Source organism: Pseudoalteromonas sp. GABNS16E (genome assembly GCF_028598715.1).
In the GTDB taxonomy this organism is placed as follows: domain Bacteria; phylum Pseudomonadota; class Gammaproteobacteria; order Enterobacterales; family Alteromonadaceae; genus Pseudoalteromonas; species Pseudoalteromonas atlantica.
Genome location: NZ_JAQREZ010000008.1, coordinates 1 through 112,640 on the forward strand (window position 1 = coordinate 1; position 112,640 = coordinate 112,640).

The 112,640-nt window shown below is 40.7% G+C and carries 96 protein-coding genes, 4 pseudogenes and 1 riboswitch; of the genes and pseudogenes, 58 read left to right on the top strand and 42 right to left on the bottom strand.

What is annotated here, in order from left to right; all coding sequences use genetic code 11:
- Positions 1-263: transposase (locus PSI06_RS05080; RefSeq protein ID WP_273603121.1), on the top strand; the 263-nt coding region annotated here is incomplete at its 5' end.
- Between the two features lie 910 nt (positions 264-1,173).
- Here PSI06_RS05080 and PSI06_RS05085 read toward each other — a convergent pair.
- Positions 1,174-1,734, bottom strand: a complete 561-nt coding sequence (locus PSI06_RS05085) for a TMEM165/GDT1 family protein (protein ID WP_055016676.1) — start codon at positions 1,732-1,734, stop codon at positions 1,174-1,176.
- Positions 1,735-1,819: 85 nt separating this feature from the next.
- Positions 1,820-1,922: riboswitch (yybP-ykoY riboswitch) on the bottom strand.
- A gap of 488 nt (positions 1,923-2,410) precedes the next feature.
- On the opposite strand from PSI06_RS05085, the gene PSI06_RS05090 reads away from it, so the two are divergent.
- On the top strand, positions 2,411-2,605 hold the full coding sequence (locus PSI06_RS05090) for a (2Fe-2S)-binding protein (protein WP_004588794.1): 195 nt from the start codon (positions 2,411-2,413) through the stop codon (positions 2,603-2,605).
- Positions 2,606-2,676: 71 nt separating this feature from the next.
- Here PSI06_RS05090 and bfr (PSI06_RS05095) read toward each other — a convergent pair whose 3' ends face one another.
- The 3 genes from bfr (PSI06_RS05095) to PSI06_RS05105 form a co-directional block, all read right to left on the bottom strand.
- Positions 2,677-3,141, bottom strand: a complete 465-nt coding sequence (bfr, locus tag PSI06_RS05095; protein WP_273603120.1) for a bacterioferritin — start codon at positions 3,139-3,141, stop codon at positions 2,677-2,679.
- Positions 3,142-3,153: 12 nt separating this feature from the next.
- Positions 3,154-3,627: a bacterioferritin gene (gene bfr / locus PSI06_RS05100; RefSeq protein ID WP_024031963.1), complete on the bottom strand. Its 474-nt coding sequence runs from the start codon at positions 3,625-3,627 to the stop codon at positions 3,154-3,156.
- Positions 3,628-3,793: 166 nt separating this feature from the next.
- A complete protein-coding gene (locus tag PSI06_RS05105) occupies positions 3,794-4,864 on the bottom strand; it encodes a PepSY-associated TM helix domain-containing protein (RefSeq protein ID WP_273603119.1) in 1,071 nt (356 codons plus the stop codon).
- Positions 4,865-5,286: 422 nt separating this feature from the next.
- Between PSI06_RS05105 and PSI06_RS05110 the strand changes: the two genes are divergently transcribed.
- The 7 genes from PSI06_RS05110 to PSI06_RS05140 all read left to right on the top strand — a co-directional run bounded on the left by PSI06_RS05110 (position 5,287) and on the right by PSI06_RS05140 (position 14,039).
- A complete protein-coding gene (locus tag PSI06_RS05110) occupies positions 5,287-10,044 on the top strand; it encodes a PAS domain-containing protein (RefSeq protein WP_273604990.1) in 4,758 nt (1,585 codons plus the stop codon).
- 10 nt (positions 10,045-10,054) lie between these two features.
- Positions 10,055-10,540: a GNAT family N-acetyltransferase gene (locus PSI06_RS05115; protein ID WP_273603117.1), complete on the top strand. Its 486-nt coding sequence runs from the start codon at positions 10,055-10,057 to the stop codon at positions 10,538-10,540.
- Between the two features lie 128 nt (positions 10,541-10,668).
- Positions 10,669-12,024: a DNA-3-methyladenine glycosylase 2 family protein gene (locus PSI06_RS05120; protein WP_273603116.1), complete on the top strand. Its 1,356-nt coding sequence runs from the start codon at positions 10,669-10,671 to the stop codon at positions 12,022-12,024.
- Positions 12,021-12,491, top strand: coding sequence for a methylated-DNA--[protein]-cysteine S-methyltransferase (locus tag PSI06_RS05125; RefSeq protein WP_273603115.1), 471 nt, complete (start codon positions 12,021-12,023; stop codon positions 12,489-12,491). The genes PSI06_RS05120 and PSI06_RS05125 overlap by 4 nt, the downstream gene beginning before the upstream one ends.
- A gap of 67 nt (positions 12,492-12,558) precedes the next feature.
- Positions 12,559-12,735: a hypothetical protein gene (locus PSI06_RS05130; RefSeq protein ID WP_273603114.1), complete on the top strand. Its 177-nt coding sequence runs from the start codon at positions 12,559-12,561 to the stop codon at positions 12,733-12,735.
- Positions 12,736-12,762: 27 nt separating this feature from the next.
- On the top strand, positions 12,763-13,290 hold the full coding sequence (locus PSI06_RS05135; protein WP_273603113.1) for a hypothetical protein: 528 nt from the start codon (positions 12,763-12,765) through the stop codon (positions 13,288-13,290).
- A 164-nt stretch (positions 13,291-13,454) separates the two neighbouring features.
- On the top strand, positions 13,455-14,039 hold the full coding sequence (locus PSI06_RS05140; protein WP_004588785.1) for a thymidine kinase: 585 nt from the start codon (positions 13,455-13,457) through the stop codon (positions 14,037-14,039).
- Here PSI06_RS05140 and ltaE read toward each other — a convergent pair.
- Both ltaE and rlmF read right to left on the bottom strand, forming a co-directional pair.
- A complete protein-coding gene (ltaE, locus tag PSI06_RS05145; protein ID WP_273603112.1) occupies positions 14,022-15,062 on the bottom strand; it encodes a low-specificity L-threonine aldolase in 1,041 nt (346 codons plus the stop codon). The two genes, PSI06_RS05140 and ltaE, sit on opposite strands and share 18 nt — an antisense overlap.
- A 49-nt stretch (positions 15,063-15,111) precedes the next feature.
- Positions 15,112-16,044, bottom strand: a complete 933-nt coding sequence (rlmF, locus tag PSI06_RS05150) for a 23S rRNA (adenine(1618)-N(6))-methyltransferase RlmF (RefSeq protein WP_273603111.1) — start codon at positions 16,042-16,044, stop codon at positions 15,112-15,114.
- A 128-nt stretch (positions 16,045-16,172) separates the two neighbouring features.
- Here rlmF and PSI06_RS05155 point away from each other — a divergent pair, with 128 nt between their 5' ends.
- Positions 16,173-17,075: an alpha/beta hydrolase gene (locus tag PSI06_RS05155; RefSeq protein WP_264389800.1), complete on the top strand. Its 903-nt coding sequence runs from the start codon at positions 16,173-16,175 to the stop codon at positions 17,073-17,075.
- A gap of 10 nt (positions 17,076-17,085) precedes the next feature.
- Here PSI06_RS05155 and PSI06_RS05160 read toward each other — a convergent pair whose 3' ends face one another.
- The 3 genes from PSI06_RS05160 to PSI06_RS05170 all read right to left on the bottom strand — a co-directional run bounded on the left by PSI06_RS05160 (position 17,086) and on the right by PSI06_RS05170 (position 21,672).
- Complete coding sequence (locus tag PSI06_RS05160) at positions 17,086-18,513, bottom strand: tetratricopeptide repeat-containing sulfotransferase family protein (protein ID WP_273603110.1); 1,428 nt, start codon at positions 18,511-18,513, stop codon at positions 17,086-17,088.
- 86 nt (positions 18,514-18,599) lie between these two features.
- Positions 18,600-21,179 carry a TonB-dependent receptor plug domain-containing protein gene (locus tag PSI06_RS05165; RefSeq protein WP_004588780.1) on the bottom strand — a complete coding sequence of 860 codons (2,580 nt, stop codon included), beginning with the start codon at positions 21,177-21,179 and terminating at the stop codon, positions 18,600-18,602.
- 325 nt (positions 21,180-21,504) lie between these two features.
- A complete protein-coding gene (locus PSI06_RS05170) occupies positions 21,505-21,672 on the bottom strand; it encodes an oxidoreductase-like domain-containing protein (RefSeq protein ID WP_126009090.1) in 168 nt (55 codons plus the stop codon).
- Positions 21,673-21,775: 103 nt separating this feature from the next.
- On the opposite strand from PSI06_RS05170, the gene PSI06_RS05175 reads away from it, so the two are divergent.
- Together PSI06_RS05175 and PSI06_RS05180 are read left to right on the top strand one after the other, a co-directional pair.
- A complete protein-coding gene (locus PSI06_RS05175) occupies positions 21,776-22,198 on the top strand; it encodes a hypothetical protein (protein WP_273603109.1) in 423 nt (140 codons plus the stop codon).
- An 82-nt stretch (positions 22,199-22,280) separates the two neighbouring features.
- Positions 22,281-23,642 carry a leucyl aminopeptidase family protein gene (locus PSI06_RS05180; protein ID WP_273603108.1) on the top strand — a complete coding sequence of 454 codons (1,362 nt, stop codon included), beginning with the start codon at positions 22,281-22,283 and terminating at the stop codon, positions 23,640-23,642.
- 17 nt (positions 23,643-23,659) lie between these two features.
- Here PSI06_RS05180 and gloA2 read toward each other — a convergent pair whose 3' ends face one another.
- Both gloA2 and PSI06_RS05190 read right to left on the bottom strand, forming a co-directional pair.
- Entirely contained in the window at positions 23,660-24,046 is a 387-nt protein-coding gene (gloA2, locus tag PSI06_RS05185) for an SMU1112c/YaeR family gloxylase I-like metalloprotein (protein WP_004588776.1), read from the bottom strand.
- Between the two features lie 96 nt (positions 24,047-24,142).
- Positions 24,143-25,222, bottom strand: a complete 1,080-nt coding sequence (locus PSI06_RS05190) for a ketoacyl-ACP synthase III (protein ID WP_273603107.1) — start codon at positions 25,220-25,222, stop codon at positions 24,143-24,145.
- Between the two features lie 368 nt (positions 25,223-25,590).
- On the opposite strand from PSI06_RS05190, the gene PSI06_RS05195 reads away from it, so the two are divergent.
- From PSI06_RS05195 to PSI06_RS05220, 5 genes and pseudogenes are all read left to right on the top strand, one after another.
- Positions 25,591-25,995 carry a nuclear transport factor 2 family protein gene (locus PSI06_RS05195; RefSeq protein ID WP_004588774.1) on the top strand — a complete coding sequence of 135 codons (405 nt, stop codon included), beginning with the start codon at positions 25,591-25,593 and terminating at the stop codon, positions 25,993-25,995.
- A 38-nt stretch (positions 25,996-26,033) separates the two neighbouring features.
- Positions 26,034-27,281: an ATP-binding protein gene (locus PSI06_RS05200; protein ID WP_273603106.1), complete on the top strand. Its 1,248-nt coding sequence runs from the start codon at positions 26,034-26,036 to the stop codon at positions 27,279-27,281.
- Entirely contained in the window at positions 27,278-27,805 is a 528-nt protein-coding gene (locus tag PSI06_RS05205; protein WP_273603105.1) for a response regulator transcription factor, read from the top strand. The genes PSI06_RS05200 and PSI06_RS05205 overlap by 4 nt, the downstream gene beginning before the upstream one ends.
- Positions 27,806-28,186: 381 nt before the next feature.
- Positions 28,187-28,513: pseudogene (locus PSI06_RS05215) on the top strand (thiol-disulfide oxidoreductase DCC family protein); the annotation flags it as partial.
- Positions 28,514-28,600: 87 nt separating this feature from the next.
- Entirely contained in the window at positions 28,601-28,879 is a 279-nt protein-coding gene (locus PSI06_RS05220; protein WP_004588770.1) for a peptidylprolyl isomerase, read from the top strand.
- A 61-nt stretch (positions 28,880-28,940) separates the two neighbouring features.
- Here the strand turns inward: PSI06_RS05220 and PSI06_RS05225 are convergent, their stop codons facing one another.
- The 6 genes from PSI06_RS05225 to PSI06_RS05250 all read right to left on the bottom strand — a co-directional run bounded on the left by PSI06_RS05225 (position 28,941) and on the right by PSI06_RS05250 (position 33,893).
- Entirely contained in the window at positions 28,941-29,672 is a 732-nt protein-coding gene (locus PSI06_RS05225) for a MauE/DoxX family redox-associated membrane protein (protein ID WP_273603104.1), read from the bottom strand.
- Positions 29,673-30,005: 333 nt separating this feature from the next.
- Positions 30,006-30,665 carry a DsbA family oxidoreductase gene (locus PSI06_RS05230; RefSeq protein WP_273603103.1) on the bottom strand — a complete coding sequence of 220 codons (660 nt, stop codon included), beginning with the start codon at positions 30,663-30,665 and terminating at the stop codon, positions 30,006-30,008.
- 110 nt (positions 30,666-30,775) lie between these two features.
- Positions 30,776-31,996, bottom strand: a complete 1,221-nt coding sequence (locus PSI06_RS05235) for a M24 family metallopeptidase (RefSeq protein ID WP_273603102.1) — start codon at positions 31,994-31,996, stop codon at positions 30,776-30,778.
- A gap of 158 nt (positions 31,997-32,154) precedes the next feature.
- On the bottom strand, positions 32,155-32,766 hold the full coding sequence (locus PSI06_RS05240; protein ID WP_273603101.1) for a flavin reductase family protein: 612 nt from the start codon (positions 32,764-32,766) through the stop codon (positions 32,155-32,157).
- Positions 32,767-32,775: 9 nt separating this feature from the next.
- Positions 32,776-33,498 carry an SDR family NAD(P)-dependent oxidoreductase gene (locus PSI06_RS05245; protein ID WP_273603100.1) on the bottom strand — a complete coding sequence of 241 codons (723 nt, stop codon included), beginning with the start codon at positions 33,496-33,498 and terminating at the stop codon, positions 32,776-32,778.
- Complete coding sequence (locus PSI06_RS05250) at positions 33,495-33,893, bottom strand: thiol-disulfide oxidoreductase DCC family protein (RefSeq protein ID WP_024031936.1); 399 nt, start codon at positions 33,891-33,893, stop codon at positions 33,495-33,497. The genes PSI06_RS05245 and PSI06_RS05250 overlap by 4 nt, the downstream gene beginning before the upstream one ends.
- Before the next feature lie 120 nt (positions 33,894-34,013).
- Here PSI06_RS05250 and ppc point away from each other — a divergent pair, with 120 nt between their 5' ends.
- Positions 34,014-36,659, top strand: a complete 2,646-nt coding sequence (ppc, locus tag PSI06_RS05255; protein ID WP_004588760.1) for a phosphoenolpyruvate carboxylase — start codon at positions 34,014-34,016, stop codon at positions 36,657-36,659.
- Between the two features lie 107 nt (positions 36,660-36,766).
- Entirely contained in the window at positions 36,767-37,693 is a 927-nt protein-coding gene (cdd, locus tag PSI06_RS05260) for a cytidine deaminase (RefSeq protein WP_273603099.1), read from the top strand.
- 81 nt (positions 37,694-37,774) lie between these two features.
- Here the strand turns inward: cdd and udp are convergent, their stop codons facing one another.
- Positions 37,775-38,530 (bottom strand): uridine phosphorylase, encoded by a 756-nt coding sequence (gene udp, locus PSI06_RS05265; RefSeq protein ID WP_004588758.1) that lies wholly within the window; start codon positions 38,528-38,530, stop codon positions 37,775-37,777.
- 435 nt (positions 38,531-38,965) lie between these two features.
- Between udp and PSI06_RS05270 the strand changes: the two genes are divergently transcribed.
- From PSI06_RS05270 to PSI06_RS05300, 7 genes are all read left to right on the top strand, one after another.
- The gene (locus PSI06_RS05270) at positions 38,966-40,075 is read left to right on the top strand and encodes an arginase family protein (RefSeq protein ID WP_004588757.1); all 1,110 of its coding nucleotides are present in this window, start codon (positions 38,966-38,968) and stop codon (positions 40,073-40,075) included.
- Between the two features lie 120 nt (positions 40,076-40,195).
- On the top strand, positions 40,196-40,906 hold the full coding sequence (locus tag PSI06_RS05275) for a substrate-binding periplasmic protein (RefSeq protein ID WP_004588756.1): 711 nt from the start codon (positions 40,196-40,198) through the stop codon (positions 40,904-40,906).
- 115 nt (positions 40,907-41,021) lie between these two features.
- A complete protein-coding gene (locus PSI06_RS05280) occupies positions 41,022-42,323 on the top strand; it encodes a hemolysin family protein (RefSeq protein ID WP_004588755.1) in 1,302 nt (433 codons plus the stop codon).
- Positions 42,324-42,609: 286 nt separating this feature from the next.
- Positions 42,610-43,779, top strand: coding sequence for an efflux RND transporter periplasmic adaptor subunit (locus PSI06_RS05285; RefSeq protein WP_273603098.1), 1,170 nt, complete (start codon positions 42,610-42,612; stop codon positions 43,777-43,779).
- 12 nt (positions 43,780-43,791) lie between these two features.
- Entirely contained in the window at positions 43,792-46,926 is a 3,135-nt protein-coding gene (locus PSI06_RS05290) for an efflux RND transporter permease subunit (protein ID WP_273604991.1), read from the top strand.
- Positions 46,923-48,338 carry an efflux transporter outer membrane subunit gene (locus PSI06_RS05295; protein ID WP_004588752.1) on the top strand — a complete coding sequence of 472 codons (1,416 nt, stop codon included), beginning with the start codon at positions 46,923-46,925 and terminating at the stop codon, positions 48,336-48,338. The genes PSI06_RS05290 and PSI06_RS05295 overlap by 4 nt, the downstream gene beginning before the upstream one ends.
- 78 nt (positions 48,339-48,416) lie before the next feature.
- Positions 48,417-49,043, top strand: coding sequence for a TetR/AcrR family transcriptional regulator (locus tag PSI06_RS05300; RefSeq protein WP_004588751.1), 627 nt, complete (start codon positions 48,417-48,419; stop codon positions 49,041-49,043).
- A 42-nt stretch (positions 49,044-49,085) separates the two neighbouring features.
- On the opposite strand, the gene PSI06_RS05305 is transcribed toward PSI06_RS05300, so the two are convergent.
- From PSI06_RS05305 to PSI06_RS05335, 7 genes and pseudogenes are all read right to left on the bottom strand, one after another.
- Complete coding sequence (locus PSI06_RS05305; protein WP_273603096.1) at positions 49,086-50,189, bottom strand: HupE/UreJ family protein; 1,104 nt, start codon at positions 50,187-50,189, stop codon at positions 49,086-49,088.
- Positions 50,186-50,449, bottom strand: a complete 264-nt coding sequence (locus PSI06_RS05310) for a hypothetical protein (RefSeq protein WP_273604992.1) — start codon at positions 50,447-50,449, stop codon at positions 50,186-50,188. Before PSI06_RS05310 ends, PSI06_RS05305 begins: the two co-directional genes overlap by 4 nt.
- A complete protein-coding gene (locus PSI06_RS05315; RefSeq protein WP_273603094.1) occupies positions 50,437-51,213 on the bottom strand; it encodes a tetratricopeptide repeat protein in 777 nt (258 codons plus the stop codon). The genes PSI06_RS05310 and PSI06_RS05315 overlap by 13 nt, the downstream gene beginning before the upstream one ends.
- Before the next feature lie 56 nt (positions 51,214-51,269).
- Positions 51,270-51,782 carry an Ig-like domain-containing protein gene (locus tag PSI06_RS05320; protein ID WP_273603093.1) on the bottom strand — a complete coding sequence of 171 codons (513 nt, stop codon included), beginning with the start codon at positions 51,780-51,782 and terminating at the stop codon, positions 51,270-51,272.
- A gap of 10 nt (positions 51,783-51,792) precedes the next feature.
- Positions 51,793-53,384, bottom strand: a pseudogene (locus PSI06_RS05325) (DUF4331 domain-containing protein).
- A gap of 390 nt (positions 53,385-53,774) precedes the next feature.
- Positions 53,775-54,458 (bottom strand): annotated as a pseudogene (locus PSI06_RS05330) (anti-sigma factor).
- Positions 54,455-54,979: a sigma-70 family RNA polymerase sigma factor gene (locus PSI06_RS05335; RefSeq protein WP_024031922.1), complete on the bottom strand. Its 525-nt coding sequence runs from the start codon at positions 54,977-54,979 to the stop codon at positions 54,455-54,457. The pseudogene PSI06_RS05330 and the gene PSI06_RS05335 overlap by 4 nt, the downstream one beginning before the upstream one ends.
- Before the next feature lie 456 nt (positions 54,980-55,435).
- Between PSI06_RS05335 and PSI06_RS05340 the strand changes: the two genes are divergently transcribed.
- A complete protein-coding gene (locus PSI06_RS05340) occupies positions 55,436-57,055 on the top strand; it encodes a diacylglycerol kinase family protein (RefSeq protein WP_004588744.1) in 1,620 nt (539 codons plus the stop codon).
- Positions 57,056-57,093: 38 nt separating this feature from the next.
- On the opposite strand, the gene PSI06_RS05345 is transcribed toward PSI06_RS05340, so the two are convergent.
- The gene (locus tag PSI06_RS05345; RefSeq protein WP_004588743.1) at positions 57,094-57,402 is read right to left on the bottom strand and encodes a VF530 family DNA-binding protein; all 309 of its coding nucleotides are present in this window, start codon (positions 57,400-57,402) and stop codon (positions 57,094-57,096) included.
- A gap of 54 nt (positions 57,403-57,456) precedes the next feature.
- Positions 57,457-57,759: a DUF1496 domain-containing protein gene (locus PSI06_RS05350; protein ID WP_004588742.1), complete on the bottom strand. Its 303-nt coding sequence runs from the start codon at positions 57,757-57,759 to the stop codon at positions 57,457-57,459.
- Between the two features lie 117 nt (positions 57,760-57,876).
- Here PSI06_RS05350 and PSI06_RS05355 point away from each other — a divergent pair, with 117 nt between their 5' ends.
- A complete protein-coding gene (locus tag PSI06_RS05355) occupies positions 57,877-58,110 on the top strand; it encodes a TIGR02647 family protein (RefSeq protein WP_004588741.1) in 234 nt (77 codons plus the stop codon).
- On the opposite strand, the gene maiA is transcribed toward PSI06_RS05355, so the two are convergent.
- Both maiA and hmgA read right to left on the bottom strand, forming a co-directional pair.
- On the bottom strand, positions 58,107-58,736 hold the full coding sequence (gene maiA, locus PSI06_RS05360; protein WP_004588740.1) for a maleylacetoacetate isomerase: 630 nt from the start codon (positions 58,734-58,736) through the stop codon (positions 58,107-58,109). The two genes, PSI06_RS05355 and maiA, sit on opposite strands and share 4 nt — an antisense overlap.
- A gap of 5 nt (positions 58,737-58,741) precedes the next feature.
- A complete protein-coding gene (gene hmgA / locus PSI06_RS05365; protein ID WP_004588739.1) occupies positions 58,742-60,040 on the bottom strand; it encodes a homogentisate 1,2-dioxygenase in 1,299 nt (432 codons plus the stop codon).
- A gap of 415 nt (positions 60,041-60,455) precedes the next feature.
- Between hmgA and PSI06_RS05370 the strand changes: the two genes are divergently transcribed.
- On the top strand, positions 60,456-60,881 hold the full coding sequence (locus PSI06_RS05370) for a MarR family winged helix-turn-helix transcriptional regulator (protein WP_004588738.1): 426 nt from the start codon (positions 60,456-60,458) through the stop codon (positions 60,879-60,881).
- 213 nt (positions 60,882-61,094) lie between these two features.
- On the opposite strand, the gene PSI06_RS05375 is transcribed toward PSI06_RS05370, so the two are convergent.
- Positions 61,095-64,238 carry a TonB-dependent receptor gene (locus PSI06_RS05375; protein ID WP_004588737.1) on the bottom strand — a complete coding sequence of 1,048 codons (3,144 nt, stop codon included), beginning with the start codon at positions 64,236-64,238 and terminating at the stop codon, positions 61,095-61,097.
- 330 nt (positions 64,239-64,568) lie between these two features.
- A complete protein-coding gene (locus PSI06_RS05380; RefSeq protein ID WP_273603091.1) occupies positions 64,569-65,414 on the bottom strand; it encodes a S1/P1 nuclease in 846 nt (281 codons plus the stop codon).
- Positions 65,415-65,647: 233 nt separating this feature from the next.
- Between PSI06_RS05380 and PSI06_RS05385 the strand changes: the two genes are divergently transcribed.
- Both PSI06_RS05385 and PSI06_RS05390 read left to right on the top strand, forming a co-directional pair.
- On the top strand, positions 65,648-66,529 hold the full coding sequence (locus PSI06_RS05385; protein WP_004588735.1) for a hypothetical protein: 882 nt from the start codon (positions 65,648-65,650) through the stop codon (positions 66,527-66,529).
- The gene (locus tag PSI06_RS05390; protein WP_186807286.1) at positions 66,522-67,466 is read left to right on the top strand and encodes a hypothetical protein; all 945 of its coding nucleotides are present in this window, start codon (positions 66,522-66,524) and stop codon (positions 67,464-67,466) included. The genes PSI06_RS05385 and PSI06_RS05390 overlap by 8 nt, the downstream gene beginning before the upstream one ends.
- A gap of 41 nt (positions 67,467-67,507) precedes the next feature.
- Here PSI06_RS05390 and ushA read toward each other — a convergent pair whose 3' ends face one another.
- A complete protein-coding gene (gene ushA / locus PSI06_RS05395) occupies positions 67,508-69,130 on the bottom strand; it encodes a bifunctional UDP-sugar hydrolase/5'-nucleotidase UshA (RefSeq protein WP_273603090.1) in 1,623 nt (540 codons plus the stop codon).
- A gap of 296 nt (positions 69,131-69,426) precedes the next feature.
- Here ushA and PSI06_RS05400 point away from each other — a divergent pair, with 296 nt between their 5' ends.
- Positions 69,427-70,185, top strand: a complete 759-nt coding sequence (locus PSI06_RS05400) for a peptidylprolyl isomerase (RefSeq protein WP_126009027.1) — start codon at positions 69,427-69,429, stop codon at positions 70,183-70,185.
- 48 nt (positions 70,186-70,233) lie between these two features.
- Here PSI06_RS05400 and PSI06_RS05405 read toward each other — a convergent pair whose 3' ends face one another.
- Positions 70,234-70,653: an MAPEG family protein gene (locus PSI06_RS05405; RefSeq protein ID WP_264389826.1), complete on the bottom strand. Its 420-nt coding sequence runs from the start codon at positions 70,651-70,653 to the stop codon at positions 70,234-70,236.
- 168 nt (positions 70,654-70,821) lie between these two features.
- On the opposite strand from PSI06_RS05405, the gene PSI06_RS05410 reads away from it, so the two are divergent.
- Positions 70,822-73,713: an insulinase family protein gene (locus PSI06_RS05410; RefSeq protein ID WP_273603089.1), complete on the top strand. Its 2,892-nt coding sequence runs from the start codon at positions 70,822-70,824 to the stop codon at positions 73,711-73,713.
- Positions 73,714-73,831: 118 nt separating this feature from the next.
- On the opposite strand, the gene PSI06_RS05415 is transcribed toward PSI06_RS05410, so the two are convergent.
- Complete coding sequence (locus PSI06_RS05415; protein ID WP_096042907.1) at positions 73,832-75,214, bottom strand: Na+/H+ antiporter NhaC family protein; 1,383 nt, start codon at positions 75,212-75,214, stop codon at positions 73,832-73,834.
- Between the two features lie 286 nt (positions 75,215-75,500).
- Here PSI06_RS05415 and PSI06_RS05420 point away from each other — a divergent pair, with 286 nt between their 5' ends.
- Positions 75,501-76,001: a GNAT family N-acetyltransferase gene (locus tag PSI06_RS05420; RefSeq protein WP_273603088.1), complete on the top strand. Its 501-nt coding sequence runs from the start codon at positions 75,501-75,503 to the stop codon at positions 75,999-76,001.
- Here the strand turns inward: PSI06_RS05420 and PSI06_RS05425 are convergent.
- Genes PSI06_RS05425 through PSI06_RS05435 form a run of 3 tightly spaced genes read right to left on the bottom strand, consistent with a single transcriptional unit; the run spans position 75,998 to position 79,424 of the window.
- On the bottom strand, positions 75,998-76,606 hold the full coding sequence (locus PSI06_RS05425) for a PqiC family protein (protein WP_024031907.1): 609 nt from the start codon (positions 76,604-76,606) through the stop codon (positions 75,998-76,000). The genes PSI06_RS05420 and PSI06_RS05425 overlap by 4 nt on opposite strands.
- Complete coding sequence (pqiB, locus tag PSI06_RS05430; RefSeq protein WP_273603087.1) at positions 76,606-78,261, bottom strand: intermembrane transport protein PqiB; 1,656 nt, start codon at positions 78,259-78,261, stop codon at positions 76,606-76,608. Before pqiB ends, PSI06_RS05425 begins: the two co-directional genes overlap by 1 nt.
- Positions 78,258-79,424, bottom strand: a complete 1,167-nt coding sequence (locus tag PSI06_RS05435; protein WP_273604993.1) for a paraquat-inducible protein A — start codon at positions 79,422-79,424, stop codon at positions 78,258-78,260. Before PSI06_RS05435 ends, pqiB begins: the two co-directional genes overlap by 4 nt.
- 167 nt (positions 79,425-79,591) lie before the next feature.
- Here PSI06_RS05435 and PSI06_RS05440 point away from each other — a divergent pair, with 167 nt between their 5' ends.
- Entirely contained in the window at positions 79,592-80,317 is a 726-nt protein-coding gene (locus PSI06_RS05440; protein ID WP_273603086.1) for a substrate-binding periplasmic protein, read from the top strand.
- Between the two features lie 24 nt (positions 80,318-80,341).
- Here PSI06_RS05440 and PSI06_RS05445 read toward each other — a convergent pair whose 3' ends face one another.
- Entirely contained in the window at positions 80,342-81,163 is an 822-nt protein-coding gene (locus PSI06_RS05445) for a thioesterase family protein (RefSeq protein WP_273603085.1), read from the bottom strand.
- Between the two features lie 241 nt (positions 81,164-81,404).
- Here PSI06_RS05445 and dnaK point away from each other — a divergent pair, with 241 nt between their 5' ends.
- From dnaK to PSI06_RS05490, 9 genes are all read left to right on the top strand, one after another.
- The gene (gene dnaK, locus PSI06_RS05450) at positions 81,405-83,324 is read left to right on the top strand and encodes a molecular chaperone DnaK (protein ID WP_273603084.1); all 1,920 of its coding nucleotides are present in this window, start codon (positions 81,405-81,407) and stop codon (positions 83,322-83,324) included.
- A 201-nt stretch (positions 83,325-83,525) separates the two neighbouring features.
- Positions 83,526-84,668 carry a molecular chaperone DnaJ gene (gene dnaJ / locus PSI06_RS05455; RefSeq protein WP_024031901.1) on the top strand — a complete coding sequence of 381 codons (1,143 nt, stop codon included), beginning with the start codon at positions 83,526-83,528 and terminating at the stop codon, positions 84,666-84,668.
- 301 nt (positions 84,669-84,969) lie between these two features.
- Positions 84,970-85,431 (top strand): Cys-tRNA(Pro) deacylase, encoded by a 462-nt coding sequence (ybaK, locus tag PSI06_RS05460; RefSeq protein WP_248443890.1) that lies wholly within the window; start codon positions 84,970-84,972, stop codon positions 85,429-85,431.
- Positions 85,432-85,551: 120 nt separating this feature from the next.
- On the top strand, positions 85,552-85,956 hold the full coding sequence (locus PSI06_RS05465) for a DUF1761 domain-containing protein (RefSeq protein WP_273603083.1): 405 nt from the start codon (positions 85,552-85,554) through the stop codon (positions 85,954-85,956).
- A 57-nt stretch (positions 85,957-86,013) separates the two neighbouring features.
- The gene (locus PSI06_RS05470; protein ID WP_024031358.1) at positions 86,014-86,382 is read left to right on the top strand and encodes a response regulator; all 369 of its coding nucleotides are present in this window, start codon (positions 86,014-86,016) and stop codon (positions 86,380-86,382) included.
- A 157-nt stretch (positions 86,383-86,539) separates the two neighbouring features.
- Positions 86,540-86,791, top strand: coding sequence for a hypothetical protein (locus PSI06_RS05475; RefSeq protein ID WP_004588717.1), 252 nt, complete (start codon positions 86,540-86,542; stop codon positions 86,789-86,791).
- Between the two features lie 186 nt (positions 86,792-86,977).
- Positions 86,978-87,244, top strand: coding sequence for a CBU_0592 family membrane protein (locus PSI06_RS05480; RefSeq protein WP_004588716.1), 267 nt, complete (start codon positions 86,978-86,980; stop codon positions 87,242-87,244).
- A gap of 171 nt (positions 87,245-87,415) precedes the next feature.
- Positions 87,416-89,140 (top strand): ATP-binding protein, encoded by a 1,725-nt coding sequence (locus PSI06_RS05485; RefSeq protein ID WP_273603082.1) that lies wholly within the window; start codon positions 87,416-87,418, stop codon positions 89,138-89,140.
- A gap of 154 nt (positions 89,141-89,294) precedes the next feature.
- On the top strand, positions 89,295-90,713 hold the full coding sequence (locus PSI06_RS05490; RefSeq protein WP_273603081.1) for a coniferyl aldehyde dehydrogenase: 1,419 nt from the start codon (positions 89,295-89,297) through the stop codon (positions 90,711-90,713).
- A 71-nt stretch (positions 90,714-90,784) separates the two neighbouring features.
- Here the strand turns inward: PSI06_RS05490 and PSI06_RS05495 are convergent, their stop codons facing one another.
- Positions 90,785-91,510 (bottom strand): tetratricopeptide repeat protein, encoded by a 726-nt coding sequence (locus PSI06_RS05495; RefSeq protein ID WP_024032214.1) that lies wholly within the window; start codon positions 91,508-91,510, stop codon positions 90,785-90,787.
- Between the two features lie 597 nt (positions 91,511-92,107).
- Here PSI06_RS05495 and PSI06_RS05500 point away from each other — a divergent pair.
- The 7 genes from PSI06_RS05500 to PSI06_RS05530 all read left to right on the top strand — a co-directional run bounded on the left by PSI06_RS05500 (position 92,108) and on the right by PSI06_RS05530 (position 100,239).
- Positions 92,108-92,968, top strand: a complete 861-nt coding sequence (locus PSI06_RS05500) for a DUF6279 family lipoprotein (protein WP_273603080.1) — start codon at positions 92,108-92,110, stop codon at positions 92,966-92,968.
- A gap of 417 nt (positions 92,969-93,385) precedes the next feature.
- On the top strand, positions 93,386-94,405 hold the full coding sequence (locus PSI06_RS05505) for an XdhC family protein (protein WP_273603079.1): 1,020 nt from the start codon (positions 93,386-93,388) through the stop codon (positions 94,403-94,405).
- Position 94,406: 1 nt separating this feature from the next.
- Entirely contained in the window at positions 94,407-95,015 is a 609-nt protein-coding gene (locus PSI06_RS05510; RefSeq protein WP_273603078.1) for a nucleotidyltransferase family protein, read from the top strand.
- A gap of 194 nt (positions 95,016-95,209) precedes the next feature.
- Positions 95,210-95,698, top strand: coding sequence for a (2Fe-2S)-binding protein (locus tag PSI06_RS05515; RefSeq protein ID WP_029771953.1), 489 nt, complete (start codon positions 95,210-95,212; stop codon positions 95,696-95,698).
- A gap of 12 nt (positions 95,699-95,710) precedes the next feature.
- Positions 95,711-98,002 (top strand): xanthine dehydrogenase family protein molybdopterin-binding subunit, encoded by a 2,292-nt coding sequence (locus PSI06_RS05520; RefSeq protein ID WP_273603077.1) that lies wholly within the window; start codon positions 95,711-95,713, stop codon positions 98,000-98,002.
- A gap of 84 nt (positions 98,003-98,086) precedes the next feature.
- Positions 98,087-99,058 (top strand): GTP 3',8-cyclase MoaA, encoded by a 972-nt coding sequence (gene moaA / locus PSI06_RS05525; protein WP_248461954.1) that lies wholly within the window; start codon positions 98,087-98,089, stop codon positions 99,056-99,058.
- Positions 99,059-99,201: 143 nt separating this feature from the next.
- The gene (locus PSI06_RS05530; RefSeq protein ID WP_273603076.1) at positions 99,202-100,239 is read left to right on the top strand and encodes a GGDEF domain-containing protein; all 1,038 of its coding nucleotides are present in this window, start codon (positions 99,202-99,204) and stop codon (positions 100,237-100,239) included.
- 8 nt (positions 100,240-100,247) lie between these two features.
- On the opposite strand, the gene PSI06_RS05535 is transcribed toward PSI06_RS05530, so the two are convergent.
- On the bottom strand, positions 100,248-101,186 hold the full coding sequence (locus PSI06_RS05535; protein ID WP_138684648.1) for a LysR family transcriptional regulator: 939 nt from the start codon (positions 101,184-101,186) through the stop codon (positions 100,248-100,250).
- A 120-nt stretch (positions 101,187-101,306) separates the two neighbouring features.
- Between PSI06_RS05535 and PSI06_RS05540 the strand changes: the two genes are divergently transcribed.
- The 5 genes from PSI06_RS05540 (at position 101,307) to PSI06_RS05560 (ending at position 110,601) form a co-directional block, all read left to right on the top strand.
- On the top strand, positions 101,307-102,473 hold the full coding sequence (locus PSI06_RS05540; protein WP_024032205.1) for an efflux RND transporter periplasmic adaptor subunit: 1,167 nt from the start codon (positions 101,307-101,309) through the stop codon (positions 102,471-102,473).
- A 9-nt stretch (positions 102,474-102,482) separates the two neighbouring features.
- A complete protein-coding gene (locus PSI06_RS05545) occupies positions 102,483-105,635 on the top strand; it encodes an efflux RND transporter permease subunit (RefSeq protein ID WP_273603075.1) in 3,153 nt (1,050 codons plus the stop codon).
- Positions 105,628-107,037 carry a TolC family protein gene (locus PSI06_RS05550; protein ID WP_273603074.1) on the top strand — a complete coding sequence of 470 codons (1,410 nt, stop codon included), beginning with the start codon at positions 105,628-105,630 and terminating at the stop codon, positions 107,035-107,037. Before PSI06_RS05545 ends, PSI06_RS05550 begins: the two co-directional genes overlap by 8 nt.
- Before the next feature lie 14 nt (positions 107,038-107,051).
- A complete protein-coding gene (locus tag PSI06_RS05555; RefSeq protein ID WP_273603073.1) occupies positions 107,052-108,080 on the top strand; it encodes a zinc-binding dehydrogenase in 1,029 nt (342 codons plus the stop codon).
- Between the two features lie 265 nt (positions 108,081-108,345).
- Positions 108,346-110,601 (top strand): acyl-CoA dehydrogenase, encoded by a 2,256-nt coding sequence (locus PSI06_RS05560; protein ID WP_004588700.1) that lies wholly within the window; start codon positions 108,346-108,348, stop codon positions 110,599-110,601.
- 192 nt (positions 110,602-110,793) lie between these two features.
- Here the strand turns inward: PSI06_RS05560 and PSI06_RS05565 are convergent.
- Positions 110,794-111,033: pseudogene (locus tag PSI06_RS05565) on the bottom strand (phage integrase N-terminal SAM-like domain-containing protein); the annotation flags it as partial.
- Between the two features lie 240 nt (positions 111,034-111,273).
- On the opposite strand from PSI06_RS05565, the gene PSI06_RS05570 reads away from it, so the two are divergent.
- Both PSI06_RS05570 and PSI06_RS05575 read left to right on the top strand, forming a co-directional pair.
- Positions 111,274-111,645: a hypothetical protein gene (locus PSI06_RS05570; protein WP_163088689.1), complete on the top strand. Its 372-nt coding sequence runs from the start codon at positions 111,274-111,276 to the stop codon at positions 111,643-111,645.
- Positions 111,646-111,757: 112 nt separating this feature from the next.
- A complete protein-coding gene (locus PSI06_RS05575) occupies positions 111,758-112,114 on the top strand; it encodes a hypothetical protein (RefSeq protein WP_273603071.1) in 357 nt (118 codons plus the stop codon).
- A gap of 3 nt (positions 112,115-112,117) precedes the next feature.
- Here PSI06_RS05575 and PSI06_RS05580 read toward each other — a convergent pair.
- A partial coding sequence (locus PSI06_RS05580) for an IS3 family transposase (protein ID WP_273603070.1) occupies positions 112,118-112,640 on the bottom strand: 523 nt, incomplete at its 5' end.

Here is a 112,640-nt window from a genome sequence, read left to right on the forward strand (position 1 = left end):
GGTGGGTGCATGAGATTCTGACAGAAGAAATGCTTCAAAAGCTAAAGAATGAACCTGAATTGATGCTTCATCGCAAGCAAACTGTTGAGCACCCCTTTGGCACAATTAAACTCTGGATGGGAGCTACCCACTTACTAACACGAGGTTTAAAAAGCGTGAGTACAGAAATAAGTCTTCATGTTCTGGCTTACAACTTCAGAAGAATGCTCACAATTATGGGAGTTAATGGTCTAAGTAAAGCGATTAGAGTAGCGTTACTATAGCAGTTTCGCTCGCGCGGAGAAAATTGCGATACTGAGAAAAAATCGATCGCAACCATCCTAGATGGTTTTAAACTAAGAACATACCCAAGACAATTTATTAAAAATTAGTTTTTACACAGTCTGGGCACAGAGCCGTCCTTCGGCTCTAACTCATTTTTGTCCAAAAACGCGCTAGAGTGGTCGTCTGCTTCTCGCTCAAATAAGACCCCTATAGTGGCTCATAAAGCTATCTAAGTTAACGCTTTCAAAAAACAGAAGTATATTTCTGAGAACTAGCTACGAAGCCCTAGAAACGGAAGTTTGCTTCCGTTTTGCACTTTAAGGATCTAAGCAGGTGTCAAGTCAAAGCTGGGAAGTCCACTTGGCTAATTAGGGTGTCTATTGGGCTTAGATTAAATTTTCCAAACTCGGGTTCTGATGTTTTTAAGGCTTTTGTCAGAACCTCAATAAAGTACTTATTATTGGGGTGTGCCTGAGTGAGGATGCGTCGATGTAATGAATGGTATCGCTATAAACGGTTGCAGTGAAGGTCAATAAAAAATGGAGATATAATTTTTCACCTATGATAGCTTCATTTAATTCAAGATAAACCTAAGATAGTAGTCTGTAAATAACACATTAAAGAGGTACAGCTTAAATAAATCAGCGCAAACACTACAATCGGGTTTTTAATGTGTTGGATTCCATGTTACCAGGTGGCGATTTTAGCTGTTGCTTAGGCTCTAAATAACAAGTTTTGAACATTGGCTATTTTATTAAACGCCACTATGATCTGAAATTACGAAAATTTAATAGTAAATTTAAGGACTAATATAGTATTAAAGTTGTTTACAATTGACACTATTAAAACGCTTACAGTCACTTTTATAGTGTTATGTAAGCGTTTGCGCTTGATTTCAACGTTACTTTATCAATATATCGTCATTAAGCCATGAATACCCAATATCACAAAAACACTGGCCGCAATAGCTCTTACTGTTTTTAGTGGAATTCTTTGTAACAAAGCTTTACCAACGTATATAATAGGGACATTAGCAATTAACATTCCTACCGTTGTCCCTATGGTAACCCATAGTACTGATTGATATTGCGCACCAAGCAATACGGTTGCGATTTGTGTTTTGTCACCAATTTCAGCAATAAAAAATAAGATTAAAGCTACTACAAACGCGCCATAGCAGTCATATTTGTGGCTGACTTCTTCATCCTTATCTGGAATAAGTAGCCAAAGACCCACTACAATAAAGCTTGAATTCACTATCCAAGGTAAGTATTCCACGACAAAGTTCCCACTTAGCCAATCACCAAACCAAGCAGATAAACCATGATTAATAATTGTTGCAGCGAGAATACCTAAAATAAGCGCTATTTTATTATGAAAGCGGGCTGCTAAGAGTAAAGATAAAAGTTGGGTTTTATCGCCTATTTCAGCAAGAGCGACAGTAACGGTAGAGGTTAAGAAAATATCCATAAATTTTAGTCTTTTGGCGGGAAATATTAAACCGAGGCAAACAACTATCTCCCGCCATGAGGATAGTGTCTACCTAGGTCTTGCCGATAATGCTTGCTACAACATTACAAACTTACCATGCACATGAGGTGCAATTATGTTGATAAGTTTACTCACTAATGAGCAGGCTACTCCCCTAAGAGGGTGGCTATTTTCCCACAAAGTAAAATACCAGTAAATATTTAATTATAAGTTTTACCGATGAGCATCTATAAAGTTGGACAAGTTAACGCTGCCACTACACAAGCATATTAAGTCAAAGCCGTTAATCTTCATCAGGGTATCTCATTTTCGACCATATGTTTAAAGCAAAAAGTATACGTTTTAATAACTAGGCAAATTACCGCTTCAAATCACTTACTGTAATAGATGTTTTCAAGCGATTTCTCGTTGTTTAAGAAATTTACCTAATAAAAAACATAATTATTTTTAGAGTGTAATTTAGTTAATAAATCTCAATTTAAGTGCCATATTTCATTATAAATCAACAAGTTCTCAACGCGCCGTGAATTCTCGATTTAAGTGGCACTGATCATTTTTTGAAAAATAACTAATTTTTATTTCACAAACAATTGATAACTATTATTGTTTAGATTAATATGCACCTACTAAATGAAATTGAGAGTAGTTTGTATTCATGTATATTTGTCTTTGTCACGGGGTGACTGATAAAAAAATTGAGCAAACAATTGACGATGGTGCAACTACCATGCGTGAATTAACTAAAGAGCTTAAAGTAGGCAGCCAATGCGGTAAGTGTTGTTGTTGTACTAAAAAGATCCTAAATCGCAAACTTATTGAGATTGCAGATATTACCGATCAAGTCGCTTAATTCGTTATTACAAAATTCAAATACAAAAAAAGCAGCTTATAAAGCTGCTTTTTTTATGACCTAAATTTACCTTACAGTTGAGACTGTAAGTAATTTTCAAGTCCTGTATTTTGAATAAGTAATTGCTGGGTTTCTAGCCAGTCAATTTGTTCTTCCTGCTCGTTCAAAATATTGTCGAGTGCTTCACGACTAATATAATCTTTTTTGTTTTCAGCTAATTTAATTGCACTGAGCAAATCATCAATTGTATCAAGCTCAAAGCTCATATTTGCGGCAATCATTTCTTCGCTGTTTTCGCCAATGCGTAAACGGCCTAGGTCTTGTAAGTTAGGTAAGCCTTCTAAAAATAAAATACGTTCGATTAAACGATCGGCGTTTTTCATTTTTTGAATTGAAACTTTGTAGTCTGCTTTATCAAGCTGGCTAAAACCAAAATCTTTAAACATACGGGCATGCAAAAAGTATTGGTTAATACCCACAAGCTCATTAGCGAGTACTTTATTTAAAGCTGCTATAACGTCTTTATCGCCTTTCATACTTTATGCTCCTTACTCGCCCATTTGTGCTTGGTGGTAGTTTTGCGTACCAATTTTATCAATTAGACCAAGTTGTTGCTCTAACCAATAAACGTGATCTTCTTCGGTATCAAATAATAGCTTTTCTAACACTTCGCGAGACTGATAATCTTGCTGCTCTTCACAAATAGCAATTACCTCTTTAACACATGCAACTACTTCAAGCTCTAGTGTTAAGTCGTTTTGCATCATGCTTTTTACATCGTTACCAATTAAAAGGTCACGGCGTTTAGTCATGTTAGGCACGCCTTCTAAAAACAAGATGCGTTTGATTAGCCAATCAGCATGATCTTTTTCTTCTTCCATTTCATGGTTAAGGCGTACATATAATTTATCTAAACCCCAGTCATCATACATGCGTGAATGAATAAAATACTGGTCAATTGCGGCTAACTCATTGGCTAGCAAAGTATTAAATGCATCGATTACTTTTTGATTACCTTTCATGATAAATCACCTTAACTATTTTAATTGTGCACAGTGTAGTTAAATTTGCGTATTTTGCAAGTTTTTCTATAAAAATCATTAATTTACAATTGGTTTTGATTCTTATTTAAGTTTGCGTTATTGCTTGGTTTATGTACAGTTTTGCATTTTCATTTAACGGGTAATGCTATACCCACTTGTGCCGTTTACACCATAAATAAACACCACTGAGTATAAAAAATGCTAACGACAGTGATACTAAAAGCCATACAAATTTTACAATCGGCCCTGCAAATGCGCCAGTATGAAACACATATTTAAAGTTCCATACATGGGTGACTGCATTTGCTTTACTGGCATCATACGCGCTAAGCACTTTAGCGCTGTATGGATTTACCCACACCCAGCTATAAGCATGGCTTTCTCCTGGGTTTTGTATGCGTAAAGCGATTGGGTCATTGTGTTTTTTAGGTAAGTAAATACGATACAAAATCCCCTCAGGAAATACATCAAGGGCTTTATTTATTGCTTGGTCATAGTTAGTACTTGCTGTTGAGTTTGCTATCACTGTGGGCGCTTTAGGCCTATTTCGTACTTGAGAAAATGCCACGGTTTCTACTAATGTTTTGGTCGCGCTTTTCCAATTAAAGGTGATACCTGTAAAGGCTATAAGCAATAGCGGTAATAAAACATAAACACCAAGCACGGTGTGTAGCTGATACATAAGTACTTTAAATTTGGCTTTAGGTTTAATCGCCAGTCGTTTTAGGCGGTTTTTAGGCTTTACCCATAAATAAAAACCCACTAACACATTTATTATTAATAATAGGGCGCATACAGAGACCACGTTTTTTAGTGGTTTTTCACCAGAGGCTGTTTCAAATAATAGCCAGCGATGCAAAGCAAGGGTAAAACCATACAGCGTGTCATTTGTTTGGTATTGAAAAATTACCTTGCCTGTATACGGGTTCACACTGGCGTTACTGCCATCACCTAATCTAAATTGCCAGCTGGCATTAGGATTACTAAGGGGCATAAAGCGGGTGATTTTTTTATCTGTTTGCTGCTGTACTGCGCGGATTAACTCTGCGTGGCTAAGCGTTTTGGTTTGTGGTACTACCTGCCATTTATCGGGCTGAATATAATATTGTATGTCATTTGCATAAAGTAAAATGGCGCCGCTAATACTGAGTATTAACAAAAAAAGGCCACTTAGTAAGGCAAGGTATAAGTGAATTCGACGTAACCAGATTTTCAAAAGTAATCTCTATAATAAGCAGTTACAGCGATTGTAAGTGATAGAATAGGTGTTTATCAATTTATAAAATGTGACCCTTTGTGTAAGCAAACTACTGTATATAAAACCGCGAACAACACGCTAAGCTTTAAACCCTTAAATAAAGTTTAAAAATTTAGTGGCTTTAAGTCAGTAAAAGTTCGTATGAGTAATGCGCTTTAATTTTTATAATAATGAAATAAATACCAGCTAAAAATTAAAATATGCACGGTTTGCGTTCTTGCTTATTTTTACGTGTAAATTTTAATTGCAACTTATTGATGTTTAAACTGTAATTATGTGATGTATTTTAAACGCTTTGCGGGCTAAAACTTGCGTCTTTTAGGTTTTAGTGCATTAATATAGGTAATAAATAATACAATTACAGTTATTGGATATATAGCATGGTTGAAGGAAAAAAGTATGGGCTGCTAAATGGCACAGCTCAGTCTGTGCGTAGTAAGCTGATCATTACTTTTTTAGTTATTGCTATTGTTCCACTTTGCTTGCTGACCTGGTTTAGCTTACAGCACGTTAATAATACCTTGCAAAAAAATGCAAATGCAGAGCTTCATGAATTAAGCTCTATCGCCTCAGAGTTTGCTAATTTATGGTTTGATGATCACCTTACTGATTTATATACCTTTAAAAATCAGCTTTCTAACTTCCCGCTTGAACAAAGCAAATTAATAAATCATTTTGTTAATCAATATGACTTTGTAAACAGTATAGAAATTATAGCTGCATCGGCACTTAAGCAGCCCATTATCTCGCCTTACGGGCAGATAAACAAAGGTGAGCTTAGTACGCTTATAAATTCGGTTAATAGCTCAACGCCAGCCGCTTTTAGCTCTGTTATGTTAAATGGCAAACAGTTTAATATTGTGGCTATGCCTTTGCTTAATTCGGCGCAACAACTAGAGGGTGTAATTCTCACAGAAGTAAATATTAATGGCCTTTTAAAAAGCTTAAACACCATTCACAACATGCACAACGAAGTGAGTTTTTTTGTACTACATAATAATAAAATAGAGCGCTCTTCAGTAACAAATGCAGATGAGGCGCCTGTTTTTTCGCAAACGGCACTCACCAGTAAGCAAGTGTTTGATTACGCCAGTGCCAACGGCACGACATACCATGCATATATTAGTGATTTAAATTTTTTAGGTGTGCAAGGGTGGCAACTTTTAGCAGCAAAACCTTTGCACATTATGCTCAGAGACTCTACTTATTATAAGCAGTTGGCTATTTTTACAAATGCAGTTTCTTTACTTCTCATTTTATGCGCAGCGTGGTGGTTTAGTCGGCGCTTAGCTAAGCCTTTAATTCAGCTTACCTCCGTAATGGCCCGAATTACCGATGGCGAGAAAGTAAAGGTGCCTACTTTAACTGATAGCCACGAGTTAAATAGGTTATCAGTAGATCTTCAAAAAATGGTGGCATTTAAAGAAGAGCAGCAGAGCATATTGCAAAAGCAGCGCCCTGCTTTGCAAACTGCGTTTAAACAATTGGATGAGCAAAAAAGTGCCCTCGATGAGCATGCCATTGTTGCGGTAACAGATTTAGCGGGCACCATCACCTTTGTAAATAAGAAGTTTTGTGAAATTAGCGGCTATGAAGAACATGAGCTTATAGGCCAAAATCACCGCTTACTTAACTCAGGAAGGCACGACAAAGGCTTTTTTAAAAGTATGTATAAAACCCTTAAACGGGGTGAAGTATGGAACGGCCAAATTTGTAATAAAGCAAAACATGGCGGCTTTTATTGGGTAGACACCACCATAGCGCCATTTTTTGATGAGCACGGAAAACCGCAAAGCTATATAGCCATTCGTACTGATGTCACGCCATTAAAATTACAAGAGCTTGAACTTGAGCAGCACAAAACCCAGCTTCAGTTAGTCATAGATACCACCGCCGTAGGAATATGGGATTGGTTTATAGATACCAGCAAAGTGACTTTTAATAATCGCTGGGCAGAAATAATAGGCTATAAACTCAGCGAGTTAGAACCTACCACTATTAATACTTGGTATAAGTTTGCACACCCCGATGATTTGGTTATTTCAGAGCAAAAGTTAAAAGCGCACTTTAATGGTGACACTGATTACTATGTCAGCGAAGCGCGAATGAAACACAAAGATGGCCACTGGGTTTGGGTACTCGATACTGCAAAAGTAGTCGACTGGAGCCTAGATGGGTCGCCTCGTCGTATGATTGGAACACATTTAGATATTACCGAGCGCAAGCAAATAGAGTCTGAGCTACAGTATAGCCGCGATCGCTTTGCTTCTTTGGTGGAAAATATTCCAGGGGTTATTTATCGATGTAAGTTCGATAAAGCCTGGACCATGTTGTACATGAGTGACCAAGTAAAAGACATAACAGGTTATACGCCTGATGACTTTATTAATAATAAAACACTAAGCTTTGCCGCTATTATCCACGATGGCGATCAAGATGTTGAGCTGCAGGTAAGTACCTGTATTGCACAAAAGCTGCCTTGGTCTATTGAATACAGAGTAAAAAGAAATGATGGCAGTATTCGTTGGGTACACGAAAAAGGCCAAGCAATTTATGGCGATGACAACGAAGTTCTTTATTTAGATGGCTTTATTTTAGACATTACTGAGCGCCATAATACTCAAGTAGAAATTACCCGCCAACAAAACCTGCTTGAAGCAATGAGTAAACAAGGCCAAATTGGCGCATGGGAAATAAACCTTGAAAACCAAACCATGTATTGGTCAGACGAAGTAAAAGTAATACACGAAGTTCCCGACGGGTTTGAGCCTAGCATTGATACTGCCATTAACTTTTATAAGCCAGGAGAGCACCGCGATAAAATTAGCACGTTGTTTGAATGTGCGGTGACTTTAGGCGAAAGCTGGAGTGTTGAGCTGATAATTTTAACTTATACCGGTAAAGAGCGCTGGGTTAAGTCGATGGGGCAGGCGGAGTTTAAAGACGGCAAATGTGTGCGTGTCTTTGGCTCGTTCCAAAGTATTGATGCACATAAACGCCTAGAGTTAGAAAGCGAAAAAGCAAACGCCTATAACAAAAATTTAGCGTCATTAACGGTTTCGCCTGAGGTACAAAATAGCGACGTTGCGCAAGTTAAAAAGCTGGCGATAAAGTCGATGGTAGAGGTATTAAATGTTGAGCGTGCCTCTATTTGGATATTTAACAAACAGTGCGACGAAATGGCGTGCCATGGTTTATATACTCGAAAAGATGGATTTGTGGATTTTGACGGCGTTCTTAAAAAGGCTGATTTTCCAAGTTACTATGAGGCTACTTTTGAGCAAAACCTAGTGGCAATTGAAGATGTATATACCCATAAAGCAACCATTGAATTTACGCAAAGTTATACTCAACCATTAAATATTCAGTCAATGCTGGATGCGGTTATTTCATCTGGCGATGGAAATTTAGGTATTTTATGCGCAGAAACTGTAGGGGCTAAGCACATTTGGACGCAAAGCGAAGAAACCTACTTGCGCTCTTTGGCTACGTTAGTCGGTAGTACCTTTGCCTCGCAAAAGCGTAAAGAAACCGCTGAAAAGCTAAAGGTTGCTTTAGTGCAAGCACAAGATGCTGCTATAGCAAAAAGCCAGTTTTTAGCAACCATGAGCCACGAAATTCGTACACCGATGAATGGCGTATTAGGCATGTTAGAGCTGGTAGAATTAGAGCCATTAAGTAAACCAATAGAAAAAAAGGTCGCTATTGCTAAAAGCAGTGCTCATTCTTTACTTGGCGTTATTAACGATATTTTAGATTTTTCTAAGGCGGAAGCAGGCAAAGTTGAGCTTGAGCATATACATTTTAATGCTCGCGACTTAATTGGCGAAATAGCCGAGGCACAGGCCTTTACCGCACAAGAAAAAGGCATTGAGATTATTTTAGATTTAGTCTCCTTAGAGCCTTCACATTTAATGGGCGACCCCGGGCGCATACGCCAAGTGGTAACCAACTTAATTAGTAATGCGGTTAAATTTACCAGTCAGGGTGAAGTGGTGGTGAGCGCATCTATAGAAAAAACCGACCAAGACCTACTGCTAAATATAAAAGTAAAAGACTCAGGAATAGGCATAACCGAAGCAAAACAACAGCAATTATTTACCCCTTTTTCGCAAGTGGATGCATCAACCACGCGAGAATACGGAGGCACGGGGCTGGGGCTTGCAATATGTAAACAGTTATGTGAGCTAATGAATGGTAAAATTTCACTGGCGAGCGAACCTGGCAAAGGCAGCGAATTTACTGCAACCATGAAAGTGGCTGAAGGCATCGAAAAAGAACGTACCATCCCTAATATAAATATGAGTTCGTTAAATGTATTAGTGGTTGATGATAACGAGACAAACCGCTTAGTTATCTCTCAGCAATTAGGGCATTGGGGGGCTAATGTTACGCTTGCTAGTAGTGCAAAACAGGCGCTTGAACTATGTGCACAGCGCATAGAAAATGATCAGCCTATGTTTGATATTGCCGTGCTAGACATGCAAATGCCAGAAATGGATGGAATGGAGCTGTGTAAAGTGCTTAAAGCACATGATGACTATAAAGCCATGCCATTAGTAATGATGACCAGTATTGCAGGTATGGAAGGCGCTCAGCGCTACTCAAAAATTGGTTTTCAGGCTTATTTTCCTAAGCCGGTTACAACCGCCGATTTAATTTCTGCGTTATCGGTTATTACAAGTTCAGACAGCACCGAGCCCCTTCCTTTGGTGACCCCAGGGTATATTTCGTCACTAAGAAAAGAAAAATCAGACACACCTGCAAAAATTTTATTAGTTGAGGATAACCCCGTTAATCAGCATGTTTCTACACTGATGCTTAAAAAGCTAAATTGCGAAGTGATACTGGCGCAAAATGGTCAAGAAGCCATAAATACCTTAAGCGAGCATAACGGAGGGTATTTTGATTTAGTGTTAATGGATTGCCAAATGCCGGTCATGGATGGCTTTGACGCCACGGCTAATATACGAGACGGTATGGCAGGGGATGAGCACAAAGCAATAAAAATAATTGCCCTAACCGCCAATGCAATGGACTCAGATAAAGAACGTTGTATTAATGCCGGTATGGACGACTACTTAACTAAACCCATTCAGCTTGATATTTTAAAAGAAAAAATAGAGCAGTACTTTTAGGATTAATAACATGAGTAAGCAAATACAAATACGCGACGCTAAAAAAAGCGATGCGCCAACCATTTTACAGTTTATTACCGAACTGGCCATTTACGAAAAAGAACCCGATGCAGTAAAAACAGATGAGCAAGCAATTATAAAAACGCTGTTTTGTGAAGGGGCAACAGCACACAGTGTTATTTGCCTTGAAGATGATGAGCCTATTGGTTTTGCTGTGTATTTTTATAATTACTCTACCTGGCTGGGTAAAAATGGCTTATATCTGGAAGATTTATACGTAAGCCCCGATAGCCGTGGCAATGGTGCGGGCAAACTAATAATGAAACACCTTGCTAATAAAGCCATAAAAAACGACTGTGGACGTTTTGAGTGGGTAGTACTGGATTGGAATAAACCCGCTATAGATTTTTATAATAGCATTGGGGCAAAAGCTCAAAACGAATGGATAATCTACCGCCTAGCAGGCCAAGACTTGCTCGATTTTGCTGAGCAATAGTGATACTAAAACGCTTAATTAAGTGGGTTGGTATAATACTTTTTTAAAAGCAGATGAGTGCCGAAAACGGCCAGTATCTGTTTTAAAAATTGTTATGCTAAGGTACGTTTTATTGATTAAGACCCTACATGAATAATCAGTATTGGCAAAAAGCACGGCAAAGCCGCGATGCTCGATTTGATGGCTTATTTTACGTTGCGGTAAAAAGCACCGGCATTTATTGCCGGCCAATTTGCCCCGCACCCACCGCTCAAGAAAAAAATGTGGTGTATTATCAATATGCGCACAACGCAGCGCAAGCAGGCTTTAGACCGTGCATACGCTGCAGGCCCGATAGCGCTCCGGGCAGCGCTGCTTGGCAGGGGGTAAAAACGACCGCGCTTAGAGCTAAGCAGTTAATTGATTTAGGTGATAGCTGTAATTGCGAAATACTAGCTACTTGTTTGGGTATTACCAGTCGATACTTGCGACGCATATTTAATCAGCACTTTGGTGTATCTGTTACTCAGTATCGGTTATTTAACCAATGTCAGTTTGCTAAAAAGCTCATTCAAGAAACCACATTACCCATAACCGATATTGCATTTGCCGCTGGGTTTAAAAGTGTGCGACGTTTTAACGATGCTTTTTTACAACAGTTAAATATAGCGCCATCAAAGCTCAGAAAATCAAAAAAAGAGGCAACCCCTGTGATTGTATTAACTCTCCCTTTTAGACCTCCTTACAATTGGCAGGCTTTGCACAGCTTTTTGTCAAAGCGGTTAATAGAGCCTATGGAGTGGATAACCCCAACCAGTTACGGGCGAACATTTAAGCTAAAAGGGGCGGTAGGTTATTTTAATGCGCACTTTAAGGCGCAACATAACCATTTTAAAGTTGAAATAGTAATAAATAATACCGAGCACTTACAAAAAGTCATTAACAATATACGTCGTGTACTTGATGTAGATGCCGATATAAACCCTATTGAAAGTCACTTAAAAAACAGTATTAATGGGGCATTTACATTAAGTGAAGGGCTACGCTTACCTGGGATATGGTCAAGCTTTGAAGCGGGGATCCGCGCTGTATTGGGTCAACAAGTTAGCGTGGGGGCAGCGCACACTTTAGTAACAAAGCTGGTCGCAGAGCGAGGCGATAAACACGCAGATAAAGTGTATTTTCCACAGCCTGAGGATTTAGCGACATGCCACTTTGAATTTTTTAAAATGCCGCAATCGCGCAAAAATGCATTAAAAAATTTATCTAAGTACTGCGCTGATAACCCCGATAACAGGGTTTTGGATAATTGGCTCGATATAAAAGGCATAGGCCCATGGACTGTTAACTACGCTAAACTGCGCGGGCAAAGTAACCCAGATATACTATTAGCCGGCGATCTCGGGGTTAAAAAAGCGCTGATCAATACTAAGCAATTTAACCCAGAGCTGAGCGCTCCATTTCGCTCGTACTTAACGTTTCAACTATGGCAGCAACTTTCATGATTATACAGACCGCAACTTCGAGCCCAATTGACGATGTTATTATTCAAGCGACTGAAAACGGGGTGAGCTATGTTGGTTTTTACCCAAAAACACACTACACCCATACACCCGTTGAGCAAGTAACAAATGAAGCGGTTTTAATCTGCGTAAAGCAATTAAACGAATACTTTAATGGTCAGCGCAAAACCTTTAATGTGCCATTAGATACGCAAGGTACGCCTTTTCAAAATGGTGTGTGGCAAGCGTTGCTCAGCGTCCCTTTTGGCAAAACCATGACCTACGGCGATATAGCTAAACAATTAAATAACCCTAAGGCGGTAAGAGCAGTCGGGGCTGCAAATAGCAAAAACCCCATTAGTATTATTGTGCCATGCCATCGAATTATTGGTGCAAACTCAAAGCTTACTGGGTACGCTGGTGGCCTTGAGAGAAAAAGTTGGTTACTAAAGCATGAAGGGATAATTTAACTGTTACAGCACTGGCAGCTTTGTTATCACAAGCTACAATTTACATTATTTACTAATAAAAATTATTATGAGTATCAGCAGCTTAAATTATTTATTTATATTTGGTTTGATGTTTTCTTCAGCAGTGTTTGCTAACCCTCAAACACTTATATTTTGCTACGAAGATAAAGACGTTGCACCTATGTTTTTGGGCATTGGGCAAGAGGTACCTATAGATAACCCTGGCGCCTCAATTGAAATTTAAAAGCAACTGGATGCCGACATACCCAATGTGGCTATTTCATTTGTTAGAAAACCATGGCGCAGATGCCTAAACGATTTAGAACTCAACCGTGTTAATGCCGTTATTGCCAGCTATCGTGATGGGCGTGAACGTTTTGCTGTGTACCCTACAAACGAAAAAGGGGTGTTGCTAGAAAAATTTGCAGTGAGTCGTTTTAGTAGCTGCTTAATAGGGCGGGCTCGTTTTCATAAACAATGGCAAACACGTGAAGTATTTCAAAATAAAGCGTTCACTATCGCCATTCCTAATGGCTATGGCTTAAACAGCGCGCTAAAAGAAGAGCCTTTTTATATTCATAATATTTTTTCAAAAGACAAAGCTTTTGAATTACTTGATAAAGGAGTGGTACAGGCAAGTGTTGATTTATGCCAAGTAGATGACTTAAAAGTGTCGAGCTATCAACATAAAGGGAGCGATGTAAAACCCCTTTACCCACCTTATGAAACAACCGACGGTTATTTAATTTTTTCAAAGCAGTTTTACCAGCAAAATAGCCAGTTTAGTAAAGAGATATGACAATGGTTAGCGCGCTTTGACAGTGCACAAATTTATATAAAATACTTGCAAGCTGTTGAGTAGTAAGAAAATCAAAGCGCTTATTAACTAAAATAGCGATATGAAATTGGTATTAATCGCATATTAAGGTAGCATAAGCGCACTTTTTATCTTAAGGCACGGCAATGGCTCAATTATACTTTTACTACTCTGCGATGAATGCGGGTAAATCAACCACCTTATTACAATCTGCGTTTAACTATCGTGAACGCGGTATGGAGCCAGTTATTTTAACGGCTGCAATTGATAACCGCTCTGGTGTAGGAAAAGTATCGTCTCGTATCGGGCTGCAAGCTGATGCGCATATATTTGATGCGTCAAAAAATGTTTTTGAGCTGATCCAAAATCTGCAAAACGAAAAAAAGCGCCACTGTGTATTGGTTGACGAATGCCAGTTTTTATCTAAAGAGCAAGTTATGCAGCTGACCGATGTGGTTGATGAACTTGGTATTCCGGTATTGTGTTATGGCCTGCGAAGCGACTTTAGAGGTGAGTTATTTATTGGCTCTCAGTACTTGCTAGCATGGGCCGATAAACTGGTTGAGCTTAAAACAGTGTGCCATTGTGGCCGTAAAGCCAATCATGTATTGCGTACAGATGAAAACGGCAATGCTATTGCCGATGGTAACCAAGTAGAAATTGGCGGCAACGACCGTTATGTGTCGGTGTGCCGCAAGCACTATAAGGCTGAGTTAAATATGGGCCGCTAAGGCTCGTATAAAAGTATCTATATCATCTTTGTTTATATCAAGATGAGTGACTAGCCTAAGCTGTTTGCTTGGGCTAATTAATATGCCTTGTTGTGCTAATTGCTCGCTAATATGCGCTATATTTAACTCACTTGAATAGCGCGCATACACCATGTTAGTGATGTTAGTGATGTTAGTGATGTTAGTGATGTTAGTGGTGTTACTCATATCAACGCTAAACCCATTGAGTTCGTTAAGCTTACTTGCTAAATAACGCGCATTAGCGTGATCGTCTTTTAAGCGAGAGACGTTATTTTCAAGTGCGTATTGCCCCGCGGCTGCCAGCATTCCGGCTTGGCGCATGCCACCACCGAGTACTTTTCTCCAGCGCCGTGCTTTTGTGATAAGCGCCTTTGTGCCCAGTAATAGCGAGCCAACGGGAGCACCTAGCCCTTTTGATAAGCAAATTGAAACAGAGTCAAAGTGCTGGGTTATATCTGTAATATCAACGTTTAATTCAACCGCCGCATTAAACGCACGTGCGCCATCTAAGTGCAGAGCTAACGAGTGCTCATTTACAAAATGACGTGCTTTGGCTAAGTAGCTAAGGGGGAGCACTTTTCCGCCTATGGTGTTTTCAAGGCTAAGTAAGCGGGTGTTGGCAAAATGGCTATCGTTTGGTTTTATTGCTGCGGCAATTTTATCAAAGCAGAGGCTGCCATCGGGTTCATTCTCAATCGGTTGTGGTTGAATAGAGCCTAATACTGCAGCGCCACCGCCTTCAAATTTATAGTTATGGGCATTTTGCCCGCAAATATATTCATCTCCGCGTTCGCAATGAGCCATAAGCGCAAGTAAATTAGCTTGCGTGCCAGAGCTACAATAAAGTGCGGCTTCAAAGCTAAAACGCTCACTTGCATAGGCTTCTAGCTGGTTTACGCTAGGATCATCCCCGTACACATCATCGCCTACTGGCGCGCTATAAATTACATCGCGCATGGCTTTTGAAGGTTTAGTAACCGTGTCTGAGCGAAAATCTATCATGGTTTTTATTCCTTTATTAAGTACTACAGGCTTTATTGTTTTTATGGGTTTAAACAAGCTCTTCAAAAATTTGTTCACGGGTGGCTTTATCAAAATAACTCCAGGCAATAAAGCGACTTACTTTTTGCCCTTGTGCCATGTCTATAATTTTATATTCGGCAATAGGGAGGGTGCTTAATTTATTTTCTAACACTTTAAGCGTTTCTTTTTTTGAAACCAAGGAGGTAAACCATATTACTTGCTCTGCAAATTGCTCACTTTGAGCAATCATATTGCTAATAAACTGTGCTTCGCCGCCCTCGCACCATAACTCATTATTTTGCCCGCCAAAATTAAGGGGATTTTTAGGTGATTTCCCTAAGTTTTTCCATTTGCGCTGCGACCCTTTATTGGCCTCTTCTGCGCTTGCGTGAAACGGGGGGTTACACAGGGTTAAATGAAATAAATCTTTTTGATTTATAATGTTTTCAAAAATAGATGATGCGTTTTTTTGGTGTTTAAGGGTTATTTTTAAACCATTAAATTGGGCGATTTGCTTCGCTATTTTTATAGAATTTGCATCGATGTCGCTACCAGTAAAGTGCCAGTTGTATTCATGATTACCCGTTAACGGGTAGACCAAATTGGCCCCTGTGCCAATATCGAGCACCTTAATTTGCCTGCCAGTTGGAATATTTTGTTGGTTGTCGTCGCTTAATAAGTCTGCCAAGTAATGAATGTAATCAACGCGACCAGGAATAGGAGGGCATAGGTTATGCTCAGGAATATCCCAAAAATCTATTTTATAATACGCTTTTAAAAGCGCTTGATTAAGCGTTTTTACTGCTGTGTTATTGGTAAAATCAATGCTTTTACTCCCCGCAGGGGTGACGATGATGAAAGGGGTTAACGCATCATGCTTATCGCATAGCATGTCTAAATCGTAGCCATGTAAATGTTGGTTGCGTGGGTGGAGTTTGTTAGTGACTTGTTTTGATTTCATAGCATTAATTTAGCAATTAAATAATGGCGCAATTGTATCAAATGCCCCACTAAAAAGTGCAACCATTTACTTTAGAATTAACAGTGGTACTGGTAGGATGAGTGGCTAAAAATAATAAAGGAAAATTTGTGGCAATTACACAGCACTCACATTTTGTTCAACTAGGCAATCAGCAAACGCTACATTTACGCCGTATAGCAAACGACAAGCAAGCGGGCCCCGTGGTTTTTTTTATGCACGGCGCAGTAGAAAATGGCAAAATTTTTTATACTCATAGCAATAAAGGGTTAGCCCCTTATTTAGCTGAGCAAGGCTACTGCTGTTATGTAGCAGACCTGCGCGGGCGTGGAGAGAGCAAGCCGCTTATTTCGCCACAGGCTAAATATGGTCAAACAGAGGCAATAGTAGAAGATATCCCCGCCTTTATTAATTACATTGAACAATTTGAGGGTAAAAAGCCAGACTATTGGGTTGCTCACTCTTGGGGAGGCGTTTTAATGAATAGCGTTTTTGCACGTTTTCCTGAGTATTTAAAAGAGGTTAAAGCGTGTGCTTATTTTGGCTCTAAACGCTCTTTGTTTAACAATCACCCTAAAAAGTTACTACAAGCAAATATAATTTGGTACTTTATGGCGCCCATATTGGCTAAAAAACAGGGGTACTTAAACGCTAAAGGCTATAAGTGGGGCAGCGATAACGAATCGCAAAAGTCGCATTATCAAAGCATGCAGTGGGCTAAAAAAAGGCCATGGATAGATAGCGATGATGGTTTTGACTATGCAAAAGCCTTAGCTAAAGTGCAGGTGCCTCCTACACTACATATTGGCGCTGTAAACGATAAGGCTCTTGCGCAGCCTATTGATATTAAAAAGTTTATGGAAGAGTCCGGACCTGGAAAACAAACCCTTAAAATTTATGGCAAGCGCCATGGTCATAGTGTGGATTACGATCATATTAATATGCTTACTCACCCGCAGGCACGGGATGAGCAATTTAAAGATGTTGTAAGCTGGTTTAACGAGTACAGTTAGGCAATTAGGCTCATTCAAATTGTTTTAAAAGCGGTGTTTTATAGCGCTCCCAATGCGCAAGTGCCTGTGCATTAATTGGCTGCCTAATGGCTTGTTTGCTTAATGTGCTAACAGCAGCCTTACGCTTATAAAATGCTAAGCATTGCGGTTCATACTCACACCCTAAAAACGAAAATAAAGCACTTAGCTGCGACTCAGGCTCGGCAACTATTTGCTCATAATGAATATCGTATAGCGGTAATGAGGGCAGGCTGCGCCAATGATCCATTAATTTTGCATACAACGCATGGTAAAGTTTAAATTCTTTTAAATCACAAAAGTACGGCTCATTTTCGGCAAAATAGTTACTGAACACCGAAAAAGCAGTGGCGTTAAAATCCCTACTTAAATTAATAAATTTAGCATTAGGGAACAGCAAGTAAATTAAGCCAATAGACTGATAGTTACTCGGTAGCTTATTAATAATGAAAGGGCGTATAGGCTGTGCTTTTTTTAACTCTTCAATATAAATATTGCGAGCTTTTGCGATTAAATCGTTACTAAGTGCGCTTAAGCATTGCGGGTAAGGGGTTTGCGTTTGCTGCTCTATAAATGCCACCACTTGGTTAGCAATACTGGTGTTTTCACCTAATGTGGCAAACTGTGAGTGGCTGGCCATCATTTGCTCAAGTAAGGTTGAGCCGCTGCGGGGCATACCAATAATAAACACGGGCGTAATAGTGCCGGTAAAAGTCTGATCGGCAGATGCAATTAGCTGTTGTGTATTATGCGTTATGATTGTTTCATAAAAAGGCACTAAGTCACTGGTTTTAAAGTGAGTAAGCTTTTTTTGAAGTTTGTTGGCAAGCACATAGTAGTTAAATGCTTGCTCTGTATCTTCTAGTTTGTCGTAGCTTTTACCCAACGCGTAGTAACACACCATTTTTAAACGCACGTTATTCGTTTGCGTTAAAAAGTGGTGCAGGTTGCTCACATAATTATGTTCTTTATTGAAACGGCCTAATTGTACTAGTTCAAATAAAATATAGGCAGTTACGGGGTATAGCCCCATGCTTAGTGCATGCGAAAATGTGGTGTGTGCTTTGTCTAATTCGCCGTAGCTTAAATAATGCTGAGCTAAATAATAATGAGGCTCTGGGTTATGGCTTGCGAGGCTTTTAGCATATTCGAGTACTTTAAGCGCATCATTAGGGGAATTAACACCGTTAAATGCATCGGCAAGGGCGTGCAGTGGCTCAAGCATATGGGGTAAACGTTCGCATGCTTTTTGTAATAAGTATACCGCCGCATCAAAGCGCTCTAACCTAAGTGCTATCCTGCCTAAACCAAATAATGCTTCGCCGCTTTGCGGGTTACTATTTAAAATTGCTTTAAAATGAAACTCGGCTTCTTTGAGTTTATTTTCTTGTAGTAATTGATTGGCTTTTTTAATTAGCATGATGAGGCATTATTGTTTTTTAATTAATATAAAATAAAAAAGGCGAAATGTCTTAACATTTCGCCTTGGTTTATCATGAAAAAATATTAGAAAGTATAGGTTGCTTTCGCGTAGTAGAAGCCACCGTTAATACCGTATGGAGACGTTTCGTAGTATTGGCCGCCCCAGTTATTGTTAGGGATACCCGTACGGTCTTCAAAATCAAGTTTTTCAGCGTCTTGGTCAAAGATGTTTTGTGCACCTACCGAGAAGCTAATAGACTCATTTAAGAAGTACGTTATTTCAGCGTCAATGGTCACGGCTGCATCAGCTGTTTTTGCTGTTGCATCGTAATCTACGTGAACACCTTGGTATTCGCCGTAGTAATTAGCACGGGTAAACATTGAAAAAGATTCCCACTGCTGTGCCCAAGTAAGCGTTGCACGGTGGTTAGGTAAATCTTCTTCTAAACGCTTAACTTTAAATTCACCGGTAATGTCGCTGAACTTAGTTACCTCAGTTTCATTCCAGTTGTAAGCAAGGCTAAATGTAGAGCTTCCGCCTAGCATGTCAGCTGTGTAGTTTGCTACTAAGTCAATACCTTGCGTTGTTGTATCAAAGTCATTTGTGAAAAAGCTTACTTGTGCATAGCTTTGCGCATTTGGTACGCCTGCTGCTTCTAACGTGTCTTTATCATCTTGGCTAAGTACAATTTTTTCAGATTGGCTGATACGGTCATCAACTTCAATGTTGTAGTAATCAAGTGTTACAAATAAATCGCCAATAGTGTAAACCGCACCTAGTGTGTAGCTTTGCGATTCTTCTGGCTCAAGCTCTGTACCACCTAATTGCACTGCAATTGGGTTTGTTGGTGGTAAAAGTGCTGAATCTTGTAATACACCGTCACTTAAGTTTGTTTGTACGTTACTTACGTTCGCTTGGCCAACTGTTGGAGCACGGAAACCTGTGCTTACTGAGCCACGAATATTTAGATCTTCAGTTACGTGGTACTGCGCCATTACTTTGTAGTTTGTTGTTGTACCAAAGCTGTCGTAATCTTCAAAACGTACCGCAAGGCCCATTAAGAATTCTTCTGTAAATGGTGCTTCAATATCTACATAAGCTGCGTAGTTACGGCGTGTATATTCGCCTGCATCAGAAGGTTTGAAACCAGGGAAACCATTAGAGCCAATACCAAAACCTTGCTCAGTTAAAGGACCTGCAGTGAATGATGCTTCATCACCTGAAATTACAGTAAATGTTTCTTCGTGCCATTCTAAACCACCGGCAATATTTACATCGTACGCTAGGTCAAAATCAAAGCCTTTAGAAAGGTCAAAGTTAAAGTTTTTCTCTAGTTGCTCATATTTACCTGGGCTAAAATCACGTGGGCTGTCTGCACCTAATGACGCATTAACCGTGTCGTAAATAAAGTAGCGAGATTCGTTTAAACCCACCGTACCACTTAAATCGTAAAATGCATCTTTAAGGAAACCACCCGTAAACATACCCTTTGTACCAATAGTTAAAGAGGTATCGGTAATGTTGCCACCAAAGTTAGGTGTAAAACCGCCAGGAATGGTTTCGTTAAATGCAAAACAATCAGGATTATTAGCAACACCGCTAATGTAGTCTGGGTTATCTAGTACGTTGTCATCAATTGCGATAGTTGGACAGTTACCGCTCATGTCTTCTGTTAAATCGGCAACAAGCAGTGTTTCACCGCCATCGTTTGAGTATACACCTGGGCGAGTGTGCGGGTTACGGTAGTAAAAACCACCACGTACATCACGCTCAGAGTAGTTACCAAACATATAAAATTCTGAGTCGTTTGTTAGTTCTAAACCAAAGTTACCAAAAATTGAAATGTCGTCATCAACCTCTGGGGCACCCCAAACTTGCGCAAGCGAAGACACTTCTGGTACACCTGCAGCAGAAAGTGCGGCTGCATCAGGGCGTTGCTCTGAGCGACTTGTTGCATCTGCTGTTTTATATTGAAAACTTAAGTTAGCAAAACCGTTGTCTGTAAATGGTAAGCCTACGTTACCCGATATCTGTGTTGTATCACCGTCGCCTTCGTAGTATTGACCATGGCGTACTTCAAATTTACCGCCTTCAGAGGCATCTTTAAGTTGGAAGTTCATTACACCTGCGATTGCATCAGAACCATATTGTGCTGCTGCGCCATCACGTAGTACTTCTACTTGCTTAAGTGCAATGCTAGGAATAACTGAAATATCAGCGCCTTGTGCACCATCGTTAATACCACCACCTAAAAATGCAATAACAGAAGCACGGTGACGGCGTTTACCGTTTAAAAGGATTAATGTGCTGTCTGAAGGTAAGCCACGTAAGTTAGCTGGGCGTACTAGTGATGCGGCATCACTGATTGGGTTTTGGTGAACATTAAAAGAAGGAACAGAGCCTTTAAGTAGCTCTAGCATGTCTGTGTTACCAGACTTTTCTAGCTCTTCACCGCCAATAATATCAATAGGAACCGGTGAATCACCAATAGAGCGCGGCGCTGAGCGAGTACCCACTACGGCAATTTTTTCAACGTTTTTATTAACTTTAGTTTCACTTTCTTCTGCTGCAACAGCAGAACCTGAAATAAACAAACCTGCGGTGGTTGTTGTTGCTAATGCAAATTTAATTGCTTGATTTAGCGCATTGCTTTTAAGTTTCATTCTAATTTTCCCCAGTTAGAATATATTTTGTACGTAATGCAGTAATTAACATTACTTATTTATAATTTTGGACGTGTTCACATGAGGATAAAGAGTCAACCTACTCGACTTCTTAAAGCTAAAAGCCCACCTCATGTGAAGTCCTGTGTACAGCCTATACATAAAAAACTTTCAGGGCAATTAATAATTAACTCTTTAGTAACAAAAAGTTCAAAGTAAAATATATTTGCAACAATGGTGCAGTATGTAACTAATTTGAACTAATAAAGTGCGATTTTAACGCTTTTACGAAGATTTAATGCGCGAAGTGGGTGGGTGGATGTTATCAACTTGTTTCTTTTGGTGAGGCGGGTGGTGTGTTTTGCGCTTGCCAGTCGCGATATTTTTGTCTGTATTCGTCCCACACGCAAGGGCTACAGCTACCTCCGCCGCAGCATTCATCAGGCTGTGGTTTTTGGGGTTTGGGGAGTACTATTATTTGTTTGCTTTGCATAAAATGAGCTTGTGAGCACTGTTATGGTGCAAAAGAGTAAAGTATAGGGCGTATTAAGTAAATTATTCTTGTGTAAAACCCTTTATGTGTGAAAATAAAGGGTATGCGATTATATAAAGTTATTCACCGTGCGCCTTGGCGGGTAGTTAAAATTAGTAAAAAGCGCCAACAGCTTCGCTTTCGTCGTGCAATGGTGGCGCTAAAAATTGCTCTTGTGCAAGAAAGGCAAGAAACCATAGAAATGCTCACCATTTATAGGCATTACACGCAAGGGCAAACCAGCAAAGAAGAGTTAAAGCGTGCTAATGAGCAGTTTGTAGATATTTTAAAAGGGCTTGGCTTAGGAGTATTTGCCGTACTGCCGTTTGCCCCTATTACTATTCCATTGGTTGTAAAGCTAGGCAGAATGGTAGGTGTAGATGTGTTGCCTAGCTCGTTTAACATTAATAAACCAGTTAAAGAGCTAGACGCCGAAATAGTTAAAGAGGATTTAAAACAACACACTAAAGCGCCAAATAAAGAATAAATCTGGCTAAAATTAGCTATACCTTTTAGCCGGTCTTATTGGTATGCTTTGAGCTACCATTTTTTATTATATGAGCTTTTCAATGAGTGCATTACTTCGTCATACTTCTTCTGGTATTCCTTTATCTTTTATTCTTAAAAACGAGTTAACTGACTGGCAATCACTACAACCGGCTTTTATCCAAACATGGTTAACAAATAGCGGCTTTGAAAAGCAAGGTTTAGCGCTTGTGCCTGACGCGCAAACCGGTGAGCTAAGCCACGTTTATTGTTTATTACAATGCCAAGATGATTTTTGGGCCGCAGGCGAGCTTGCCAATAAATTACCGCTGGGCACGTATCAAATTCAAGGCGAAGATGCCTTTATAGAGCAAGTCGCGCTTGGTTTTGTGTTAGGCGGCTATGAATTTAGTGAATATAAAGAAAAACCAACGGCCAAAGCACAATTAGCCATTGCCGATGAAGCGCTGTATCAGCGTATTAAGCAACAAGCCGATGCCATTTATTTAGCGCGTGATTTAGTAAACACACCTGCGGTGGATATGATGCCGCAGCATTTATCGCAAGTAATGGAAGATTTAGCCAATAATTACAACGGCGAATTTACCCAGTGGATTGGCGATGAGCTACTTGAGCAAAATTACCCAACAATACACATGGTCGGGCGCGCGAGCGAAAACAAACCGCGTTTACTTGATTTAAAATGGGGCGATGAAAACGCACCACTTATTACCTTAGTCGGTAAAGGGGTATGTTTTGACTCTGGCGGGCTTGATTTAAAACCAAGCTCGGGCATGCGTAACATGAAAAAAGACATGGGCGGGGCAGCGCACGTTATTGCTTTAGCACAGCTAATTATGGCGGCTAATTTACCAATTAGACTGCGTGTTTTAGTGCCTGCGGTTGAAAACGCGGTATCGCGAAATGCATTTCGCCCAGGTGATGTTATTAAAACGCGTAAAGGCATTATGGTAGAAATTGACAATACCGATGCTGAAGGGCGTTTAGTATTGTGTGATGCGCTTAGCGAGGCACAAAACGATAACCCTGAGCTAATTATTGACTTTGCGACCCTTACCGGTGCTTGTCGTGTTGCTTTAGGCACTGAGCTACCGGGCTTTTTCTCAACAGAGCGCGATGTAGCAAATGGTATTATTGATGCCGGTATGGATGTAAGCGACCCTGTATGGCAATTGCCTTTGTTTGATCAGTACAAAAGCTTTTTAAAGAGCGATGTAGCCGATATGGCAAACTGTGCCAGCACACCATTTGGTGGTGCAATTACCGCGGCGCTTTATTTAAAAGAGTTTGTAGAGCCAACCACACCCTGGGTACATTTTGATGTAATGGCGTGGAATTTACGTGCTTTACCTGGGCGCCCAACCGGTGGCGAAGCGTTAGGTATTCGTGCGGTATTTAATTACTTGCAAAGCCGCTTTAAATAAACCTTGTTATACGAGGGCTATACCTCGTATAACTCAAGCGGTAAGTTATCTGGATCGGCAAAAAAGGTGAATTTTTTGCCGGTTATTTCATCCACTCTTATCTCTTCCACCGTTATATTTTGTGACTCTAAATACTGCTTTGCTTGGGCAACGTTTTTAACTTTAAATGCTAAATGCCTTAAGCCTTGCGCTTCTGGGTAGCTTGGTCTTGCAGGTGCTCCATCAAACGAAAATAACTCTATTTGGCTGCCATCAGGCATCGCTAAATCTAATTTATACGAATTACGCGCGGCCCTAAAATGCTCGTTAATAACTTTAAGTTTAAGTACGTTACTATAAAAGTGCTTAGAGCGGGCGTAGTCACTGCAAATAATAGCAGCATGATGAATGCCTAATAGTTCCATATAGTTAGTTCCATGTAGTTCGCTCCATGAGTTTGTTCTACTAAAAACAAAAACGCACTAAAAAGTGCGTTTAATTTTTATGTGCTTTAAAAACGTTTAGTTAGGCTCAGCGTCTTTGCAGGCTTTAACTGCGGGGGCTACAAGCTCAAGGCCGGTTAGCTCACACGGTGGCAAAGTTGCATCACTTACTTTAATCGGCGTTACACGCTCGCCCCATTTTATATAGCTTGCTGCCCACGTTAAACCTGCGCCAAACGCTGCCGACATAATATTTGAATGTGGCTTAATTAAGCCTTGCTCTACGGCTTCACATAACGCAATAGCAATCGTTGCGGCTGAGGTATTACCGTAGTCAGCAATGTTTACCATTACTTTTTCATCCGGCACTTTTAAACGATGCTGAATTGCTTGAATAATACGTAAATTAGCTTGGTGTGGCACTAATACGTTTATGTCATCGAGGCTTAGGTTGGCTTGCGTTAATACATCATCACACGCTTCGCTCATACCTTTAACGGCACGTTTGAAAATTTCACGGCCTTCAAACAGTAAGTCCGATGGGCCAATTGGCTCATATTTATTTAAATCACTACCAAAGTTGGTGATATGCAAAATGTCTCTGTCTTCGCTGTCGCAACCGGTTTTAGTACCTAGCAGGCCTGCGGGTGTGTCTGCGGCTTCGAGTACTACTGCGCCTGCGCCATCACCAAATAATACAGCGCTGTCACGGCGTGCCCAGTTTACATACCAGGTCATGCGCTCTGCAGCAATAACCACGGCCTTTTTAATCATACCCGCCTGAATTTGAGCGGTAGCTGCCTGAAGAGCATATAAAAAACCAGAACACGCAGCATTGGTATCCATAGCTGCAGCGCCGGTCGCACCAATGTTTTTTTGTATTAAAGAGGCGGTATTGGCCACCACAGTAGAAGGGGTACAAGTCGCTAAAATAACTAAATCGATATCTTTTGCGTCAATCCCTGCACAATCGATGGCGTGCTTTGCGGCAACGGTTGCAAGTTCTGCAGTGCTAACATGGCTAACCCTACGAGATTTAATACCAGTACGTGTGGTGATCCACTCATCGTTGGTATCAACTATTTCGCTAATTTCATCGTTGCTAATGCTTGCTGGTGGAATACATTTACCCCAACCAGTAATATGTGCGTAGGCCATAGTGTGTTCTCTTAAAAAGGTGGTCTGACGTGTATTGCTAATGGGTGAGTTATATCAAAAATTGCCCTTTAAGAGAAGTTATTAACCTGTTTTGTCTCGTAAATAATAGTAATTGTGGGCAATTTAACGTAAAGCTTGTTTAAAGAGTAAGCAAGTATTAAAACTATACGTAGCGATGTGTTAAACAGCATATAATTGAATAGTGCATGATTTTGCGGCTTTACTTAAACGTAAGTGGCTTGCGTTTATGGCACTGCGTTCAAGCTGTGAGCTTGAGTGAATTAAAGTAAGCCGATATTATTAATTACTGCCCGTTTAACGTATAAACACACAACCACGTGGCAATTGCATACATAATAAGGAAGCCCATGAGCAATAAAATAAAAGTGTCGTTGTTTAATCACTTGATTGAGGCCGAACGACAGTTGCTCGACCCCGATGTTCGTCAATCAAGCCATGCATTAAATGCCTTACTTGATGATGAATTTATTGAAATTGCAGCTAATGGCACCGTATTTGATAAGCAGCACGTACTAACACGTTTACCTACCGAGGTTGTTCCGCAGTTTTATAATCAGCACTTTAAAGGGCGAATGCTTAGCGATGATGTCGCGCAAATTAGTTACCAAGCGGCTTATAGGCGCTCAGCCCGAAGTGAGTTTAATTACTCCTTACGTATGTCGCTTTGGCGTAAAAGTAATGAACAATGGAAAATGGTGTTTCATCAAGGGACCCCGTGCGCGCTGTTTACTATATCAATGGATGAAGATTAACTTTTTTAACGTATTAAATTTTATAGGTACATCGCACCTTGTTTATTCAAACCGACCCGACCATTAGCCGCCTTTTAATGCTGCGAAGTGGTGCTATTGCTGTGCAGTTAATTGCTGTACTAAGCGTGTATTTTTTATTAGAACACCAAATAGCGTTACTCCCTTTATTAGTGGTAATAGCCATAGAGGCGATATTTCAATTAGTAAGCGTATTCGCCTATCGAAATGTTAGCCAAGCGCGCCCTATAGGGATGTTAATGCAGCTCACTGCGGATGTCCTGTTTTTAACTATTTTGCTCTCATTAAGTGGCGGCGCAACCAATGCGTTTGTATCGCTATTATTGCTACCTATCATGATTGCAGCGGTCACCCTTCGTGAAAAAGGACTCGCTTATATCGCCGTACTGGCAATTGCCGCTTATAGCTTTTTACTCATTAGGATGCCCGATCACAGTATGCATCAAATGAATATGAGCGGGCATTTTATAGGCATGTGGGTTAACTTTGTTTTAAGTGCAAGCGTTATCGCTTTGGTTATTGGCGCTATGAGTAGAGCATTAAAGGAGCGAGAGCGCACAATAGCTAAAGCTCGCGAGCAGCAATTGCGCAACGAGCAACTGGTAACCCTAGATGGCGCAGCTGCGCAAATAACCCATCAACTAGCCAGTCCTATCGCTAACTTACAATTACTATTTGAAGAGCTTTTAGAAGATCAGCCAAATAACCCTGTAGTGGTGCAAATGCAAACACCGCTCAAGCAATGTGCTAGGCAATTAAATGACTTTAGAAAGCTCTCTGCTCAGCTTCGTAATAAAAATACCACCGAGCACATTACAGTAAACCAGCTACAAACGCAGATCATCGATACATTATTACTGCAACACCCTGATCAGCACATTAATTGGTTAAGTGAGCCAATAGCAGCCACCTTAAAAAGTGATGCAATGCTATTGCCCGCCATACTTAATTTGCTACAAAATGCATGCATTGCTAATCAAAAAAATAACCAAACCCAGTTAGAGCTAAGCTGGCAGCAAGATAATCAACACAGTGAATGTATATATTTGCTAATTCGTGATTTTGGTAGCGGTTTTAGCCAATCACAATTAACAGAGCTTGGCGGGCAACTTATGCCTAGCAGCCAAGGTATGGGGCTTGCGGTTTTACTTTCTAATGTAACGTTTGAGCGACTAAACGGCTCGTTAACTTTGTATAATCATGCTGGTGGCGGGGCAGTGGCTAAAGTAAAATTAGCCATAGCAAATAATGAGCAACCACTTACATGAAATTACTTATAATTGAAGACGATATAAACCTAGCCAGTACACTAGCTCGGCGTTTAACAAAACAAGGCTTTAGTTGTGAAGTTGCGCATAACCAAAGTGATGCATTACTCAGTGCACATAAACACTTACCAGATTTTATTTTGCTCGATATGAAACTAGGTGACGATAACGGCCTTGCCTTAATTAAGCCACTTCGCAGCTTATTACCGCAGGCGTATATTGTATTACTAACAGGCTTTGCAAGCATAGCCACCGCAGTAGAGGCCATGCGTTTAGGCGCTAACGACTACCTTACAAAACCCGTTGATATGGCCACGTTATTAAAGGCCCTAAACGCAGATTTAAATACACAAAATGTTAGTGATATTGCCACACCAGTTATGTCACCAGAGCGTTTAGAGTGGGAGCATATTCAGCAAGTGCTACATAGTAATAACGGTAATGTGTCGGCCACTGCGCGGCAACTCAATATGCATAGGCGCACATTGCAGCGTAAGTTACAAAAAAAGCCGGTTCAGCAGTAACCGCTTAAGGGGTATAAAATGAGTGATGATGCGGCTACATTAATGCGTAATCAAAAAATTATATTATTCGATGCACAGTGCAAATTATGTAGTGCGTGGTGTAATTTTATAATTAGGGCCTGTTTATCTTTCGAGGTTAAATTTGCAGCAGTCTGTTTGGTAATTAGGCAAGACAGAGCCTATGTAGTGTGGTTGTTCCCCATAAATAGGCGATAACGTAGCATAAATGCCAAACAGGCGCTGCCCGAAGGGGTTCTGCCTAGGGGGCATTTACTCTTTGTTGCTCGGTTTTTACTTAGCCCACTAGGTTACAAACCTCGCGCCGCGATTAAATGGCCCCTAGATTGAACAAATTTTAATCCTGAAAGGTCAACAGGCCCTAGTAACGATGCCAATGTCATTTTTAAACTATGCAGCGTGCAATCCCCAAAAGGTGCACTGCTATTAACTCATTTTGGTTTTTCAACCACACAATACGCCTCAATGGTTTACCTACAAAACGGCAAAGCGTACACGCAAAGTCATGCTTTTTTTGAAGTGGTAAAGCAGCTAGGTTACCCCTATAAACTAGCCACTGTATTTAGTGTTTTACCCAGCACCTTTAATAATTGGCTATACGATAAAATTGCTTTAAACCGGTATACCTTATTTGGCAAATATCAGTATTGCAGAATACCCAACCCAGAGGACGCAAAACATTATTTATAATTGGCTAAGTTAACTTAGCTATAAGTAGATGCTAGGTTTAGGTGGCTGTGCTAAAATCGCCGCGTTTTAAATTATCAGGGCTTTGAAATGGCAAGTACAGCGCACGCACTCCACATATTGGTTAAACACAAAGAAATAGCAGAAGACATTATTAAGCAATTAGGTAAAGGTGCCAAATTTCAAACCTTAGCTAAAAAATACTCGTCGTGCCCATCAGGTAAAAAAGGCGGTGACCTTGGCGAATTTAGACGCGGGCAAATGGTTCCGCAGTTTGACAAAATAGCCTTTAATGGCGCAATTTTAGAGCCACATTTAGTTAAAACTAAATTTGGCTGGCATGTAATTAAAGTGCTTTATCGTACTTAATAAGCTCGCTGAAAAATACTAAAAAGGCTGCACACTGCAGCCTTTTTAGTATTCAGTTTTTTTATTTAACAAACATCCAGATACCCGCAGCAATCATAAACAGGTTTTCGGTCAGAGAGACAAATCCCAGCGGTACATTACTATCTCCGCCAACACAGGCACATTTAAGCTCGCGTTTGTCTATGTAAACAGCCTTAATCACCGACACGGCGCCAACACCCCCAATAAATAAAGAAATTGGTGCAACAATATAAGCTGAAAGCCCTGCAATCATGCCAATACTTACAAATGCTTCTAAAAATGGATACACATAAGCATATCTCACTACTTTCATCGCAAATAAATCATAGGTTATAAAAGAATTACTAAAGCTGTATAAGTCGCGTAATTTTTGAATAGCCAGTACGCCCATTGTTAGCGCGACAAACAGCATAACTGTATGCATAGAAAAAAGTGCAAAGCCAGTCGAGTAGCTAAATGCAAAGGCAAGCAATAAGGTAACAGCAAAAATAGCCGTTACGGGAGTGTAAGTAGTGCCCTGTTGACCAAGCTCCGATTTATTAAAGTAAGCTCGCAGGTCGTCATACCCGCCAATGCGTTCGTTATCGATAAATGTTTGTGGTGTGGTATCAACATTGTGCTTTTGTTGAAATGCATCGGTTTCTTCGCGCGAAGTCAGCGGCTTATCATCTACCTTATAGCCTTTTCGCTTAAGTAAATCTTTTGATTTGAGTCCAAATGGGCAAATATGCTCATTAGTTACCATTCTGTATAATGTTGCTGACTTAGCCATGCTTGCTCCTTATGCGTATTTAGTTACTCGTTAGCCCTTAAGTAATAGTGAGTGAATGGCGGTATGAAAGAAGTTAATAGCACCTTGTAATATTTACGTGGCATTTGAAATAAAATAGCGCGCAGCACACTCATTAAGAACACAAAATAGGCAATGCACGTATAGTGCCAGCACTTTTATAAAAGCGCAGAAGGTAAAGTTTGAGTAGCAGAGGTTTTTGTTAAAAGCTTATAGAAAAATAGGTTCACGTAGGCAGTAAAGTCACGCTGCACCTTTAAAATCATATAAGACTGCATTGCGCAGCCTTATATATGTTAAACAGCAGCTTACTTGCTAAGCGTCTTGTTTGGCTTCTTCTTCACTAATTTGTTTTAGTGCTTGAATAAATGAGTCGCTTGGTTGTCCGCCACTAATTGCATATTTATCGTTGATAATAAATGTAGGGACTGAAGTAATACCCATTTGCTTAAAGCGGTCTTGCTCTTGGTGTACTGTTTGAACGTATTTATCTGAGTGTAAAATACTACGCGCCTGTTCTTTATCAAGGCCAACACTTGCGACTACATCAAGCAGTGCCTCTTCTTGATTTAAGTACTTTAAATCGGTGAAGTGTGCTTCAAACATGGCAAGCTTTAATTCGGTTTGCTTATCTTCTTCACGCGCCCAAGTAAGTAGGCGGTGTAAATCAAAGCTGTTGATCATGATGCGCTCACTATTAAAATTAAAGGTAAACCCGGCACGCTGGCCTGCTTCGAACATGTTTTTACGATTTTCATCGCCTTGCTCTTCAGTCAGGTTGTACTTTTGCATTAGGTGCTCGTTTAAATTTTGACCTTCAAGCGGCATGTCAGGGTTTAGCTCAAAAGGATGCCATGTAATATCTGCACTCATCTCGTCTTTAAGTTGGCCAAGCGCTGTTTCTAGGTTTTTATAACCTATTACGCACCATGGGCACATTACGTCTGACACGATATCAATTTTAAAGTTTTTCATATTCATCCTTTTGCGGATTGCTTTGGTATAACAGAGGATATTGGGATGAAGTATGCATTATCAATCCTCAAACTAAAAAGAGCAGCTAATTGCTGCTCTTTATAAAGGGTTTAAGCGTTAAGCCCAAACGGGTCGTCAATACTGTAACTTGGTTGTGTAAACCAATGTGGGCCGTTGTCGGTCATATAAAAGTGATCTTCTAAACGTACACCAAATTCATCAGGTATAACTAGCATTGGCTCGTTACTAAAACACATGCCAGGTGCAAGTGGGGTTTTGTCTCCACCGACTAAATAAGGCCATTCGTGAATGTCTAAGCCAATACCATGGCCCGTACGATGCGGGCAGCCCGGTGTTTGGTACTGTGGCCCCAATCCTTGAGCCGCTAAATAGTGACGAGCGCCGGCATCAACTGCTTCACACGTAGCGCCAATTTTTGCAGCACTAAAGGCGGCGAGTTGCGCTGCTTTTTCATGATCCCAAAACATGCGCTGGCGCACTGTTGGCTCACCAAATACATAGGTGCGGGTTATATCTGAAAGGTAATCATGCACTTTGCAACCGGTATCTATTAATACCATATCGCCTTTTTTAAGCACTTGCGCATCTTTAACGCCATGTGGAAATGAGGTCGCCACACCAAATAAAACAATACAAAAATAGTTACCGGGGGCACCTACTTTTTGATGCGCTTTTTTAATGAAGGCTTCTACCTCTGTGGTGGTAATACCTTCGTAAAGCATGCTTGCAGTTGCTTGATGTACAGCTAAAGTCATATCCATTGCGCATTGCATGAGCGCTAATTCGTTTGCCGATTTATGCATGCGGCAATGTGCAGTAACGCTCTGTGCATTAACTATATTTAGGCCTTTTTGCGCTTTGTTTATACCGTCGAATATAAAAAACTGTGCACTTTCATCAATGCCTATTGTGGCATTGTCATTAATGTTGAGCTGCTTGAGTACACTTACAAATAACGCATATGGACTTTCGTGTTCTTGCCAGCCATGAATGGGGCCTTCAATCACTTTAAAGCCGTTTAGGGTGCCAATTTCAAAATAAGGGGCTATGTATTGTACATCGCCTATAGCGGGTAAAATGGCGCCAACCATGCGCTCACTTGCATACCATTTCATACCTGTGAAGTAAGTGAGGTTTGTACCTGCATTTAAATAAATTGCATCAATATTATTTGCTTGCATATAAGCTTGTGCTTTTGCAATGCGCTGTAAATATTCATCTGCTTGAATAGGGGTTACATCGGCGGTCATGTTGCTTAATCCCGCTAATGCTTGCTCGCTTGTGTGTGTACCAACGCCTAGTGTGGCCATAAAAGTCTCCTTGGTTTCAATACCAAGCTGCATAAATACTTGAGCAATTGAACAAATTAAATTTCACTAAAATGTTAAAAAGCCCCAATAAGCAGTTTGGTGTTAGGCATTGTGTTTAATGTAAAAGCATAATTCAATATTATGCGACAACATGCATGCTAAGGTTTTTTAGCGTAAGGTAAACGCGATAATTTATTGCTAGTGTGGTAGCTATCAAGCCCTGTTACAGCCACTGTTTCAATGGCTTGTAAATCTAAAAAGCCATCACTTTGCAGCGCAGCTTCATCTAAATACACATCTGTAATTTCACCTATAACCAGCTCTGTGCCATTAACGGCTAAGTGTTGGTGCTCAACGTATTTTACAGAGTATTTTAATCGCGACTCTTGCACAAAAGGGGCTGTAAATTCATTTAGGTACTCTGGCGTTAAACCTGTTGCGTCAAACTCTGACTCGTCTTTATCGTAGCGGGCTGATGTTTGATGAGCTTGCTTATATATGGCCTTATTAACTTGGTTAATGGTGTAACAGCCGGTTTCTATGATGTTTTCAAACGTATGGCGAGGCACGCTATTAGGGCGCATTATCATACCAACTAATGGCGGGTGAGCCCCTAAATGAATAACCGAGCTAACAATAGCTACATTTTTATTGCCTTGCTTATCTTGCGTGCCAATTAAGTTGGCGCTTTTAAAACCCGAAAGTGAATTAATTAAATGAGTACGAGTGTGTTTTTCAAGTGCGTTTATGCGCTCTTTAGTAAAATGCATTAAAGGTCCTTACCAGGGTATGGCTTCGCCTTGCCAATCTAAATAGGCGGGCTCACCGTTAAGTTTTAAATGAGGGTTATTAAACGTAAGTGTAAAAAGCTGTTTAGCTACAAATTCAGCGCTAAAAAGCTTATCCGCAGGTACGTTTTTTTGAAATGGTTTTGAAAGCGCAGTATCGGTAGTGCCCGGATGAAATAACACCAGTTTAGTATTTTTAGCTCGGCGCGCCAGTTCTACCGCTGCGGTTTTAAATAGCATGTTTAAGGCCGCTTTAGATGCGCGGTATGTATACCATCCGCCTAATTTATTATCGTTAATACTGCCCACACGCGCACTGAGCGCCGTTATAGTGCACTGCGTTTTATGTGTTAACAGCGGCAAAATGCTTTGTAAGCACAGTAAGGGAGTGAGTGTGTTGGAATTAAATAATTCGTTAAAATAGTCTGCGTTTAGCTCTTCTAGCTTTTTTTCTGGCATGTGGGTTTTGTTGTGTAAAGTGCCATTAAACATAACGACTTGTTGAATCTCGGCATTTTGCTCTTTTAAGTAAGTTGTAACCTTGGCTAAGCTTTGCGCTGTGTAATCGCTCTTTAGGTAAACAACATTACTATTTGTTTTTGTCTTTTTTGAGCTGACACATATAACTTGCACTGTGGGTGCATTTATTTGTAGGTGCTCAATATAAGCTTGTGCTATTGCGCTACTGGCACCAAATAAAACAATTGTTTTCATTGTTTGTCCTTTGTATTAACAGTGCATTGGCCGTTTAAACAGGAGGCGTTTGGCATGAGCAAACGGCTTATTTTTTGTCTGTGTTTTGCAAAAAACATATAGGCGGCATCAGCGAAGTAGCGAATTATTGGCAAGCGAAAAATTTTCAACCAGCGGTATTTTCCTACTGTTTTCCACGCTTGATAGGTAACATCTAAGCCGTAAATCATCTCGCCAGTTGGTAACTGTGCATGCAATATAGCCATGGCCTTGTTTTTATTAACACTTGGATAACGTGCGCTAAAATCGTGGCTATTAAGGTCTTCTAAAACAATTTTATGTTTAGTATCAGCATCTTTAAGGTGCTGCATTTCGGTATTGCAAAGCGGGCAGCTGGCGTCGTAAAAAATGATCATAAAAGCCGTTTTCTAATAATTTACATATAGCTAATTACGATTCACCATTGCAAATGGATCTATTAAATCTGCGCTCATGATGATATTAATAGCATTCCATGAAACAAAGGAGACTGAGAAATGAGTGAACAATATGCCGCCTTGCGAGGTAATGTTAATTTACTTGGGCAGCTACTAGGACAAACTATTAAAGATGCCCAAGGCCAAGCGATTTTAGATAAAGTAGAGGAAATTCGTGCTTTATCAAAGTCATCTCGCAGTGGTAACGAAGACGACAGACAAGCGCTAATTGAGGTACTACATGCGCTTAGTGATGAAGAGCTTTTACCGGTTGCCCGTTCATTTAATCATTTTTTAAATTTAGCTAATGTAGCAGAGCAGTTCCACACTGTTTCGCGTTTTAATGATGTTGGTTTTTGCCAACTAAATCCTCTCACTCAAACATTAAAAACGTTAACTGCAAAAGCAAAAGAAGGCCAATTAGATAGTAATCATCTGGCCGAAACACTCTCAAAACTCCACATAAACTTAGTATTAACCGCTCACCCAACCGAGGTGACGCGCCGTACCATTATTAATAAGCACGTAGAATTAAGTGATTGTTTAGCCTCGCTTGAGCGCAAAGACAATTTACCACAAGAGCGTGAAGCTATTTTAAACCGTATCGCTCAGCTTATCAGCCAAGCATGGCACACCGATGATATTCGTCGTTCTCGCCCAAGCCCAGTTGATGAAGCTAAATGGGGATACGCTGTTATTGAAAACAGCTTATGGCATGCTGTGCCACGCTTTTTACGTGAGTTTTCAGATCAAGTTAAAGAGCATTTAAGTTTAGAGCTTCCGATTGATTACAGCCCCATTGAGTTTACCTCTTGGATGGGCGGAGACCGTGACGGTAACCCATTTGTAACCGCACAGGTAACACAGCAAGTACTTGACCATGGTCGTTGGATGGCACTTGATTTATACAGCCGTGATATTGACACGCTAAGCGCAGAGCTGAGCATGTCAGATGCAAGCGATGAGCTAATTGAGCTGGCAGGACAAGACTTTGAACCTTATCGCGCTGTACTTAAAAAGCTTAAAAACCAAGTCTCTGAAACAGTGGTGCATTTAGGTGCAAAAATTAAGAATAAGCGCAGCGATTCAGAAGACTTAATCACTGATATAAATCAAATCAAGCACCCAGTAGAGGTGTGCTATCGCTCTTTATTAAAGTGCAACATGAAAGTTGTCGCCGATGGTTTATTACTTGATTTACTGCACCGTATAAATAGCTTTGGCCTGCGTTTGGCAAAACTTGATGTGCGCCAAGATTCAGACCGCCACAGCGATGTGTTTTCTGAGCTTACACGCCACCTAGGCTTAGGTGATTACAACCAATGGCAAGAGCAAGATAAGCAAGCATTTTTGCTTACCGAGCTTAACTCACGCCGTCCGCTTATTCCTAAAAACTGGCAACCAAGTCCAGAGGTGCAAGAAGTACTCGACACCTTTGATGTAATAGCTAAGCAAGATGAAAAAACATTTGGCTTGTATATTATTTCAATGGCGCGTACCGCCTCTGACATTTTAGCTGTACAACTGCTTTTAAAAGAAAGTGGCTGTCAGTTTGATTTACCAGTAGCGCCTTTGTTTGAAACGCTTGACGATTTAAACGCCGGTAGCGATGTAATTACCACGTTGCTTGATAACGTATGGTACCGCGGGCATATTAAAAATACCCAAAATGTCATGATTGGTTATTCTGATTCAGCTAAAGATGCCGGCATGATGGCCGCAGGCTGGGCACAGTACGAAGCAATGGATAAACTAGTGCAGCTTGCCGATGAGCGCGGCATTGAACTTGTTTTATTCCATGGTCGTGGTGGTACGGTAGGGCGCGGTGGGGCGCCTGCTGCACAAGCACTGCATTCACAACCGCCTGGTTCATTAAAAGGTGGCTTGCGTGTAACTGAGCAAGGCGAAATGATCCGCTTTAAGTTTGGTTTACCCGATGTAGCACTGCAAAGTTTAAATATTTACGCGGGTGCTGTACTGCAAAGTAACTTATTACCACCGCCAGAGCCTAAGCAAGAATGGCGTGAAGTGATGAAGTTGATAAGCGAGCAGTCGTGCGATCACTACCGTAATGTGGTTCGCCATGATGAAAACTTTGTTCCTTACTTTAGAATGGCAACGCCTGAGCTAGAGCTGTCTAAATTACCATTGGGCTCGCGTCCTGCGAAACGTAACCCAAATGGTGGGGTTGAGAGCTTACGTGCTATTCCATGGATTTTTGCATGGAGCCAAAACCGTTTAATGTTACCTGCATGGCTTGGTGCATTAACAGGCTTAAAAGCGGCACTCGATAAATACGGCATAGAAACACTGCACGAAATGAGCCTGCAATGGCCATTTTTCAGAGCACGTCTTGAAATGCTAGAAATGGTATTTAGTAAAGCCGATAGCTGGTTAAGTGAGCATTACGATAACGCGCTGGTGGAAGATATGTACAAACCACTGGGTACCTCGTTACGTAAAGAGCTAGAAGAAGCAATTAGCTTAGTGCAATCGCTTAGCCCTCAAAATAGCTTATTGGCAGATCAACCATGGATAAAAGAGTCGATTGCGCTGCGTAATCCGTACACCGATCCGCTTAATGTACTGCAAGTTGAGCTGCTGCGCCGTTCGCGCTCAAGCGATAAAGTAAGTGAAGGTGATATTGATAATGCATTAATGATCACTATGACAGGTATTGCTGCAGGTATGCGCAATACTGGTTAGTCTACTTTAACTAAAAAACAGGGGAGCACAGTGTGCTCCCTTTTTTTGCTGGCATTTAGGCGCCTAACCTTTTAAACTACTTAGCCATTAAATAATTATAATATGTTATGGCATCAGCAACTTTTACTGTGCAACAAGACACAGCACTCACAAATTCACATATCTCATTATGCGTTACGCAAACTCAAGCATTACGCAGCCAATTAAAAGCCCAGCGCGGTATTTTACATCCTAACGATATTAGCCAATTATGCGCGCAACTTAATGTATCTGATGACGCGTTATTACAAGGTTTAGTGCCTTTAGCGTCTGAATTTTCGGTGGCTCCTGTTTCTCATTTTCATGTGGGAGCTATTGTTAAAGCACTTGATGAGCAAGGTGATATAAATTTTTATTTTGGTGCTAATGTAGAGTTTGATCACCAAGCGCTTAGTTTAGTCGTGCATGCAGAGCAGTCGGCGATTAACAATGCGTGGTTAAATGGCGCAAAAAAAATACTAAAAATAGCAATTAGCGATGCCCCATGTGGTTATTGCAGGCAGTTTATGAACGAACTGGCTGATGCAAAAGAGTTTGATATTTTACTACCAGATCAGCACTTTAAATTAGCTGATTTATTACCGCATTCATTTGGCCCCACTGATTTAGGCAACGATTTTAGCCTGTTTAACCCAAAACAGCAGCAATACACATTTGCAGATACAGCTCTCGATGAAAAACTAGCAGCCATGGCGCTAATGGCCTACGTACCTTACAGTAACAACTTTAGCGCAGTTAAAATAAGCACCTTTGATAATGGTGACTTTTACGGCAGTTACGCAGAAAACGCGGCTTACAGCCCAAGCCTTTCGCCACTACAAAGTGCGCTTAGTCAATTGTTTTTAGCGGGTCTAAGCTTTAACGATAAAACGATTAAAGCAATTACACTGTTAGAAACCCAAGGTCATGAAAACCAAGGGGGAGTAGCACGTGCGGTACTTGCAAGCTTTAGCAATTTGCCAGAAATAGAAGTGATAAGCGCAGAGCTAAGGTAACCAGAATTTAGATTAAGCTAAAAACAATAAAGCACAGCAATTGCTGTGCTTTATGCGTTTTATTAAAGCGCTAAAAAGGCATTAGCCTAATAGTACTTTTGCAGCTTCTAATACCACAGCCACTGATTTTTTCTCAATTTCACCGTGATCAACGTTTGGAATTTCTTGGCGAGTACGGTTAACCAATACACCGGCAACACACGCCGCTTTAAGGCCTAGCGCTGCACACATGGTAAATAAGGTAGCAGACTCCATTTCATAGTTCATCACGCCTAGGTTTTGCCATTCTTCACAGCTACCTTGTAATGACTTAGGTACATAACCCGAATGCGTATCGTAACGCTCTTGCCCTGGGTAGAATGTATCGCTTGAGGCAGTAATACCAATGTGGAAGTCGATATCTAGGTTTTTACACGCTTGCACCATAGCTTGAGTTGCAAAAAAGTCAGATACCGCAGGGTAGCTAAGTGGTGCAAAGTGTTGGCTTGCGCCATCTAAACGCACAGACGCTTGGCTTACTAAAATATCACCTTCATTAATATGTGGCTGAATTGCCCCAGTAGTACCAATGCGTAAGAAAGTACGTACGCCAAGCTGTGCCAGCTCTTCTACAGCAATAGAGGTTGAAGGGCCGCCAATACCGGTTGAACAAATCACCACAGAGTGACCATTTAACTGGCCTAAATAAACATGAAACTCACGTGTTTGAGCAAGGCAGGTTGGGTTGTCTAGGAATTGAGAAATGCGTGCAGCACGATCTGGGTCACCAGGGACAATAGCAAGCTCAGCCCCTTTTAAATCGTCAATACATAATCCTAAGTGAAATACCTTTTCCATAACTAAGCCTTTTTATAAAAATTTGTTGTCAATCTAGCATCATTACGGCAAATGTAAACTAAGTACAGGACGTATGTCCGATGTTGAAAAATACTTATAAATGATGGCTTTATTCATTCACATTGAATATTAAATCAAAGGCTTAAAGTTCGTTAAAAGGTGGGTGGTTGACTTGTTTATTGAGAGTCTATATGTATTGATTATGGTGATAATTTAAATTTATCAATACGTGGTTTAAAGCATTTTTAGTTATTTAATAACAAATAGTTACGGTTTTATTTTGACTTTATTTTAACGGCTTTTATATAAGCGCGTAAATAATGCTTGAGCAATAAGTGAGCGCATTACGCGATATTTGCAAATAGGTCGATAATTTTAGTTTTTGCATAACTAATCAAAACCACATGAATAAAACACACAAGTATAGGATTTATTATGAGCACACAATTTGACGCATTTAAACGTAAAGTAGAGCACTGTTTATGTGCACCTGGCGATGGTGTATTTACAGTTAATACCGCGAAAGAGCGTAAAGCGGCATTACGTAATAAATTGTATGGGCAAAGCGAAAATGTTGATGTTTTGTGGCGCGATTCTTTAACACAATTACCCGAATCTCCTCACAAAGCGGTTATGTTAGGTATTAGCTCAGATTGTGGCGGCGGTATTTTACGTGGCGCAAACTGGGGGCCATTATTTTTACGCTCAGCCTTGATTGATCAGCAAACCCAGTGCCGCTCTTTTGATTTAGGTGATGTACGCGTTATCCCGCATTTATTGCATGATAAATACTTAAACGACGCCACAATTTCAAACTGCCAAAAAGCCCTATACGGCGATAAAAACGATGATTACTACGTAAGCCCACTTTCTATTACCGAAGATGTGTGTGACAGCTTTTACGCCACATTTAAAGATAAAGGCATATTTGGGATTGGGGGCGATCACTCAATTAGCTACCCGCTAACTAAAGCGTATTTAAAAGCTAAGCGTGAGCAAGGCAAACGTACCGCTATTATTCATTTTGATGCGCATACCGATTTATTAGTAGAGCGCTTAGGGATAGATTTATGCTTTGGCTCGTGGTGTACGCATATATTAGAGTTTTTACCTGCACCGCATCATTTAATCCAGTTTGGTATTCGCTCAAGCGGTAAACCTAAATCGCACTGGGAAAGCACCTTTGGAGTAAAACAACATTGGGCTAATGAAATAATAGAGCGTGGTGCAAAAGCGGTTGCTGATGAAACCATTGCGCAGCTTAAAGCCGATAAAGTAGATGAAGTGTACGTAAGCTTTGACATAGATGCACTCGATGCCGAATTTGCCTCAGCCACGGGCACACCAGAAGATAACGGCTTAACCCCGCAACATGCACTGGATATTTTACAAGCTATTGCCGATGAGTTTCCAATTACTGGCGCCGACATGATGGAAATAGCGCCATTTACCGACAGCTCATTAGTAGGCCAAGCAAGTTCAGAAACAACATTACGTGAAGGCGCTAAAATTTCAGCGTTCTTAATTAGTGCAATGAATAGATAGCAGGTTAGTCTTTAAAAAAATCTAGTCCTATCAGCGTATAGGGCTAGGTTAAAAACTAGCGGTTCGGTTACCCTCGGCTATAGTTGGTGTATATCTGTTTTAGTTTTGAGGCGAAGCTAGATGAAGCTGTACTTATTTTTGTTGTGTTTTGCATGCATAAGGCTCAATGCAGCTGAAATTACAATAGTGACCGAAGTATTCCCCGACTTTCAATACATTGACGAAAACAACCAACTTGCAGGGCGCTCTGTAGATAAAGTGAGAAACGCGCTCGCCAATACAGATATTAAATACACTATGTTAGCGCATAGTTGGGCTGTGTCTTATAACGCAGTATTAAGAGATACGAATACCTGTATATTTTCTATTGTAAGGTTACCTAAGCGAGAAGATAAGTTTAGCTGGGTGGCTGAGCTTGAAAGTTTTGACTCTGCTATTTATGCCCTTAAATCACGTAACATTCGCTTAAAAACGCTTAACGACGCTAAAAAATATAAAACAGCGGTGCTTAGGGATAATTTTAGCCACCATTATTTGCTAGAGCGTGGCTTTAGTGAGGCTAAAAACTTATTGATAATTGATAACTTAGACAAAATAGATAAATTAATAAGCACACGGCACGATATTCTCGACTTTGTTATTTTAAGTAAAAAACAATTTAACTACCGCGCACAGTTTGAGCCAAAGCTTAAATTATTAGAGCCTATATTTACGCTCAATACACAACACTCCCCCCTTTACTTTGCCTGTAATAAAAACATGCCGCAAAGCCTACAAGATAGACTTTCGCTGGCATTCGATGAAGCAAAAAAGAAAAATAAACAACGCTAATTCAATGGCTTATTAATTTAGCCTGTAAAAGCATAAATATAAATTGCCGCGTTTAAAAAAGCGTCTATAATCAGCTGCTTTTTATTGAAAAAGCGCTAACTTTTTGGAGCGTTAAATGGGTGATTTAATCGGGATTAGCTTATTGATCTTGATCAGTGCGTTGTTTGCCATGTCGGAAATTGCTATTGCAGCGTCGCGTAAAATTAAACTGCGGGTAATGGCCGATGAAGGCAGTGATAACGCGGCCGCGGTATTAAAACTGCAAGAAAACCCTGGGGCGTTTTTTGCGATGATCCAAATTGCCCTAAACGCGATTGCTATTTTAGGCGGAATAGTGGGCGAACAAGCGCTATCGCCTTATGTACAAAGTATCTTGGTGCTTTTTTATCAAGGTGTACACCTTGAAAAAATTAGTTTTTTATTTTCGTTTTTTACCATTACCTCGCTGTTTATATTATTTGCTGATTTAATGCCAAAGCGTTTAGCGATGATCATGCCCGAAGCGGTGGCTGTGCGTGTGGTAACATTAATGCGATGGGTTACTTTTGCACTTACGCCATTAGTGATGTTTTTTAATGGTTTAACTAATTTTGTACTGCGTTTATTTAAAGTACCCGCAGAGCGAGAAGACATTGTTACCACCGAAGACATTGTGGCGATGATGGACGCGGGCGCAGAATACGGCAGCTTACAACAACAAGAGTATGAGCTAATTGGCAATGTGTTTGAACTAGAAGCACGCTTTTTATCAAGTGTAATGACCCCACGCGACCAAATAGTTTATTTTGACTTAAATGAAAGCAGCCACGATATAGCCACCAAAATTATTGAAAACCCCCATAATCATTTTTTAGTGGTCTCGGGTAATTTAGATAAATTACGCGGCTCTGTTGAGTCAAAAGATATACTACGACAAGTACTAAAGGGTGAGCCAGCTAATATTAAGCAAGAGCTGATTGAAACAGATGTTTTTTACTTACCCGAAACATTAAGTTTATCTGAAGCTTTAAACGCGTTTAAAAGTGCAGCAAAGCCGTTTGCTGTTGTAGTAAACGAATATGCACTTTCGGTGGGTATTGTTACCGTTAAAGACTTAATGAAAGGGTTTATGGGGGATTTAATTACTCACCAAGGCGACGAATTAATCATAGAGCGCGATAAAAATTCATGGCTTGTAGATGGGTTAACTCCAATTACCGATTTAGCAAAGGTACTTGATATAGAAGAATTTCCAGATCAGATGCACTATGAAACTGTCGCTGGATTTTTAATTTACAGTATGAAGCGAATCCCTAAACGTGCAGAGCATTTAACTTTTTCAGGCTTTAAGTTTGAAGTTGTTGATGTAGAGGGCATTAGGGTAGAGCAGTTGTTAGTTTCAAGAGTTATTAATCCACAGAACGACACCCCCCTTTAAAAAAGTAAGATAGTCGTTTATATAACTAGCCAAGTTGTTTTTAGCTTGGCTTTTTTGTGCCTATTTAAAAGTTTTATGCTTAAAAGGAGTGGTTATTTCAATCTGTTTAATTGCTTTATTTTCAAACAGCTTTGATTCTATTTTCATCAAATTAACATTAAATGCTACCTAAGGCGTATATTGTACTCAATAGTGTAAGTTTGTGTAAATTTCTCCTTATTAAGATTCATTATCAGCGCATTTTAATTTAGAATGATCGTTCACTCTAAACTAAAAGGTATTTAACATGCAGCGTTCCCGCATCGCTTTATTTGTATTGTCAGCCCTCGTCGGTTCTGTTGCTTTAACTGGTTGTGATCAGGCTGCTGAGCAGTCACAAGCTTCAGCTCCTAAAGCTGTCCCAGTGGGTGTAATTACAGTAAAAAGCCAAGCGCTTACTCTCAAAAAAGAACTTCCTGGTCGCATTAGTGCATTTCAAATTGCTGAAATTCGTCCACAAGTAAGTGGTATTGTACAATCTCGTTTATTTGTTGAAGGTAATGAGGTTAAACAAGGCCAAGCACTGTATCAAATAGACCCTGCTACATTTGAAGCAGACTTAGCAGCAAGTGAAGCAAGCGTAGCGCGCGCAGAGGCAAGTATTGCCAGCACTAAATCAAAAGCGTCGCGTTATAGCGAGCTTTTAAAAATTAAAGCCGTAAGTCAGCAAGACTTTGACGAAGCAGATGCAGCGCAAAAGCAAGCACAAGCAGAGCTATTAACGGCAAAAGCACAGCTTAAATCGGCGCAAATTAACCTAGACTACAGCCATGTATCTTCTCCAATCAGTGGCCAAATTAGTAAATCGAGCGTTACTGTTGGTGCGCTTGTTAGCGCTAATCAAACAACAGCACTGGCAACAGTGACCCAGCTTGACCCTATTTATGTTGATTTAACCCAATCAAGCAACGAGCTAACTCAACTTAAAAAAGCTATTTCTTCAGGTTCATTGAGCGTTGATTCACAATCGCAAACAGATGTTGAACTGCAAATGGAAGATGGCTCAACTTATCCACTTAAAGGCACGTTACAGTTCTCTGAAGTGACAGTAGACCCAAGCACAGGGTCGGTTACCTTACGCGCTAAATTCCCAAATCCTGATAAGTTATTATTACCGGGTATGTATGCACGTGCCTCAGTGGTTGAGGGCGTAAAACAAGACGCTATTTTAGTGCCGCAACGTGGGGTTAGCCGTAATACAAAAGGCGAGCCAACAGCCATGGTTGTTAGCAAAGAAAACACCGTTGAAAGCCGCGTTTTAAAAGTAGACAGAACGATTGGTTCAAACTGGTTAGTAACCGACGGGCTAAGCGATGGCGATAAAGTGATTATTGAAGGTTTACAAAAAATCCGCCCTGGTGCACCTGTGAACCCATCTGAAATTCAATCGTCTGCTAAAGCCGATCAAGCGCAATAACGGAGAGTTTTAATGTCACGATTTTTTATCGACAGACCGATATTTGCTTGGGTACTCGCTATTGTAGTGATGCTTGCAGGTATTTTGGCGATTAGGAGTTTACCTATTTCGCAGTATCCTTCAATTGCACCACCTGCAGTGAGTATTACTGCAACGTACCCTGGTGCATCTGCACGAACACTTGAAGATACGGTAACGCAAGTTATTGAGCAAAAAATGAAAGGGCTTGATGGCTTGCTTTATATGTCATCTACGTCTGAGTCGAGTGGTTCTGCTACGCTTACACTTTCGTTTAGCGCTGAAACTGACCCTGATATTGCACAAGTTCAAGTGCAAAATAAACTAGCTACAGCAACTCCACTATTACCAGAAGCCGTACAAAGGCAAGGTGTGGTAGTTGCAAAATCAGCGCGTAACTTTTTAATGGTTTATGCTTTTGTGTCTAAAGATGGCAGCATGACCAATATTGATATTGGCGATTATGTTTCATCAAACGTGCAAGACGTTGTCTCGCGTGTTGAAGGCGTAGGTGAAGTACAGCTGTTTGGTTCTCAGTACGCGATGCGTATTTGGTTAGACCCTGCAAAACTACAAAACTATCAGCTTACACCTGCCGACATCAGCGCCTCTATTTCTGCACAGAATGCACAAGTATCTGCTGGTCAACTTGGTGGTATGCCAGCGGTTGATGGTCAGCAGCTTAATGCTACAGTAACGGCGCAAAGCCGATTACAAACGCCAGAGCAATTTGAACAAATCTTAGTTAAAACCAATCCAGATGGCTCTTTTGTGCGTCTAGAGGACGTTGCTAGAGTAGAGCTTGGCGGTGAAAGCTATCGTGTTGTTGCACGTTACGATGGACAACCAGCATCAGGCTTAGGTATCAAATTAGCCAGTGGCGCGAACGCACTTGATACAGCTGAAGGTGTTAAAAAAGCAATTGAAGAGTTAAAGCCATTTTTTCCTGAAGGGTTAGATGCGGTTGTACCTTACGACACAACGCCATTTGTATCGCTCTCTATCGAAAAAGTTATTCACACTTTAATTGAAGCCGTTGTTTTAGTATTTGTAGTTATGTATTTGTTCCTACAAAACTTTAGGGCAACACTTATTCCAACTATTGCCGTGCCTGTAGTTTTACTTGGTACGTTTGGTATTTTATACACCTTTGGTTATTCAATAAATACACTAACGATGTTTGCGATGGTACTTGCCATAGGATTATTGGTAGATGATGCAATCGTTGTTGTAGAAAACGTAGAGCGCTTAATGACCGAGGAAAAACTCTCAGCGCTTGAAGCAACACGTAAATCGATGGATGAAATTAAAGGCGCGCTGGTAGGTATAGCTATGGTGCTTTCGGCTGTATTTATTCCAATGGCATTTTTTAGTGGTTCTACCGGTATCATTTATCGTCAGTTCTCTATTACACTGGTATCGGCGATGGGTCTTTCGGTATTGGTGGCACTTATTTTAACACCTGCATTGTGTGCAACGCTTTTAAAACCAAGCCACGTTCACGATAACACCTCATTTATTGGCAAATTTTTCTCTGGCTTTAACCGTGGGTTTGATAAAACTAATAGCGGTGCGCAAGGCTTTGTTAGCCGAATGATCAACCACTCTAAGCGTTATTTACTTATTTACGCGGTGATAGTGGGTGGCATGGTGTATGTATTTTCGCATTTACCAACGGCGTTTTTACCAGACGAAGACCAAGGTATTTTATTTAACCAAGTTTCATTACCAGCGGGTTCTACAACACAGCAAACGCTTGAGGTTGTTAAAAAGGTAGAAAATCACTTTTTAAACGATCAATCTGAAGCAGTAAACGGTATTTTAACCGTGACTGGTTTTAGTTTTGCAGGTTCTGGTCAAAACTCAGCAATTGCCTTTATAAATCTTAAACATTGGGATGAGCGTCAGCGTGACGAGTTATCTGTTCAAGGTGTTGCAGGTAAAGCGATGGGCTACTTTTCAACGATAAAAGAAGCATTTGTTTTTGCCTTTCCGCCACCTGCAATTGTTGAGCTGGGAACTGCTAATGGCTTTAATATTTTCTTACAAGACCGTGTAGGCCTTGGCCATGAGGCACTTTTAGCTGCACGAAATCAGTTATTAGGTTTAGCAAGCCAAAGTCCAATTTTAGCGGGCGTGCGTCCAAATGGACAAGAAGATATGCCCGAGCTGCAACTTGATGTTGACCTTGCTAAAGCACAAGCACTCGGTGTGTCTCAGGCTGATATTAACAGCACGCTATCAACTGCGTGGGGTAGTAGTTACGTTAATGACTTTATTGACCGTGGCCGCGTTAAAAAGGTCTACCTACAAGGTGAAGCGCAAGGACGTATGGTGCCAGAGGATTTAAATAAGTGGTATGTACGTAATGACAGCGGCGATATGGTGCCATTTTCAGCCTTTGCAAGTTCGTATTGGACCTATGGTTCACCACGTCTTGAGCGTTATAACGGCTTTTCAGCAATGGAAATTCAAGGTACTGCTGCACCAGGTTACAGTACTGGCCAAGCAATGGATGAAATGGAGCGCTTAGTTAAACAACTTCCTAATGGAATTGCCTCTGAGTGGACGGGTATCTCGTTTCAAGAGCGCTCTAGCAGTGGCCAAGCACCGTTACTTTACGGCATATCGCTATTGTTTGTATTTTTATGTTTAGCAGCGCTTTATGAAAGCTGGGCTGTACCGTTTGCGGTTATGCTTATTGTGCCATTAGGTATATTTGGTGCGACGGTTGCCGCGGTAATGGCAGGTTTATCTAATGATATTTACCTTCAGGTAGGTTTATTAACCACCATAGGATTAGCCTCTAAAAATGCAATATTAATCGTAGAATTTGCGATTCATAAAATGCAAGAAGGCCTAGGGTTAGTCGATGCGGCTATTGCAGCAGTACACTTACGCTTACGTCCAATATTAATGACCTCAATGGCCTTTATTTGTGGTGTTATACCGCTTGCTATTGCCTCAAGTGCTGGTTCAGGTGCGCAAAATGCACTGGGTATTTCGATTATAGGTGGTACGCTTGCCTCTTCTATTTTAGTGGTGGTATTTGTGCCGTTATTCTTTGTTTTAGTTCGTCGTGTATTTCCAATGAAAAACACCGACGATAAAAAGGAGAGCGCACAATGAGCATTAAACGCTTCACTTTAAGCGCAATTACATTAGTTGTTTTAAGTGGCTGCCAACTAGCCCCTGAGCAAAAAGACCTTGCTTTACCAGTGCCAGATACTTATGTATCTGACACTGAACAAGCAGCAGCGCAGCAGTTACATTGGCAGCAATTTTTTAATGATGAAAAATTGCAAACCTTGATTAGCTTGAGCCTTGAGCATAATAAAGATATGCAAATAGCGGTATTAAATGTGCAGCGTGTACGCGGTTTGTACCAAATTGAAGATTCGGGTTTATACCCTTCATTAGATTTTAATGGTGGGGCTACGCGCCAACGTTTACCGGCTGATTTAACCAGTACGGGTGAAGCAGGTATTAGCTCACAGTACAGCGCAACGGTCGGTATTACCTCTTATGAATTAGATATTTGGGGTAAGGTACGTAACCAGTCTGAGCAAGCCCTGCAAAACCTCTATAACACTGAGCTTACGCAATACAGCACGCAAATTTCACTCATTGCTGAGCTTGCCAATGCTTGGTTAAACTACGCAACTGACTTACAGCTATTAGAGCTTGCTAAAGAAACATTAAGCTCGCAGCAGGAGTCGCTCTCGCTTACGCAAAAAAGCTTTGATTTAGGCGCTACATCGGCAATTACGCTTGAGCAGCTTAAAAGTACGGTTGCCACTGCAAAAGTAGATATAGCAACATATAAACGCTTGTTAAAACGTGATAAAAGCGCGTTAGATTTACTGGTAGGGCGCCCTGTATCGAGTGATTTATTACCGACAAACTCGTTAACTAATTTACTGGATTTACCAGAAGTACCGGTTGGTTTACCCTCTGATTTATTAACACAGCGCCCTGATATTAAAGCCGCTGAGCATGCTTTATTAGCCGCTAACGCGAATATAGGTATAGCGCGTGCGGCGTTTTACCCAAGCATTAGCTTAACCGCGACTGCGGGCAGTACGTCTAGTGATTTAAGTGGCTTGTTTGATTCAGGCTCAGGGACGTGGAGCTTTGTACCGTCAATCAACTTACCAATTTTTACTATGGGACGTAATCAGGCAAATCTTGATGTGGCAAAGGCCGATCAAGAAATTGCGGTGGCGACGTACCAGCAAAAAATTCAAAATGCGTTTCGTGAAACTGCCGATGCATTAGCAGATAGAGAAGGCTACAAAGAGCAACTTGATGCCCTTGATATGCTAATTAGTTCGCGTCAGCTAACGTACGATTTATCAAAAATGCGTTACGAAAAAGGCGCTGATAGCTACCTACAGGTACTTGATGCACAGCGTACGTGGTACTCGGCTCAACAGCAGTTAATAACAGGTCAGCAGGCTTACCTTGCCAGCCAAATTAATTTGTATAAAGCTTTAGGTGGCGGCTGGAATATAGCTAAAACACCTGTGCAAGAGCAGTAAAATGAAAGGTGTTGTTAAGTTAAGCTATGCAATGAACTTACGCTGTATTAAGTATGCGCTTAATACCAGAGTAGGGTTATGAGCACGAAAGCTAAAAGGCATATAGACCCAGCATTAGCACAAGCTAGGCGAGAGCAGGTGCTGAGTGCTGCCTCAGAGTGTTTTAAACGCAAGGGATATCATGGCGCAGGCATGGCCGAAATATCCCGTACTGCAGGCATGAGCGCTGGGCATATATATAACTACTTTGAAAGCAAAGAGGCAATAATTGAAAGTATTATTGCTAAAGACATGGAAGAAATGTTTTCTATCTTTCAAGAGTTTGAAGATCACCCAGGTGATGTTCTGCAAGCGCTTATAGATGGCTTAAACATTGGTGTACAAAGGCATATGGATACCGGTGCCTGTGTGGTTGATTTAGACATGATGGCGGAAGCGGGTCGCAATAGTAAAGTGGCCTCGCTTTTACGAGATATGGATATTCAAGCACGGGGGCGCATGCGCCAACTACTCACCAGTGAACGTAGTGCACTTAAAGACACTGATGAACACGAACTTGAAAGCCGCATTAACGTTATTTTTTCGATGATGGCGGGGTTACTGCTTCGTAAGATGCTCTACCCTGAACTCACCGAAGAAACGGTGTTAATCGCGCTAAGGCCTGCGATGAAAACCTTGCTAATGCCGTTTGATAAAACCGAGTAATAGAAAACTAAAAAGCGAGTCAAAAGACTCGCTTTTTTAATGCTAAATGCGCTCTACGCACCACAATAGTGCCATTGCAGCGATAGCAAGGGAGCCAATTGGCATCACCCATTTTATGTAAATAGGTTTATTGCGCATGGTTAGTAACACCGGCAGTGTAATACACAATATACTCAGCTGCCCAAGCTCTACACCTAAGTTAAACGCTAAAATGCTGAGCAATTGATAATCGCTCGAGAGCCCAAGCTCACCCAGTACACTGGCAAAGCCCATTCCATGTAACAAACCAAACGCAAAAGTAAGCCAGCCAAGGCGTAATATAACCGGCCATACATTGTTTAAAGCCGCAAATAATACCGAGATTGCAATACCTAGCTCTACCCAGCGGCTACTTGGCGAAACAAGATTAAGAGCCGTAGCAGTAAGGGTAAGTGAATGCGCAAGGGTAAACGCAGTCACAATCCACGCAGTGTGCTTAATAATATGCTTTTTACTTGCTATTGCCTGCCAGTGATTATCATTGCGTGTTAAAACGCAGGTTAAAAGTAGTGCAATTAAAAATAAAATATGGTCAATGCCAATCCAAATATGCAACACGCCTTGATAAACATATTGGTTAAAAGTCGTTAAATAACTCGATTGCTCAGTGGTAAAAGTGTGCTGTTGCTCATCTATAGTGAAAACCCGCGAAACCTGATTTACATTTACAATAACTTTGTGGTTTGCGTCTTGGTTAAAAAAAGCGCGGTACGTTAACGTTACATCTGCATCAGTGTTACAGCTAAAAACTAGCGGTAACACTAAATATGCTTCATTAAAATGATTATCTAATTGGTAGTTATCGGTGATTGTTAATGGGCAAGTTTGCTCATTTTGTAAAACCGATAGAGTATTTTTGGCATAGCGATTGATAGCTGATTTTTGTGATTTTAATTCGCCCCAGCTTATTTGTGTGTCTTGGTTAACATCAAGCGCAACTTGTTGTTCTAAATCGCTAATATTTATTTGCCAGGTGCCTGTGTATTGCTTTTCGTTATCGGTATTATCCAGCGAAATGTAGCTTGTGTTCAACTGATGTGCTTGCACGCTAAAGTTGGCAAATAGTGCAACTATAAATAAAACAAATAACGCGTTTATTTTACTCATAAAGAATCCCTAACCATCGTATTTGCTTGGCTTAGTAAGTGTTTATCTGTACTCATTTTTGCTTGCTGCCAATTTATATTTGCCCAGTATTGTGCCTTGGCTTGGTTTGCTTGTACATGAATATAGTAGTTAGCTAAGTCGTTGGCATGGAAGGTATCTTGGCGTTGTTCACGTAATTTTACGCGCTGTTGCATGAGCGGTTGCCACACCGTATTAGTGTGCTTATTACTGCGTTTTTCAGCTATGGCTAACTTGAGCAAAATAGCGTCTTCAAGCGATGAGTGGCTATTGGCAAGTTTACCGAGTGTATTAAGCACTTTTTCAGGGTTGTTTTGCTGCAGTTGAATATCGGCCCACAGCACAATAAGGCCACCGGGGCTGTGTTTAAATCAATATTATTTATATGCTGCTGCGCACGGGTGAATTTATTGAGTCTAAACGCCATTTCGCTGAGCACATGTTTTGTCGCTAAGCTGCTGTTTTTGTTTTGCGTAAGCTTAACTAACGCGTGATAACTTTCACGAAGTTTGCCCTGTTGGCTTTGTACATCTAGCACACACGTGCTGGCCGTTAATAGGCTGGTGTTACCAATTAATGCCACGCAATGGCGCTTAGCTTGTTCAAATTTGCCTTGTGTCATCAACATATTAGCGAGTAATAAATGGGTGTTTACATGATCTGGCTGGGTTTTTAATACGTTATTAGCAACGTCTATGGCACGCGAAAACGCATGCTCCTTTTGAAGTACCCGTGCATATAAATAACCGCTTTGTGCAGTTGCAGAAGCGGTATATAGGTTTTTTAAGCGTTTTTTTAATACACCTTGATAGCGCACTGTTTGGCCTATGTATTGGCTATTTAGCACCAGCGCAGTGAGTTGCTCAAGGGTTAAATTAGCACTTAATGTTGCATTGCTTGAGGCAATAATTGCGTTATCTTTTGGGGTAATTGGTTTTGCAAGCACGTTATTTACACAAAGTGCAGCGCAAAAAACAAAGAGCATTTTTTTATAATGACTGCGCATTGTTTTATCCTCTTAAAAAAGCCATCCATGGCCATCAGCTTAATTTACTTACTGAGTTAGTTACCAGAAGCGCCCGATGAAATACCGCTTACGTCTGTGTCTGTATTGATAAAGACACGTCCGTTGGTAGATAGCGGTTGCGCAGTGGGGCTTTGATTAAACGCATCGCTTGCAAATTGTGCAAAGTCCACTTGCAGTGCTTCAATGGTTATATTTACCGCTGCAGTCACTTGCTGGTTAACACCGTCTGATACACCAAACATAAAGCTGTCGCTACCGGTTGCTTCTTTGTTTGGGGTATAGGTAAAGCTGCCATCGCTATTTACTACAGCGTTACCTAATGTCGGCTGCGAAGTTAATGTGTATGTTAATGTATCGCCATCAGCATCGGTGGCCACTAACATGTCGTTAATTTCAACTTCTGTTTGTGTAATTAACATTGCATCACTAGCATTGGGCGCAGAATTTACAACCGGTGTGGGTTGTTTGTTATCATCATCACTGCTACTCGCGCTTAGTGCCAAAGCGCATAACAATATACTGCTATGGGTAAGGTTTAAATTACGCATACGTTACTCCTTATTTAGAGCCTGCAAGTGGGGTGGCTAAGTATGGGAAAGTGGCATCCATCATGCTCGCATCAACTGGAGCACCATCAGTGAATGGCACTGTACCTACATCAGCATCCTCTGGTGTACATAGACCTAAGTCGGTGTCTTCACCATTTACAGGAATAGGATGACATAAACGCCCCATTACCACGCGAAGTGCAATATCAACGACATCGTCACCTGGACGGCGCCCGTTTGGAAAACCTGCTAAATCATCACCGGCTACACCAAATGCAGACTGATCAGTTTGTGCTGTGGCTGCAATTGCAGTATTTAAACGTAGCATTTCTGATGGCGTTACGGTGGCTTGTTGGTTTACCCCTGCAAAACCAGTTAAAAATGCGGTGATTAAATCAGTACGTGGAAAGTTAGTTGGAGCAAGAGTTTCTAAATTAGCGCCAAGTGTGGTATTTACTGCATCTTTAAATAAAATATTTAACAGCTCTGGTAAAGACGGGTGCGAAACGTAATCTAAAAACTGTGCATCGTCTTTAGGGTGAGCCGTTGAGAAGGTATCTTTGTCTTTAATACCAATAACTAGCTCATTAACTAATGGATTACCTAAGCGTGAAACCTGTGTTAATGCACCGCCATTTACCGCGTTATCTGCAAATTTAGCGTTAGGGTTTAAAATGCGTGCTTGAGGTAGGCTCGCTGTTGTCCATGAACCAATTACGCCGTTGCCTTCACCTACAATACAGCTTTTAGGCATTTCAACTGCAATTGAGGTAACGTTTTTATCTACGAGGTCGTCATTCTCACTGCTTTGTGTAATCCCTCCAGGGAAACCACCGCCATCCCCAGCACCTGGCGCACTATCACCTTCAACGGGAACGTAATTTACTAAATCGAATGTTTTACCTAAGTTAACGACAAATGGGTCTTTGCGCTGACCAACAAATACTTTGGCCATACTGTCACAGCCTGGTACCGAAACTTGATAAACAAACTGATCTGCATAGGTTTGGTAATCAGCCATTGAACCAAATGTTTTGTCACCAATATAATCAAGCGGTTTATTAAACGTGGTTGAACTGGTGGTGGTATTACTTAATGCTGTACTGGTCCCCGTGCGTTGTGGACCGCTTATCATGCTGAGTGTGTATGACTCGCTAAAATTAGCGGCGCTATCATCACCTGCTGCTACACCACCAACGTTTTAAGAGGTACAGATACAGTACGCTGATTATCTTCTGGGCCAACGGTTAATTGCACGCCTTGATTATCGTTTGGCAGCATACTGGTAAAATTAAAAGCAAAGGTAATATCCTCAACTGCATCACCGTCGTTATCAATATGAATACTGTAGGTTGCATCTGGGTCCATAGCAAAGTAGTTAGGGCCGCCGTAGGCATCTTGTAGAGGAATATAGTTGGCAATAAATGTAACGTAGTCGTCTCTGCCTGCTTCATAACTATTAAATACGTAAAAGTCGGTAGAGTCTAAGGTTGGAAAGCGGCTAATGTTCGGCGCTTCACGATGACTTGATGCCTCGCTAGAGGTGCTTACTAAGGTACTGCATACTACTACTGCGAGTATAGATGGAGTTAAAGCTTTCATGACTTTTTCCTTTAGTTTTGATTGGAGTCATAACTAATAACGAAGCAAAAAGCACAATGGATGCAAAAAAGTTAAATATTTTTTTATTATTGTTAATAAAGGGGTGTTTAACGTTCAAGATTAAATTTTCAGCAGGCTGTTTTGCATTTAGATAAGGAAGTGATAAGAGAGTGATAAAGAGGCTGAAGCGGTTTGGTTTTATACTTATTACAGGGGGTGTATGCAATTAAAATAACGCAGCAGGTATTGAGCACACAATATGATAAGCATCGCAGTGCGATTAAGCCTACTTTAGTTTAATCAAATATTAATTGTTAAAGGGCGCTAGACCCCAAGGTAAATAAAAAGGTTGGCCAAACAAAGTTTGACCAACCAGTCGCGTTTATTTAGTTATAAAATAACTAAATCTGTCGTGTACAGTACTTGTGTTGGTAGGCCGTTTGGCGAGCCACCTAAAGGCTCTAAGCTAACAGCGAGTAGGGCAATATCTTGCGCCTTAAAGCGCGTGCCTTTGAGTAACTGTTTTTCACCGTTTTTAGGCAGTAGACCCAACGAAATTGGCGTGTCTTGCCCTTTTAAAATCATCCACAGCTCGTAGTCTTTATCGGTTTGCGCAACGAGTTTATCACTGGCTTTAACCGATAATGTTTGCTCATCTACGTTAATAAACCACAGTGATTGCTTATCTTGGTTTTGTACTAAAGCAATTGGTTGGCTGTATTGGGGCTGAGTTGTGGGCTGAATAACCAAAAATGCTAAGATAATACAGGCAGCTGTAGCTATAAATGACCAATTGCGCCACAACGATGTAGCTGGTTTGATCACCGTTTTAACGGGTTGGTTGGTGTGTTCTAATGTATTTAAAATATTCTTCCACACTTGCGCGCTGGGTGTTTGAGGCGTAATTGCACTGGCTAAATCATTTAAATTTTGCTCCCACATTATAGTGGCTTCTCGGGCTTGCGGTAAGCTGAGCATTAAGCGTTGAAAACGTTTTCGTGCCAGGCCTTTTAAAGTACCTAATACTTACTGCCCTGCTAAAGCATCAAGTAATTCTGGTTTATTATAATTCATAATGTTAAACACCTCTGCAACTGCTGCAAACCACGCCTGATCCAGCTTTTAACTGTGCCTAAGGGCGTTTCTATGTGATTGACTAACTCACCATGGCTTAGCCCTTTGTAATAGGCTAAATGAATGGCTTGTTTTTGTTGGGGATCAAGTTGCTCAATACAATTAACAAGTTTGGTTTGTTCGTCGTAACTAACATCGACTGCTTGTTCGTCGTATTCATCGTCACCCATTGCCTGCTCTTTTCTGACCTTGTGATAACGCAATGCATCTAAGCTGCGGTATCTCACAATGCTTATCATCCAGCTAATAACTGTGCCTTTAGATGAATTGTACTCTGACGCGTTATGCCAAATTTTTATAAATGCCTCTTGCAGTACTTCTTCTGCGTGCGCGCGGTTTGACAGCATATTTAAACTAATCGCAAAAAGCTTTGCGCTTGTTTGCTGATACAAATCAGCAAACGCGGCTTTGTTACCCTGTGCTGTTTTACACAAAAGGGGAAGTAAATTGTCGTTTTCCATAAGGTTCCTGTTGTTTTTATTATTACCGAGGTGTGTTGAACTTCGTGAATTAAAAATTGTTTTATTTAAGCGCAACCTAATCTCTTTGAAATAGAGATTAAACAGGCTGTTATAAATTTAACTAATAAAGATAAACACACTCTCAATAAACGTGTGAAAAGAGTGATTGGATGCAAAAACTTTTAAGCTGACATTTATATTAGCTGCTGTACACATTGAAACAAGTTTTAAATATAAACAGTTACCTTGGGTGGTGAGAAAAAATGACCGATTACTGTGTAAAAAGCGCCTAATATGCGAATACAGCTAAAGCTAGCTACTTTTATTTATTTTATATCAGTTACTTAGTGTTGTTTTTGTTCCTAAAAAATAACTTTTGTTGGCGTGTAAATTGCTACTACACTTATACACAGCTGTAAAAAAATGTGCCAAAACAGTAAAAATAAAGGAGAAAATATGTGGGCTGCAACGAGTTATTTAATTTTAGCGTTAATTTTTATATTTATAGGGTGGGAGGTTAACTCGGTATATTTTGCAGTGGTATTTTACTGGAGTGCATTGTCGTTAATTCTTGTCAGTGGTGCTTACATTTTTAATTTGGCGAAAATTTTTAGAAAGCGTGAAAATGGTGTCATCCCATTTTATATCCGCTGGGCATTTGTGCCTTTTTTACTGGGTGTTCAAATTTACAATGCGTATTCTCGCAAGCACGATAAAGTCCCTCCCATTCAAAAAATTAACGACCATTTATTTTTAGCATGCCGATTGTTCCCCTCTGATATTGATACGTTAAAAGAAAACGGCATAACGGCAATATTAGATGTAACGTGTGAGTTTGATGGCTTAGAATGGAGCTCTACACAAGAAAATATTAGCTATTTAAATATTCCGGTGCTTGATCATAGTGTGCCTACCCATTCGCAATTAAACCAAGCCATCAACTGGATACATCATCATATTAAAGAAGACCGCCGCGTGGTAGTTCACTGTGCACTGGGCAGAGGGCGTTCGGTATTTGTTATGGCAGCGTATTTACTGAGCCAAGATAAAAACGCCGATGTTCACCAAGTGCTCGCGCAAATAAAAGAAACCCGCGAAACCGCAAATCTTAATAAGCATCAGCTTCGTCATTTAGCAAAGCGACATAAAAAGGGCGAGCTAGTTATTAAAAACAAAGCCGTTATTATTGCAAACCCTGTGTCGGGTACCAAAATGTGGCAAGACAAAGAGCATTTAATAGTGGCTAGGTTGTCGGCGTATTATGATTTAGAAGTATTAACCACCACCAAAGAAATAGACGGTATTGAGCTTGCTAAACAAGCCATTAAAGATAAGCCAGATATAATAATTGCCTGTGGCGGCGATGGAACCGTGACAGAAGTAGCAAGTGTGTTGGTAAACACTCAGTGCAAGCTGGGTATTATCCCAATGGGCACAGCCAATGCATTAGCGCATGTGCTTATGGGGATTAGCTCTAAAATCATTCCTGTTGAGCAGGCCTGCGATCTTATTATTGATGGGCAAACCCAAACAATTGATACGGCCTATTGTAATGACGAGCTTATGCTGTTGTTAGCTGGGATTGGTTATGAGCAATCAATGGTAGAAAAAGCAGATAGAGACTCAAAAAACGAATCGGGTCAGCTTGCCTATTTAAGTGGTTTTTTTCAGGCATTTAGTGAGCAAAAAGCGCAAACCCTTTATGTCACCCTTGATGATAATCAAACGCAGGAGGTAAATACAAATAGCTTTATTGTGGCTAATGCTGCGCCATTTACTACGTTATTAGCTCAAGGAGGTGGTCAGCCCGATCACGAAGATGGCCTATTAGACATTAATTGGCTGCTACCTAGTGATGAAAACACCACTCGCGTGTTAAGCATTGCTGAACTTATGTTTAGTAGTATTACACAAACGCATTTAGCAATTAGCTCGCATCATACCAACGCTAAAAAAGTAACGATAACCGCAGACGAAGAAATTAAGTATGTACTCGATGGTGAAATAAAAACAGCGGATACGCTTACTATTACAGTTGACCCCGCCTCGTTAAAAGTAATTAGTAAGGAGCTATAAAATACAAAATGCACGTATTTAACGTGCATTTTTGTGTGTTACTTTTTAATGCTTGGCCAAACAAAACCACTGCTATCGCTTTGGCTGGCAGGCTTAGGGCGCTGAGCGCTTTTGGGTTTACGCAGCGGTTTGTTACTTAACGTATGTAAGTAGAGAGCTTCAACTTTATCGCGAGCCCAAGGGGTTTTACGTAAAAATTTTAAGCTTGATTTAATACTCGGTGAGTCGGTAAAACATTTAATGTTTACTTGCTCGCCCATGGCTTTAAACCCTAAGCGCTGCTCAAGCTCTACTAAAATTTGTTCTAACGTTACCCCATGAAGAGGATTTTTTGGTTGATTATCCATAGCCATACTACTTATTTAAACTGTGCGCATTGTAGCGTAAATCCTCTTTTAGCGCTAATTGACCGTAATGGTTTTAGGCTTTGTGGGATAAACAATATTGCCTTTTTTATCTAATTTTAGCCAAATTAGCTCGCTGTTATTATGCTGCGGGTTATTAGCTGCGCACACTAAGGTAAAAGAATGTACTTGCACCAGCGCGCCTTCACTATAACGTTTGTTGTCGTACCAACAAATATCACCATTATTAATAATCTCATTAGCGTCAATAATAGAATGCGTTTTGACTGTTTTTGCATAACTGCTAGGGGCTAAAGTGAACGCAATTAAAAAAATAAATAAAACCATAATATGGCGCATGAGTAACCTCGAATTTTGATAGTTTAAAAATAGTACACACGATTAAAAAACATGCTAGGGTAAGTAATAGCGTTAAACAACACTGACTTAAACACACAATTATAAAAAGGTGAACACATGCAATTTAATCAAACAATGATAGATGAATTTACGTTATTAGCTAAATTTCCACGTGAGAGCAAAATGCAAGGGATTAAGTTACATTCGGATGCTGAACCAAATTTATTAAGCGCGGCACAAAGGTTGTTTGATAAAGGCGTGATAGACAGCCCAGATGGCGGCTATTTAACCGAACTGGGCCTTGATTTAATAGAGCACGTGAGTGTTATTCACTGCGCATTAAAAAGTTAAACTGCATCGCGCTGATTTTGCGGCGCGGCGTCACTAAAAGCGGGTAATGCATTACAACGTGCATAAATGGCTGCAATTTTTGGATACGCAGCCATATCTACATTAAAACGCAATGCATTAAATACCTGTGGCACTAAGCATATATCAGCGAGAGTGGGTGTATTGCCTACGCAAAACTCATTGTTTTCACTTAGCATCAATTCAATTTTTTCAAATCCAAGCTCTACCCAATGCCTATACCAGGCGGCTTTAGCTTGCTCGTCTACGCCCAATTCGTTGCTTAAATACTTGAGCACTCGTAAATTATTTACTGGATGAATATCACATGCCACTGCATAGCTAATATTACGAATTTGCGCTTTTTGCCATGCAGTGCCATAAATTAACGGCGTTTGCGGATAGCTTTCATCTAACCACTCTAAAATAGCCAGTGATTGCGCTAATACGCCTTCGTCCGTTTCAAGAGCAGGAAGTAAACCTTGCACATTTTTATCTAAGTAAGGCTGAGCTAGCTGTTCAGATTTAAGTAAATTAACGAATTGCATATCATGCTCAATGCCTTTTAAATTAAGTGCTATGCGTACACGGTATGCGGCAGATGAGCGAAAGTAGCTGTATAGTTTCATTGTTATTATTCCTCGCCTGTAAAATGTTTTGTGATACTACGCCAGCACTGAGTGTAATTAGTTTGGCGCTCTTTTCCTTCAAGGGCATATTTAGTGGGCGATATTATGTAACGAGACTCGAACATAAAGGCCAACGTGTTCTCGTATTTTTGCGGTGCAAGCTCAGCGTTAGATGCTTTTTCGAATACCTCGGCTTCAGGCCCATGCGGCGACATGCAATTATGCAAACTAGCGCCTCCTGGTACAAACCCGTGCTCTTTTGCATCGTAAACCCCTTCTATTAAGCCCATAAACTCACTCATAATATTGCGATGATAGTAAGGAGGTCTAAATGTATTCTCTGCCACCATCCAACGCGGTGGAAAAATTACAAAATCTACATTTGCCATGCCTTCAGTGGCTGAAGGGGAGGTAAGTACAGTAAATATAGAAGGATCTGGGTGGTCAAAACTCACGGTATTAATAACATTAAAACGCGCTAAGTCGTATTTGTACGGTGCGCTGTTACCGGTCCAAGCAACTACATCAAAAGGCGAGTGTGTGATAGGGCAACTAAATAAATGACCGTTAAATTTAGTGACTAATTCAAAGCTACCTTCTTTATCTTCAAATGCAGCGACAGGGTATTTAAAGTCTCTGTCGTTGGCATAGCCATTTGCCCCGACGGGGCCGCGCTCGGCAAGTTCAAATGCGTGACCATAGTTTTCACAAATGTAGCCACGTGCGGTTTCATCAATTAAATCAACCGAGAATTTAATCCCGCGAGGAATGACGGCAATTTCCCCCGGCTTTACTGTGAGCTTTCCGCATTCAGTGTGTAATAACAGTTCGCCATGCTGAGGCACAAACAACAGCTCACCATCGGCATTACAAAAATAACGCTCTTGCATAGAACTGTTAGCAACATAAACATGAATACCAATACCGGTTTGTCCATTGGCACTGCCATTTGCAGCCATGGTAATTAAGCCATCAATAAAATCAGTGGGCTGTGTGGGAATATCAATAGGGCTCCAGCGCATCATTGTAGGGGGCGTAATTGCTTCAGTTATAGGCGCTGTTCTTATTAGTGCGTTATCTATAGCGGCGTATTCACCTTGTACCACCGATGGGCGAAGGCGGTACAGCCACGTGCGACGATTAGCGGCTCGCGGGGCGGTAAAGGCCGTGCTGCTAAATTGCTCGGTGTATAAATTGTACTTCACCTTTTGTGGGGTAAATTGCCCAACAGGCAGTGCGCCGGGTAGCGCTTCGGTTTCAAACTCATTGCCAAAACCGCTCATGTAGTTTATTTCGCTGGCCATATTTAGATCCTGTGAGAGTGACATTGTTTTATCTTTCTAGGGCCTGTTTATCTTTCGAAGTTGAATTTGCAGCAGTCTGTTTGGGAATTAGGCAAGGCAGAGCCTATGCAGTGTGGTTGTTCCCCATAAATAGGCGATAACGTAGCATAAATGCCAAACAGGCGCTGCCCGAAGGGTTCTGCCTAGGGGCCATTTACTCTTTGTTGCTCGGTTTTTACTTAGCCCACTAGGTTACAAACCTCGCGCCGCGATTAAATGGCCCCTAGATTGAACAAATTTCAATCCTGAAAGGTCAACAGGCCCTAATTAGTTTAAAGTACTCTCAAGTGAGAGTAATTTCAAATGGGCGCATGTTTTAGCCTGTAAATAAAAATGCACAGTTTTCACAGTGTGTAAATGCGATGAGAAAGTAATAATGGAAATAGATCTAGAGCAGTTTTTGCCCTATCAGTTAAACCAAATGGCAAATCTTATAAGCGATGATTTTGCGCGTGTTTATCAGCAAAAATACAACTTAACCATCCCTCAATGGCGGGTGTTGGCAAACTTAGCACAATATGGCAAAAGCAATGCAAAAGATTTATGTACACAGGCCAATATGGATAAGTCAACGGTTTCGCGAGCTATAAAATCATTGCTGCAAAGAGGGTATGTAGAAGCACAACTAAATCAGCAAGATAAGCGAGTAACGCAGGTTATGTTAAATGAGCCGGGCAATGCAATTTACAAGCTCATAGCACGTGATGCACAAAACTGGGAAGGGCAATTAGCTGAAAAATTTAGTAAGCAGCAACAAGTCCAATTGCTAAATTTACTAAAAGAGCTTAAAGAGGCCTTATAAAACCAATCCGCAATAATACTTAATCATTTTGAGGGGCTAAATGTGTCGCTATCTGCGTTATAAAATTTTCATTTAGAAAACTAAATAGAAATTTTTTGCCTAGCTCTCAACACATATATCCATCATTAAAATAGATCATTTAATTAAGCTGGTTGGTAAAAAAAAGCCCATCAAAAGATGGGCATTAATTAGTCGTTTTTTACGCTAATGCGATTAGAAAGTGTAACGAACACCTACACGCATTTGCCATAATGACGCATCAGATTGTACTGATGTATTTGCGTTGTTTTCATTAAAGCCTGAGTAAACGTAACGGCCTTGCTCATCAATCGTTGTAGAAATCATGCTAGCGCCAACGAAAGGACCTTTTTTAAGTACGCCCCAATCATCGTTTAATAGGTTCGTTAAGTTATCAATTACGAAGAACGCTTCACCTTTATGGCCATCCATAAAGCCTGGTAATTCTTGAGTAACTTTAAAGTTAAATTTAACAAACCAATCTGAGTTTTCAGCATTACGGCCTGTGATTTCACCACGCTCTAAACCGTTAGACGCGATAAAATCGTTAAACGCGTTAATTTCATCAGCGCTCATGTCGTAAACAACGTTAGGATCGTTTTCAAGTGGTACGTAAAGTAACTGACGGTCACCATTCCAGTTAGCATCGCCCCATACATTTTCGTCGCTACCATCAAATGTGTAGCTGTATGGTAAGCCTTTGTATGCTTCACCGTATAGGTTAAAGCGAGTAGCAAAACCATCAACAAACTCATGCGTGTAGCCAAGCGTCATAGTAAAACGATGTGGGATTTCGTAATCTGATGATGCAACACCAGGGTTACCAGGATCCGTTAGCGCAATATTACCGTAGTTTGAGCCCGCAACAGAGCTTGTCATTGGGTTAACATCGTCTGAATCTGTGTATGCGTAACCAAAGTTAACGCTTACGCCATTGTCAAACATTTTGCTTACAGCTAATGAAATAACCGATGAATCACCGCTATCACCACTTACATTTGTAAGAAGGTATTCACCATCACGGCCTTCGATTGACTCGTAAATAGGACGACCATCAAATGTAGTTTCGCCCGAATCCTGAAGTGCGATGTCGCGCATTAAGGCAGCATCTTTCTTCTTAGAGTATAAGTAATCAAGTGAAATTACATACTCGTTTTCAGTTGTGTATGTTGCACCGATTGAGTATTTCCACTCTGAAGGAATTTCAAAGTCTGGGTCAACTGCATTTACTGTAGCATCACCTGAGCCAATTACAGTGTTAGCAACTTCATCAAACATCTCTTGCGGTACTTCAAAACCAGGCGCGCCGCCATTTACGTTTGGCGTGTTGAATAAATCAACCGAGCTGCGGAATGTACCGATGTTTGTAATACCATCGTTAGAGTAAGAGTTAGATAACCAAACATTTGGGTTACCACCAGAGAATAAGCCAACACCAGCACGAACTTCTAACTCGTCTGTTGCATACCACTGGAAGCCAACACGTGGTTGAAGTAAATCAATACCATCAAACGTGCTTTGGTTACTAAAACCATAGCGGTCAGTATAGTTTTGGTTAAAGTTTGGTACGTCATCACTTGTGTATTTATCGTAGCGTAAACCAAATGTGATGTTTGCATCTAAGTCTGTAAATGCATATTCGTCTTGAACATAAAACGTATGCTGAGCGTATGAGAAACTTGCAGCCGCATCGTTAGGATCATTAGTACCGGCAGCATTGTTGTAGTAAACAGCGTTTGCGATACCTTGCTCAAATAAATCAATACCCGTTACGTCTGAATCTCTTTCGTTATAAAAACGGTACTCGCCTTCAGTTTGTTGTACGAATAAGTTAAATACGTCTAACTCTTCAAACTCATAGCCAGCTGTAATGGTATGTTGGTCAAGGTAGTAAGTACCCGCTACTTTAAATGTAGTGGTATCGTAATCTAAATCATTTGATTGACGAGAATCATCTGGACCAATGTAAACTGTACCACCGTTACCTGTGCTTATTTGCATTTCACCAAAGCTGCTTGCAGCATCAAGCGATTGTACCGTTGCGTCTAATTCTGATTTACCAATACGAACTTCAGTTGAAAAATCATCTGACCAATCTGAATACACAGACGCGATAATTGAAGTAAATTCTGCACTTTGGTCGTAAAAGTGGTTTGATAGTGAAACACGGCTAGAACCAGTGTCTGACTGTGAAACCGTATTACCGTCGTTGTAGTTGTAGATTAAGTTTGCACGGTGATCTTCGTTGATGTTCCAATCTAATTTAACTAAGATTTTTTCATCTTCAACAGGCATACTTGAAGGCATACCGCCTACGTCATAGCCATATACAGTTTGAGCAATGTTTGTAATACGAGCAATATCATCTGCAGTTACACTGCCGCTGCTTAAACCGTCGTAGTTAAACTGTTGCACACCTTCAAGCTTTTCGTATGAAGTGAATAAAAACAGTTTATCTTCGATTAACGGTAAGCCAACGTTAAAGCCGTAACGTTTTTCGGTGTAGTTACCGTTATCAACGTCTTCGCCTTCGATTTTATCGCCTTTTAATGAATCGCTTGTGTAATCATAGAAGATGCCACCGTGAACTTCATTTCCACCAGATTTTGTTACCGCATTAATGTTACATGAGGTAAAGCCACCGTACTGTACGTCAAATGGTGCTAGCTCAGCTGAAACCTGTTCAATTGAATCAAAAGAGAAAGGGGCACGAATAGTTGGGTAACCGTTAGAGCTTAAACCAAAGTTATCGTTCATACGAACGCCATCTAGCGTTAAGCTGTTGTAACGAGGGTTACCACCACCACAGTTAATTGAACCGCGGCTATCATCAATTGTGATACGCGGGTCAATACGAATGATATCTTTTAAATCACGGTTAATAGCAGGCGTGTTTTCAAGATCAGTTAAAGTAAATGTAGACGCTGGGCCAGTACCACCAGACATAGAGCTGATAGGTGCACCCGTTACTACAATTTGCTCCATGCTTGATTGTGGCTCAAGTGCAGCATTTACTGGGTAATCGTTACCAATGTTTAGGATAATATTATTAAATTCTTGATCAGCATAAACATCAGAATCAACGATTACCTTGTAAGGACCACCAACACGAAGGCCTTTAGCAGTAAAGTAACCTGCATCATTTGCTTCTGTTGTTTTAACTGAGCCAGACGGTACGTGTAAAATTGTTATTTTGGTACCTGGAGCTGGGTTACCGTTTGGACCGGTAATTTGACCCTTAATCGCAGAGGTTGTTTCGTTGGCGAATGCAGCGCCACTTACACTTACACACGCAGCGATAGCAAGTGAGAGTGCTGTTTTTTGAAGTTTAGTCTTCATTTTCATTTCCCGTGAAAGTTATAATTAAATTGTTATTTTAAGTAGTATAAAGTCAGCAGTGTTGTTGAATTTATACTCTTGTAATATGCAAAATTAATTTGCACAATTTATACTTGTATACTTAACTAAATTTGGATTAATTACTTATTGTTATGTTACCGCCGTTATGTGACAGTATTATGAAATGCAAACTTTATAATTCCTTTTACAATTAATTATTTACATTTTGTAATTAATACATTTTTAGCTGTATTATTTTAGCTATACTCCAGACCGTGTATAAACATAAATTAATTCCCGTGTGTAGGTTTTTTATTTATAGGTTGATTGTTATTTTGTCGTTATTTTTAATTTTTTAATGTCATCTGACGAATCAAATAAATAGTTCAATACACCCGCAAGCCTAACGCCTGCTTTTTGCAAACGCTGCTTAACAAGCGGATTGTATTTGAAAACATAACTATAGCTCACTTCATCACTGGTTGAGGTATAAATATCTTCGGCCAGTTTGTGAGATTCCATCAGCCAAGTAGTAGGGCTGCTGTTTAAGTATGTTTTAATTAATGCTGCATCGTCGGTATCTATAAACTTAGCGTATTCAGTGTAAGCTAAGTTTTCATTTTCTATTAATCCAGTGTCCCAAAGGCTATGTAAATTGGTTTCGTTGTCAAAAAAATCAACTTTAATTAAATTGCCGCCTCTATCTTCACTTCGCCCAGCATGAAATGGTTGATGGCTGTCGCCAACCAAGTGAACTAAAAACTTTAAAGCAAACTGTTTTTCATTAAGGGAAGAGGTAGATGACTGAAGTGTATTAATAGAGAAGTAAATACCTTCTAGAATATTTGTTACATCGTCTTTGCTGTGTGTATGTGCGTGATTTAGAGAAAGTGTTTTATTTTTAGGAAGGTTTATGTAGTGCCAGCGCGAAGATTTTTTACGCCAAAATAGTTCAGGACTAGATCGCATTTCATCTGCCCAAGTAGAAATTTGAGCTAGGGATTGTCCTTCTAATAGTGGCAACAGGTTATGAACTGTTTCGTCACTCAAATGTTGCTCAGCAATATGCCCAACAATTCGATGACCATTTTGACCCCACGCATACGCTTTAGAAGTTGTAAAAACAGCACCAATTATTAACGTTGTTGCTACGAGAGTAGCAATTTTAATGCGCATCAATGTTTCCTGCATTTATTTTTATTCACCTATTAGCTGGTGTAAACATTGTGATTGTTTTTGCTAAATATAGAAAGGAGTCAAGAGTATTCATTATTTCTTATTCATAATTGCATTAAATCAATAGCTTACCTTTGATGGGTAAAATTACCTGTTGTAATAAGTAAATAATATTGTTCAAATAAAGCCTTAGCGTTGTTAGGTACATCTTATTGATGGGGTTTGGAAAGGTCATGTTACATAAACTGTCGTTTGTTACACTTTTGTTTCTGGTTATGGTTGCTGCATGGTCTGTTGGAAAGGTGAGCGTTAAAAGTGATGAAATAAATTTCCCAGAACTAATAAAAACGTCAACACAATGTTATACAACAGCCAGTGAAAACAAAAATCAGCTTATTGTATTTACGCCATCGCAAAGCGTGGCAGAGAAGCTTACAGAGTCTCTATGCCTTGATACCGTGGTAACGAAACAATACGGTTCAGTTAAAGGTTACTGGGGTGACAGTACAACGGAAAGCTTCGATTTTGTCGGCAAAGGGATTGCAGACCTCGTACTTGCAAAAAATAATATAATGGATGCCTTTAATGCAGAGCTAACTTATAACTATCAATCTGTGGTGGGCTTTTCTGATTACACCGCATTTTTTATCTCCTCAAAAGAAAAGCCACGCTTAACAAAACAATACTTTTTAGATAAGCGTATAGGCTTATTAGATTACCCTACAAGCCGCTCTGGCCATATACTTCCAAAGAAAATGTTTAAAGATTTAAATATCAACTTAGCCAATCTAGATATTACTTACGCCAGTTCGCACAGCGAGCTTCGTGACTTATTAGCTAATGGGCAGGTCGATATTATTGCGTCTTTTTGGAAAGAAAGTGATGCTGCTCGTTTTTCAAAAAATTATATAACCCCTTTAAGTAATAAAATTTCAGGTTCGCGCTGGTATCTAAAAATGCAGCAAAACAATACAGACCTTTTATGTGCTGTACAGCGTCATATTCTTGATATGTCAAAGGAGCAGACACTGAGTTATTACAAAGAGGCGCAATCGTACTGGGATTGCAGTTCAGAGCAGGTAACAGCTAAAGATGAGAGCGTTAAAAATGGATAAGTATAAATATGTTTTTTTTGGCTGCGCTGTTTTTATTATTAACTGTTTAGTGTTTTATGTGTCTGTAATTAATGAGCAGAGTGACGCTATTAAACGCCAGGTTATTGAAACCGAAAAACAAGTTGCACTGGATTTACCGTTAATTGCGCTCTCTAATGAGCTTTTAAAGCACTCGGGTAACCAACACGCAGTGCAAGACTACTTATTAAAGCTCAACGGCTATTTAGACAATAACCTTCGCTTAGTTAAAATTGTGCCAAAATCTGCTAAGCCTTTAACTTTAAAGCCAAACCAGTTTGTAAGAACACTCAAGTCGAGCACTACCCATGTCTCTTTAGTGTTTGAGAAAAACGCACAGTTTTGGTCAGAAAACAGGTTTTTGATTTGCTTGTTATTTTTAGTTTTGAGTATTTTATTTAGCAAATGGCTGAAGTCTATTATAGGTATGCCTGTAGATGCTAAAGGCCCATCACTGAATGCTGGTACTGACTTAGGAAAACCAAAAGAGCTGGCATTGATCATTGATTTAAACACTAAAACACTCAGTAATAGTTATATGCCTGAGGCTACAGTGTGTTTAGCTAACAAACCGCTATGCTTTTATTTAGCATTAATAGAGTTTTGTCGTGATAATAAAGATGTTGTGCTAAATCAAAATAAATACGTGCCAGATGAGCTTATAGAGCTTGCTAATAAGTACTTTTATAGGTTGATTGAACTTGGGCATACTATACGCAAGCGGCCAAATTTTAATAGCAGCTTAGAAAAAACACTCAGTGAGATTCGTGCAGCTCTTGACGAAGTCTTAAATGAACACCCTGATATGAAAGATATTTATTATCCGCCTAAAGCATATGGCGAGGGCTCTCGCTCACGTTTACACAGTTACGGCTTAATAAATATTGCAAAGGGAAACATAGAAATAAAAGGAAAGTAGTCAGCTACTTTCCTTAAACATTATCTTTTAATAACGTGTTGTTATTTAGGTGCAAACTGCGCAGCTTTAAGTGGACTATTTTGTGAGACAAAGGTTTTAAGTGCCTGGGCATCGGTTTCATCTGTGCTAACAAACCCTTTTAGTTTATTAATAGCAGGGTAACCGTCACCACCTGATGCGTTATAGCTATTTAAACTCATACGGTAAGTTTTATTTTCATCAAATGGCTTACCATCAATGAGTACACTGACTAATTTGCCATTTTTACGGGTAAACGCTAATTTGTGATATTGCAAATAGGCACCTGCATCAACAGGGAAGCTGGTCACTGTTTCTAAGTAGTTCCATAAATCACGCCCTTGCCAGTCCATGTAAGTAATGCGATTTTTAAACGGGTGTACTTTTAAAATATCTTTATAGCTAATATCGCCAGCTTCAATAGAGCTTCTTATTCCGCCACCACTAATAAGGCCAAAGTCGGCGCCAACTACATTCATTTGTGCTTGTATAATCACACGCGCTAAATTAGTTTGTTGGTAACGTACCTTGTTTCTATCGCCCTCTAAACGCGCATCAACACTGCCAATTTTACCTGCAATTTGTTTTGCGCCTTTTGCTTGGTAACTTGCTAAAAAAGCTTCTAGGGTCGGATCGGGTTTAATGTATTCGTTGGCTAATACTTGTTTACTAGACCCATCGGCTTGAATTTCATCAACATATAAATTAACTGGCAACAATTTATAATCGAGTAGGGTGAGCTTTTCGTTTTCTAGCTTAAACTCTGCCTTACCCACATACTTGCCCCACTCATGTGCTTGCATAATCCATGTGCCGTTTTGCTGATCGGGCTTACACGCAAGACCGGGTTTAAAGTTATCGTCATTCTTATTTTTAGCTGCCATACAAACCGGCTCTTGCGAGTGACCACCAATAATCATATCTAAGGTATTAGCGGGTAAAGAGCGGGCAAGTGTGACATCGCCCGGGGCATTAATCCCAAAGTTTGCATCTACATAATGGCCCATGTGAGTAAGTGCAATAGTGATATCGGGGTTGTATTGCTCATTAATTTTTTTAGCGAGAGCTGCCGTCACATCAACGGGGTCTTTAAATTCTAAATGGCCAATATATTGTGGATTAGCTATTTTAGCGGTGTCTGTAGTGGTAAGTCCTATAACCGCAATTTTTAAGCCCCCCTTTTCAAAAATTTTATAGCCTTGAAATGCGCTTTCCCCAGTTGCTTTGTCAAAAATATTTGCAGACAGTAAAGGAAAGGTAGCCCATTGCTGCTGCTTAGTTAAAACGCTCAGTGGGTTATCAAATTCATGGTTACCAATTGCCATAGCATCGTAACCGAGTAGCGACATCCCCTTAAAGTCAGGCTCTGCGTGTTGTAAGTCTGACTCAGGTATACCGGTGTTAATATCACCGCCAGAAAGCAGCAATACTGCATGGCCTTGCTGTTGAGCTTTGTTACGTAAAGCGTCAATTAACGTTTTACGCGCTGCCATACCATATTCACCTTTTTCGTTATGCCAAAAGCGCCCGTGATTATCGTTAGTATGTAATACAGTAATATACTGTGGGGCAGTGGAGGTGTTTAAAGGTGAGTTTGTACAACCTATAACAGATAAAATAACTGGAAATAAAATAATTATACGCATGAAATACCCATTTATTATGGTGTGCTTAATTTATTAGGCGGTTAGTTTAAACTAATTTAGCGATAAATAACGTACTTATTTTATACTTTTTTATATTCGAGTTTTAAAAGTAATATTAAATTATTAAATGCTTTTACACAAAGCGAATACAGCGAGTGTTATTTAAAAGAATATGTAATGAAGTGTAACTAAAAGGGTGTTAATTGTAGTTGTGCCTTTTAAATGCTTTTTCTTGGCGTATAGTGTGGATTAGAATTAACACTTAATTTAAATAACAATAACAAAAAGGACTCATAATGAAAAAGTGCCTGATTGGCTCACTACTTGCGTTTTCGTGCTTTACTAGCCAAGCCACTATTGTTGAAATGCAAACTTCGCACGGGGTGATAGAGCTTAACTTGTTTGATCAACAAGCCCCCAATACGGTTGCTAACTTTTTAAGTTATATTGAAGATGACGCATACAACCAAACCGTAATACACCGCTCAGTCAGCGACTTTGTAATACAAGGTGGTGGTTTTACATTTACCGACGAATTAGTGCCAATAACCACCAAGCCTGCTGTTGTTAATGAGCCTGTTTTATCTAATGTGAAGGGCACAATCGCGATGGCTAAATTAGCCAACGATGAAAACAGCGCAACGAGCCAGTGGTTTTTTAATGTGGTTGATAATAGCGAAGCGCTTGATACTCAAAATGGCGGTTTTACAGTATTTGGACAAATTACAGCGCAAAGCCAAGCTACGCTCGATAATATTGCTGGATTGGTACACTGCGGCGATATCCCGTTGGTTGATATAACCAGTGAACAATGCTCAAGTAGCGACGTCGCTCTGAGCAGCGCTAACTTTGTAACTATTAATAGTGTGGTGGTATTAGATGACGACCCGCTTTCATCTGCCAACTTAAACCCAACAGCCAATACATTAATAAGCCAAGACGATTCATCAGCAGAGGCTGGCTCATCGAGCAGTTCGGGTGGGAGTATGGGTATTGGTTTTTGCTTAATTGCACTGCTTGGTGTGGGTAAACGCTTAAAACGCGCTAAATACTAATTATGTGTTAAACAGTAAATAAAAAAGCGGCTAATTAAGCCGCTTTTACTAAAATGCTAAAATTCGCCAAACAATCGCGAGCCATAAAGCAAACACACTGGCGCAGCCTAGTAAAAAAACATTAAAGCGCAGTCTTACATTATTACTGCCAATATGAACAACCGTATGCACAATACGCGAAATAACAAATAAGCACGCAAGCGCAGTAATTAAGTAGCTAGCGCTATTAAGTTGCAATGCAACAATACAACCGATATAAAAAAGCACTGGTATTTCAAACTGATTGGTAAAGTTTCTATCTGCTACGCGCACGGTATCGCCTGCGTTATCAAGGCGCATGGTTTTAAAATCGCTCAACTGTAATTGTTTGTTTTTTGCAGCAGCAAAGCGTCGCTTGCCCATAATTAACATTACAACGAGCGATAACGTTACTTGTGCAAACATGGCGAGTATTATTATTTTTTCCATCCTATTTCCTTCGTTATTATTTTACTGACTTTAAGTATGCAGGTGTTTTTCACAATGTGTTACATAAATTAGTATTATTTTGTGGTAAACCCTTAATTGTTAGTGTTAATTTAGCTCTATTACGTTGTTTTGAGCGCATCCTAAGCGCAATTTTAATGGAAAAACAAAATGAAAAAAATTCTTGGTTTTAGCGTCATCGCTTTAGCAGTTTTAAGTGGCTGTACTAATACATCATCTACATTATCGGTTGCTAGTTCTTCGCAAAGCTCCTTACTCTCAGACACATTAGTTGTAAGCCCAAATGATACGCGCGAATATAAAACCCTTACCCTCGAAAACGAAATAGAAGTCATTTTAGTCTCTGATCCAAGCGCTGAAAAATCAGCAGCATCACTAAGTGTAGGCGTAGGCTTACTACACGACCCTATGATGCAGCAAGGTATGGCACATTACTTAGAGCATATGCTTTTTTTAGGCACAGAGCGCTACCCCGATACAAAAGGCTACTCTGACTTTATGACCAAAAATGGCGGGGTAAATAATGCGTATACTTGGCTCGATATTACAAACTACATGTTTAAAATTAATAACGATGCCTTTGATGAAGCGCTAGACCGTTTTGCTGATTTTTTTAAAGCCCCTAAGCTGTACCCTGAATATGCAGATAAAGAAAAAAACGCTGTAAATGCCGAGTGGTCAATGCGCCGCGAAATGGACTTTTTTGGCCAGTTTAAACTTGCCCGTAAAATGATGGGTGATCACCCTGCAAATCGCTTTTTAATTGGTAACCTAGAAACGCTAGGAGACAAAGAAGGCAGCCAATTACACAAAGAAACGGTCGACTTTTACAATAAATACTATTCATCTAACATCATGAAAGTGGCGCTTATTTCAAACTTGCCAATTGAGCAAATGGAGCAAAAAGCAAAAACTTATTTTGCCGATATCGAAAATAAACACATTGAAAAGCCAACCGTTACTGCAGAGCTTGATTTTGATAAAGCCGGTGGCAAAAAAGTATATTACTCACCTAATGAAGACGTAAAACAGCTTCAACTTGAGTTTACTATTAATAACAACAGCAGCGACTTTGCGGTTAAACCTAACCGTTATGTCAGTTATTTATTAAGTAATGAAATGCCAGGTAGCCCGGCACAATTACTACGCGACAAAGGCTGGGTATCGCAATTAACAGCGTCTCCTTCTCCTAGTCAGTACGGCAATTACGGCGCGCTTACTATTTCGCTAGAATTAACCGATGAAGGCATGAAAAACCGCGAAACAATTGTCGCAACTATTATGCAATACATTGAACTGATTAAAAAAGAAGGTGTAGATGCTAAGTACTTTAATGAAATTCGTACATCACTTAGCAATCAATTTAAGTTTTTAGAAAAAGGCGATGAGTTTAGCTATGTCAGCTCGCTAACTGGTAGCATGCAAGATTACCCATTAAATCATGCCATTGATGCGCCTTACTATTATGCCAAATTTGACGCAGAGGCGATAAACGAAGTACTTAAGCAATTAAATGCTGATACGCTGCGCGTTTGGTATATTTCGCAACAAGAAGAAACCGACTCGCAACTGCATTTTTATGATGGTAAATACCGCATAGAAGATATTAGCGATGCCGAAATTGCCAGTTGGAAAACATCAAGCGAGTTTAAGCTTGCTTTACCAAGTGTAAATAACTTACTACCTGAAAGCTTTGCTATTAAAACAGCTGAGTTTAAAGAGCAAAAACACCCTGAACTGGCTTACGATAAAAACGGCGTAAAAGTATGGCGCCAAGCAAGCCAAAAATTTGCTGCCCAGCCAAAGGGGTTGGTTGAGGTATATATTAATACCCAGCCAGGCTTAAATGATATTAATGCTGAAGTACTTTACTCAGTATGGGCCGATTTATATAACATTCAACAAAGCCAACTAAGCACCGAAGCCGCCATTGCCGGCATGAGCGTTAACCTAGCGCCAAGTAATGGTTTAGTTTTATCAATGAGTGGCTTTACCGATAAGCAAGATGTACTTTTAAAACAAGCGCTAAGCGGGTTAAAAGCCGACGTAACGGCACAAGCATTTACCCAAGCCATTGATCGCTACAAACGTGGCTTGTTAAATCAGCAAAAGCAATTTCCGTATGCACAAGCATTTGGCGCCTACTCAAAACTTATCCGCACAGGCAGCTTTGATACAGAGGCACTGATAAAAGCGGCAGAATCGTTAAGCGTTGCCGATTTAAACAAGCTAAAAACAGCCACATTTGCCACCAACGATTTACGTGTATTTAGCTACGGTAATTACAACCAACAAGATATAGAATCGATAGCCACTGAGTTAAGTGCCACTTTACCAAGCAATCATACATCGAGTGAGTTTGCTCGTAGTAAAGCATGGTTACCACAGCCAGGCGAAACGCGAGTCTTGCAAAAAGATATTGATGTGGCCGATGTGGCAGTAGTTGATATGACCGTTCACCCAGTGCCAGGGTATAAACAAAAAGCGCAAGCTGCGGTGTTACAAAGCCACTTTAGAACCATTGCATTTGATAAAATGCGTACCGAAGAGCAACTTGCATACGCCGTAGGCGCGCTGGCTCGCCCAATAGAGGATTACTCGGCAATTGGCTTGTTTATTCAAACACCTGTTAAAGGACCAAAAGAAATACAGGCACGTTTTGATCAATTCAAAAAAGAGTACGCGGTAGAGCTTGATAATATGAGCTTAGATACTTTTGCTCAACTTAAAAATGCCACGCTTGTATCGCTAAAAGAGCAGCCTAAAAACCTAAGCGATGAAATGGGGCCACTTATTACTGATTGGTATCGCGAAAACTTTAACTTTGACTCTAAACAAAAACTAATTGATGAAGTTGAAAAAGTAACGCTTGAGGATATTAAGCAGTACTACAAACAAACTATGTTAAACCCACAAGCCGCACGTTTAAATGTGCAGTTACGTGGTACTAAGTTTGTAGAAAGCGACTTTGCTGATTTACCAAATCAAACCAAAATTCAATCGCTTGAAACCTATTACAATGGTATTAAATTACAAAAATAAGCTATATATATTTATACAGCTAAAAGAATACCAATCCGCTTAATTAAGTATTATTGTGGATTCGTAAAACACCCCAGTGTAGTACTACATTGGGGTGTTTTATTTATATTAACTTAATTTATGCCATAACAATAAAGCCGACAACGGCAAGTGCCGCGGCAACTAATGTATAAGGCAGTTGCGTTACTGCATGGCTCATTAAATTACAGCCAGAGCCTTGTGCTGCAAGTACGGTAGAGTCTGAGTAAAAACAGGCTTGGCTTCCAAATGATGAGGCCGATAACAACGCGCCAATAACCAGTGGAATATTTGCATCAACGGCAGTTGCCAGTGGCATAACTATTGGGATCGACACAGCAAAAATACCCCAACTAGAGCCTGTAGCAAACGCTAACACTGCCATAGCAATAAATACCACCGCCGGTAAGTATTGTGCAGTCATGTACGGGCTCAAACTACCGATCACAAATTGCGCTAAGCCAATTAAGTCGCACACATCTTTAAATATAAATGCGGCTATTACAGTGCCAATAGCCGGTATCATGCTTTTAAAGCCATCAAGCATGCGCTCTATCATTTCGCTAAAGCTCATTAATTTTTGTAGTGCATAAAAAGGAAGCGTTACCGCCATAGTTGCCAATAAGCCTTTATATACATCTATTTCAAAGTAAACTGTAAAGGCTACTAGTAAAATTATAGGCAGTAAAAAGTTGTGCAATTTTCCTTTAGGGTCGGCATCTTCAAAGCTTTCTTCTACTGCTTTTACAGCGTATTCGTCGGCTGTTTGAATATCACTAAATTGCGCAGGGTCTACAGTGGCCTGCTCAACTTGTGCTAACCTTTCGGCTTTTTTCATAGGCCCAATAGCAGGTATTACACCCAGTACCACTAACAAAACCACCAATACTGCAAACCAGGCGTAAAACATATAAGGAATGGCTTGAATATAAACCGCAATGCCTTTGCCTTCCTCGGCAATGCCGTTATCGACTAACAAGCCGCCAAAAAATACCGCCCAAGTCGATAAAGGGACAAGTACGCAAATAGGTGCCGCTGTTGAATCTACAACGTAGGCAAGCATTTCTCGGCTAACTTTAAATTTATCGGTAATGCGTTTCATCGTTTCACCAACGGTAAGCGCATTTAAATAGTCATCAATAAAAATAACCACACCTAAACAAAAGGTCATAAACAAAGAAGAGCGTTTACCTTTAGTGTATTTTAGCGCTAATTTGCCAAACGCCGATGCACCGCCAGTGCGCACTAATAAAGCGATTAAAGCGCCAAAGCCTCCGCACACGAGTATTAACCAACCTATGGTTTCGTCGGTCATTACTTTAAGTGACGTGCTGGCAAAGTTAGCAAGCACCTGAGCTGGGTCGGCTATTACTAGGCCGACTAAAGCGCCAATAAGTAAAGATAAAATAGGGCGGCGTAAAACAACAGCCAATACCACAACCACCGCTGGTGGCAGTAAACTTAATGCAGAAGGTTCAAGCATTTAAAGATTCACAAAATTAAAAGCATATTTAAATAATAAATTGCTTAACAAAAACAAAGCAGGTAATAGTTATTACGTGCCAAGTCACTGCTTTTGCCGCGTAGGGTGCTTTGCTGTTATGTTAAATTAATAGCGAAAGGGAAACGCGTTGGCTTTGGCGCCAGACGGTGCAAGAGAAGCATGCCGCTATTGTTGTGCCTGTAAAAACATCGGCGCAAAAATAATCCGGTTTTGTATTTCAGTCAATAAAAATTTACGTACAAAATAACTTTTTATAGGAGATAACGTGGAGGCCGTATTTAAAACCCAACGTTTATTATTGCGCTATGCAAATGAGCACGATGCAGCCATGTTACTTAGTTTGGTGAATCAGCCAAATTTTATAAAATATATTGGCGATAAAGCCATTTATACGCACAGCGATGCCAAGCGCTACATTGAGCAATCGTTTAGGGCAGCCCATAAACACCAAGGGTTTGGCCCTTATATTATTACTTTACACAATGGTGAAGTAGTAGGAGTTGTGGGTTTTTATAAACGCGATGTACTGCAACTGCCAGATTTAGGTTTTGCCTTGTTAACCCGTTATGAGAAAAACGGTTATATTTTTGAAGCGGCCAAAGCGCTATTACAAAATAGGCACACACTTGGGATAAAACAGGTCAGTGCTATCTGCGCAGCTAATAATACCGCATCTCATGGTGTATTATTAAAGTTAGGTTTTAATAGGGTAGGCAAGGCGGTTATTAATAATGATAAAACCGCCGTAATTATATATGGTTATTAAAGTCGCGCTTGCTCTATGGCTTTTGCTACGCTTAGGTTTATGTTTTGCCAAGTTTGCTCAAGGGTAGCCACTAAGCCATCGTAACCGTCATCTTCTATTGGAACTACATGCGAAAAATTATGCACACTAATTAGGCGGCGGCCGGTTTCTGGGTGGGTGTAATATAAGCGCCACAGGCCAGAAATATCAGCGTTGCCTTGCATATCACCATTAAAGTGGTGCACTTCATATTCAAGCTCGTAAAACGTTTGCTGATCAAGCTCGGTAATTACTGGTAAGCCCTTAATGACCATCCAATTAGGCATTGCATTAAAAAGGGTTTGTTGCGCTGTAGCGGTTAGCATCACATCGGGCGATTCACCCCATAGGTTGTAATTTGCCGCATGAATTTGGTTGCTATCAATTTTCATTGCTATGCCCAAATTATTTAAAGCGCCTCTAAGGGCCACGGTTTGCACTCTTAATTGGGCATCAGTTTCTTTTACATGGCGTGATGATGAAGCAATGGGTTGTTCAAACTGATAATACTGCGTTGCGGTTTGAATTGACGCACTGCACCCTGCAAGGGTAATTAACACGGTTATGGCTAAAAATAAGTGTTTCATTATTGCTTCCTTGGTTGTGGATCAGCAGGGAGTGCTTTATCAAAAATAAACATATTAGGTTGTTCGTTTAAACCCCGTGTAAGCGGCTGAATTTCTTCACTTAAGCGTTTAAATTCAAGCAAGGTTTGCTGTAATTGATGATGAAACTCAGAGCCGGCCTGATAACTTGCCATGGTTTTATCAAATTGACGCATGGTCACTTCAAACTGCTCCATACTTTTGGTCATTTTATCAAAGTTACGGTTAAAGTCGCCGGGTAAGTTTTGGGTATCTTTTTGGCTTAATAACGCACGCATTTCATTAGCAAGCGCTTGGTAGTCGCTAAATGTAGCCTGCATTTGCGCTAGGCTGTCTTCAATTTTTAAATCGTTTACCTTGTTAAGCACATCCGAGACCTGATCGGCAAGCACCGTAATGCCGCTAGAAATACTCGGAAATACATCATACTGGGCAAGCTTTGCTAAATGCGCTTTTGGTGCGTCGGGGTATATATCAAAATCTACATACACTGCGCCAGTTAAAAGGTTGCCAGGTTTTAAAGAAGCGCGCATACCATTTTTTATCCAGCCGGTTAGGCTACTTTGCCAAAACTCTTTGGCCGCTGCGCTATCGTGATATAAACGGCCATACTCTATTTTAATCAGTACCGGCACCGCCGTATTATGGTTTTTAAAATGTGCAGGTTTGCCATTAACAATAACGTTAGCGGGGGCTTCTACCACGGTACCAATTCGGGTGCCGCGATATTCCACAGGCGCGCCGGGTCTTAGGCCACGTATAGATTGTTCAAAATCAATAACGTAGTAATCAAAGTCGTAAAAGCGCTCTTCTAGTGCTTCTTTGTAGCTTTGGCTTAGCGAAAAGTTGTGGCCGTCTTGGGCTAAGTCGCCTGGGGCTTGTTGCTCTGGCAAGCCAACCGAAATACCGCCTTTGAGAAGTTTACTTAATGAGCCGGTACTTATATTAATACCATCGGCCGACAAATCTATTTCAATGCCGGCATTAACCCAAAATATAGAGTTTAATGTTATGAGGTTTTGATACGGTTCGTTAATAAAAATACCGTACTTCATTGCTTGGTTTTTCCAGTCAAAAGTAGCGGTTTCTATTTGGCCTATTTTATAGTTTTTAAAAAATATCCCAGTGCTGACCTCTAGCACTTCAGCGTTGTAGCTGAGTAACTGAAAGCGCCCACCTTTTACATCTTTACCAATAAGGGCTGGCTCGTCTTGTAATACAAAACGCTCTTTTAGTTTTTTACTCTCCCCCGGTGAAAACTCTAAATAAACACCCGACAAAAGCGTACTCATACCACTAATGCCCGTTTCGTCTATACGGGGTTTAACAACCCAAATTTTGGCATCGTCGGTGAGGAGCTCATTATAGTTTTTGTCTATTTGTGCGCGGGCAATAACGCTATCTTGCGAGTCAGAAAGGCGTATAGCATCAATTTGACCAATTTTAACACTGCGCACTTTTATTTCTGTTTTACCTGCAATAATGCCCTCTGCGTGGGGCATTTTTATATAAATAGTAGGGCCTACATTTGCTTGGTATTGATACAACATCCATATACCAACTAATAAGGCTATCAGTGGAATAATCCAAATAGCAGAAATTTTTGGTTTTGTTGTTACATTAGCCGTTTCGGTCATGCTTTATTCTCTGAATGTTTGTTTTTTGGTGTATCCCACAACAAGCGCGGATCAAACGCATGTGCAGCCATCATTTGGCATATTACCATAACAGTAAAAAATACAATGCCTAGCCCTGGGGTAATTGACATTAAGTTGCCTAGTTGCACTAAGGCAACGAGTATAGCAACAACAAATACATCGATCATTGACCATTTGCCAATAAATTCAGTAAGTTGATAAATTTTAGTATAGCCTTTTGTGTGCTTGTTAGCAGGTTTTGCCACCATAATGCATAAAAAACTCAGCACAAAGGCTTTGGCCAGTGGCACCACCACGCTGGCCAAAAATATAATGGCAGCAATGGGGTAGGAGCCACTTTTCCAAAGTGTTAGTACGCCGCCAATTAAGGTTGACGGTGACACATCACCCAGGCTGGTGGTGTGCATTATTGGTAATAGGTTTGCAGGTATGTAACACAGTACAGAAGTCACCAACCAAGCCGTTGCTTTTTGAACACTGTTGGGGTTTCTTACATGGGCTTTAGTGTGACAACGCGGGCAAATACTACTTTTACATAGTTGATGGCATACGTGGCAAGCTTTAATGTTTTGATCAATAGCGCGTTTGGCATGTGCTGCGTCTTCAAGTGTTGTTGCTGGTTTAATATGTGCCCATAAGCGCGGCTTATTTAAATGGGCAAGCGCCGCAATATACATAATAACAAAGCCAATATATGCCCAAAAGCTGGTGCCAAAACTAATGTCGGCAAGCGACATAATTTTAACCATGCTTACTAACACGCCAATTAAAAATATTTCAGACATGATCCACGGCTCAAGGGCCAAGGTAAACTTGAGCAATCGCCTAGCGATGGCCTCAGGCAAGGATTGCAAAAGCCCAAGATGCATAGGAATAAGAATGATCAGTAAGCTCATTGGCAGCGCAATAATGCTAAAATCAATAAATAAGCCAAGTAACTCACTGTCGTAATTAAATAAAATTCGGGCAGCATCAGGCAGGGTGATGGTTTGCGTTATGCCGCTGCTACTAAATGAAATAAACGGGTAAAACATGCTGCTTAATAGCATTAGTAATGAGCCAATACTTAGCGCAACTACTTTACTGTCGTTGTTTACATCGCCTTCGCACAACTTATGGTGACAATGCGGGCACACGGCCATTTGCTTATCGGCTATTGCGGGTATATCAATTATTAGGTCGCAGCACGGGCAAATTGTTTGCAAGTTATAACCATCAAAGAAGAATGTTTACGCAATTTTGCTATATTTAAGTTATTAATACAACGCGATTCATCATTAAGCGCAATAACAATACGTTAAGGATAGATGTGAGACTGTTATTACTTTGCTTTATTAGCTGTTTTTTTATAAGCCCGCCAGTGTCTGCCGCTTGGCAAAAACAGCCAATTGTGATTGCTGCCAGTGCGACTATTCCTCCCTATGTAATAGAAAAAACAGATACGGGTATACAACTTAATATAATTAAAGCGGCACTTATTGAGCAAGGCTTAGATAATATTGTGGTTATTTACATGTCTAACAAGCGCGCCGAGCAGCAACTGCATAGCGGTAATGTGGATATACTGCTTAATTACGCAGGAAAGCGCGGCGCAGGTATTTACCCTAGTCAGCCAGTATTGAGTTACAAAAATGTGGCGGTATCACTTAAAAAGCGCAACTTTACTATTGAGACTATAAAAGAGCTAAACAATAAAAGTGTATTAGGATTTCAACATGCGACAGCTTATTTACCACCCCCATTTGCAAAAGGGGTTGCTCAGTTTGCAAGTTATGAAGAAGTAGTCAATCAGCGTGCGCAAGTCGATAGGCTAATGAAAGACTGGGTGGATGTAATTATCCTCGATGAGCGCATATTTCATTACTACAACAATGACTATGCGCACTCATTACCCGTTAATATTCACCCAATTTTTCCCAAAGCCCCACGCCCTGCTTATTTTAACAACGCAGTGCTGAAAAAAACATTTGATAAAGGCCTGCTAACTATAAAAGCAAAGGGAAAATATCAACAAATAATGAGTGGTTACCACTAAGCTCATTAGTAAGCTAAGCGGTACTTAATCAAACAAAGCAACGGTTTGACGTGTCAAAGCAATTAGCTCCCCCGATTGCGACCAAATACAGCCATCTTCTAAGCCATAACCCCCTTTAGCATGATGTGTAATTGCTTCAAAGCCTAACCATTCATCGGGTGTAAGCGTTGGCTCTTGCACAAATTCTAAATACCACGACATGCTACTTGCAGGAGCTGGCTGTTTAAACATTTGTAATAATGTAGGAGGCCACGCATCGGTAAGGGCTATTATATGTGCTTCGGTAATTGCCTCTGGGGTATGTTTAAAGCGCATCCAGCCGCCTAAATGCGAGGTCTGTGCAGCGCTAAAAGGCATAGCGCCTTGCTGCGGACATAAATCAACATGTTGGAAAAACTCAGGCATTTGCCCTTCAATAAACGGCAATGTATGACGTGCATCCACAGGCTTTAATCCCATTTCTTTACTAACCGGTACATTAACACCCGATTGCCTATCAATAGCAAAGCACGCTTGGACAATAACGCACACTTGTTCACTCTGAATCACTTTAGCTAATACCTGAGTACTGCTTTTACCTTGGCGTAAAATTTCAACTGACAATGAAAAAGGTGTGTCGGCAAGCAGCGGCCCAACAAAATTAGTGCTCAAAGACAGTAATCGTCTACTTGGGTCAATGTGTTTTCTGATTGCTTGATAAAGTAGTGCAGCAGAAAGGCCACCAAAAGCGGTTCTACCTTGGCACCAATTAGCAGGAAACTCCATTGTATTGCTGTTATTGGCAAGCGAAGCGGAAGAAGAGTTTGAAATAGCAGAGGCTTGTTTTAATAAGTCATCAAAATGCATCGTTAATATCCTTGAAATTATCATTATCAGACATATATAGCACATAACAACTGGTCAGACTAGTTGTGTTGAATAGGTGTATTTGGCGTAAAAAACATCAAACCCTACTTTTATTAAGGTTTTTTGTTAAATAAATTACAAAAAATGAATTTTTTTTCATTTTTACAGTTGAATTAACTTTGTGGCATCCCTATTTACTAGTCATCGAACGTATTAACGAATTTGAAGTTGGAGAAGATTCATGGGTAAAATTATTGGAATCGATTTAGGTACTACAAACTCTTGTGTTGCAGTACTTGATGGTGATAAAGCACGTGTTATTGAAAATGCGGAAGGCGATCGCACAACCCCGTCTATTATTGCTTACACGCAAGACGGTGAGACTCTAGTAGGTCAACCTGCTAAGCGTCAAGCGGTTACTAACCCAACTAACACGTTATTTGCAATTAAGCGTTTAATTGGTCGTCGTTTTGAAGACGAAGAAGTACAACGCGATATCGGTATTATGCCGTTCAAAATCATCAAAGCTGATAACGGCGATGCATGGGTTGAAGCGGGCGGTGAAAAACGCGCTGCACCACAAATTTCTGCAGAAGTACTTAAAAAAATGAAGAAAACAGCAGAAGACTTCTTAGGTGAAGAAGTAACTGAAGCTGTAATCACAGTACCTGCATACTTTAACGATTCACAACGTCAAGCAACAAAAGATGCTGGTCGTATTGCGGGTCTTGAAGTTAAACGTATCATCAATGAGCCAACAGCTGCTGCCCTTGCTTACGGCATGGACAAAAACAAAGGTGAAAATGTTGTTGCAGTATACGACTTAGGTGGTGGTACTTTCGATTTATCAATCATTGAAATTGATGAAGTTGAAGGCGAGCACACATTTGAAGTACTTGCTACAAACGGTGACACTCACTTAGGTGGTGAAGATTTCGATAACCGCGTAATCAACTACTTAGTAGCTGAGTTCAAGAAAGACCAAGGTATCGATTTACAAAACGATCCGCTTGCTATGCAACGTGTTAAAGAAGCGGCTGAAAAAGCGAAAATCGAACTATCATCTGCACAATCTACAGAAGTTAACCTTCCGTACGTAACTGCCGATGCATCAGGTCCTAAGCACATGAACGTTAAACTAACGCGTGCTAAACTTGAGTCATTAGTTGAAGACTTAGTAACTAAGTCAATTGAGCCACTTAAACGTGCTCTAGCGGATGCTGATTTATCTGTAAATGATATTAACGATATCATTTTAGTAGGTGGTCAAACACGTATGCCACTAGTACAAAAAACAGTTGCTGAGTTCTTTGGTAAAGAGCCACGTAAAGATGTTAACCCTGATGAAGCTGTAGCAGTAGGCGCGGCAATTCAAGGTGGTGTATTAGCAGGTGACGTTAAAGACGTACTATTACTAGACGTGTCTCCATTATCGCTAGGTATTGAGACGATGGGCTCGGTAATGACCGCGCTAATTGAGAAAAATACAACGATTCCTACTAAGAAATCGCAAACGTTCTCTACAGCAGAAGATAACCAATCTGCCGTTACGATTCACGTACTACAAGGTGAGCGTAAGCGTGCTAGCGACAACAAATCTCTAGGTCAATTTAACCTAGAAGGTATTCGTCCAGCACAACGTGGTACTCCACAAATCGAAGTAACTTTCGATGTAGATGCGGATGGTATCTTACATGTATCAGCGAAAGATAAAGATACAGGTAAAGAGCAAAAAATCACGATTCAAGCGTCTTCAGGCTTAAGCGATGAAGAAGTAGAAAAAATGGTTCGTGATGCAGAAGCTAACGCGGAAGAAGATAAAAAGTTTGAAGAGCTAGTAGCAACTCGTAACCAAGCTGATGCAATGGTACACGGTACTCGCAAGCAAATTGAAGAAGCTGGCGATGCACTACCAAGCGAAGACAAAGATGCAATTGAAGCAGCTGTTGTTGACCTTGAAGCAGCTATTAAGAGCGATGACAAAGCAGAAATTGAAGCTAAAACGCAAGCACTTGCTGAAAAGACTCAAAAGCTAATGGAAATCGCTCAAGCTAAAGCGCAACAAGGTGGCGCAGATGCAGGCGAGCAACCACAACAGTCTGCTAAGCAAGACGACGATGTAGTTGATGCTGAGTTTGAAGAAGTAAAAGACGACAAGTAATTGTCAGCTAAGCTTCTAACTAGCCTAAACAACATGATTTGCTCAAGTTTTTAGGGTAGGATGAACTTTTGAGGCGCGCAGGCTACAGCTTGTCGCGCCTTTTGTATGTATTTAAGGTTTAAAATTTTCATGATAAATCGATGTGATTTATCGGTTTATCCCGCAGCCTAGCTGCAAATAGAAAAGAGTAGTGTGATAGATATGTCAAAACGCGATTATTACGAAGTTCTCGGCGTAAGCAAAGATGCAAGCGAGAGAGACATAAAAAAAGCGTATAAACGCTTAGCGATGAAATATCACCCAGATCGTACCGCCGGTGATAAAGATCTCGAAACTAAATTTAAAGAAGTAAAAGAAGCTTACGAGATTTTAACCGACGATCAAAAACGTCAAATGTATGACCAATACGGCCATGCTGCCTTTGAACAAGGCGGTGGCGGCGGTCACGGTGGCTTTGGCGGTGGTGGTCAAGGCGATTTTGGTGATATTTTTGGTGATGTGTTCGGTGACATTTTTGGTGGCGGTGGTGGCCGTCGTCAATCGCGTCAACAGCGTGGATCAGATTTACGTTACAACATGGACCTAAGCTTAGAAGAAGCGGTCCGTGGTAAAGAAGTAGAAATAAAAGTACCTACATGGGTTAGCTGTAAGCCATGTGATGGCAGTGGTGCAAAAGCGGGGTCTAAGCCTAAAACATGTACTACGTGTCATGGTGCTGGCCAAGTACAAATGCGCCAAGGTTTCTTTGCTGTTCAACAAACGTGTCCTACGTGTCAGGGACAAGGTCAGATTATTTCAGACCCATGTGATAAGTGTCACGGACAAGGGCGTGTTGAGAAAACGAAAACGTTGTCAGTTAAAATTCCAGCAGGCGTAGATACAGGCGATCGTATTCGTTTAACCGGTGAAGGCGAAGCGGGTATGCACGGAGCGCCAGCTGGCGACTTATACGTGCAAGTATCTGTACGCGAACACCCAATTTTTGTACGCGATGCGAATAACTTGTACTGCGAAGTGCCAATTAGCTTTACTACCGCAGGTTTAGGTGGCGAAATTGAAGTGCCTACGCTTGATGGCCGTGCAAAACTTAAAATACCGTCTGAAACACAAACGGGAAAAATGTTCCGTATGCGTGGCAAAGGTGTTAAATCTGTACGTAGTGGTGCTCAAGGTGACTTAATTTGTAAAGTCGTGATTGAAACGCCAGTTAACTTAAACGAGCGTCAACGCGAGTTACTTAAAGAGTTAGACGAGAGCATGGGCAAAGATAGCTCAAAAAACCGTCCTAAAGAGCAAGGCTTTTTTGACGGCGTTAAAAAGTTTTTTGACGATTTAACTAAGTAATTAGTTATCGTAAAAACTAAAAAAAACGGTGCTTGATGCACCGTTTTTTTTGGCTCAAATTCATGTGATTTAACCATTTTACTGGGCACGACTTAGCAATATTATAAAGTGCGTATACTCAATCGATTAATTCACTGAGCTATTTTGTTGCCTTAGGCAATTGACCCACATTGCTTTACCCTTTGTACCTATACCCTCGTCAATAAAAGGCTTTTTACGTATCTGCTATTAAGTTACTCTTCAAAATGATTAACCCTTGTTGTAGATTAATAATGCGCTTAAAATAATGTGGCTAAATTGTATGACCCCGGCAATAGAATTACTGAAAAAACAAAATGTGCCTCACGATGTACTCAGTTATCAACACGATGCTAATACAACGCGTTATGGCCAAGAAGCCGTTGAAAAATTAAACCTTAACAGTGAGCAGGTATTTAAAACCCTCGTGCTTGAAACCAATGAAGGGCAGTTAATTGTTGCCATTACACCGGTATCCCAGCAAGTAAATTTAAAGCAGTTGGCCAAACTGAGTCACGCTAAAAAGGTCGCAATGGCAAGCGCGCCAAAGGTACAAGCCGCTACAGGGTATATCTTGGGAGGGGTTAGCCCGCTTGGGCAAAAAAAGCGCCTAACCACTTTTATTCATTCAAGCGCTATGGCCTTTAAAACAGTGTATGTAAGTGCAGGTAAGCGAGGGCTTGAGGTAGCGCTTTCGCCAACCGATTTAAAGGCACAAACGCGTGCCACCTATGGCGATTTTTAAAAGCCTCCACAAAAACCAACACGCCCTAAACCGCAAATTTTAAAGGCGATAATTTGCTGCTTAGGGTATTTTTAACTACAGTCAAAATACCCTTGTACACTATGCATTATGGCAGTATGTATGAATTTTACTGATGTTAATTTTTTTGCCGTACTTGTGGCGGCGCTTTCCTCTTTTATGCTTGGCGGTATTTGGTATTCAAGCGCTTTTTTTAAAAATGCCTGGTTAGAGTGTACGGGCCTTACGGAGCTTGATTTACAAACAGCAAAACCTGCGTTAATTTTTGGCGGCAGTATGGTACTTGCACTTTTGTCGGCGGTGGTGCTTTCATTATTTTTAGGTAAAGAGGCCGGAATGGGAGAGGGCGCCTTTACAGGTTTTGCCATCGGTTTGTTTTGGGTAGGTAGCTCGCTGGGGCTCAGTTACATTTATGAGCAGCGGCCAATCAAGTTATTTATAATTAATGCAGGGTATTACACATTACAATTTACATTAATGGGTTTTATTATAGGTGTATGGCCCTAAGTACGCTAGATAAGGCGCCACCTTTAAGCTAAGCGCTACAATACAATAAAGATAATTATGAAAATATTAGTCGTTGATGATATGCCACTTATGCGCCACGTATTAATTAATATGTTAAGGCAGCTTGATTACAAAAATGTTGTGGAGGCAACTGACGGCCAACAAGCGTTAAAAATACTGCGTCAGCAAAAATTTGATTTAGTAATAACCGACCTACATATGCCTAAAGTAGACGGCGTAAACTTGCTCGATAACATACGCCACGACCAAGCCTTAGTCGATTTACCTGTTATTATGGTCACGTGCGAAGATAACGCTGATACAGTAAAACAAGTTATTAAAGCAAAAGTGTCGGGGTTTATTATTAAACCATTTAATATGAATGTGTTATCAGCGCAATTAAACCGCCTGTTTTTTAGAGATTAGCGAAACGCTTTTATGGCGTTTTATGCCGTACCTATTATTTAATCCCCTGCGTTTTTCTTCACCGCTTATTAGGCAGTTTGCCTAGCTTCTGTAACGTTTTTATTTATTAACTGCTAAAATGCCTGCTTTGTATCTACGTAGATATGTTAAGGAGTGTATGGCTAAGCCAAATAAAAAAGGGCCGACTAAAACAGTCGATATTTTTTGCTCTGCTTGCAAAGCGGCGCTGTTTAAATATAGAAAAGGCGGCAAAGGCGCTTTAGTAAAGTGTTTTATAGAACGAATAACCCAAGACTACACAACTACACCGTGTATTTGCCCCCAATGCGAGCGCCCATTTGCGCGCCCAGCAATCATACGCGGTACGCCAGCTTATAAAATAATTGGCGGTAAGGTTACCTTTAAATAACCCAATACGTTTAAAAATGTAATAACTACAAAAACTTAGATTTGCTGCTTAGTAAGGCGGACAATTGACCTTGTACCAATAAGCAAGCCTGATATACTCGCCCGGTTTTGCTGTTTCAATGATTGAAAAACACCCTCCCCAAGGATAGGGCCAGTTAGTTGGGTTTTTTAAGCAAAGGATAAACGTGTGATAGCACTGTTATTTGATATTGTAGGTATGGCGGGTACTTTCTTAGTTGTTGGTGCATTCTTTTTATTACAACTTAATAAAGCATCCCCAACGGGGTTATTGTACAACATAATGAATTTAACAGGGGCAATTTTGCTGTTAATAAGTTTGTGTTACAACTTTAACCTTGCAAGCTTTGTAATTGAGATTTTCTGGATTGCAGCTTCACTGATCGGCTTATACAAGTACGCTAAAAATAAGCCTCAATTAGCCACTAACTCGTAATTTTAGTACCGCTAATGATGTTTACTGTTGCGAGTCAGTACAGACTTGCAGCAGTTTATAAATAAATTAAGATTTATTGTATTTGTTAACACAAAGTTTCTGTTGTTAGCGCCCATAACCCGTTAAACTAGCGCCCTTAAATTTTATAGCTATTTTGTTGTGAGCTAGGGCATGTTCTCCTTTTCTAAAAAACTTCTTTTATCTTTTGTTGTACTGATAGTGCTATTGTCGGTCGTGTTTTGCTATGGCCGAACTCATTATTATAATCAGGCCGAGCAAAAAGCAGCCCAGCAAGCAACTCAGTTAAAGCATTATATTGATGCTGAGCTTGCGCGTTTTTCAAAAATTCCTCAGCTTCTCACCTATAACAATGAGGTTATTGATTTTTTAGGTGCGGCGCAAAATAACGAAAAAAAGATTAATAACTACTTAGCTGATATACAACAAGCCAGTGGTGCCTCAGATATTTATATTCTTGATGAACAAGGCGCTGTGATTGCAAGCAGTAACTGGCAGGCCGATCATAATTTTTTAGGCAGCGATCTGTCGTTTAGACCGTATTTTAAGCGCGCATTTGCAGGTGAAAAAGTAGCGTATTTTGCCCTAGGTATGCGTACAAAAGAGCGAGGCATCTATTTTTCACAAGCCATTTATAACAATAATCAAGCGGTAGGGGTCGTTGTTTTAAAAGTCAATGTGAACAAATTTGAAAGTGACCGTGAGCTTTTAAATACCGCCAAAGGCAGCCACTTTTATGTGCAGCTAGAAGATAGCGTGATTGCTATTTCAGATATGGAAAATTGGCGCCTGAATACGTTTTCTACACTCGATATTACTCATCGGCGAGACATCGCTCAGCGTCGAGCGTATTTAGATTATCAACCTAAGCTGATTGCCCATTCAAATTACACATCACAAAGGTTACTGTTTAGCACAATTGATGAGCATAACTATTTATCGGTAGAGCAAAAATTACGTTTTTTGAACGCATCGGTTACCGTATTAGTAAATGTATCTAATGCTAATATTGCCCAATTACCGGCGTTATTTGGCTTTGTGGTAATTTATGCGCTTATTATTGCCCTAGGGTATGTTGTTTTAAGGCGCTTTGTTGTCGTTAAAAAGCTGGTTTATTCCCATCACAGTGTCAGTCAGGAAATTAGTGCACGTACCAATGCTTTTAAAGCACAGCAAGATGCGCTTGTACAATCAACTAAGCTTGCAACAATTGGCCAGCTTAGCATGGGCTTTAACCACGAAATTAATCACCCGCTTAATACCATTAATACTTACTTAGCCAGTGCTAAGCGCTTGCTAGCTAAAGGAAAGTTTGAAGCCCTAAACGAAAATTTACAGTTTATTGAATCCTTAGTAGCAAGAGTGCATAAGATAGTTGCACAGCTAAATTATTTTTCTGATTCTGCAAAAACGATTATTAGCGAAGTGCCATTAAGTGAATCAGTAGCCAAGGCACTTGAGATTAATAAAAACCAGCTAAAGCAGGACAATATAAGTGTTTTAGCGCCTAAAATTGACAGCCAATTAAACGTGTTAGCAGATAAAGCGGCCCTTGAAGAAGTGTTAGTTAACTTAATATCGAATGCCAGCCAAGCAATGCAAGGGTGTATTACTCGCGAGCTGAGTATTAGTGCCAATTATCTAAATAATAGTGTGCAACTGTGTATTGAAGATACCGGTCCGGGTATAGAAGTGCACGATATAGACACTATTTTTGAGCCTTTCTACAGTACTAAATCGGTTGATGGGCTAGGGCTTGGGTTGTGTATTTCTAAGCAAATTATTAGCGCGCTTAATGGCACGCTAAGCGCACAGAACCGCGAGCAAGGCGGCGCTAAATTTATTATTACGCTTCCTTGTGAGCCGCTAACGAGCTAAATAAAAGTAATTTAAGGGCTAAATTATTGAGCGAGTAGTGATTAATTGTGGCTATTTGTTCCTACAAAAACGGTAATTTTTAGATAGTTAGTGTTATTGCTCGAAAATCAGAACGGCGTTATAGTCGTAGCAAAATGATACACGAGTAGCACCTTTGGATACTGATAGCACACACACATCGTCACTCAGCGATACGTTTAATGAGCTGCAAAATAGCTTTTTAGCCCAGTCGTACCTCCCGATAGATAAGCGTATCGTATTATTAAAAACGTTGCACAAACGCATTGTTAGTAATGAACAAGCGCTTATCGATGCAGCATCAAAAGACTTTGGCTACAGAACCGCGTTCGATACGTTACTTGGCGATATTCTGCCAACGGTTCAGGGCTTAGCGCACATTATCAAAAAATTGCCAAAATGGGCAAAACCCAGTAAGCGCTCAACTAGCTTAAGTTTGTGGCCATCAAAAGTGAGTGTGACTTACCAGCCACTTGGTGTAGTTGGCGTGATTGCACCATGGAATTACCCCATACAGTTGGCATTAGTGCCTGTTATTACCGCCATTGCTGCGGGTAATAGAGTTATGCTTAAGCTCAGCGAATTTACCCCGCATACTAATGCAGTCATCGAAAAAATATTTGCAGACGAGCTACAAGCGCATTGTAAAGTGCTGTTAGGGGCAAGCGATGTAGCGAGTGAGTTTTCTGCACTGCCATTTGCACATCTACTGTTTACTGGCTCAACGTCAGTGGGCAAGCTGGTTATGAAAGCGGCCAGTGAAAATTTAACTCCTGTTACCTTGGAGCTTGGTGGTAAGTCACCGGTGATCATTACTGAGCAAGCTAATATTAAAAAAGCAGCGCAAACATTATTGTTTGGTAAAATGGCTAATGCGGGGCAAATTTGTGTAGCCCCAGATTATGTATTTGTGCCTAAGGCCCTTGAGCATCAGCTGGTGCAGCAATTGTGTGAGCTTTATAAAAAGCACTTTAATGACGGGGTTGAAGGCAAAAACTTAACGTCAATTATTAGCGATGCGCATTACACTCGCTTAGAAGGGTATTTAACACAAGCACAGCAGTTAGGTGCGCAAGTTATTAAGCCGCTAGATCAAAACCAGCAAGACAAGCAAAAGCATAGAATGGGTTTGCATATTGTTACCGCGCCTAGCGATGATATGACGCTAATGCAAGATGAGTTATTTGGCCCCATTTTGCCTATTAAAACCTACGAAAAGCTCGATGAGGCAATAAGCTACATAAAAGCGCATAATCACCCTTTAGCGCTATATATTTTAGGCCAAGATAAGCACGCTCAAGATTACATCATGGAGCAAACATTAAGTGGTACAGTTGCTGTAAACGATGCCTTAGTGCAGGTGACAGCAGACGATGTGCCATTCGGTGGCGTTGGGCATTCAGGAATGGGGCATTATCATGGTAAAGAAGGGTTTTTAACCTTTAGTCATGCAAAAAACACCTTGGTGTCTAGCACGTTTAACCCGCGTACCGCGCTTTTACTCAAACAGAGCAAACTTATTATTAAGTTGCTTAAATTTTTATATATTAAGTAAATTGATATAAAAAAGGGCAAATGCGAGATGCATTTGCCCTTGTGTAACGCTCAGGTTTAGCTAGGCGAAATTTAAAATAAGCGACCTTCACCGGCGTACGTGCCTGCGAGTATTTTTTCGTAGATTTTGTCGGCTTTTTCTTTTGCTTCTTCTATTTCTTTAGGTAGCATTTTACGCTCATCTAGCTTACGGCTATGGCTTGCTTGCATGTTGCCGTTGTATTCTGCAATGGTATTCCACACATACGACTTCTCTAAGTCTTTTGGCATGCCTAGGCCTTCAAAATACATGAGCGCCAGATTAAATTGCGCCAGTGAGTAGTTATTAGCAGCGGCTTTTTCGTACCATGTTCTGGCTTGTTTATAATCGCGCGTTACGCCCTCGCCATTTGCATACATAACACCTAAATTAAATTGTGCGGCGGGGAGGTTTTTTTTCGCTGCTTTTTCAAATAACGTAACCGCCATTTGCTTATCAAGCTTTACGCCTTTGCCTTCATCGTATAAAACCGCTAGCGCAAACATTGAGTCAGCGTGATTTTTTTTAACGCCTTCTTTATAAAGCTCTGCCGCCTTAAAGTAATCGCGTGTAACACCATAGCCGCCCTCGTAAAGTTTACCTAGTTCGTAAATACCAGGGGCAAAGCCTTTATCAGCTAAATATTCAAATTCTTTTAGTGCCGTCGCAAACTCGCCTTCGTTGGCAGCTCTTATACCGTCTTCAAGAGTTGCATGTGCAAATGGGCTTGAAAGCAAAACGCCAGTGAGTATTAACGCTTTTAAATTAAACTGTGACATAGCCATGTCTCCAATAGGTAATAGTTGCAATGTGTATGTATAAAAACCTGTTTTATTGCAACACTTTGTACTTACTATTTAATAGCCACGTATAAAATGGTGCAAGTGCTTGGGGTTAAGTGAAATACTAACGCTTTGGTGATTATATGCTCGTTTAACACTTAGCCAAGCTGTTGTGGTAATTATAGCTTAAATAAGCAATTATATTGCTAATAATGCGCTGTTTATAAGCGTAAGATACAGATATTACAGAAAATTTAAAGCAGTAAAAAAGCGCAAGCCAAGGCCTGCGCTTTTAATGTCATATTAACCGTCACTAATATGAGCAATGTAGCAAGTAGAGATGAACTTTTATGCTATTACTTGGGTCGAGTAAATAATAGCCATTAAGCAGTCACGCGCTTAAAACAAAATGTCAGCATCCATGCTGTATTTCTTCCTTGGGCACTGAGGTCGTTACACTTTGTTTATGCGATTAATTATTATTTAGATTTGATGATGTGTCAACAGTAAATAATAATTATTATCAATTAAAATAAATTAACATCTTTGCGTATTTATGTGAGAGTTTGAGAGAAAGCGTTAGTTGAGGATTTCATGTTTAAAATAAAAAATATAAAAGTTTCGCGCGTAGCCATTGCGCTCAGTCTGCTATTTTTGTGTAGTTGTTCGACTTCGTTTACTTATAATAACTTAACGTGGCTTTCGTCGTTTTGGGTAGATGACTACATTGACCTAAATAAGCAGCAAAACAAGCAACTTAAAAATATTATTAACACAACCCAGCAGTGGCACCGCACCACGCAATTACCCGCCTACAAGCAAGATATCCTAAATTTAAAAGGGTTATTTAATCAGCAGTTAGACTATCAGCAACTAAAGTCGCAAGTGGTATTGGCCAGAGCTCATTTTCAAAACATTCTTGAACACGCGCATATACCGCTCGCGCAGTTAGGGCTTACGCTTTCTTATGCGCAGCGCGAAGAGCTTATTGCTAATATCCAAACGCAAATTAACGAAGAATACGAAGAGTTTAATGAATTAACAGCGCAGGAGCGTAAAAGCGAGCGCCTAGAAAGACAGCTCGATTACTACAAACAATGGCTAGGAAAGTTAACCCCTGTGCAAACGCAGCTTATTACTCAAGCTAATAATACTCATTATGACTCTTCATTGCTTTGGCATCAGTACAAGCAAACGCGTTTAAATGCAGCGCAGCAAGTACTTTTAAATAAAGCGCTCAGTGAGGCCGACTTTGTAAAACAATTAAGCTATGTAATTACTCAGCGAGAAGCGTATATGAGCGAAGAGCTATTAGCCAGTAATGATGCAAACTTAGCGCTCTATGTAAACCTACTTATTGAGCTAAATACCAACTTGAGTGAGCAGCAACGCGAGAGTGTAAATGATGAGTTTGATGAGCTGATTAATACGCTCACCGATTTAATTGAAGATTAATGCTTATTTAAGCCAAGGCTCACATTAGCCAAAAAGCTAACGTATTGTTTGCTGATTAAGCATATGTAACTTTTTATAAATTTTACGCTTATTAAGGAAGTTAGCGCGAGGCGTACTGCGGTGGATGAATTTACAACAGGGCGTTTGGTTTTTAGTCAGGGCAAAGCCTTTGAAGGCGATTTAATTGCACCTAGAGTGAAAAATTTCAATCCACACAGGTCACCTCGCCCTCGATAAATGCTAAGATAATATTTCATATTTAATAACGTCCTATCTGATCGATTTTAAAATATATCACGTACGCTTCTTGCTTATTTGTTGCTTGATTATCCTCGTTATATCTAACAAATGAAGCAAAGCGACACCTTGGTGATAATTAAAACGCGCGCATATTAAGGTTTGTAAGGGCTGCAGTTTATGGTTACTGATTTAAAAGGAATGCTCAATACGTGGTATCCGCTTCGTGATGAACAACAATGGGTGCTAGCAACCTTGTACCAAATTGAAGGGTCTAGCTATCGAAAATTGGGCGCGATGATGCTTATTTCAAGCCTTGGCCAGCGCTTAGGTATGCTTTCGGGTGGCTGTTTAGAGGCTGATATTCAGCGCCACGCCAAACAGGTTATGACCTCATTACACTCTAAAACTATTACCTACGATGCAACCGATGAAGACGACTTAACATTTCAGCTAGGAATTGGCTGTGGTGGTGTAGTGCATATTATTTTGCAAAGCGTTAATAGTGAAAACGAATACTTACAATTAGATAGCATGTTTAATGCGCTCAAAAATAAGCAACCGGGGCACTACACACAGCAAATTAAACCTTTGGTGGCAAAGGGGTCAGGCGTTTTTAAAACCGTGGCGCAGCAGCACAACTTATCTTTAAACCGCAAAGCAGCGCTTTTAGAGCAAGATAAAGTTCAACGTTTAGAAGTGGCTATTTACCCCAGCGCACATTTATTAATTGTTGGCGGTGGCGCTGATGCGATACCAGTATACGCGTTTGCTAAACAACTCGGGTGGATGGTAAGTGTATGGGATAGCCGAGCTGCAAATGCTAAAAGAGACTACTTTAAGCAGGCCGATAATATTTTGCGTTGCCCAGCTACGCAGCTTAAACAATTTTGCGAACAGCACAAAGTGGATGCCGCTGTTTTAATGGCCCACAGTGTAGAGCTTGACTCACAGGCGTTAGCCGCACTTGAGCAAAGCCAACTAAAGTACATGGGGCTACTGGGGCCTGCACATCGCCGAGCGCAAGTGTTTGAACATGCAAATACAACGGTAAATAAGGTAGTAGCGCCTGTATTTGGTCCTGTTGGGCTTAATTTGGGAGGCGACTCGCCAGAGAGCATAGCTTTATCGCTCATTAGCGAAATTCATGCAGTATTTGCTAATAAAGATGCTACATCGTTAAGTAATTGGGGCAACTAAGGTGCGCATAGCAAAGGTTATTTTAGCCGCTGGGCAATCGTCGCGCTTTAACGGCTGTAAGCTTATAGCCGATGTAGGTAATAAACCAATGATTTGCCGCGCCGTAGATACCTTACAAGGTGATAACACATTACCCATATACGTTATTAGCGGTGCTTGGCATGCGCAAATTGAACACGCGTTACATAGCTACAAAAATGTAGAAATACTGCATAACCCACACTGGCAAATAGGCTTAGGAAAATCCATAGCGCTGGCAACACACACTATAAGTAAGGCGCACTCATTAGAGGGGATTTTATTTATGCTGGCGGATCAGGTTGAGCTTAGTGCTACACACATAAATACTTTAATTACTCATTTTAACAGCAACCCCTCGCGCTGGTGCGCTGATTATGGCGAGCGCATTGGCGTACCTGCTGTATTTCCTGCCTGTGATTTTAAAACTCTAGCAGCGCTAAATTGCGATAAAGGCGCTCAACATTTGCTGCGCGATACACAGGTTGACGTTAATACTATTTTACTTAAGCAGGCAAGCACAGATATCGACACTCAACAGCAATTAAAGCAGTTTATTAATAATAACAACAACCTAACTGTAAGCGAATAAACTAAAAAATATAGCCTAAACTTTAGGTTAAACGTTCAAAACGAGATTAAATTTTTAACAGTTATGCCAGTGCGCATTTTAAATGTGCGCTGCAATGCAAAGCGTAATAGTTTCAACGTACGGTGGTATAAAAAGTAACGTGTATGGGTCATGCGTTACTTTAATTTTATTTAGGCTTAATCAAGGGGCAAGCTATGGTGACGTTTACAGTTAATGGCAAAGAGGTTAAATCGCAAGCAAGTGCAGATACACCTTTGCTGTGGGTTATTCGCGATGAAATAGGGTTAAAAGGAACTAAGTTTGGTTGTGGTATTGCTATGTGCGGTGCATGTACAGTGCATCTAGATGGGCAAGCAACGCGCTCGTGTGTATTACCCGTGGGCGCAGTGGCAGGAAAAAACATTACGACCATTGAAGGGCTTAACAACGCGCACCCGCTGCAAAAAGCGTGGGTCGATGAGCAAGTACCTCAGTGTGGTTACTGTCAATCTGGGCAAATTATGCAAGCAGCTACGTTATTAGCTGACAATCCAAATCCAACAGATCAAGAAATAGTAAATCATATGAATGGCAACTACTGCCGCTGTATGGCGTACAAGCGTATTAAATCAGCTATACAACGTGCAGCTGATGAATCGCAAAGTGCAGTACAAATGTTTAACCCCAAAGAGCTAGACGTGTAACTGGAGCCGACAATGAAAAAACTATTTCAAAAAAATACCGAAACCGTAGACTTAAACCGTCGCTCTTTTATGATTAGTACAGCAACTGCTGGCCTGGTTATGGCATTTGCCCCGGCAATATTTTCCGGGGAACTTAGCGCCAAAGAGTCGATTGCACAACAATCGTTTTCACCGACAATTTGGTGGACTATGAACCAGCAAGGTGAAGTAGTCGTTAGTATTGCCAAAGCTGAAATGGGCCAACACGTAGGCACCGCCTTAGCGCGTATTGTGGCAGATGAGCTTGAGTGCGACTGGGATAAAGTGTCAATCACGTATGTAGATACGCACGAAAAGTGGGGCTACATGGTTACAGGTGGCTCATGGTCGGTGTTTCAAAGCTTTAAGCCGCTTTCACAAGCTGGCGCTGCGGGGCGTATAGCCCTTATAGATGCAGGGGCTAATATGCTTGGGGTTAAACCTGAGCAGTGCCACGCCAGCAAAGGGCACATAATTGCAGGCGATAAATCGCTCAGTTATGCCGATATTGTTAAAAATCGTGAGTTTAACCGTACCTTTAGCAGTGAAGAAGTTGCAAAACTGCCGTTAAAGCCTGCCAACAAGCGCCACTTAACGGGTTTAAAACAAGACTTTAAAGCGCTTGATATTCCGGCAAAAACAAATGGTACTGCCGTATACGGTATAGATGTAGAGCTTGAAGGCATGGTGTATGCGCGCCCTGTGATCCCACCAACACGCTATGGTAGTGAAGTGACACAGGTGGACGATAGCGCTGCAAAAGCAATAAAAGGATATAAAGGGTTTGAGATTTTAAACGACCCGAGTAATACCGTACAAGGCTGGGTGGTGGTTTTAGCTGACAATTACCCCAGTGCTATTAAAGCGGTAGATGCGCTAAAAGTTACCTATAAAAAAGGGCAAACAGCTAATGTTACAGAGGCCGATATTCAATCCCTGGGCGAAAAATTATGTAACGATAGCAACGCTGGTACCTTATTTGTTAATGAAGGTGATACCGCTAAAATGCAGGCTGATGCAACGCAGTCTCTTGAGTCACTATACACCACAGCAACAGCAAGCCATTATCAATTAGAGCCGCTTAACGCGTTGGCAGAGTTTAAACAAGACAAGTGGATTATCCACACCGGTAATCAGTGGCAGTCTTTAACACTACCTGCATTGGCCAAGGCGTTAGAGGTTGAACAAAATAACGTTATTATTCGTCCTTATTATTTAGGCGGTGGATTTGGGCGTCGCTTGTTTGGTGATTGGACTGTGCCTGCAGCATTAACAGCGAAAGCGATTGGTAAACCCGTAAAACTGGTATTTACGCGCGCAGACGATAGCTTATTTGATCAATCACGCTCAGCCTCTACAGCTAAATTAACAGCTTCGTTTAATGAAAAAGGCGAGCTTAGTGCAATGGAGCATGCTTTTGCAGCAGGTTGGCCAACAAAAGCAATGGCACCTGGCTTTTTATCACCAGGGGTTGATGGCAAAGGTAAGTTTGATGCATTTTCAGCCTCTGGAGCCGATCACTGGTACAGCATGGATAACCACCGTGCCCGCGCAATTAATAACGAATTAGCGCAAAGCACATTTACCCCTGGTTGGCTTCGCTCGGTAGGCCCTGGCTGGATAGCATGGAGCTTAGAGTCTTTTATCGACGAAATAGCGCACAAACAAGGGATTGATCCGGTTGAGTTTCGTTTATCAATGCTCGATGGCAAAGGTAAACAAGCAGGTAAAGCCCCTGAAAGCGTAGGCGGAGCGCTGCGCTTAAATGCGGTACTTAAAAAAGTGTCAGCGAAGGTCGCAAATGTTAAGCTGGGTGAAAATGAAGGCATTGGTTTTTCAGTAAGTTCAGGCCAAGAGCGTAATATGCCAGCGTGGATTGCCACAGCAGCCCATGTGCACGTAAATAAAAGCGATGGCAAAATTACGCTTAAAAAGCTTTACGCCGTGGTAGATGCTGGTTTAATTGTTCACCCTGATGGTGCACTAGCCCAGCTTGAAGGTTCGTTATTGTGGGGCACAAGCCTTGCGTTACATGAATCAAATAATTACCAAAACGGACAAGTAGCAGCCACTAACTTTAACACTTACTTACCACTTAGAATGCAAGATGTGCCCGATATGGACATAGAGTTTGTACAAAGTGATGAGTTTCCAATGGGCTTAGGTGAGCCTGGAGTAATTGGGGTTGCGCCAGCTATTGGAAATGCGGTATTTAATGCAGTCGGTGTACGGTTACGTAATTTACCCATGAAACCCAATGAGCTTAAAGCAGGTCTTTCGGCCTAGTTAAGTGCTAACAAAGTGCGTAAGGCACAGGCTTTGCGCGCTTTGAACTTAGCGATGAATTATTAAAATGTTAAAGGCTTTTTTATGCTAGTCGACCCAGCAGGGCGAAAATTTAGTTATCTACGTTTATCTATTACTGATGTATGTAATTTTAAGTGTGTGTATTGCTTACCGGATGGTTATCAATGCGATCACGACCGAGACTTCCTTTCTCTTAACGAAATTAGCAATACAGTAAACGCCTTTGCTCATCATGGCATATCAAAGTTACGCATTACTGGCGGTGAGCCAACCCTCAGAAAAGATTTTATAGATGTAATTCGTGCGGCAAAAGACACTCAAGGTATTACCAAAATAGCCGCCACTACAAATGGTTACTCAATGCATAAACATGTTAAAGATTGGGCACACGCAGGGCTCAATGCAATAAATGTTAGCATCGACAGCCTAGACCCACGTATGTTTAATACCATTACCGGCAACGATAAGTTTGCCACGGTTATGCAAGGCATAGACACGGCCCTAGAGAGCGGCTTAGATTCAGTAAAAATAAACAGCGTACTAATGAAACAGTACAATGGCCGTGCCCTTGAACCTTTTTTAGCGTATTTAAAGCACAGACCCGTAACGATGCGCTTTATTGAGTTAATGCAAACAAACGACAATAAAGCATTTTTTGATGCTAACCATATATCGGGGCAATCCATAAAAGAGCAGTTGCTTCGCGCTGGTTGGCAACCCATTATACGCGATGTAACAGCGGGGCCTGCGCAAGAGTTTTACCACCCTGATTATTTAGGCAAAATAGGGTTAATAATGCCTTACAGTAATGACTTTTGTGCTACCTGCAACAGGTTAAGAATTTCATCACTGGGGAAACTGCATTTATGTTTGTTTTCTGAGCAGGGTATATCTCTTAGAGAATACATGAGTGATAACACTAATCAGGCATTAATTGATCAGTTAGCGCGTTACATAAAAACAAAAAAACCAACGCACTTATTGCACCAAGGTAACACCGGGGTCACTACAAACTTATCTATGTTAGGCGGGTAAAGGCGTAAGTGTAGTGTAATTCGCTACTGATTTTGCTGTTTTCGCTGCATAGTTTAATAAAATGACTGTTTTTACCTATTTAGCTACTTGTTATATTTAATTTTAGGGTTACACTGAATTTTTTATTATTTTAAGTTTTTTGAATGGATATAGCAGCACTTAGTAGTACTAAATCATTAAGAAGAAACGTTCTGAAATGGATGTGCTTGTGTTTTGGTTTTGTCTCATTGTTTTTTGCTGCGTTTAATATTTTTTTAAATAACTTTGCGTTATTAGGCTATTTAGAAATAGCGCTCACTGTATTTTGTGCCTACACCTACCACCGCTTAAACACGCATGCGCTAGAAGTATGGCAATCTGTTGTTATGTGCATATTTGTCACCTTAGTTATTGTATTAGGTAATTATTTAGCAAAGCCAATAAATGGTTTGTATGTGTGGTCGTTTGCGTTACCTGTGTTGTATTACCTACTGTTAGGTAAGCGCTATGGCATTGTATTATCGGCTTTGTTGTTTGTACTCCAGGGAGCCATATTATTAACCAAAGCATCGCAACTTCCTCTAACAACGCTTAACTTCAGTTTAAATCTTGCCTTTGTTTATATCAGCATTTGGGCCATTTCTCATGTATTTGAAGGCAGCCGCGCTCTATCGTCTAAGCGGCTGAAAAATCTGGCCTTGTTAGACCCACTTACCGGGGCTGCGAACCGTTTATCAATGAACCATTACTTTGCAGTAGAGCTTAAAGATAAGTCGCAACTTTATTTGTTTTTACTCGACCTAGACTTTTTTAAACAGGTTAACGACACCCATGGCCACGCAGTAGGGGATAAAGTGCTGATTGAAGTCGCCACTTTATTACGGGTTGTATTGGCAAAAGGGTATGTATTTAGAGTAGGCGGGGAAGAGTTTGCTTTACTACATTCTTTTGCGTCACAAAGTGATGCATTGGCAATGGCTGAAACCATAAGAGAAAAACTCAACAATTCGGCATTTGAGATTGATGGACTAAAAATAAATGTAACTGCCAGTATCGGCGTTGTTAAGTATCGCCAAGGCGACACGCTTGAAAAGTTTGTAATTAAAGCAGATAAACAACTGTATAAAGCAAAAGAATATGGCCGCAATAAAGTGTACTTTCAAGCAAATGCCAACCTGATTGAAAAGCCTCAAATAGCCTAAGTACGAGGCTAGTACATTTGCTCAAAATTTGGGATGTTGTTTTCCCAAATTGGTTTGTCTTTACCTAGGTATTCTCTTACTGCATCAAAAAATAAACGTGTTCTTACTGGTAAGTCTCTGTGTGGGTACACCGCATACATATGGCTAAACTCTTTTAACTTAACATCCGTTAAAATGGGCACTAATTGACCTTGTGTAATTTCTTTATCGATAATAAATGCTGGCGCAACAAAGTAGGTAGTCCCTGAAATAGCTTTCATTAGCAGTACTTCTGCGTCGTTTGCTCTGTACACGCTTTTTATTTTTAGCTCGCACGGCTCACCTTTACTATCGTAGTAATCTATGGTTTCTACGCGCATAGCGTTACTTGCATAACTCGCCGCGGGTAACTCCGCCAGCTCTTCTATGGTTTGTGGCATACCATAGGTTTTTATAAATTCAGGGGCGGCTACAATAAGCAGCCTATTACGGGCAATTTTACGGGCAATTAACGAGGAGTCTTTAGGCTCACCAATTCTAAATGCTAAATCAAACCCTTCAGATACAATATCAACTAGCCTATCGTCTAAACGTAGCTCTACTTCTACTTGTGGAAAACGTTTTTGGAAGTCGTTTAGCACAGGTTGTAAATAACGCCGACCAATTAATGTTGACGAGGTAACCTTTAGCACACCGCGTGGCTCTAGGTGGTAGTTTTCGGCCATACGTACGGTTTCACCAAGTAACTCTCTTAGCTCTGACGCTTTTTTTATCATTTCTGCGCCCGCCGCCGTTAACGAAAACGAACGGGTGGTGCGGTTTAATAACCTAACGCCTAGCTCGTCCTCTAATCGACTGATTTGTTTAGATATAACAGAGCGGTCTATGTTTCTTATTTCTGCAGCTTTGGCAAAAGAGCCTTGTTCTACCACTTCAAGCAGCATTAAAAGCCGGCTTGTTGTATCCATTATGTTCACCCAATAAATGTTATTGATGCCATTTTGGCATTAATGAATTTATAAATCTATGGTTTTTGTCCGCAAGTATAGTCCGTAACATGCCAGGTAAATAAATAAAGGAGCGTCTTCATGAATAAACATTTAATTGCTGCTGCATTAGCTGCGGCAACTCTATCCTTAGCGGGCTGTGCCGATGAGAGCGCACCAAATGCGCAGCAACAACAATTACAACCTATCGATGTAGCACAAGTTTTAATTAAACCAGTACAAAGCTGGCACACTTACACCACGCGTTTAGAATCGCCGCAAGAAGTTGCGCTGATGCCGCGTGTATCTGGGGTGATTGATAGCATTGAATTTAAAGAAGGTGATGTTGTTAAGCAAGGCGATGTGTTGTTTCAACTTGATGAGCGCCCTTTTGCAGCGGTTGTAGCAAGCCTAGAAGCGCAAATACACAGCGCAGAAGCAGCACTTGAGCAAGCAAAAAGTGAAGACAAACGAGCAGTGCGCTTATTAGAGCGTAAAGCTATTTCAACAGAACAAGCACAGGCGCGTACCTCAACGCTTCGTCAGCGCGAAGCACAACTTGCAGCGCTGCAAGCACAGCTTACCTCTGCAAAGCTCGATTTAGAATTTACTTCAGTGGTTTCGCCAATTGATGGTGTTATCTCACGCGCAAATATTACCAAAGGTAATAACGTATTAGCGGGCCAAAGTGTATTAACGTCAATTGTTTCTAATAAAGCAATGTATGCCTACTTTGATGTTGATGAGCGTACTTGGAATAGCGCCTTTAACGATGTAACCGCGCAAAGCCGCCAAACAGTTGTTATGCAAAAAGTAGGGCAAAAAGAGTTTGCTTACCAAGGCTATATTAATTTTATTGATAACCAAATTAATTCAGCAACGGGTACTTTACGTGTACGTGCGGTATTTGAACAAGACAACAATCAACTACGTGCAGGTTCCTTTGCTCGCGTTAAATTGGCAGCAAACGAAGTGAGCGAAAAAGTAATTATTCCTGAGCGTGCTATTGGTACCGATTTAAAAAATCGCTTTGTATTAACCGTTGGCGAAAACAACGTGCTTGAATACAAATTAATAGAAGTAGGCGAGCGCTATGGTGCGTTACGTGCTGTTACTGCTGGCCTAAACGAAGGCGATATTATTGCAGTAAATGGCCCTGCACGTGTAGGCCCAGGTATGCCAATTTCGCCAAATACAGTAACAATTGATACAAGCGGCGTGGCTTTTACATTGTCAAACGACAACGCGCAGCTAATGGCTAAGCAATAAGGTTTATTGATGAAATTTTCACACTTTTTTATTCAGCGACCAATTTTTGCAGCCATGCTGTCGTTGGTTATTTTAATTGCTGGTGGTATTTCACTGTTTCAACTTCCTGTAAGTGAATACCCAGAGGTTGTGCCACCTACTGTTGTGGTAACAGCAAATTACCCAGGTGCTAACCCAACCGTTATTGCGCAAACTGTGGCAACGCCGCTTGAGCAAGAAATCAATGGTACCGAAAACATGCTGTATATGTTTTCTCAAGGCACCAGCGATGGCCGTATGACACTTACGGTAACGTTTGCATTAGGCACCGACCTAGACCGTGCACAAGTACAAGTACAAAACCGTGTAAACAGTGCATTACCACGTTTGCCCGAAGAGGTGCAGCGCTTAGGTGTAGTAGCCGAAAAATCATCACCCGATTTAACCATGGTGGTGCATTTATATTCGCCTGAAAAAACGCACGACACAGCGTACTTATCTAACTATGCCGACATTCATATTAAAGACGAGATTGCCCGTTTACCAGGTGTAGGCGACATTCAATTATTTGGTGGTGGCAAATATTCAATGCGCGTGTGGCTAAACCCAGATGCATTAGCAGCCCGTGAGCTTACTGCAACGGATGTTGTGGCCGCTTTGCGCTCGCAAAATCAGCAAGTTGCCGCGGGTAGCTTAGGTGCACAGCCAATTTCTAACAACAGCCAATTTCAAATTTTATTAAACGTAAAAGGGCGTTTAAATAGCGTTGAAGAATTTGAAAACGTTATTATTAAAGTAGGTGACGATGGTCAGTTAACACGCTTATCTGATGTAGCACGTGTAGATTTAGGTCTAGATACGTACGCACTTCGCGCTGAAATGGATAACCAGCCAGCACTTGCAATGCCTATTTTTCAACGCCCAGGTTCAAATGCGATTGAGCTCTCTGATCAAGTACGCGAGACCATGGCGCGTTTGTCAGAAGATTTCCCAGCGGGTGTTGAGTACGACATTGTATATGACCCCACTGTGTTTGTACGTGGTTCAATTGATGCGGTAATTGCTACATTGCTAGAGGCAATAGTATTAGTTGTTATTGTTGTAATTGTATTTTTACAAACATGGCGCGCATCTATTATTCCACTGATTGCAGTGCCTGTATCATTAATTGGTACGTTTGCTGTAATGCAATGGCTAGGCGTGTCTATTAATACACTTTCGCTGTTTGGCTTGGTACTGGCAATTGGTATTGTAGTTGATGATGCGATAGTTGTTGTTGAAAATGTAGAGCGAAATATAGAACAAGGGCTTTCGCCTTTAGAGGCAACACGTGTTGCTATGAGCGAAGTAACCGGGCCAATTATTGCGATAGCGCTAGTGCTGTGTGCGGTATTTATTCCTACTGCATTTATTACCGGTTTATCGGGTCAGTTTTATAAGCAATTTGCACTAACAATTACTATTTCGACTGTTATTTCGGCGTTTAACTCGTTAACCCTGTCGCCTGCGCTATCGGCATTATTATTAAAATCGCACGATGCAAAACCAGATGCATTCACGGGTTTACTTAATAAACTGTTTGGTGCGTGGTTATTTAAACCGTTTAACCGCGTGTTTGACCGTGGTGCCAAAGGCTACGAAAAGCTGGTACAAAAGCTTATACGTATGAGCGTTATCGTTATGGTGGCCTATGTTGCGCTGGTGGGCGGTACAATTAAATTGTTTGATACCGTACCGGGTGGCTTTATTCCACAGCAAGATAAGCAATACTTAGTTGCGATTGCGCAACTGCCAGATGCAGCCAGTTTAGACCGTACCGAAGATGTGCTCTCGCAAATGCAAAAAATAGCATTAGAAGTACCAGGCGTTGCACACACCGTGGCGTTTCCAGGCTTATCGGTAAATGGTTTTACTAACAGCCCAAATAGCGGCATTGTATTTACGCCACTTGAGAGCTTTGATAAACGTACCGACCCTAGTCAATCAGCGATGGCAATTGCTGCGCAGCTAAACCAGCGTTTTGCAGCTATTGATGAAGCGTTTGTGGCTGTATTTCCGCCGCCACCAATTCAAGGCTTAGGCACAACAGGTGGCTTTAAACTGCAAATTGAAGATAGAGCAAATAAAGGCTTTGATGCACTATTTAATAGTTTGCAAACCATTATTGGTAAGGCGCAGCAAGACCCCGCGTTAATGGGCTTATATTCAAGTTTCCGTATTCAAGTACCACAAATGGATATTGATATAGACCGCGAGCAAGCACTTATTCAAGGTATTCCTCTTGATGAAGTATTTGACGCATTGCAAATATATCTAGGCTCTGTGTATGTGAATGACTTTAATATGTTTGGGCGTACTTATCAGGTTAATGCGCAAGCTGATGCTGATTTTCGCCTTGATCCTGAGCAAATCCTTAACCTAAAAGTACGTAACAGTGCAGGAAATATGGTGCCGCTTGGCTCGGTACTTACAGTTACACCAACAATAGGACCTGACCGTGTAATGCATTACAACGGTTACCCAAGTGCAGAACTAAACGGCAGCCCAGCCCCCGGTTATAGCTCTGATCAGGCACAAACTGCTATTGAAACAATATTAGCCGACAACCTGCCAACAGGTATTGAGTACGAGTGGACAGAAGTAACGTACCAACAAGTACTTGCAGGTAACACCATGGTTTATGTATTCCCATTAGTTGTGTTGCTTGTATTTATGGTGCTTGCTGCGCAGTACGAAAGTTTACGTTTGCCACTGGCCATAATATTAATTGTACCGATGACTATTTTCTCAGCACTATTAGGTGTGTGGTTTGTAGGCTCAGACAATAATATATTTACTCAAATTGCATTAATTGTACTGGTGGCACTTGCCTCTAAAAACGCCATATTAATGGTAGAATTTGCCCGCGACCAACACGGCGGTGGGTTAACGCACTTTGAGGCAATATTAGCGGCGTGTCGTATGCGTCTACGCCCAATATTGATGACCTCAATTGCCTTTACAGCTGGGGTTGTACCTTTGGTACTTGCAACCGGTGCAGGCGCCGAGATGCGCCACGCAATGGGTAACGCGGTGTTTGCAGGCATGATAGGGGTAACGGTGTTTGGGTTATTATTTACACCTGTGTTTTATATGTTAGTTGTGAAAAAGCAGCAAAAAGCAAAGGGGTTATCGCATGATTAATTTAATCGCTAAACCTATCAAAACGCGCTTAACGTTAAGTGCTGTGTTAGTGGCTGCTTTTTTATCTGGTTGCGCTAGTAAAATAGATACACAAAGCGAGCAAAACGCTATTAACGATTTTGTAGCTCAAGCAAATATTGCCAGCAATGTTGCCATAGCAGATGAAACAAATTGGTGGCACAAGCTAGAGTCAAAGCAGCTAAATGCTTTGGTTAATAGCGCACTTGCCAATAACTACAATTTGCAAACAAGCCAATTAACGCTTAAAAGTACCCTTGCCCGACTTGGTGAGCAAAAAGCACAATATTTACCCCAAGGCGGGGTAAATATTGGCGCAGCACGAAGCGATGCACCGAGTGTGTTTGACCGTCAATCGAGTGCTAACATAGCACTTGATTGGCAGTTAGATTTATTTGGCCGTATTACTGCTTTGGTTGATGCTGCAAATGCATCGGCCATGAGCCAAGCCGAGCAAGTACGTTCACTGCAAATTGAAGTGGTATCGTCTGTTGTTAAAGGGTATGTAAGCTATCAAGGTAATGTTGAAAAACAACACATTATAGCCATGCAAATTAACGCATTAGAGCAAAGCATTGAGGTACTTCAAGCACGTGTAGATGAAGGCGTTGCCAACGAGCTTGACCTAAACCGTACGATGGCACAGCTTAGGCAGCAAGAAGCCCTAATGCCCGCTATTGAGTATGCTAAATACAGCGACTTATCAACTTTAGCGGTGCTTACAGGTAAGCTTGCGCAAGACATTGCGATAGACAATGAGCAAAACCTGCTTGAGCAAAGCTTTAGCGTTGCGCTTAAAAATGCCAATAGCGCCATTGCCCTTCGCCCTGATATAAGCCGTGCATTGTATGATTTTAGCCAAGCTAACAGCTTAAGTGTGGCGGCAAGTAAAGCCTTACTACCTGATATTAGCTTATCAGCCTTTGCAGGCGTAGTAAGCATAGACAGCACGGGCTTAAAAAACACTGATCAGCAATGGCAAGTAGCCCCCCAATTGCAATGGTCAATATTAAGTTACCCCGCACTCCTTGCCCAGCGCGACGCACAGCAGTTTTTAAGTGAAGCTGCCTACAGCGACTATCAGCAAATAGTATTAAATGCGGTGACTCAAAGTGAACTTTCATTGCAAATGTTGGTCAATCAACAACAGCAAGAGCGTTATGCTAAACAGCGCTATGGCTTTGCAAATAAAGCATTTTTACAAGCACAGGCGATGTACGAAGAAGGTCAAATACCGTACTTAGAGTTGTTAGATGCACGCCAGGATGTTTTAATGGCACAAGAAAACGCTGTTGACACAACTATTGCTACATTGCTTGCTAAAGTGAATGCTTATCAGGCATTTAACGGCCAATGGAGCTATGCACTAAGCAGTACAAAATAGGTAGAGTTAATTGAATGAGTAATACTGAATTATTACATCAAGGCAGCACCTTACAAACAATGCGCGCTATTGTTTTATCACAACCAGATGAGCAAATACGCTTGCAAGATGTTGAGGTTGATATACCAGAGTGCGCCGAGAACGAATTGTTGGTAAAGCTTGAGTATGTAGGCCTTAATCCTGCTGATGCCTATTTTGCTAAAACGGGATTTTGTAAGTGGCAATACCCTCATATTTTAGGCCTAGACGCCGTTGGTGTGGTAGTTAAAGCTAACAAAGGTGTGTTTCCTGGGGTTGGCGAACGAGTAATGTGGCATGCCAATATAGGTAAGCAAGGGGTACTGAGTGAATACACCACGGTACCTAATTTTGCTGTATCGGTTGTGCCCGATGGGTTGTGCCCTGCAAAGGCTGCTACGTTACCGTGCGCTGGTATGGCCGCCCTTATTAGCTTAGATAAAATTGCCATTACGGAGGGCGACCAAATCCTAATCGAAGGTGGCTCTGGTGCGGTAGGGCAGTTTGCCATTCAATATGCTAAACAACGCGGTGCCGATGTATTTACCACCGCTTCAAAGCGTAATCACAAGCTGGTAAAGCAGCTAGGTGCCGATGTGGTATTTGATTATAACGACAAAAAGTTACGCGACAAAATTCGCCGCGAGCTTGGCCCACAAGGGTTTGATGCTGTAATTGATACTATGGGCGGTGAATCAACGCTTAGAAATATTGAATTAATGCGTTTTTGCGGGCGTATCGCGTGTTTAAACTCGCTGCCTCATTTTGATCAAGATTTAATGTACCACCGAGCGCCTAATATTAGTGTGGTGTCTATTGGTGGTGCGTGGCTTGCCAATAGTTTATGTGCACAGCAACGCTTAAGTTTTATGGGTAATTTATTGCTTGAAGGCGCGCTATCGGGCGATATTAAAACACCGGCAATCACTGCGGTTGACTTTACTGCTGACTCAGTCAGTGCTGCCTTAAATAACCAAATAGCGGGTGGCTTTACAGGCAAACACGTTGTGCAAATAAGTAGTTAACGTTGCCCACCTTATTTTAAAAACGCAGCCCAAGTGGCTGCGTTTTTTTATGCCTAAAAAATAGCTTTTTATGAGTATGGGGATTAATTGTTGCCAAATAGAGGTATTTCAGCGCACAAGTGTAAGCCTTTTAGTTTCAACAGTTTACGTCACCGTAAAGAAAATAAATTGAAAAAACTGTTAATTAATTGAATAGAGTAATTGATCTAAACTGATTTTTATGACGTAATGTAGGTATTATTTATCTGGTCGGATGAGTTCAATCATGAGTTTACGTACAAAATTAAAAAAAGTATTACCAAGTATTTCAATCACTGAACAAGAAGCGCTAGACGCGGGTGATGTGTGGCTAGAAGGGTCTATCTATCAAGGTAAGCCAGATTTTAGCGCACTACGCGATGTGCCGGCTGCTACCCTAAGTGCAGACGAGCAAGCATTCTTAGATGGCCCAGTACAAGAGCTACTAGGCATGATTGACGATTCAGTTATTCAAAACGGTATTCACTTACCAGATGACATATTAGAATTTTTGAAAAAAGAGCGTTTCTTCTCGCTTATCATTCCTAAATCGTTTGGCGGTTTAGAGTTTAGCCCTTATGCAAACTCAACTATTGTGGCAACCATTGCAACTAAAAGCTCTGCAGTAGCGGTAACTGTTATGGTTCCTAACTCTTTAGGCCCAGGTGAATTATTACTGCACTTTGGTACACAAGAGCAGCAAGCGCATTACTTACCGCGTTTAGCAAACGGCAGAGATATTCCATGTTTTGCGCTAACAAGCCCAGAGGCGGGCTCTGATGCAGGTGGCATTCCAGATATTGGTACTGTCACCAAAGGCATGTACAACGGCGAAGAAGTACTTGGCCTTGAGATCACATGGGATAAGCGTTACATCACACTGGCACCAATCGCTACGGTACTTGGTTTAGCATTTAAAGTAGTGGATCCAGAAGGTCTACTAGGCGGTAAAGAAAACTTAGGTATTACCTGTGCGCTTATTCCAAAAGATCATCCAGGTGTAGAGCTTGGCAACCGCCATGACCCAATGGGTATTCGTTTTTATAACGGTACTACACGTGGTAATAAAGTATTTGTACCAATGGACTTTATTATTGGTGGCCAGAAAAACATCGGTCGTGGTTGGCAAATGTTGGTTAGCTGTTTAGGCGCAGGACGTGGTATTTCATTACCTGCACTAGGTGTAAGTACATCACAAGTGGCGTTTAAATCAGCATCTGAATACGCAGCAGTGCGTGAGCAGTTTGGTTTAGCAATTGGTCAATTTGAAGGTATTCAGGAAAAACTAGCAGACATTGCAGGTAAAACATACCTTCAAGAAGCAATGCGCGTACTGACAACTGAAGGCCTAGGCATGGGCTTAAAACCATCGGTTGTTACAGCAATAGCTAAATACCACATGACCGAGCTTGGCCGCGACGTATTAGATTCTGCAATGGATATTCAAGCGGGTAAAGCGATTCAAAATGGCCCACAAAATACCCTTGCAAGCGGTTACGTAGCACAGCCTATTGCAATTACAGTAGAAGGCGCGAACATTCTTACACGTAACCTGATGATTTTTGGTCAAGGTGTTATGCGTTGTCACCCTTATTTACAATCTATGGTTGAATCAATCCATAGTGAAGATAAAGGTGCAGATAAAGAGTTTAACGGCATTTTGCGTAAAACAATTGGTTACAGCACAGCAAATAGCTTACGTGCATTCCGTTTAGGTGTTTTACCTTTTACTGCAAGTGCAAACTCTGCATTACCAGAAGTACGTGAATACGAAAAAGCCGTACATAAACTATCTGCAAAATTAGCAGTGTATGCCGACTTCTCGTTACTCGTACTTGGCGGTAAATTAAAGCAGGCTGAAATGCTATCAGCACGTTTAGGCGATGTAATGAGCTTTTTATACGCGGCAATGGCATCAATTAAGTATTACGAGCAAAAAGTAGCAAGCAGCGAGCGCGAGCAAGCAGCGCCGTACTTCCACTACGCGACACGTTTTGCACTGCAAAGCGCTGAAGAAGCACTGCATAAGTTTTTAGATAATTTCCCTGCAAGTGGTACTCGTAAGTTTATTCGTTTTGTAACAATGAACTACTCAACTAAAATGCCAAAAATTAGCGACGACTTAATTCGTGAATTAGCAAAACAAGCACAGCTTGATACCGCATTTAAAGCGCAAATTACGCATTTAGTTAAGCCTGTAGAAGGTGATGGTCATCACATTAACGAGCAAGCTTATAAAGCTAAAATGGCATCACTTGTTGAGCTAGCTAAAGTTAAAAAAGCGCTGCGTGCTAAAACGATTAAACCAGGTACACGTTTTGCCATTACGCTAGATAACGCATTAGCGGCAAATGTAATTACTGCGGATGAACATGCGCAACTAATTGATTACAACAAAAAGCGTGAAAAAGCGATTCGCGTTGATGAGTTCGACTTTGACATGAACTTATTAGATGACAACGCACAACCAGTTAACCCACTTAAAAGTGTAGTTAATCAATAAAATTCAATGATGCAAAGCGCCCGCTGTATCGGCGCTTTTATTCTTGATTAAAAAATTAGTGTGGAGCCTCGTTTGTTTAAAACCAAGCGGGGCTTTTTTATGTGTGTAATATAGAGGCAGGGCTAATGGTGGCTCATTTTATGGTCGTTTTGCTTGTTCAATTAGAGTAGCTGTTTAGTTTATTTTCCATACTTTAAATAAAAAGCTCAACGCATTTAAGGCTTGTGTTTGAGTATTAGGAGCAACATTTTGTTGGTTGACTAAATGATTTAAAAAAAGTTCGACCTCATTATCTCCCATCGTTGTTGGGTGCCTCATAGAGTTAAAACGAATAAACGAAGCTATCCAGTATAAATACGCTTTAATGGTACTTTTAGCATAACGCTTTAGATACATTTGTTCGGCTATCATAGTTAAAAAAGGTGATTTCATGATATGAATCTCTAGCAAAATTTAACTGTATATATAGACAGTGCATATTGTTTTGTCCAATATTACTGATCTCCACCATTTCGGTGTATTTTCGCACTGATTAAAAATAATTTTCAGTTAACTAATTGTTTACAGGTGTTTATTTGATGGTTAAGATAAATGCATTGTAATATATGGACATTTGTCGGTTTATAAAACGACAAATGTCGTAGACAAAATTATTAGCTGCCAAGAGGATTCATGGAAGATTACTCTCCGAACAAAATCCCTAATTCGACACGAATTTTTAATATCATTTGGGCTCTTTTTTTAATCGGTATATGTTTCTACGCTGGCATTAACGATGTATTGGTCTACCCTGGCGTAAGAGGCTCTGGTTCTGTTGAATTAACTGGCATGCCGTTACTATTTTTCTGCGTAGCATTAGTCTCCAGTGCTATAAACGCGGCGTTAACCGTAATTGACCACTACGACAAAAGAGACAATGAAAAAAGCTATAAGCAAATGTCATTTTATCTAAATATTCTTAGTATATTTGCAATTATCTTAGCTTTTGGATATCAGTTCATTATCAACCAAGAATCGATGGTAGTTATTGGCAATGTCAGCTAACAAGCCAATAAACTCACTCACTACGTTCGCTGGGACGCATACACGCGGGGCGGCTTCGCCATTATGCCCCACATGTCTGCGCCCGTTATTGGAAAGTTAAGCGATAAGAGATATGTCAGATTCGATAACAATTTCAATTAATAAGTCTGAGATTGGGTACCCAAGAGATTGGAATGCTTTATTAAAAAGTGAAGACATCCCTATCTCTATATCTGAAGAGCTTGAGCCTCTCGCTCACACTGGATATATCCAGTGCCTTTATGAAGGAAAGAGAACAGGTTTCGAATTTGAAGTAGAAGATTGTGACCTATCTGAATTCAGCAGTGAAGTACGTGATATTGTGAAAGGAAGAGATTCTCTGGTCATTCTCACCTTGAGAGATGGAATTAAATCTGCGCTTGCAGCATCTAGCATCGCTGCAGCAATAGTAACAAACTCCTCAGCTACAATTATTGAGCCAGATGTGTAGTGGTCAACTAATTTTGGCCACAGTTTTAGAATCTTGATATCTAACCTCAGATTCATTCGGCGCTAAACCAGCATTATAATGATGTGGTCTAACATTATTGTAATATCCGTTGATATAATCACTCACACTATATTTAGCATCTTTAAAGTTTTCGTATCCAACCTTTGGCATCCACTCCGTTTTAAAGCTTCTAAAAAATCGCTCCATTGGCGCATTATCCCAACAATTTCCGCGCCTGCTCATACTTTGTGTAATTTTATAGCGCCATAAACGTTGACGATATTTTAAACTTGTATAATGACTACCTTGGTCTGAATGAAACATCAGTCCTGTCGGTTTTCCTCTACTTTCATACGCGAGTTCAAGTGCTTTTAGCGTTAAATTAGTATCTGGCGACAACGACATGGCCCAACCAACGACTTTACGTGCAAATAAATCAATAACAACGGCTAAATAAGCCCAGCGATTACCTACCCAAATATACGTCACATCACCGCACCACACGGTATCTGGCTCAACAACATCA

What these genes read in the sequence shown, in the direction of transcription:
- PSI06_RS05190 (WP_273603107.1), bottom strand. Translation starts at nt 25,222, where the DNA reads ATGGCCTACGCACATATTACTGGTTGGGGTAAATGTATTCCACCAGCA.
- maiA (WP_004588740.1), bottom strand. Translation starts at nt 58,736, where the DNA reads ATGAAACTATACAGCTACTTTCGCTCATCTGCCGCATACCGTGTACGC.
- dnaK (WP_273603084.1), top strand. Translation starts at nt 81,405, where the DNA reads ATGGGTAAAATTATTGGAATCGATTTAGGTACTACAAACTCTTGTGTT.
- PSI06_RS05575 (WP_273603071.1), top strand. Translation starts at nt 111,758, where the DNA reads ATGTCAGATTCGATAACAATTTCAATTAATAAGTCTGAGATTGGGTAC.
- PSI06_RS05315 (WP_273603094.1), bottom strand. Translation starts at nt 51,213, where the DNA reads ATGCGCAGTCATTATAAAAAAATGCTCTTTGTTTTTTGCGCTGCACTT.
- PSI06_RS05125 (WP_273603115.1), top strand. Translation starts at nt 12,021, where the DNA reads ATGATTATACAGACCGCAACTTCGAGCCCAATTGACGATGTTATTATT.
- PSI06_RS05220 (WP_004588770.1), top strand. Translation starts at nt 28,601, where the DNA reads ATGGCAAGTACAGCGCACGCACTCCACATATTGGTTAAACACAAAGAA.
- PSI06_RS05290 (WP_273604991.1), top strand. Translation starts at nt 43,792, where the DNA reads ATGTCACGATTTTTTATCGACAGACCGATATTTGCTTGGGTACTCGCT.
- PSI06_RS05385 (WP_004588735.1), top strand. Translation starts at nt 65,648, where the DNA reads ATGTTACATAAACTGTCGTTTGTTACACTTTTGTTTCTGGTTATGGTT.
- PSI06_RS05275 (WP_004588756.1), top strand. Translation starts at nt 40,196, where the DNA reads ATGAAGCTGTACTTATTTTTGTTGTGTTTTGCATGCATAAGGCTCAAT.
- gloA2 (WP_004588776.1), bottom strand. Translation starts at nt 24,046, where the DNA reads ATGGAACTATTAGGCATTCATCATGCTGCTATTATTTGCAGTGACTAC.
- ppc (WP_004588760.1), top strand. Translation starts at nt 34,014, where the DNA reads ATGAGTGAACAATATGCCGCCTTGCGAGGTAATGTTAATTTACTTGGG.
- ybaK (WP_248443890.1), top strand. Translation starts at nt 84,970, where the DNA reads ATGACCCCGGCAATAGAATTACTGAAAAAACAAAATGTGCCTCACGAT.
- hmgA (WP_004588739.1), bottom strand. Translation starts at nt 60,040, where the DNA reads ATGGCCAGCGAAATAAACTACATGAGCGGTTTTGGCAATGAGTTTGAA.
- PSI06_RS05355 (WP_004588741.1), top strand. Translation starts at nt 57,877, where the DNA reads ATGCAATTTAATCAAACAATGATAGATGAATTTACGTTATTAGCTAAA.
- PSI06_RS05270 (WP_004588757.1), top strand. Translation starts at nt 38,966, where the DNA reads ATGAGCACACAATTTGACGCATTTAAACGTAAAGTAGAGCACTGTTTA.
- bfr (WP_024031963.1), bottom strand. Translation starts at nt 3,627, where the DNA reads ATGAAAGGTAATCAAAAAGTAATCGATGCATTTAATACTTTGCTAGCC.
- PSI06_RS05540 (WP_024032205.1), top strand. Translation starts at nt 101,307, where the DNA reads ATGAATAAACATTTAATTGCTGCTGCATTAGCTGCGGCAACTCTATCC.
- PSI06_RS05410 (WP_273603089.1), top strand. Translation starts at nt 70,822, where the DNA reads ATGAAAAAAATTCTTGGTTTTAGCGTCATCGCTTTAGCAGTTTTAAGT.
- rlmF (WP_273603111.1), bottom strand. Translation starts at nt 16,044, where the DNA reads ATGAAATCAAAACAAGTCACTAACAAACTCCACCCACGCAACCAACAT.
- ushA (WP_273603090.1), bottom strand. Translation starts at nt 69,130, where the DNA reads ATGCGTATAATTATTTTATTTCCAGTTATTTTATCTGTTATAGGTTGT.
- PSI06_RS05570 (WP_163088689.1), top strand. Translation starts at nt 111,274, where the DNA reads ATGGAAGATTACTCTCCGAACAAAATCCCTAATTCGACACGAATTTTT.
- ltaE (WP_273603112.1), bottom strand. Translation starts at nt 15,062, where the DNA reads ATGATAGATTTTCGCTCAGACACGGTTACTAAACCTTCAAAAGCCATG.
- PSI06_RS05405 (WP_264389826.1), bottom strand. Translation starts at nt 70,653, where the DNA reads ATGGAAAAAATAATAATACTCGCCATGTTTGCACAAGTAACGTTATCG.
- PSI06_RS05465 (WP_273603083.1), top strand. Translation starts at nt 85,552, where the DNA reads ATGAATTTTACTGATGTTAATTTTTTTGCCGTACTTGTGGCGGCGCTT.
- PSI06_RS05340 (WP_004588744.1), top strand. Translation starts at nt 55,436, where the DNA reads ATGTGGGCTGCAACGAGTTATTTAATTTTAGCGTTAATTTTTATATTT.
- udp (WP_004588758.1), bottom strand. Translation starts at nt 38,530, where the DNA reads ATGGAAAAGGTATTTCACTTAGGATTATGTATTGACGATTTAAAAGGG.
- PSI06_RS05175 (WP_273603109.1), top strand. Translation starts at nt 21,776, where the DNA reads ATGCGATTATATAAAGTTATTCACCGTGCGCCTTGGCGGGTAGTTAAA.
- PSI06_RS05495 (WP_024032214.1), bottom strand. Translation starts at nt 91,510, where the DNA reads ATGTCACAGTTTAATTTAAAAGCGTTAATACTCACTGGCGTTTTGCTT.
- PSI06_RS05085 (WP_055016676.1), bottom strand. Translation starts at nt 1,734, where the DNA reads ATGGATATTTTCTTAACCTCTACCGTTACTGTCGCTCTTGCTGAAATA.
- PSI06_RS05530 (WP_273603076.1), top strand. Translation starts at nt 99,202, where the DNA reads ATGGATATAGCAGCACTTAGTAGTACTAAATCATTAAGAAGAAACGTT.
- PSI06_RS05375 (WP_004588737.1), bottom strand. Translation starts at nt 64,238, where the DNA reads ATGAAGACTAAACTTCAAAAAACAGCACTCTCACTTGCTATCGCTGCG.
- PSI06_RS05245 (WP_273603100.1), bottom strand. Translation starts at nt 33,498, where the DNA reads ATGAAAACAATTGTTTTATTTGGTGCCAGTAGCGCAATAGCACAAGCT.
- PSI06_RS05300 (WP_004588751.1), top strand. Translation starts at nt 48,417, where the DNA reads ATGAGCACGAAAGCTAAAAGGCATATAGACCCAGCATTAGCACAAGCT.
- PSI06_RS05195 (WP_004588774.1), top strand. Translation starts at nt 25,591, where the DNA reads ATGAGCAATAAAATAAAAGTGTCGTTGTTTAATCACTTGATTGAGGCC.
- PSI06_RS05370 (WP_004588738.1), top strand. Translation starts at nt 60,456, where the DNA reads ATGGAAATAGATCTAGAGCAGTTTTTGCCCTATCAGTTAAACCAAATG.
- moaA (WP_248461954.1), top strand. Translation starts at nt 98,087, where the DNA reads ATGCTAGTCGACCCAGCAGGGCGAAAATTTAGTTATCTACGTTTATCT.
- PSI06_RS05250 (WP_024031936.1), bottom strand. Translation starts at nt 33,893, where the DNA reads ATGATCATTTTTTACGACGCCAGCTGCCCGCTTTGCAATACCGAAATG.
- PSI06_RS05160 (WP_273603110.1), bottom strand. Translation starts at nt 18,513, where the DNA reads ATGCTAATTAAAAAAGCCAATCAATTACTACAAGAAAATAAACTCAAA.
- PSI06_RS05205 (WP_273603105.1), top strand. Translation starts at nt 27,278, where the DNA reads ATGAAATTACTTATAATTGAAGACGATATAAACCTAGCCAGTACACTA.
- PSI06_RS05280 (WP_004588755.1), top strand. Translation starts at nt 41,022, where the DNA reads ATGGGTGATTTAATCGGGATTAGCTTATTGATCTTGATCAGTGCGTTG.
- PSI06_RS05285 (WP_273603098.1), top strand. Translation starts at nt 42,610, where the DNA reads ATGCAGCGTTCCCGCATCGCTTTATTTGTATTGTCAGCCCTCGTCGGT.
- PSI06_RS05295 (WP_004588752.1), top strand. Translation starts at nt 46,923, where the DNA reads ATGAGCATTAAACGCTTCACTTTAAGCGCAATTACATTAGTTGTTTTA.
- PSI06_RS05090 (WP_004588794.1), top strand. Translation starts at nt 2,411, where the DNA reads ATGTATATTTGTCTTTGTCACGGGGTGACTGATAAAAAAATTGAGCAA.
- PSI06_RS05225 (WP_273603104.1), bottom strand. Translation starts at nt 29,672, where the DNA reads ATGGCTAAGTCAGCAACATTATACAGAATGGTAACTAATGAGCATATT.
- PSI06_RS05470 (WP_024031358.1), top strand. Translation starts at nt 86,014, where the DNA reads ATGAAAATATTAGTCGTTGATGATATGCCACTTATGCGCCACGTATTA.
- PSI06_RS05560 (WP_004588700.1), top strand. Translation starts at nt 108,346, where the DNA reads ATGAGTTTACGTACAAAATTAAAAAAAGTATTACCAAGTATTTCAATC.
- PSI06_RS05445 (WP_273603085.1), bottom strand. Translation starts at nt 81,163, where the DNA reads ATGCATTTTGATGACTTATTAAAACAAGCCTCTGCTATTTCAAACTCT.
- PSI06_RS05130 (WP_273603114.1), top strand. Translation starts at nt 12,559, where the DNA reads ATGAGTATCAGCAGCTTAAATTATTTATTTATATTTGGTTTGATGTTT.
- PSI06_RS05350 (WP_004588742.1), bottom strand. Translation starts at nt 57,759, where the DNA reads ATGCGCCATATTATGGTTTTATTTATTTTTTTAATTGCGTTCACTTTA.
- PSI06_RS05235 (WP_273603102.1), bottom strand. Translation starts at nt 31,996, where the DNA reads ATGGCCACACTAGGCGTTGGTACACACACAAGCGAGCAAGCATTAGCG.
- PSI06_RS05415 (WP_096042907.1), bottom strand. Translation starts at nt 75,214, where the DNA reads ATGCTTGAACCTTCTGCATTAAGTTTACTGCCACCAGCGGTGGTTGTG.
- bfr (WP_273603120.1), bottom strand. Translation starts at nt 3,141, where the DNA reads ATGAAAGGCGATAAAGACGTTATAGCAGCTTTAAATAAAGTACTCGCT.
- PSI06_RS05320 (WP_273603093.1), bottom strand. Translation starts at nt 51,782, where the DNA reads ATGCGTAATTTAAACCTTACCCATAGCAGTATATTGTTATGCGCTTTG.
- PSI06_RS05425 (WP_024031907.1), bottom strand. Translation starts at nt 76,606, where the DNA reads ATGAAACACTTATTTTTAGCCATAACCGTGTTAATTACCCTTGCAGGG.
- PSI06_RS05550 (WP_273603074.1), top strand. Translation starts at nt 105,628, where the DNA reads ATGATTAATTTAATCGCTAAACCTATCAAAACGCGCTTAACGTTAAGT.
- PSI06_RS05110 (WP_273604990.1), top strand. Translation starts at nt 5,287, where the DNA reads ATGGTTGAAGGAAAAAAGTATGGGCTGCTAAATGGCACAGCTCAGTCT.
- PSI06_RS05170 (WP_126009090.1), bottom strand. Translation starts at nt 21,672, where the DNA reads ATGCAAAGCAAACAAATAATAGTACTCCCCAAACCCCAAAAACCACAG.
- dnaJ (WP_024031901.1), top strand. Translation starts at nt 83,526, where the DNA reads ATGTCAAAACGCGATTATTACGAAGTTCTCGGCGTAAGCAAAGATGCA.
- PSI06_RS05545 (WP_273603075.1), top strand. Translation starts at nt 102,483, where the DNA reads ATGAAATTTTCACACTTTTTTATTCAGCGACCAATTTTTGCAGCCATG.
- PSI06_RS05240 (WP_273603101.1), bottom strand. Translation starts at nt 32,766, where the DNA reads ATGCATTTTACTAAAGAGCGCATAAACGCACTTGAAAAACACACTCGT.
- PSI06_RS05515 (WP_029771953.1), top strand. Translation starts at nt 95,210, where the DNA reads ATGGTGACGTTTACAGTTAATGGCAAAGAGGTTAAATCGCAAGCAAGT.
- PSI06_RS05400 (WP_126009027.1), top strand. Translation starts at nt 69,427, where the DNA reads ATGAAAAAGTGCCTGATTGGCTCACTACTTGCGTTTTCGTGCTTTACT.
- PSI06_RS05335 (WP_024031922.1), bottom strand. Translation starts at nt 54,979, where the DNA reads ATGGAAAACGACAATTTACTTCCCCTTTTGTGTAAAACAGCACAGGGT.
- PSI06_RS05115 (WP_273603117.1), top strand. Translation starts at nt 10,055, where the DNA reads ATGAGTAAGCAAATACAAATACGCGACGCTAAAAAAAGCGATGCGCCA.
- pqiB (WP_273603087.1), bottom strand. Translation starts at nt 78,261, where the DNA reads ATGACCGAAACGGCTAATGTAACAACAAAACCAAAAATTTCTGCTATT.
- PSI06_RS05505 (WP_273603079.1), top strand. Translation starts at nt 93,386, where the DNA reads ATGGTTACTGATTTAAAAGGAATGCTCAATACGTGGTATCCGCTTCGT.
- PSI06_RS05165 (WP_004588780.1), bottom strand. Translation starts at nt 21,179, where the DNA reads ATGAAACTTAAAAGCAATGCGCTAAATCAAGCAATTAAATTTGCATTA.
- PSI06_RS05180 (WP_273603108.1), top strand. Translation starts at nt 22,281, where the DNA reads ATGAGTGCATTACTTCGTCATACTTCTTCTGGTATTCCTTTATCTTTT.
- PSI06_RS05305 (WP_273603096.1), bottom strand. Translation starts at nt 50,189, where the DNA reads ATGAGTAAAATAAACGCGTTATTTGTTTTATTTATAGTTGCACTATTT.
- PSI06_RS05230 (WP_273603103.1), bottom strand. Translation starts at nt 30,665, where the DNA reads ATGAAAAACTTTAAAATTGATATCGTGTCAGACGTAATGTGCCCATGG.
- PSI06_RS05435 (WP_273604993.1), bottom strand. Translation starts at nt 79,424, where the DNA reads ATGGCCGTGTGCCCGCATTGTCACCATAAGTTGTGCGAAGGCGATGTA.
- PSI06_RS05475 (WP_004588717.1), top strand. Translation starts at nt 86,540, where the DNA reads ATGGCTAAGCCAAATAAAAAAGGGCCGACTAAAACAGTCGATATTTTT.
- PSI06_RS05120 (WP_273603116.1), top strand. Translation starts at nt 10,669, where the DNA reads ATGAATAATCAGTATTGGCAAAAAGCACGGCAAAGCCGCGATGCTCGA.
- PSI06_RS05485 (WP_273603082.1), top strand. Translation starts at nt 87,416, where the DNA reads ATGTTCTCCTTTTCTAAAAAACTTCTTTTATCTTTTGTTGTACTGATA.
- PSI06_RS05390 (WP_186807286.1), top strand. Translation starts at nt 66,522, where the DNA reads ATGGATAAGTATAAATATGTTTTTTTTGGCTGCGCTGTTTTTATTATT.
- PSI06_RS05535 (WP_138684648.1), bottom strand. Translation starts at nt 101,186, where the DNA reads ATGGATACAACAAGCCGGCTTTTAATGCTGCTTGAAGTGGTAGAACAA.
- PSI06_RS05500 (WP_273603080.1), top strand. Translation starts at nt 92,108, where the DNA reads ATGTTTAAAATAAAAAATATAAAAGTTTCGCGCGTAGCCATTGCGCTC.
- PSI06_RS05140 (WP_004588785.1), top strand. Translation starts at nt 13,455, where the DNA reads ATGGCTCAATTATACTTTTACTACTCTGCGATGAATGCGGGTAAATCA.
- cdd (WP_273603099.1), top strand. Translation starts at nt 36,767, where the DNA reads ATGGCATCAGCAACTTTTACTGTGCAACAAGACACAGCACTCACAAAT.
- PSI06_RS05345 (WP_004588743.1), bottom strand. Translation starts at nt 57,402, where the DNA reads ATGGATAATCAACCAAAAAATCCTCTTCATGGGGTAACGTTAGAACAA.
- PSI06_RS05520 (WP_273603077.1), top strand. Translation starts at nt 95,711, where the DNA reads ATGAAAAAACTATTTCAAAAAAATACCGAAACCGTAGACTTAAACCGT.
- PSI06_RS05555 (WP_273603073.1), top strand. Translation starts at nt 107,052, where the DNA reads ATGAGTAATACTGAATTATTACATCAAGGCAGCACCTTACAAACAATG.
- PSI06_RS05380 (WP_273603091.1), bottom strand. Translation starts at nt 65,414, where the DNA reads ATGCGCATTAAAATTGCTACTCTCGTAGCAACAACGTTAATAATTGGT.